This window comes from Methanosphaera cuniculi (assembly GCF_003149675.1).
Classification (GTDB): domain Archaea; phylum Methanobacteriota; class Methanobacteria; order Methanobacteriales; family Methanobacteriaceae; genus Methanosphaera; species Methanosphaera cuniculi.
Genome location: NZ_LWMS01000044.1, coordinates 1 through 115,343 on the forward strand (window position 1 = coordinate 1; position 115,343 = coordinate 115,343).

Genomic DNA, 115,343 nt, shown 5'->3' on the forward strand with positions numbered 1-115,343 from the left:
ATATATAATATATAATATATAAAATGTTACCTATGTTACCTATGATTTAAATGTATACGTATAATAACAATTTTTTTATTATTGATATATATTATATATAAGGGGTGTTTTGAAATTAAAGGTAACAAGTAACATTTACTGTATCTCTTACAACACACAGTTATTTTTCGGAATGGAAGGGGTGTCCGGCGTTTTCGTATAAAACGTAACATTTGGTAAAAATAGTAACATTTTTTTTGTATTATTCCATTATTTTTTTGGATATATGAATTATTTATTTAGAATATGGAGATGTGAATAGTTTATGATTAATGATTGTTTATTACCTAAGATTGTTTATGATTCTAAATTATTTTCTAATAATCAGCGTTATGTTGTAGTAGTACCTGGTGGATTGAAGGATATTAGTACTTCACCTTTCTTTTATAAGGGGGGTAGGATTGGGCGTTTCGGGAAAAATAAAACGTCTCATCTTTTAATTGATAGGTATATGGATTATGTTAATATTCTTGGTCGTGTTGATAATTATAATAGGAATAATCCTAATCATTTATGTAATGTTTTTATGAATTGTTATCCTGATCCTTTGCATGTTTATATGATTATTCTTGATTTTGATGGTGATGGTGATTTATCTTCTGTTTATCGTGAGGTTAGTCATTGTTATGATATTGTTATGGATAAGGGTTTTAATGCTGTTATTGTTATGAGTGGGAGTAAGGGTTTTCATTTGTATATTCAGATTCCTTGTACTAATTTTTCTGGTCATTTGGATGATAAGGCTTTTTTTATTGAGTATTGGAAACAGTTAATTAATTATAATAGTAATGGTTATAAGTTTCTTGATGAAAATCATTTCCGTAATGGTCTTGGTGGTAATATTCGGTTGATTGGTAGTGAACATCCTAAGGCAAATGGTGGACGTACCCGGATTTTTAAGGGTTGTTTTTGTGATGTTGATTGTTTTGATAGTGATGCACTAGAATATCATGATTACTTATTGGAACAGTGTGAAATTGCTAGTAATAGGGCTTATGATATGAAACAACGAAAAATAAAACAAGCAGCAGCTAAGAACCTTAAACTTAGTAGTAAACATGGATTTAATCCGGAAGAAATAAATTTACGTGTACTGTTTAAATCACTTTATCCTGGTAATTGGTATCGTGATTTTGAGCGTTATAGTATGTTTCGGTGTCCTTTTCATGGTGAAGAACACGCGTCTCTTATGGTTTTTCATGATTTTTTCATTTGTAAGTCTTGTGGTGAACAGGGATATCTTAATAAGTTGGTTTCTATGAATGTTTTATCTTGGAAAGAGTTAGAGGATATGTATTCTTAATTTTTTTTATTTTTTTTTCAATTTTACTTTAATTTATTATTTTTATCTACATTTGTAGGTAAAAAAGTATATATACTATTAAATACATAATATTTATTACAGAGAAAAAGGGGGTGAAAATCATAAGTATAATAATATTTATTATACTACCAATAATTTATATTGCAAAAAATACGCATATCAATATAAATTACTGGGTATTAAAATTTAAAAAAGAATAAGGGGTTTCCCTTATTCTTACTATTATTATACTTATAACATATGTTTCTAATAATATATATAAATTCTTTGAATATTCTCAAACAAAAATTGATTAATCAATTATAGGAGGAAACATATAATGAAAAAAGATATAACATTGCATGGTAGGAATGGTGAAGTAGGTTTAAGTATTGAAATAATCAATCCTATTATTGCACTAAAAAAAGATCTAAAGACATTAAGACAACTTATTAGAATATTTATTTAAAATAATTAAATATTCCTTTTTTATCTTTTTTTTAAAAATAAACTTAACAGGAGGAGTACATTAATTATGGACATGGTGTTAGGTTCTGGTGAAAATGGTTTATTTGTCCAGTACATTGGAAAGATTAATAAAAAAAATGTAAAACAAAAAATAAAAGGTAAATTGTATTCATCTAATCATTATCGTATTTCTATACCCGTTCCATTAATCAAATTTTTAGGTACTGATAAAATATTTATGAAACAGTATTCTAAAAACAAATATAAATTATTAATTCATGATGAAACAGACACAATTCCTTTATATTTTAGGACATTGAATCCTAAATCAAAATCACCACGATATGTGTTGACCTTACCTAAGAAATTCTTTGGATTTCTTGATTATGAATATCAAGATGATATGGTTATGAATATTTTTTGTTATGTTAAAGATAGTCAAACTCATGTAGATTTATACATATTATAAAATAAATATACGCGACCATAAAAAAAGTAGATTAATAGGCATGTAGATAAATAATACTAAAAAAAATGAAAGATTACATTTTTTTGGAGCTATGATAGGATGATTAATAAAAAAAAGATATCAATATTTTTAATAATTTTAATAATACTTCTCATGTTTACAAGCTGTATAAATGCAATGATAGATTATGGAGAAGCTGAGGTAAAACCTGTAAATGTAACAGTTACATATAAAGATCATAATACAACAAAATATGAAGGAGATAGAGGCTTAGAAATAATTAGTTTTACAGATGAATTAACAGGAATGGAATATACAGCCAACTTTGCTAATATGGGTGTAATACGAACATTAGCATACATGACAAAAAGACAATTTAAATTCAATGATACAATATGTATAAGATATCAATTTGATAAGGATTTCCCAGAAAGTCGGTCGGTTGTAGAAATTAAAGGTAAAGATGGAAAATACATGGCTTTACTAGATGAATCCCGTTCTGATTTATCTGATGAAGAAAAATCATACTTCGACAACTATGATGATCTCAGAGAAGAATATCTTGCAAAACAAAGTAAGAGTAGTAGTGAATCCCATGTTTATCATGAATCTAGTAAAAAGAAATCTGGATTTTATTATGGTAGTCATGGATTGGGATATTATAGATCATTTTAAGAGGATTATTTTTATTCCCTCTTTTTATTCTTCTTTTTTTTTATTTTAATATTTATTTTTATTTTTATTATTTTAGTTTATTGTTTCTTTATTTATTTTTATAGTACTTTATTAATTGATTATTTTTAGTATTTGATATTGATATGATATTCTATTTTATGTTATTTATTCCTTGTTAACTTGCTTACAACTTCTTACATATACAATATTATTATAATAAACTACACTGGAGTAACCATAAAACATGAATGACGATCTAAACATATCAAGAAGTAAAATAATAGGGCATATATACGAAGAAAACAGAGAAAATGCTAATATCATACGAAGCCCTGAACAAATACTATGGCATATAGGTAATGACATAATGGAAGAAGTAGCACTAAGCAAACTACCAAGCAACTTAAGACGATTACATACAAGTGGTAAAGTTCACTTCCACGACCTATCAAGCTTGCCGTATAGATCGATGAATTGTTGTCAGTCAGATGCTCGTTTTATAGCAATGATGGGATTACGTGCGGCTGGAACAACAGGGCGTGGTGTATATGCTAAGCCTGCAACAAGACTTAAAAGTTTTGTCCACCAGTTGAGCGAAGCTATGCACGCTGCACAAAGTAACCTAAGTGGTGGACAAGGAATGCCACACTTAAATGTATTTATTGCTCCTTTCGTTGCAGATATGGGTTATGAAGAAATAAGAAAAGGTATTCAAAGTTTTATATATAATTTGTCTGTACTTTATAGTAGTAGGGGGAGTCAAACAACATTTAGTAGTGTACAACTGGATGTTGGTATGCCTGATTTTTTAATGGATGAACCAGCATATGCTAATGGTGGAAATGTTGTAGGAACTTATGGTGATTTCGTAGAGGAGTCACAGAAAGTATTACGTGCATTTACTGAAGAAATGCTTAAAGGTGATGGTAATGGTCATCCTTTCCTTTTCCCTAATAGTATTTATACTCTTCGTAAGGAAAGTTTTAATGATGAATTTGAAGAAGAATTAGAATTAGCACATAGAGTTAGTGCTAAACATGGTAATAATTATTTTCTTAATTTAACTAATAAAAGTACTCCTGAAGATGTTAGTGTTATGGGTTGTCGTACACAGTTGGGCAGTGACTGGACGGGTAATCCACTAACGGATTGTCTTCGTTGTGGTAATCTTTCTTATGTATCATTGAACTTACCTCGTATTGGTCTTGATTGTCGTGGTAGTGAAGAAAGTTTCTTTGAAATACTTGGTGAACGTATGGACATGATACGTGAATTCCTTGCTCTTCGTCGGGGACAAGCTAAGAAATTATGGGGTTTAGATACTTTTCCATTTCTTAATCAACGTGATAAAAATGGGGATCTTTATTATAATATGGATAATTGTACAGATTCATTTGGTATTGTAGGAATGAATGATTTATGTCACAATATGCTTAATAAAGGTATTGAAACATTAGAAGGTCAAGATTTCGCACTACGTGTACTTGATTTTATGAATGAACGAAAAAATGAGTATAGTGATATGAATCCAGATATTCGTTATAGTATTATTGGTAGTCCTGCAGAAAGTGCTTGTGGACGTTTTGCTATAATGGATAAAAAATTATATGGTGATAAAGCATATTGTAATGGATCTGAGGGAGAATATTATTATAGTAATAGTTGTCATTTTCCTGTAGATACTGAATATGGTCTTATTGAAAAGATTAAATGGGAATCTAAAACTCATCCTCTTATGACTGGTGGTGCTATTCTTAATGCCTGGATAGGTGAAAGTTATACTACTTGGGATAGTCTTCGATCTTTTACTGATAAAATTTGTAATACTGATGCTCGTTACTATACTTTTAGTAGTGCTATGACTATTTGTGATCGTTGTGATATGGTTATGAAAGGTATTCAAGATACTTGTGTCAGATGTGGATGTACTGATTCTCTTCGTACTCTTGATAAGATTACTGGTTATCTTCAAAATACTAGTGGATGGAATAATAGTAAACAACGTGAATTTATTGATCGTAAACGTAAATGGTAAAGGGTGAATTGTAATGTCTGAATTTAAAATATTAGATACTGAATTAACTTATACTTATAGTACTAGTGATGATAATACTATGAGTTATGTTATTAGTCCTATTGATAAAAAGGTTTATCATCGTACTGAGTTTTTTGATGGTGATGTTGAATGTGAAGTTGTATTTTTTGGTTGTCCTGTACAATTTAAATATTATTATCTTGATGGTAATCTTATGATTAAATCTACATGGGTAAGTAATTTATATGAAAATGGTATATTTTATGATGATACTATTCCGAATATGGAAGATTGGCTTATCCGTGATGGTCTTGTAGGTTCTTTTAATAAAACTAATGTAACTGGTATTATTAATATATTATTTAATTGTTTTGTTGAAATGGGATTATGTCCTCCCATTAATATAACTAAAGCTATTGAAAAAAGTATTGAAAATGATGGTGATTTATTATGACTATAAAAAATGATGGATATCTAAAAGAAACAATTACATATACATATGAAACGAGTCGTGATGGTTATAGAACACAATTAGAATGTAATCCAGAAACTAAGGAAGTATGTAACCTGGGGGGATATGTAATGAATGCACATAAAAGAGGACTTCGTAAACGTTTAATTAATGCTTGTCCTGTTTTTTTTGAAATTCATAGTATGAAAGATAATATTTTATATTTTAATTGTATTTGGATTAGTAAATTGTATACTAAACCTATTCGTATGAGACGTGTTTCTGTAGATGATATAGGAGATAATCTTATGAATATGGGTTTATTTTTGGATACGTCTACTATTATTTATGATTTTGATGCTGTTATTAATATGATTATATCTTCTTTTGTTGAAAATAATCTTTGTAAACCTTTTGATAATATTGATAGTGATGAAATAGTATTCTACTAAAAATATAGGAGTATTTTATGACAGTTTGTAGTGATAAAACATTAAAAAGACTTATTCAAACAGAACAATTAGTAATTCGTCCATGTCCAGAAGATGAACAATATCAACCTGCTAGTATTGATCTTAGACTTGCTAATGATTGGGTTAAACTAAAAAAAGGTTCTAAGATTAGTCATGTAAGATATGGTAGTAGTGAATATATTATCCAACCTGATGAATTCTTACTTGCACGTACATTAGAACATGTAGAAATACCGCCCCATATGGTAGGTCGTGTAGAGGGTAGAAGTAGTTATGGACGACTTGGTTTAATGATTCATATTACAGCAGGTTTTATTGATCCAGGTTTTAAAGGAACAATTACTCTTGAACTGAAAAATATTAGTAGTAAACCTATTATTCTTCATGAAGGTGATTGTATTTGTCAACTTGTTATGGAGTATCTTGATTGTCCTTGTGAAGTTCCTTATAATGGGCATTATCAGAATCAAGAACTTTGTGGACGTAGTGTTTTATCTGATAAATTTGTAAATGAATAAAATATGGGAGATTTTGTTATAAATGTTTAATGAAAATGAATTACATCAATGTAATAATTGTGGTAACTGCAGCCATGAACATGTAAATATTAATACTGGTTCTGATGTATTTGTTAAGTATGAAGAATTACTTGAAAATGCTAAACATGTAATGAGTGATACTGAAATAACTTTTAAAGAATATATTAACAATTTAAATGATTTTGAATATAAAATATCTGTTCTAAAAAATGATATGGATTATATGGCAGATATGATTGATGTACTTAATAAGAAACTTAAAAATATACATGAAAGTTCATTAGCTCTTAATCATAATGTGGATTTTTTGGTGTCTAAATATATTTCAGATTGTAATGATGAAAAAGTACATTCTGATATTGATTGGATTATGGAATATGCTATTGATGATTCATTAACTGAATCTGATTTAATTGATTTATTATGTGATCATGAAGGTTTTTCCAGTGAAGATATTCTTTATATTATTAGACGTTTTAATAATCTTAAACGTAGTAGAGAGGAGTAATTTAAATTATGGCTGAATATATAGTATTTGAAGGAATTGATGGAGCGGGTAAATCTTCTCTTATAGAACTTCTTCATGATAAATTAATTAATGATGGATATAATGTATTATGTATCCGTGAACCATCACATGAAATTTTAACTAATCCTAATGATGATGTTATTTCAACACTTGAATTTGCATTAGATCGTATGAAACAATTTAAACGTATTGATTTTGAAGCATATGATTATGTTATTAGTGATCGTTCTTTTTATAGTAATATTGCATACCAGGGTACATCTGAATCTAAAATAGAATGGATTGTTGGTGTTAATAGTTTTGCACGTCGTCCTGATCGTTTTATTTTTGTTGATATTGCTGGGGATACTAGTTGTAAACGTGAATTAGGATTTGTTGATCCTGATATGGCTTTATTCCTTGATTGTTGTCGTGAACGTTATCTTTATTTACTTCCAGATAATCATTTACTTCTTGATGGTAATGTTTCTTTTGAAGATAATTTAGAACGTATTATGTTATATCTTTTGAGGGGATGATTAATATTGGAGTTTATAAAATGTGAAGAGTGTGGTGGTAAGTTATTATTTGATGTTTTACATCATGAATATTATTGTAAAGATTGTGGACTTGTTGTTGATGAGCCTTATTATTTGGTTGATGAACATGATTTTAATCCTATTCGTACTCGTCATGATTATTGGAATTGGAATGATACTCCTTTTCTTCATAAAGTTGGTTGTAAATCATGGAATAATTCTAGTGTATATAGGCAGCAACGTAAGAATTTGTGTCTTAGATATATTATGAGTTATCTTGAACTTAATAGTGATGAAAAGAAATTTGTATATTATATTTTGGATCATTTAACTTTAAAAGAATTACATGGTAATGCTTCTTGTAATACTATTTATGCTGGTGTTTGTAGGTATGTTTTAAAGTGTAGTCGTCCTTTGATTCTTAGACAGTTTTGGTATTCTACTGGTATTTTTAGAGATGTTGGTCTTACTGCTAGGGTTTTTCATGTTATTGAAAATAATATTATGAGTAAAATTAGTGGTTAAATTATTTATTTTTTGATTTATCTTTCTTATATATCTAGGATTTTGTTTTTATCTTTGTAATTGTTTCTTTTTTGGTTTTTATTTGATTTCCTTGTTTATTTGTTTTAGTTGCTATGTAGTAATATAATTAATGAGAAAGGTTTTATTTTATTTTATAAATGATTTATTATTTTTTTTTTAATCCTTTTAATGAGAATTAATGATTATCTTACAAAAAAAACTAATTAAAGATAAAATTAAAAGTAGGGAAAAAAAGTACTTTCTCATATTATTTTCTAAAGAAGATAAATGAAATGTTAAAGAATATTTTTTAAGGGAAATTATAAAAAAAACTATTTAAAAGGGAGGTATGTTACATTAAATGATTTACAATAATCAAACAATAATAGCAATACTTCTAGGTGTAGGTTTACTTGGTGGAATATATTTAAGAGATCAAAATATTATTCTTACAATCAGTGGTGCATTGGCTGGTATGCTTACTGTTTCTAAAAGTGATAAAGTTACAGAAGTACAAAAAACAACAATTATACCACCTGATGAACAAATACAAGAAAAAGAATCTATACCTGTTGATGAAGGAGCATAGTACTATATAATTTTATTTAAGGGCGGGAAATTATCTTTTTTTCATTTTTGTAATGTAATATGTATATTTAAAAGAATAAATGATTAACAGATTCCGACTAGGCTTGCTTAAAAACAACAATATAAATAGTAATAAAATAGAAGATGAAGGCATGGATAATAAAATATCAAATGAAGATAAACTTCATAAAATTGAATATAGAGTATCTGTGCTTGAAAAAGATAGTGAAAGACAATACAAAGCTACAACAGAAACACTAGAACATATAAGCACACAATTAAATGAAATAACTGTTTATATGCGTGATACTTATGCAGAAAGTAAAGTAACTGAACGTGCATTAAAAGAACATGTTCATGATATAGCAAGACTTGAAAATGAACTTAAAGAAAGTAAAATTGAACTTCATGAAGAAATAATTAGTGTTGATCAAGCACAACGTAAATGGTTGTATGGTGTAGTTATGGCTGTTTTTAGTGTACTTGCTGCTCAACTTCTTATATTACACTAAAAAAAAGAGCGTAAGGATTTAGAATAGGTAGGAGATTATCAAAGGTTATTATTATGTTAGTAAATTATGATGAATTACAACAAAAAATCACCGATGAACAAAAAGGACTATATGGACTAACAATATTAGATAATCCTTATATACCTGTAGATCCTTACCGCGAACAAGCACTTACAATCATGGATGACAGTGCATTTAAACTAATTAGTGGAAGTGCATTCAGTGGAAAAAGTATGCTTCTTGCAATTCTTGCCGTACAATATCTTACACTCCCAGATTATAGATGTGTAATAATGCGTAACACTTATGACCAACTAATGGCTCCAGGTGGTGTTATGGATACTCTTAAAGATTGGCTTTTGCAAGAAGAAGATATTACTGATTCTAGAGGAAATGTTGTACAAAAAGGACTTGGAGATCTTACATGTACTTTTAATCAACGTAATAAATGTTTTATAAGTCCTATGGGTGGACGTATTTATTATGACTTTGCAAATAGACCTGGTGTACTTAACAAATTTAGGGGAAATACATATCAACGAATTATTGTAGATGAAGGTACAGAACTTGATCCAGAAATTCTTGACTTTCTTCCTCGTAGTTTAAGACGTGATTATGGTGTTAGTATTCCTCTTAATTATATTATTGCTACTAACCCTAGTCTTAGCCGTGGACGTGAATATATAAAACCTAACTTTGTTGATGATAATAGTCCTAATCCATATTTTAGATTAGACTTTAAAATGAATCCACACATAAGAGCAGATGAATATGATGCAATGCTTTCACGTATGAGTCCACTCCAACAAGCATTTATGCGTTATGGAGATTGGGATTTTGTATTAGATGAAGGACTTTTACTTACACGTAAACAATTTGAAGATGCAACAATAAATGAAACAGATTATAATTGTAGTAATTGTTCTTATGGTGTGATTGGTGTTGATCTTGCTGCTACTGGTTCTGACAAAACAAGTATAACTTATATGATGTATATGAATGATGGAAAAATAGTTATTCATGATAATATTCTTATTAGTGATAGTTTTGTAGAAGAACCTCTTATTCAATTTATAGAAAAACAACCATTAGTTCATACTGTAGTATTTGAAAAAGAAGGTGGAAGTGCAGCAGAGTATAGTAAAAAACACTTTGAAAATGTTTTATTTGATGTACAACAAAGATGTCACTTTTTTATTGAATTTAGTAATGTAACTGAAAATAAATTTGAACGTGCTAGACCTTTAGCAAGAGGAATAAGACAAGAACATGTACTTATTAAACGTAGTCTTGATAATTATAATACATTACTTAAACAATTTATGTATGTTACACCAGATAAAACAAAGATGCGTGAATTTGCAAGTCCTGATATGCTTGATTCATGCACAATAGGATTTAATTATCTTAATCAGTTATTGGGGATTATATGAAATCTAATTATACATTAAGTAAAGATTATAAAGAAACAAAGATGGGTGTTGATGGATACCTTTCTGAACAATTAAAGCATATATCACAACAGCAAAGTATTAAACCTAATGATGATACACTTCAAACACGTATTTATCCTCTTGTTCCATTATCTGAAACACGTTATATTTATGATCATTGTAGTATGCTTCGTAAAATTATAGAAGTAGAAGCACAGGATGTAATACTTAATGATTATACACTTTCAGATAGTGAAGAAGATACATACAACTTTGATATGTTTTGGAATGAAAAAAATAAATACCAATTATATCTTGCAACAATTGAATTTTATCTTTATGGATATGGATGTTGTGAACTTAAAACAACTGAAGATGAAAATGGTAATATAAAATTTTATTCATTAACACAAATTTCTGCACCTACAGTTCAAGTTATACGAGAGAAATATGAAATCCCAGGCGTTGCAGGAGGGGTAGATTTCTTTTATTTAACACAAGAAGTAGGAAGTCGGCGTGTAAAACTTAGATTTTCACATAAGGATTATGCTTTGTTAGATGAGAATGAAATAGAAGATTATAGTACTGGTTATGCTCTTTGGATAGGTTCTGGTATTGAAAGTGAATGGTTTGCAAGTCCTTTATGGCTTCAATGTAAAAATAGTTTACTTACAAGTATCATGGTTGATGATTTAAATAATGAGAAAATTTACAATGGAAATATTCCAGCTGGTGTAATGGTTTTCACAGGGCCTCCACAAATTAATCGTGAAGGTGAACCACGTATTGAAGATAAACTTAAAGAAGATCTTCGAAGTTGTGGTAGTGGAACTGTATTTAGTTATATTACAAGTAGTAGTAATACTACTAAAGTAGAATGTGATTATACTGCTCTTGAAGATAAGAATTATGAATATTTACAAGGTCTTAAAGATGATGCTATTCAAACAATTCTTTCAGTTTATGCTATTCCTAAGATTCGTTTAATGATTGATGATGTTAAAGAATCTATGAATAGTAATAAGAGTGAAACTATTTATGAAGTATATAATAAATCTCTTATGCTTCAACAGTCTTTCTTTAAACAAATCATTAACAGATTTAATCATGTATACCTCGGAGTGCATAGTGATATAGTTATGGGTTTACCTGAATTTGTAGAAAAAACAAGTTCACAAACTGATATGATCATGCAGTTATGGGATAAAGGATTACTTACATTAAGACAAGCAGTTCAAGAAATAGGAGATATACTTCCAAATATTGATCTTGATGAATTAATTGGCGATGAATATTATATGGATCAAAGATTTTACCAAGGTAAATTACTTGGAAGTGTAGAAGGTATTGATGAAAGTTATGATACTGTTACAGATGAAGTAAATGAAGCATTTCAAAAGTTAAAACGTTCAGATGATGAATTCAAACTATAAAAAGAAGAGGTTTAAAATAAAATGAATTCTGATGTACTGAAACTTTTTCGTTATCGTGATGCTTGTTATATCATGAAAAGTCGTAGAGATCCTGTTACATGGATATTGCATCAGTATATGCTTTATAAATTAATAAGTGCATGGCGTGATGATGAAAATTTATTTGAATCTGTTAAAGATTATGCTAGTTTTACTGATAATGATATGATTAAAACATTATTTGCAGGATTAGTTATAGGTTCATTATTTAGAAGTGGACGACCTCTTGTAAATGATAATAATATTACATCATATCTAAGATCAGCTAATGAAACACATATTAATAATCGTATTAGTCGTAATATTGTTAATGATAAACGTATTAGTAATGATATAGGTGTAACATGGAAACTTAGAAATCTTACACAACAATTAAATAAATTCTTAATACCTCATCAAATACAACATGCAGAAAATATGGCTGATCAAGTATTACGTACAACAAAAGTTACTAGTAAAATGGCAATTAATGTAGTACGAGAATATGTAAAAAGAGGAACTGGACGATTTAAAGATTTTGATGCAATAAGAAGAAGTAAGATACGAACAGAACAATTACAACGTAATTTTCATATGACTATAGATCAAACTGTAGATTATCATAAAATGCAATTATTACCAAATCGTTGGAAACCTGCACGTAAAATATGGGTATGGCATCCAAACGAAGCAACAAGACATAGTAGTATGAGTGGTGCTACAGTTGATTTAGATGAAGATTTTAAAGTTGTTAGTGATGCTGGACGTTGTCCTATTGCTTATATGCGTTTTCCTCATGATAGTCATGCACCTGTGTGTCAAACTGCTAATTGTTATTGTACTGTAAGGTATGAAAAGGCAGACGGTACACCTGTTCGTGTAAATGTATTTAAATAGAACATAAAAAAAACTTTTTCAAGCATTTTTAAAGATTTTGAAGAAAAAAAAATAAAATAAAAAAATTTATAGGAATAATAAGAATATGAGTCTTAATCAAAATGATTATATTTATATAAGGGCTTGTGTTGTTGCAAATGGAATACCAGATCAAGATGGGGATAAATTAAACAAAGAAGATATTAAAAGAATCTTTTCAAATTCCATTCATCTTAGTTGTGATGTAAACCATGATTTTATACCACGTGATGGAATAGATATCCTAGAAAATAGTATAACAGATAGTGATGAAAAATTAGGAGATATCACTGTACCATCTGGTAGTTGGATGGTAACTATTCGTACAAATAATAAAGATATAATTAAATTAATACAAAACGGGGAATTAAGAGGAACAAGTCTTACTGGAATTCCTGACCGTGATTTAGATGTACACAGTATGGATAGAGTTACATATGCTGATATTAAAAAGTATGATAAACTTAATCCTACTTTTATATCAATTGTAGAAGAGGGAAATAATCGTATTCCTTTTGTTGTTATGGATTATAATACATATGTTACTAAAGGTTCTCAGCAACTTTCTTATAATGATCTTGTTGCTGTAATTAAACAATTTATTCCAAATGAACAAAGACCAGAACAAGCAGATTTAACTAGAACACAAGTTCTATCAGATAGAAAAAATGGTGATAATGTGGATAATGAAACACAAAAAGTAGAAGAAAAAGTAGTTGATAATGAACAAATTACTAAAAAAGATCTTCGTTCATTCCTTGATGGTATCCGTGAAATGATTGGTAAACCAGCACAAGGAACAGAAGAAGAAAAAGTAGAAGAAGTAAAAAAAGAAGCAACACCAACCACAGATGAAGATGAGAAAGTTGATGATGTTGCTGTTGAAAAAGAAGCTGTAGTTGAAGAAGAAAAAGTAGAAGATGTAGCACCAACAACAAAAAAAGGTGGTATTGATGAAGCTGTTATTATGTCTAAAATGGATGCTCTTCTTGAAGCTATGAGTAAAATTGTTGATGAGATAGGTAATAATGTTGAAGATGTTGCTGTTGAAAAAAAAGCAGTAAAAGGAAAAGATTCTAAAGGCTGTGCTGTTGAAAAAGAATCAGTAGATGAAACAGTTGAAAAAGAAGAAGATGATGATGTTCAACCTGTAACTAAATCCATTAAAAAAGGAACATCTGAAACTATTAAACCTGAAATTATAGGCTCTGAAAATAAACCTGAAAGACGTGATTTTGCATATCTTACAGGACGTGATCCATTCACATTTAGAAAATTATAAACTCCAATTTTTTTGATATTTGAAATAAGAAAAAGAATTAAAAAAAAATAAAATATTGAATTTTAATAAAAATAATAATTTAAACGGATTTAGATATTTATGTATAAAAAATTTAATGATTCAGAATATGTAAAAGGAACAATACCAACTGATGCAATAAGAAATCAACAACATTTTGTAATGAAATGGGATAAAGGATATCCAACAACATCAAATGATGCAACAACAATGTTTAAACCTGGATATAAACAACAAGCTGAAGCAGATTCATTTATTGCAGAAGTAACAGAAGATTCTGTTATATTTGATAATAGTCGATTTATGCCACTTGATACAGTAGAATTTGATTTCAGTTTCCTTGATGCTGAAGCTAACTTTTATTCAATGAGAGATTTAACTGGAGCAAGTGCAGGTAATCAAGTAGCACCTTTTGACTCTCCAAATGTATCTGAAAATGTACCAACATTTAAAAGATCAAGTTTATACTGTAAACCATTAGTATCATATTCAACAACACCATGGTTAATGGTACAAGAAAATCTTGAAGGAGATAGATTTTTACAATCTTTCCAATCACAAGTAACAGAAAGACTAAAATTTAACTTAGAACTTATTTCACTTTATGGTGTAAATGATCCTACAAAAGGAAAACAAGGAATAAACATTATTGATGGTATGTTTAAACAATTAAAAGATCAATATGACAATGCTTATAAAACAAACTATCAAACAAATGTAAGAACACCTCAAGGTGTATATTGTGGAATAAATGGTGGAGATTTCACAGCAAAAGATCCTGTAAAAATAGATTTTACAAAAACATTAGCAACAGATGGAACTGATGCAGTTGTACAACTTGAAGATATGTTAACACAATTTGGTGTACAAAAAGGAAATAGAAGTAAAGCAAAATTCTATATGTCAAATGAAGCTTATGCTAAACTTATTCAAATAGCACAAAAACGTGAAACACAAATGGCTGATGCTCTTTACTTTGAAGGTGGAGAACTTAAAATTTGGAATACACCTGTTGTTGTTTGTGATGCTTTTGATTATAAAGTAAATGAATTTGGTAATAATATTCTTCTTGCTGATCTTGATTCATTTGTAATTGGTATGAAACGTGATGTTGAAACACAATCAGAATTTAACCTTAGAAATCAAGCTTATGATACAGTAACAAGAGTTTACTTTGATAATCTTGTATTAAGACCTAAAGATTTACTTTATGCTGAATGTTCTGGACTTCCAAGTCAAGCTACTGTTCCAGCTGGTGGTTCATCTTCATCTAGTGGTTCATCATCTACCGGCGGTTCAGATAAAACCTAATGAGTATAATTAATAAACTTTTGATTAAAATATAATATTAAATAATTACTACTTATTTAATAAAAGCAAAGTCTAAGAATAAACTACATACTCTAATAAAATACAAAATAAATATAATATGATATAGCTAAGGAGGTTATATTTATTAAACCAAAAACAAAAAAAGAAGAAGTAGAAAGACTACCACAATGTCAAGTTATCCTAACTGATGGAAAAAAAGAATATACAGGTACAACAGACAAAAATGGATATTTCAATTTTAAAGGAATACCAGATGGTAAATATACACTTAACATAAACAAAGAAGGATACGAACCATACACATACCCTGAACCATTAATTCTATCAAATCATACACTAGATGTAAATTTAAGATGTGGATTAACACCTATTAGTGAACCTGAAACAATTGATATAAGATTCGAATTATCAACAAAACCAGGAACAAATGCACAAATAACACTTGTTGATGTTGAAGATGAAACAAATATTTATTCAAATATATTAGCAGAAGATAGTGAAGTAATATTAATACCTAATGTAGCTTATGGAACATATGAAATGCTTTGTTTATGTGATGGATATAAAGAAGTAATTCAAACTATACAAGTAGATCAAAGAAATAATAATCCACGTACAATTACAATTAAACTAGAAAAAGAAGAATAAAAATGGGTATCATTTATTATGGAAAATATAGTTGAAGATGTATTATTTTACTTACCTGATTGGTCTATTCATTCAAAAACAGGAAATAAAAATATTGATTATATAGAACCTTTTTTAAGTGATGAAGATTTAGGTGAAGTAAAAGTAGCAAAAAGGGTAACACCACGTGAAGTAGAAGTTGTATTTAAACGTGCTTATAATCTACTTTTAAGTTATTGTTGTGTTGGAAAATTATCTTTAACTTATCCACTTGTTTATCAAGCATGTTGTACATATGCAGCAGGATTACTTTATAATAAGTATACACTTACAGATCGTACTAATGGTGATGAACTTATACATGAAGCAAAGGAATTAATACAACCATTTGTAAAAGTACGTTATACAAGTTTACTACATAGACCACATCACCACCATTTAACACCACGTAAACACATGTTACATGGAGTAGTATATTGTAAACGTCATGATGTGGAAATAGAAACATTTACAAAGAAAATACAAGAATAAGGGAGATTTTTTTGTGTTATGAATCTTGAACATGTAATAACAATAAAAACAGGCGGAATAGATCAATTTAATATAAAAGGCTTTGGATTTCCAGCACAACTAAAAGGATTAGAAAAAGAAATCTGTAACCATATAAACCAATTAGGACAAGGAATTCAAAAAGTACAAAAACAAGGTTTAGATGAATTAGGAAAACAAAGTCAAAAACTACAACAAGCACAATTAAGAGCAAATAATAGTATTATGACTGGAAATTTATTAAACAGTATACACCAACAAAAAGGTGGAGATAGTGTACATATAGGTACTAATGTATTCTATGCAAAATATGTAGAAGAAGGAAGAGGTCCAATTGTTGCACGGGGAAAAGCATTACATTTTTTTACTAAAAGTGGAAATGAAGTATTTGCAAAACGTGTAGGACCAGCAAGAGCAAAACCATATCTTGCACCTAGTGGTGAAATACTTCCTAGTTATTTTAGTATTATTGATAAACTCTTAGGGGGTATTTCATGGTAATGTTTGAAGAAGTTGGTAATGAAATAACGGGTCTTGAGTTTTTATTTGCAGATACTGAGATGTATAATTTACTTGTACATGCTAAAAAAGAATGTGATGATCCAGTATTGAAATTATTTAATATTAAATATGTTGATAAAAGTTTTGGAGAAAATCCACGAACTCAAGAATTAAATAATATTTATGTTGCACGTTTAGAGTCAATTAATGATTTACATGGAAATGGATTTAATGTGTTTGATACTACTATTCAAATTGTTATTGCAATAAGAGAATATGATACAATAACAGCACAGAAATTACTTAAATCTGTGTATAAAAGAATTCAGTATTATTTTGTAAATGATGAGATTAGTAGTTTTATTCATGTGAACCGGTTTTATTTTGAGTATGAACAACCAGGAATTCTTAGTCGTGCAGTAATAGAATATAAAGTTAAAGAAGTAGAAGATGATCAATACATAGTAGATTATGAAGATCTTTATTTACGTTTAGGTATTGAAACAAGTATTGATAATGAAAAAGTATTTAAAGGAGAATTAAATTAAAATGGCAGATAAATATGAAAGAGGAGATTATACAATTCCTCGTATTATTGTAGAAAATAAAACACAACCTTTAGAAAGACAAATTAATAAAGGTGGTCGTGTTGCAATTATTGGTGCTTTTCCTAGTTTAAAAACATCAATTGGAGCTTACCAAACATTAAGAGATTTAAGAGATGATTTTGGTATAATTGCAGGAACAAAAAGTGAAACAGATTTTGACGGTGCATTAGCAGCTGCAAGATTATTTATGGAAGGAATTCCAGGACATGGGGGGGCTGAACAAGTTATTGTATGTAACATTTCAGAACCATCAAGTGAAACAAATGTAAGTGGAACTGTATCAGATGGTGGAGATGATAATGTTGTAGTAGATCCTAAACGTGGAAGTTACAGTGAAGATGATGGTTCATTACCAGATGATGTTCTTAAAACACTTAATACAAAACTTACTAAAGTAAAACTTGAAAATGCACTTGCAAAAATTAAAGGTGAAGATATAGATTTATTATTTATTGCAACAAGTATTGAAGATGATGGTGATGAAGATAAATCACCTGGAGAATCTAAACCTGCTACACTTGCTGATAAATATGGTCTTATTTGTCAATGGTTAGGAGATGAATTTGAATTACAAAGACCTGTTCAACTTGTAGCACCATTAATAACAAGTACTCCTAGTGCAAGTACTATCAATGAAGTTGGTAATGCTTCAAAAACAATTAAAGTAACAGATGCTACTGAAGTTGCTAAAATATTTAAAGATAATCCTTTCTTATTAGCAGGTTTATATTGTCAAAAACTTACAATTGCTGCTAATCAGTATCAAACAGGAACTCAACTTAGTGTAATTGAAAGTGCTGCTCATATGTGTGCTTTTATTGCTGAATCACGTGTTGATACAAGTCTTACACGTAAAGATATTCCTGGTGTTGTTGGAGTAGATGAAGAACTTTACTTTGGACAAAATGATGATGGTTATAAACTTGTAAGAAGTGGTATATCTGTTATTAGATCTAAAAATAGAGCGGATAGATCTTTCTGTGTTGTTAATTCTGAACTTCCATCAGGTTATGATATTTCTCATATTCGTAGTGTTTCATATCTTATTAAACAATATGAACTTGAAGAATTACTTGGTACATTTGGATCAAATCAAAATATTGAAGCATTTAAAGCTCAACTTAATGCTGTAAATCGTAATATAATGGGTACATTAGGTATATTTAATGATATTGATACTAATGATGTTCAAAAAGTAAGTACAAATGAAGTAGTAATTAATCTTAAAGTGGATATGGCTGGAGTAATTCTAGTTGTAGACCTTGGTGTAGATATGGAGGTAAACTAAGATGGCAACCACAACAACAATGTATAATACTCAAATAACAATTAATAATACTGTAGTAGGATATGCTAGTGAAGTAGATTTAACTATTGATTTTAATCTTTCAGATCAAGATACTTTTGATGGTAAAATTTTATCTAGTTTAAGTCAACCTGGTTGTGAAGTTGAAATTACTAAGTATACAAAACATGATGCTGTAAGTGAAAAAGCATTTATGGCTGCAGTTATGAGTCTTAAAGATGTGCCTGGTACTATTACTATTACTAATATTAAACCTAAAGGAACTATGACATGGGTAATTTATGAGTGTCGTATTGATGAGCTTGAAATTACTGATGAAGCTGGTGAACTTTTAGAATTTAGTTTAACAGTTCAAGGTGAAGATTTTGACTGTGATTGGGAATAGAATTTAATAATTTTCTATTATTATTATTATTATTTTTTTTGTGATTTGAAATATTAAAAATACGTTTTTTTAGGGTTTCATATATAGGTATGTATAGATACTAAATTATTTTATTTTTAACAAAAAAAGAAAGGCAAAACTAAGAATTTACTTTATAATAAGGAGGGAAGGAGTCATTAAATTATTCAAAAAATTGATAATAAAATGAATTTAATTTATTTTATAAATGGCTTACTTCCCATTTTTTTTATTAGATTGCTTACATCTTTTTACATAAATATTTAGTATAAAAAAATATAAATTTTGAGGAGTTATCATTTAAAATGAATAAACAAGAATACGAAAATAAAATGGCAGAAGAAGAACTTAAAAAAACAATAAAAGAATTTGAAGAAGCAGAAGAAGAAAAAGAAAACGAAAATAAAGAAATATTAAATGAAATTGAAGACTTACCTGATCTTGAAGAATATATTAAAAGTGAAGGATATCTAAGAAGTGGAAAAGATAATCGTATACCATTAAAAATAGATATTAATGGAACACCAGTACGTGTATATATAAGACCACTTACATCACAAGAATACTATACATTACAACGTAAAGGAACAGCAAGTAAAGAATCATTAGATTTATTAGCATGTCAAGAAGTATGTACAGATAGTAAAGGAAAAAAAATATCACCTATTATATTAGATCAATTACCAGCTGGAGTAATACTTTCTATAAGTACTGCTATAACTGCTGCTAGTGGTATTCAAACAGATGAAATAGATATGACTGAAGTGGTTAAAGATTTTCTAAGAGATTAAGTCTTAAAAAGAATGGGAACATGGCTTTTTTAACTTCTTTATTTTGGGCGTCTGGTTGTGATCCTCGTTCTGTTTTCTATACTTACCCAGATTTAACACCTTTACAAGAACAGGTATTAGTGGTTTTAAATAATTGTATAATTGAATTTAAATCACAAGGAGATGTATTTGCTACTATTTAGGTAAGATTATGTTTCGATGGTTCTTTCTTTATTATAAAATAGGTGTTAGTTTTCTAAAGCTACTTTTTTTGTATATTTTTTTTGAATCCTTACATCATACAATTAATAGAAAGAGGAATTTTATTTTTTTTTTATTTGATAAAATTATTATTTTTAATAAAAATTCCATTTATTATTCAATCCCTAAAAAAATTGATGAAATTAGAATCATAAAAAAAGGATTAAAAATAATTAAAAAAAAATAGAGGTGTGAAAAACAAATTGACAAATGAAATATCAGAAAGATTTGTAAAAGCAATAACTAATTATGTTGACTCAGCACCTACACAAACAACAACACCTAAAATAGGAACAATCACAGAAGTAAGTGACTACATGAATTATTGTACAATAACATGGGATGAAGGAACATTAACAAGAGTTCCATGTCATGGATTACCAAAAGTAGGAACGACTGCAATAATAACATTTATAAATGGAAATTATCAACAACCATGTGCAATATGTGACCCTAAAAACATACTAGATGAAGAACTTGTAGATGAATATCGTATGGTTAAATGTTTTAATTATCATAACAATGGAGATTTCACATTTAACAAAACAGGATATACGGGAAATTTTACAATAACTGATAAAGAATCATATACAGATGTAAAAGGTAGATGTGCTAAACTTGAACCTAACCAAACACTTACATTTCAATGTGATCTAAGAAATATTATAGATGAAATGGATGTATGGGATTTAAGAGCATTTTATAAGGGATTTTCTAAACTACAAATAAGAGTTAAAGATTTAGAATATAATGAATATTTACATAATAGACCAACACCAGGATATGATACGATGTATTGGCAGTGTATGTCTAGTAAATGGTATCAAAATAAGGAAATATTTGTAGGTAATGCTAATGCAGAGATAACATTTAAAAATGTGGGTGATAAAACCATGTGGATAGATGGAATAGTTGTATATGAAAATAGTAGTGACACTGAATATTATCATAGTAGGGGTGATATAAGTGGCATCTAGTTATTCTTATAATATTGAACTTGATTGTGAAGCTAATACTAGTCAACTTAAAGATGTAGCAACAGCATTACAAAAAATACAGAAACTAGCTAGTAAAGAGATTACAGTAGAAACAAATACGGGTAAAATAGTATCAGATGCAAAAAATGCAGAAAATGCACTTAAAAATGTAGGAAGTGTAGGTAAAAAACTAAAAACTGATCTTACATTTAATGCACCGGGATTAAATACTATAACTACACAATGTAACAAAGCTGTAAATAGTCTTAATAAAGTTTCATCTAGTGCTAATAAAGTTAAAAATTCACTGAATGGAATCAAAGGCGGAGATTTTAGTAAACTTGGAACTAGTGTAAGTAAATCTGTATCTTCCATGAAATCACTTAATAAATATATAGGAAAAATGGGGGATAATGCGGGGAATATTGATGGAAAACTTTTCAAACAAATTCAACAATATGCTCGGACAGCTGCCAGTTCATGTAAAACTTTAGCAACTGCAATTAAAAGTGTTGCAAGTGCAATTAAAAGTATAAGTCCTACTAAAATTACAAACATAGGTAAATCTGCTGAGTCCTCAGCTAATAAAATTGATAGTTTACGAAAAGCATTAGTGCATATTAATAGTTCAGCTTCAAATATTGATGGTAGTGGATTTAGTAAACTTGCAAGTTCTATTAAAGATGCAAAAAGTGCTGCTGATTCATTAAATAAATCATTAGCTAATACTAATAAAGCTGGTGGAAAAGTAGGGAGTGTAGGTGGAAAATCTGGGGGCTCTACTGGAAAACAAGCAACAAAATCCGGATCTTCTGCAGGTGGAGGATTTGATTATAGTGGAGATGATTTGTTAGGACTAGTTGGTCTTGATTCACTCTATGATATGACTATTGGTAATGCTGCAACAAAAGAAGTAAACTCAATAATTTCAAGACAAAGGGGATATGATGTACCAGCAATTGATAAAAAAACTAATGAATCATGGGTTAAGATGAATGATCTTATACCTGCAATGAATGGTATACAGGCATCTACTGGAGCTACTGGTGCTCAAATGAATAAATATATGCCTGCTATTGCTGATTTTGGTACATATGTTCAGGCATTAGGATATTCTGCAGATGTTGCAAACAGTGCAATGTTCGATTTATCTAAAGGTGCTAAAGGTGCATTTGCATCAATAGATAACTTTGGTATAACTGAAGATTCACTTAAAGCTACAGGTGAATGGAATGGAGACTATAATGATCTAGATGGTTTCTTTAAAGCAGTTGGAAAAATTTCTGAAGGAGCTTCAGAATTTCAGGATACTTTCACAGGGAAATTTATTAGATTTAAAAAGGGTTTATCAACTGCTGGTGGTGAACTTGGTAAAGCTGTTCTCCCAACTTTGACGAGTTTAGTTGAGGGTTTTTTATCATTAAACCAAGCAACTGGAGGAAATTTAGCTAAAGGTGTAATGCTTTTTGCATCTGCACTTACCGGACTCACTGTTGGTAGTATGGTAATAAACCGTATTAGTGAAGCATTTTCTAAAGTTAAGGGTAGTATTTCTAATGCAAAAGAAGGACTTAAATCCTTTAAAAGTCTTCTTAGTCATATTAAAGATAAAGGTCTACGCGGTGGACTTGATTCTTGGAAAAAAGAAAAAGAGCAGAAGAAAAAAGATAAAGAATGCGAAGATCCATGTAGTAAAGTAATTGAAAAACAAGAAAAGAAAAAAAAGAAAGCCAAAGACAAAAACAAAGACAAACCACTAAGTGAATGTGACTGTGATAAAGGCGTCAGTGGAAAAGCAAAAGACAAAGATAAAAACAAGGGTAGTAAAGGAAAAGACAGTGGCAAACCTGTAAGTGAATGTCCATTAGAAAATAGGGGATTACCTGTAAATACAACATCAGGTAATACTAAAACTAAAAAAGGAAAAGGAAGCTCATTATATAATAAATATGGAAATATCCAACCTAATAATACTACTTGTTCAGGAAAGAATATGCCAACAGTTAGTAATAGTTGTGGTTGTGGTTTAGACGCTTCTAAAAGTGGTAATACTGCAGGTCAAAGTACTGGTAAAGCTGGTAAAAAAGGTGGAAAAAACACGGGAAAAACACGTAAAGGTGTAGAAAGTGTAGGACGAAGCCTTGATAAAACCAATAAAAAAGCAGGTACATTTGGTAAATCAGTTAATAAAATGGGAAATACTAAAGCATTTTCTAATTTAAATAATACTGTAAATACTCTTGGTGGAAACTTTGGAAAAACAAGCACACAAATAACAAACAGTGTAAATAGTATGGGTAACTCATTTTCTACAATGGGTAGTAAAATGGGTAATAGTATAACAAGTGGACTTAATACAAGTCTTAACACTGCTAATACCACAGTTGGTAAACGTGGTGGAAAACTTGGAAGTATCTTTAGTAAAGGATTTGGAAAATCTAGTAAACTAGGTGGAATCATTGGAAAACTAGGAGGTACTCTTCAAGGTGGATTAGGTCAAAGTATAGGTAAAGGTCTAAGTGGAATCGGTGGAATTGTAGGTAAAGTCGGTGGAAAACTTGGAGGAGTTCTAAGTAAAGGAATGGGAAGTACACTCGGTAAAGGACTTGGTGGAACTATTGGTAAAATAGGTGCTAAAGTCGGTGGAAAAGCACTTGCTGCTGTTGGTGTAAATGCTATTCCTGTTATAGGACAAATTATAAGTGCTGTATTAACATTAACTACTGTTCTTGATTTACTTGGTATTGATTGGTTTGGTCCTCTTTGTGATGGTATTAAAAACTGTGCTAGTTGGCTTACTACTACTCTTGCTCCTGCTTGGGATTGGATTAAGGGTGCTGCTGGTAATACTTGGGAATGGCTTAATAGTACTTTCCAAAGTCTTATGCCTACACTTCAAAGTATTGGACAAGGCATAATGTCTGGTCTTGGTGGGGTTTTCAGTTGGCTTTCTGAGGTTGGTGGTCAAGTATGGAATGGATTATGTCAAGGTGCTTCCATGGTGTGGCCCGTAATTCAACAAATAGGTAGTGCTATTTGGGATGGTCTTGGTGGTGCTTTCCAATGGCTTCAAACTAATGGTCCTATTATATGGGATGGTATTTGTCAAGCTGCACAACAAGTATGGCCCATTATTTGTCAAGGTGCTAGTATGCTTTGGAGTGCTATTCAACAAATAGGTCCTAGTATTCAATCTTTCCTTATTGATCCTTTACAAACTCTTCAAGATATTGGTGGTCAAGTTTGGGATACTCTTTGTAGTGGTGCTGAACAATTACAAGGTGTTCTTGAAGGTGTTTGGAGTGTTATTCAACCTATTATTGATGGTGCTAAGTCAATTCTTGGTCTTGGTGGTGATACTGCTGGTAATGGTAGTACTTTTGGTGGAGGTTCTCAACAAGCTAATTCAAATGCTGCTACTGATCCTTCTGCGGGTTTGTCTGGTTTGATGACTAGTATTGAAGGTATTAAACAAAGTGTTGGTTCTTTAGCTCAGACTGTTACTACTACTATTCAGAGTATAGTTCAAGGTGCTTTAAATAGTATTTTAACTATTATTAATACGATTACATCAAGTATTACTACTGTAATTACTACTATTGCTACTAGTATTCAAGGTGTTATTACTACTATTGCAACTAGTATTGGTACTATTGTCACTACTATTGCTACTAGTATTCAAGGTATTATTATGACCATTACTACATGTATTGGTACTATGGTTTCAACAATTGGAGCTACAATTAGTGGAATATTAGGAAGTATTACAGCAAGTATAACAGGTATTTTAAGTGCTATTGCAGGTAGTATAACAAGTATCATAACAGGTATAGCAACAAGTATTACAACCATCATAACAGGTATTACAGGTGCAATACAAGGAGTAATAAGTGGAATTACTTCAAGTATTACAATGATGATTACAACCATAGGAGCAACAATAACTGCTATAATGGGAACAATTACAGCAAGTATAACCGGTATACTAGGGGCTATAGGATCAACAATAACAGCTGTAAGTTCAAGTATAACTAGTTTACTTACAACATTAGCAAGTACTGTAACTACAATGGCAACAAGTATTCCAACAATGGTTACAACTGTTGTAGCTGGTTTCACAACACTTGGTGCAACAATTACAGGTGTTCTAATGCCAGCTATCACCATGTTTTCAACAACATTTATAGCTGCTATAACTAATATTAATGCACAAGCTATTATGCTTAATGCTAGTTTTGCGGTTCTTGCGGCTAGTCTTACTGTAATGGGTGCATCTGCTCAACTTATGGCTACTAGTTTTGTAGCTGCTAGTGCTGCAGTTACTCTTATTAATTCTGGTATTACTCAAATTCTTGCAAATCTTAATGCAATGAGTGGAGCGGTTGCTAGTGCTTGTGCTGCATTTATGCAATTACCCGCCGCTGTAAGTGGTGCTTGTAGTGCCGCACAGGGAATTCTTAGTAATTTTAGTTCTACAGCTATTAATATAATTGTTCATTGTGCATCAGCTATGAGTAGTGGTTTTGCTGCTAATTTCCATATTGCTCAAGCTATTAGTGCTGAAATGTCTCGTGCATGTAGTAATCTTAGGTCTTGGGGTAATAAAATGGTATCTATTGCAAGAGAAATAGGTACTCAAGTTAAAGAAGCTATTCTTCAAGTTGGAATGGGTATTAACAGTCCTGGTTATGTAGCTCATGGTATTAAAGATGAAATGATTTATTCTAAAGGATTTATGGAAGATCATCAATCTGAACTTTATAAAACTGCTGCTGCAACTGGTAGAAGTATTAATGATGGTTTTGAACGTGTAGGTTATGGACAAGCTCCACGTGTAACTGCTGCTGATGTTTTCCCTAGTGTTGGTCAACAATCAAATAATGATAATAGTAAAACTGCTAATACTAATAATAATAGTCCTACAGAGATTACTTTTAATATTAATAATCCTCGTTTGGATAGTAAAGAAAATATTGAACAATTTGCTGATGCTGTTATACAAAAACTTACATTTGATACTGTAAGAGCTGGAAGAACAGTTAATAATACAATGTATATGGGAGATTAGATAAGATATGGTTAAGTATTATGGATTAGAACAAGATAAAAAAAATTATTTTATTATGAATGGTCATCCATTTAATGTTGATCTTGAAATGGAATCAACAAGTACGCTTAATATTAAGAAAACACCTATGTATGTAAGTAGTAAAGATTGGGGTTATAATTATATTCAATGGTTAAGTTTCAGTGGTGAAGAATTAAAATTAACTGTTTATTCAAAAAATAGTGAATCTTATACTGGAAACCCGGTTTATAAAGGAGATAATCGTAAAACAAAATTTTATGATAAACCTAAAACTCCACATGCTGTACTTAAATTTTGGGCTCAAAACTTTATTACAGTAACTGTTGAAAGTAAACTTCAAAGTGTAGAAAATGGTGATTATAAAATAACAGATTTTTCACAAAGAAATATGACTCAGGATTTAGTACGAAGTGATTTTACATTAACTGAGTATAACCAAGAAGATACTGATATAACACGTTCTTATTATGCTCCAGAACAAGCAGGTCGTAATGATGCTAGTGATACAACAGGTACAGCTCTTGAACTTGAAAAAATAGGAGAACATAAACAAACTTGTACATGTACCCCGGGGGCTGAGACTGGTGTATGTACTGCTCCTTATGAAGAAGAAGTAGTTTCTATTCAGAAATTACTTAGACGTGTAGGTTATTATCCTCATTATACTAGTGTTAATAATATGTTTCAAAGAATGGATGGGAAATATTGTTATTATACAAAAAAAGCTGTTGAGGATTATCAGAAAGCTAATGGACTTAGTGTTACTGGTGTATTTAATAAAGCTGTGAAAGATAAGTTAAAAAAAGAATTATGTAGTGATGATGCTGATGATGATAAGAAAACTACTAATTCTTCTACATCATCCACAACAACTAATACAAAATAAAAAGGGAAAATGATTAATATTTTTTTCCATTTTCATTTTTTTTTATTAGGTAATTGAATTTTTATTTTTTCAGGGAGGAATATATATTGGTTGATAATAGTAATGATAGTACAAGTACAGATAAAAGTACAACAGCTGAAAAAAAGCAAACAAAATCTAAAGGATTAAAAAGAAACTATGCAAATGATTATGATCCCTATTGGAGTGACACAGTAGTATATGATACAGTAACAGGGCGTGTAAATGATCTTCCTAATATTAACATATATATAAGTCATCAAATAATGAACACTGAAACAGAAGGTGTTAAATTAGATGAAGGAAACGTACTAGGAAAAGAAACTATAGGTGGATCAAGTAACAATAATTCAGATAACAATAATACAAACACAGATAACACTGATAATAATAATTCATAAAAAAAAAGAGATGAAATACTATGGCTGATGGAAAGTTATGTGTAATAGCAACAGATAACATTGACAGTAGAAGTAAAGATCAACAAAGAATGGAAAAAGTAGCAGCAGCACTAGAACAAGCAGGATTTAGAACAAAAATAGGAGGAATAGGTCCTAACACACACTATTCTGCTGCATCACTTCTTGAAAGTGGAGGATTCTTTGTAAATATATATGGTGGTGCATGTGCAGGTACTCTATGGGATATAACTCAGAAATACTACTTAGATAAAATTGGAAATAATACTCAAGTATGTGCATTTACTCATCATGCAAAAGATATAACAAATCTTAACTTTTTAGAAAGAGCTCATGATGACAATTTTAGTCGTAGTAGTTTTAAAGGACTTGATAAACCTGGAGAGTTTCTAAATCAACATGGAATAAAATGGTTTCATAGTAAAGGTGAAGACCAATTTCCACAAGAAGTAGTAGCCTGTGTAACTGGTGCAAGTACGGGTGGTGGAGGTACTACAGAAGTTATTGATGGATTTATGGAATCAGGGCGGGGTGGTGCTAAAACTTCAAGTCCTCAATTTTGGAATGCAAAGAATTTTAGTCCTTATTATAAAGTTCCATTCAGTGAATTTGAAATAACCGAAGAAGATCTTGAAACAAAGACTGCTACATTTACAACGCCTGAACGTATAGATCTTACAAGTGGACGTGTAAGTGTGCTTATTAATGGTGATGTACCTAGTTTTGGGGGAATTATTATTAAACGTGAATATGATCCATCTACACGTCTTTATAAATATACATGCCAAGATTGGATGTCTAGAATAATGGCTAATAGTATTTATGCTGTTCATAGTGGTAAACATACAGTTTATGAATGGATTAAGAAAGTACTTATTGATATTGGTGTACCTAGTACTGGTCTTGAACCTGTAGATCATTATGACACGGCTATTGATAAAAAGATAGAAGATGAGATTAAAAAAGATAAAGATGATAATAAGGAAACCGGTTTAGACAGTGGAAGTAGTGGTAGTTCAAGTAGTAATGGTGAAGATAAAAAAGTAACTATTACAAAGAAAAATGAGACGGGTAAAACAAAGGATAAAAATAAACGAAATCCATTTAAAAAAACACCTGCAGGGATTTATGATTGTCTTACAATTTCTGATTATATACGTACATTACTTTTTGATTATGGTGTGCATGTTCGTTTTTATGGTGATATTAATGGTATTCCACACTTTGAATCATATGATGTAGATAAATATATGAGAACAGGGTTAATTATTGATCAAAATGTAGGTGTTGAAGAGGATTATAGTAATACATTTGATATTACTGATATTGTAACACAGACTATGATTAAAAATATTAGTGCAACTAATCCTATAGGAGAACTTTATACAAGTAAAGATATTTTTGGAGTAAATTTAGCACAATATGTAGGTCGTATGGGTACAATTGTAGATAATCCATCTACTGGAAGTGGTGGTACTACAAAAAGTAGTGGTGATTTTAAGGATGCTTCAGGTAATGTGTACACTAAAGATCAAATTATGGAAACTGAAATGAAAGGAAGTTGTGGAAGAAGTAGTAAACATCCTGCATCTGGTGGAAAAGTTAAAAAATATTGGCTTAATAGGTGTGGTGGATGTAATAAAAGTGGTGTATTAAAAAATAATCCTAAAGGTGTACCTGAAGGTGAAATTACTTGTGGTTCTTGTGATATGGATTATTGTGGTGCATGTGGATATGAGAAGATTAATGGTTCTGAGAAACATTTAACTGAAGTATTCCCTAGCTCACTTGAAAGTACTAGTAATGATGAAGAATCTACTGAAAGTACTAGTGAAACTGATTAAATATTATAATTTTATTTTTTTTGGAGGTGAAATTAAAAAATGCCAACTTATCCATGGGATAGAAGAAAAAAGGAAAGTTCTAAACATTATGATATATTTATAAAATATGTAGAATTAGGAATGGGAAATAGAAGTGTTGATAACTTACTAGAAAAACATCCAGATATCAAACTTAAAAAAAAGACAATTCAAAATATAAGCAGTAAATGGGAATGGGTTAAAAGAGCTGAAGCATATGATGAACATGAAACATTAGAAAGACATAAAAGATATGAAGGAAAACTAAACGTGATACTAGATACTGAAGTAGAAAGATTAGTAGATCGTTTAAAATATATAAATGAGAATATAATTGAATTAAATAATAATTATGATGGAAGTAAACAAACATCAATATCACATAGCTTAGCACAAAACGTTAATGCACATAAAAGTACTCTTGAAGAATTATTCATGATAACAGGTAAACCAACCGAAATACGGGACGTGAAAAATAATACAACTTTAAAAGGAAAATTAGAACACAATACAAGTATAGAATACGATGCACAAGCACACCGTGAAGCAATAGAAGATCTACTACAAAAAAAAGAAAACAAGGAGGATTAATCTAATGGCAGACAACACAAGCGATACAACCACTGGAACTGAAGCTGGTACAACAACCACGGATACAACAAATACTAGTAGTAATTCTGGAGAAACAAGTCAAAACGTGGCAAAGAATGATCCAGCTAAAAACAAGAAAAAAGCAGGTCTTACAATGGCTGAACCTATACGTAAAATGTTAGAATTTAAAATTAAGTTTCCAGGAAGTATTAAAGGTGTTCATACAAATCAATTTTGTTGGATAGCTGTTGATGATAATTTCTACGATGATTTTTATGGAGATATTGCAGAGATTATAGGTGTAAGTAAATTTGCACGTTATATGGGATTTGAAAAAAATAGATTTTATATTGAAGGTGTAAAGACAAGTTTTTCACTTACTAATGGTATTGAAACAGAATTAACTCTTAATCCTTTTGCTTCTACTTATTCTGAGTATATGAAAAATCAACAATCAGCTGAAAAAGCATTACAAGATGCTATGAATAAGAATAATGGTAGTGGTGGTGGGGGTAGTGATACTACTGGTACAGGTCTTGTTAATATGAGTGGTAATGATTGTACTCCTACATTTGATTTAGCACCATACACTGATACAATAAAAAGTACTAAGATTGGAAATAGTAGTGCAAATTATGCTACAGATACTGCTAATATGAGTGGTAAAGAAGCAATACTTGATATATTTAATCGCTTTAGGTATTCTGGATATCCAAATAATCGTACGTGTCCTCAGAAAATGTGGACTAAAAGTGGTGCTATACGGGGAAATTGTGCAGATATCTCAAGGCTTGTAAAATGTGTTGGAGACGTACATGGAATGAATGTAGGTATTAAACACGTGCCTAATCACTATCATAATCTTATTGAAGTTAATGGTAAAGTGTATCGTTTTGATTGTTGTTTTAAAGGTGGACGTGCATCTTCTGGTTATGGTGGTGGAATAGTAAATAATCTTAATCGTAATGGTGGTCCATGGTGTTGATATTATGATTAGTCAAGAGTTAAAAGAAAAAATTATACCCAATCTTAAAATTATATTATTGGAAGAATATCATGAATATATGAATTATATGTTTGATGAGGTGTATGTAACAAGTGATAAATACGGTGAAAAAGTAACACTTAATCCTCCATATAATGGTCCAGCGTTACAGTTTGATATGCTTACAGGTTCATTTATTGAAATAACTGACTGGGAATATATTAAAAAAGTTGGTGATCGTTTATGAATGAATTTAATATTGGTACTGATATTGATAGACATTGGTATCTTGGACGTAGTGGGGATCTTGCACTTGTAAGATATGGTGATAATTTAGCACAAGCGGTTTATAATCGTCTTACATGTACTGAAGATGAACTTGGCTGGTGTTATTATAAGTATGGTGGAGATATTTATAAGTTTATTGGACTTCCTAATACTGATTTGAATCGTACACAACTTGCTAAAACAATACGTAAAATAATAATGAAAGATCCACGTTTTGCAGATGCTAATGTAAAAGTTGTAGATTGGACTCCATGGATTATAGGAGTACATATAACAGCTGATGTAACTGGTGAATATGAAAATTTTGATGAATATTTTATTTTTGGTAATGATCATGCACTTACAATGGGTCATAATGGTTTAAGTAATCCTGGTTGGCGTGATACTTATATTACTAGTCGTTGTAGGTATTATGGTATACCGGGGCGTAAGGTTTTACTTCATGCTCATGTTTTACAGATGGAGACTGATGAGCCTGTTCCTATTGGTAATGTAAGTGTTTATATTGGTGATCGTATTATTAGTAATGAAAATGTTGTTGATAGTCCTTATGGTTATGAACATAATGTTATTAGTAGTGTTGAAATACAACAAAGTATGGATTTTGAGCCGGGAACGGTAACTATTCCTATTACTGTGCCTAAATACCTTGAGTATGGTAAACATCCTTTAACATTACGTTATGATGGTATTAAGGGTTATAATAGTTGTACTTATCAGACTAATATTCATATTGTAGATAGGTTTGATACACATCTTAAACTTGATAAGGATAAATATATGGTTGGCGTGTATGGAAGTAAAAGTACTGAAGTTAATGCAACTGTATTAGATGCTAATGGTTTATATGTACATCATCAAAGTGCAGCTGCTAATTATGATGATGAGTTAACAAGACGTGCAGATCGTGGAGAAATACGGTATACTATAGATGATACTAATGGTCGTGTAAATACTCGTATGAAGATGATAAGTTCTGAACAATCAGCTCTTGGTCAACTTAAAAGTATTGATTTTAGGGTTGTTGATGAGTATGGACGTCTTGTAGATCTTGGTGGTGAAAATAGTGTAGTAACATTATCTACTGTTAATATAGATGCTTTTCTTCAAGTTACTGGTAATCTTCCTAGTGTTGTATTTACAAGTAGTGTTATGCTTGTAAATGGGTATAGATACAGGTTAGAAGATGAATATGGTAATTTAATTGATATTGTACGATATAATGAAGCTGAGCATACTTTGATGAGTGATACAAAAAATGGAAGTAATGAAACTGTAATTGTTCGTGAGGATAGTAATGCTAAGAAGATTAATGGTGTTATTAAAGTTACAAGTGGAGTAAACTAATAATTATTTTTTTATAAGGGAGATAAGAAGGTAAATGGTAGAAAAAGAAATAGGAAAAGGAACTGTAATAGATGGAAAAGCCACTACAAACTGTGTAATCGATAATAGTATAAATGTAGGTGATTATGAATTAACTGCAGAGTACTTAGAAAACACAGTATATAATGGAAGTACATGTAAAGCAATTCTAAGTGTAGGATATAATATAACAGTCTTTGCACCTGATGTTTATTATTGGGAAAATAGATTAGATGATGTAAGAGCAAAAGGATACTTCTATGCAGGTGTTAAACCAATAGAAGAAGGTAGATGTCGTATAAGTATGGATGGATATACACCTCCAACTTCTCCTAAATATCAGATAACAGCAGGTCAGATAAGTACTGTAAGACTTGGTGGAAATACAACAGAACAAACTATATTAAATCTTATTTATACTGGTAGTGAAGAAAAACATTTTAATCCGGGAGAAAGTAATAATTTTTATGTTCATGAATTACCTATAGAAGGAATAATTGATCCTGGCAATCCTAGTATTACTGATTTTAATAAACGTGTAGATACAAATAATTTTTATCCTACTGTGATATGTGGTTGTACTGCTGTTAATCCATATGATAATACAAATTGTGTAATTAATGTACGTGTTGTTAATAGTAAAAATTCATCACAACATCCTACTGATGGATGGATAAGAATAGAGGTAGATGGAACTCTTACTGATTGGGTTCGTGTTGATAATGATGGTATGGTATCATTTGAACAAGCACCACCAATTACACAAGGATCATATGAAATTAAATGTTATTATAAGGCTGAAAATACTAGTAAATGGAATAATGGAATTGGTACAGGTGCATTAATTGTAAGTTCATATGAACCTAATATAGATTATCCAACAGCAACTAGTGTGGAAAATGAATATAGTGGAAATCGTGGAGATACTGTTGAAGTTATATGTCGATTTTATCAACCAGATGGAAATCTTACACCTGTAAATGGTGGACGTGCTTCTATTTATATTGATGATAATCTTTACACATGGGATAATGGAGAAACTAAGCTTGTAAGTGTATCTAATTCAAATGCTTATAATTATAAAGATACTTATTTTGGAAAAGGTTGGGCTGTATTTAGATTAACACTTCCTGATACTGAAGATTTCTTAGAAGGTGGACATGTAATTAAAGTTCTTTATTATGATCCAAGTGGAGAAGTATATACTTATAATGATATTGCAAGATTGTATCTACGTCGTCCTACAATGATTACTTTTAATAATGCAAATAGTCGTGTAACAACTGATAATAATGGTGTTGTTGAAGAATCTCAAATTTATTATGTTGATGTTAATCAAGTAACATTTGAAGTAGGAACAGATATAGAACATACAGGAATACCTAAAGTAACTGTGGGTGAAGGGGAAGTACTTATAGCATATGATAATATTAATGCAACTTTACCTGGTGGTGATTCTTCAGATGAAGATTTAGAGGAAACGGAAAACTTAGTAATCACACATGATATGGATATGAGTAATATATGGTATCCTGTGTTAAATGTAACAATAACTGATGAACAAGGTGAAGCACTACCTGATATGAATGTATCTCTAAGTATAGATGGAAATAAAGAAATTTTAGTTACTGATACTGATGGTATTGTAACAAAAACTATTCAATCACCTGATAATGCTTCTATTGAAATTAAATGTGGTGGGGAACATACAAATTATAATGAAAATGTAAAAACAATTGATTTCGTACCTCAAAAAACTACACTTACATTTAATGAAGAAATTGGTGGTGGAGATGGTCGTTCAAATATTTACTTTAAAAATATTAATAATGGAAATGATTATGTAGGATATCATAATGATGAAGATCCTGGTAGTTTTGAAAATAGTGTAACTAATGAACAATTTAAAGGAACTAGTAGTGATGATATGACTTATAATCTTGTATATGATAATTCAAATCCTATGACTATTACATACAGTGCTAAAGAAATTGTCTTTGAATTTACTTCTAGGAAAGATAATAGTGTAAAAACTGTTACACTTGATATAAGTGATCAAGATATGAGTAATTATAGATTTACATGTAATGCAAGAGGATCAATTACTTTAACTGATTTCAAAGTAAATGGTGCTGAAAATGATCATGTATTTGATGAAGGATATTGGGCTGGAAGTGTTACAATTTCTACAGAAAATAAATCTATTAAGTTTGGAAATGCTTATTGTAATTTATTCCACTAGAAAAGGGAGAACAAAAAAAATAGAAAATTATGGAATTATAAAAATTTGATTTATTTTTTTCATAATTTATACTTTTTTTTATTTTGAGGTGAAAAGAAAATTGTATATAAAAATAAATAAAGCATATATAGGAGTAAGTCCACGTGAAAACTACTTAACAGTATATGCAGATATAGAATCAGATGATCCACAATCAAAAGATATAATATTTCAAATAGATCCAAGTGAATATGCACCTATAAACTTTCCTAAAATAACATTACCACGTGCAGGAACATCTATAGAAGGGGTTTATAGATGGGAAAATGTACAAGTAGGGCATGTAAATAAAAATAGTCAAGGAATTAATTTTCCATTAATATGGGAGTATCAATTAAATTTATTATATGAAGGAGAAACTTATGATTCATATAATACAGGAATCAGTAAAATATTAGGACGTGGGATTGTCCATAATGGAAAAGCAACAGCTAATATAACACAATCATTCAGAGAAGAGCCAGATGATGAAGACCTGGATGGTGAATACACATGTATGAATGCTGGAACACAATTCATAGAAGCAAGATATATACAAAATGGAAAATATATGGGAACTAAAGCAATTGGAGTAATTGATATAAATAATGTATATAATTTTAAAGTATATCAACTTGCAAATCGTATAATTAATGAACAAGAAAAATTAGTCATAAGATTAGTAGTACATGATGTAACAAGAGGAACACTTACAGATCGTGAACCAGGGTATTATTATATTGATTATTATAATACAAGTGGAACATTTATAGAAACATTACAATTAACAAAAGAAATAGACCCCGAAGATCCAACAAAGAAATGTTACATGTATGATTTACTATTAGATAAAGCTGAAGTAGAACAAGAAGGAATATATCATACTTATACTTTTAAATGCTCAGATAACAAAGGACAAGAACATGTAGTAAATGATAAAAGAATAGACATAACAACACCACATATAAGTAATATAACTTATTTAAATGATAATTTTAACAATATATATAAGCCTGGTGAAACAATTAACATAGATGCAGTACTTGAAGATCAAAGTCAGACCATTACAGATAATTATGGAAATACTAGACAATTACCATTAAGTGGAAGAACTGTATACATAGGACTTATGTCAAATCATAAAGACCCAAATTATCCAAATAATGATTCACAAAAAAGTAATGAAATAACAATAACAACTGATGCAAATGGAGAAATACATACAACATATACAATAAAAGAAAATGCTTATAAAACTATTGATAATGTTGAATTAAACCCAAATACATACTATGTATATATAAGATATCCTGGAGAAAAAAATACTGATACAAATAGAATTATAATGAATCCTAGTTTAGCTATAACAAATACAAATGGATTTAATATGCAATTTTGGGATATGGAAATCAAACCATCAACAATACTAAGAATAGATGCAGATAATAATATACAATTCACACAACAATATCTCAAAAAGGGTACAGCAACAGTAATGAACAATATGAATGCAAATAGTAAAATTATAAATCAGAAAGGGGTGCTAATAGACAATCAAACACTCAAAACTGATGCAAATGGAGAATGTACTTATAATTTTACAAATACATCAAAATATAGTGAAAATAAGTATACTTTACAAATTAAAGGAACTCATACAAATAAGAAAAATGTGCAAGATAATGTTATAACAAGGGAATTATTTTATAGACATAAAGTCAAAGGTAATGTAACAATTACACCAAAGGAAACTTCTAATTTACAAGTAGGAAAACCTATAATTGCTAAATGTACATTAGGAGATTTAAAACCATTAAATAATACATTAGAATATCAAATACTAGTCTCACAAAACATTAATGGAACAAATAAAACAGTATATTCTACTTCAAAACAAACATACACAGTAAAAAATGTGGATAACCCACAGAATGAAGAAATAAGTTACACATTCTCACCAAATAATTTAATAGCAGGCAATGCAACTGTAACATTTAAATTTTTTGAAAATGAATATACCTTAACCACTGAATTAAGCACTGATGGAACTTTTACTATACCTAGTGGTATTAATTGTAGTGATGTACGAATAACATATGGAGAAACAGCTCATATTCAAGCAACATGTAGTGATGTACTCACTAAACCTGTAACTGTAACACTACTAAAAACATCGGGAGAAACAATTAATGTTGGTACAACTTCTCAAAAAACTGATAAAACTATAACTTTTGATATACCTAAGTCATATGTGGATCAAGCAGCAATAAATTCTCAAGGAAATAGGGCCGATGAAGTAGGATATTATATAACAACAAATAGTGTTGATGGTGGAGTAAAATCAAACACGGCAAAAATACGAATATATAATGATGTAACATTAGGAATAAGTAATTATAAAAAATACATTTATAACAATAAAAATAATCCTCAAACATATACATATGAATATAATATAAATTGTAGTGCTAAACGTGGACGAATACACGCTTATATTGCAACCATTGATGGAAACAGTAAATATTATCTTCCATCATTTAACATTGAAGATGGTACACAACAAAAAGTACAACTAACAGCAAAATATATTAAAAGTGGAGTGGATTATAATCTTTATCTACAATATGAACCACCAAATGATTCATATTATAATAGTGCACAGGCAATTATTTATAAAGTATTATGGATCAAAGAAGATCCTCATTTAACATTTATTGCTCCTACTATTATGAATGCTGGTGATTGTTATGTAAGACATGAATATCCAAGTACTCTTAGTCCTACACCAACAGGAACGATAACATATACTGTAGATAATGCTAGTTGGAATGGAAATATTGGTGAAAGTAAAATAATTGATTTTAGTAGTGTACGGGGAAAAACAAAAACAATTAATATAAGATATAATGGGGATGCTTATTATTATCCTATTGAAACTAGTTTAAATGTAACTGTACGAAAACAACCTACAATATCAATAACAGTTGATCCAGCAAGTGAAATAACTAAAGGAGATACACGTAATGTTACAGTACAAGTTTTATATGAAGGTTCATTAATAAATAATCTTCTTAGTGCAGCTTTAACAACTCCATCGGGTAAAAGTATAACATTATGTGATAATCAAAGTGGATCTGGTAAATATACTTGGAAATATAAATTTGATGAAAGTGGAACTTATAATATAACAGCACGTGTTCCTAATTATGATATATATGAATCTCGTATAGGTGGAATAAGTATAACTGTTAAAGAACCTCCAAAACAAGAAGAAACTCCAACTACTACGCCGGTAGTTGAAAAGTATATAACTGGAAGTAATATTCTAAAAGCAGTGACAGAGGGAAATGCAAGCACTCAATTTAATGACTTATACAAAGCAAATAATAGTAAAGAAATAGTTGTATTAATTGGAGAAAATAATGGATTTGATTCACGGATACCAGGACTTAAAAAGTTATGTGAACTTAAAAAATCAAGCTCAGATTACAAACCAAATATATATGCTTTTGTAGTTTGTTATAATTTCAATGCAGCAGGGGATCAATTTGATAATTTCATAGATCCTGGATTTACTCAATTATCACGAAGTACAAATCGTGATGAAACATTAGTAGCACAACTAAAACGTATTGCTCAAATTGATGGATTAACAGGAGTAATAATAGCTGGTGTAAGACCTGCAAATAATGTATCAACAAATAGTAATTATGTAACTGAAGCTAATGCTATACATACTACATTTGTAAATGCTATTAAAGAAATTAATCCTAATTTGAAACTTGGAGTATATGCTTTAACACCTTATAAAGATATTGCAACTAATAAAGGAAGACAAGGGGTTGATGTGGAGACACTTCAAAGTCTTTATAATTTTATATTACTTAATCCTACAATTGATTCAAGCATGACTACTGGACAATATAAAAGTAGTGAAGTTACAAGTGACAATATTAAAACATGGTATAATGGACGTGTAAAAAATTTTGTTAATGCTGTAACAAATAAGAATTGTCAAGTAGTAGCTATGATTAATCGTTCAAAAACAAGTGTGATAAGTCTTAATGATCAAAAAGCACCTTATCCTAGTGGACATGCAAATATATACTTTAATAACTAAATAATTTGGAGGATTGTTAAAAAGTGTCATTTATAAGATTAGATAACACAGAAGTAACACGAAGTAGTATAATTGAACGTATGATAATGTTCTATAAAGAACGATATGGTGAAGATTTAACTGAAGTTTGTGATCTTGCCGATGGAAGTGAAATGAGAACATTACTTGAAAGTATTGCAGTAGAAATTTATGATTTATATTACCAGGATGATGTGAGTTGTAGACAAGCATTTGTAAAAACAGCTGTAGGATATTATCTTGATATGAAAGGATGTGAATTTCATCTTACACGTTCACCATCTGCACAATCTACAGGATATTTAAATTTTAGTTTTAAAAGTGGACCTATTACAGTTGATTATACTATTCCTCAAGGATTAATGGTACTTGACCGTAAAACGGGTAATGAATATTATACAACTAGTAGTATGGATATTAAAGCGGGTGAACTTGAAGTAGATGTGCCTGCTATTAGTGTTCTTGAAGGTCTTGATTATAATTGTGAAACTGGAAGACTTACAGCATTTAAGAATATGAGTCAAGTTCGTGGTGATTTACAAGTTACTAATAAAACTGCTTTTACTGGAGGGCGTAATGCTGAGACAGATGAGCATTTTAGACAACGTATTCTTGAAGCTATGAAAAGTGAAGCATTTGGTACAGTTCAAAGTTATACTAATGCACTTGAAAATATAGAGGGTATTCATGATGTAGCTTTTATTAATCCTAAGGATGTAACAGATCATCTTGTAGGTGGTAAACGTTGCACAGCATGTACACGTGTATGTTATATTAATTCAAGTAATAAAACTAAGATTAATAATAATGATAGTACTAATAATACGAATAAACCTGTAGATTATGAATCAGCAGATGAAGATATGCTTTTTAAGGTTACAAATTATTTTACAAATCAAGATAATCTTGTTATTGGACATAGTTTTCATGTATCTGCTTGTAATTGTAGACGTCTTTATTTTAAAATTGAAGCATATACAAGTTTAAGTAATATAGATACTGATGAAATTATGAAAGCTCTTCGTACATATTTTGATGGTGGAACATATGGTGGAATGATTTATCCCGGTTTAGGTATTGGTGAGGCTGTACGTATGTATGGACTTATTGATGTGCTTGAACGCGTGCCAGGTATTGAACAAGTAGTAAATATTCTTAATATTAATTATCGTACTACTTATCCTGAAAATGCTAAGTGGGAACAACTTGGAAATGAAACGGATTGGGTATGGACTGATAGTATGGGTTTTACTTATCGTAAAGCTACTAAAGATGGAAAACCATCTGCACAGTGGGGAGAAAGACGTTTTAGAACCCTTACTGTTCCAGTAAATTATGTAGCTTATCTTGATTCTATGAAGAATAGTAGTCAAGATAGTAATAGTCCTGATATTTTATTCGAATCTATAGGTACTGTTCCACCTACTGAAAGAGGAAACTAAAAAATTAAAGGAGGATATTATGTTAGGGGATTTGTAAGGTTTTATTAACATGATTACAACCTCTAACAAAAATATTCAATAAAGAAAGTTGAAATGATGGATAATTTAAGGTGGTGTATAAAAGAAATGTCTGTAAGATGGAAAACAATAGTAAATAGATTACATCCCGAAACAGGATTAAAAGATAAGGATAATCAAGTATCTAAAATATTTGATCCAGTAATAGGTAAAAGTCTTGATAACTTTAACGAATACATAGATATTAGTGTACAAAATAGATTTTTACTAACAGCTACAGGAAAATATCTAGATAAAATAGGGGAAGATCATAGTATGCCCCGGGTATCTGGTGAAACAGATAATGAATATAGACAAAGAATTCTAAATAGTATGGATCAAAAATTAACAGTAAGATACTGTAAAAATAGAGGATTAATGCTATGGAGTATTAAAGGAATAAATAGCAATATACGTGGTCAACTTTCAAGCATAAACACATATACTTCAGCACAATATGCAGCTATTCCACGTAACACATCAGGTGAAAAATTTCTTAAAAATAGTCTGATATGGAATCATATAATACAGATATATCAACAAGGATGGAAGTAGATAAAAAATGGTAATGCTAGAAAATAACCCTGCACACGTAGAACATATTAATCAAATCATTTATAATAATAAAGAATTTGATATGTGGTATTGTTTTGATACTGCAGAATTATTAAGACAACATCCTAAATTTGGGCGTTATGATTCAAATAATCCAGGTTATTCTAAAATAACAACTAATGTAATTGATATAAGATATGATTTTTTACTTGTAAACATTATAAATAAGGGTAGTCATTATGTATATCGTTTTGATGTGCGTAACACATTATGGGATGGAAAATATCGTATAAGTCATAGTATGAGACCAGATGAACCACATCAAGGAGTGGTAGTAACTAAAGATTCTGAAGATCCTAACATACTTGAAATAAATATTGATAGTCATAATCTTGACCAAGCAGACTTACGTGTATGTTTTCATATGACACAAAAAGCAGATAGTAGAAGTATTGATGATAATTGTATTATTATTAATAATGAATCATATTACAGTGATCCATGTAGTCAAAATGTTAAACATAAAGGACATGTCTATATAAGTGGTACAACTAGTGTAGATACATATGATAGTCTTACACCATGCTCCAATTGTAATATAAAATTAGAACCATGTGATGTTAATGGAAATATAATCAATGGTGGATTATTAAAACAAGAAGATCTTTCAAACAATAAGGGTGAGTATAATATTACATATAGTAAAGTTAAAAAGCCTGGCGATTACTATGTGAAATTAACAGCATTTAAAGAAGTAGGAGTAAATAATACACTATTAACTGCTACACAAATAGTAAAAGTAAATAAATATCAAGATTGTAAAATTGGTGTGGATCTAGATAATATTGGACGTGTTTATAAAGGTGAAAAACATTTATTTACTATTAACTGTGGTCTTGAAAATAAACTAGGAGTAATTGATCCTGACAGAGTAAATGAAATAAAAGGATTAACAGCAAGTATAACGGTTAAATTTGCTGGAACAAGTCAAACATGTAGTTGTACAATTGATGAAAAAGGTCAAATAAGTGGAAGAATTAACTTTAGACACTACTATGGAGATACAGCTGAACTAAGTGTAACAATACCGGATCAAGGAGAATTTCCACAATCAAGTGCAAAGAAAACTATAAAATTAGATTGGTATTATGCAGATACACCAAAAGATATTATAGACACATGTAAAGATGAAAATGCAACTGATTTTATAATGATAAAAGCAAAAGATTATGATATGAGTACAGATCGTGTTGTAATTAATCGTGATATGACTCTTTGTGGGGTACAGGGGAAAAATTGGGCTACACTTATTGGACGTGGAACTAATCAAAACAATACTAATAGTATACTTAGTATACGTGGTGGAAATAGTCCAGATGGAAAAGTTCAAGTACACTTAGTAGGACTTAAATTTAAGAATGGAAACAATGCTATTTATATGTATGAAAATACAGATTTACGTTGCTATTATTGTTACTTCCTTAATAACATGCACCCATCACTTAATAATAAAGGATCAAGTATATTTAATGTAGTAAATGAAAGAACTAAGAAAGAAAGTAAGCATTTTAAAAATATTATTGATTCATGTTACTTCTATAACAATTTTGGTAATGAAATATGTGTATGTGGTAATACAAATATTACAAATTGTTTATTTGTTACAAATGAAGCAAATAAATTAGTTAACCCTGAACCTAAGGTACTTGAAATATATAATGGTGCAACTACTTATAAGAACAATAAAAGTCACATCAAAGTGTACAGCACTGTATACACAAAAAACCATGCTTGGGCTAAATTATTATGTTATGTGGGAGAACGTGGAAGTTTTAATGGTGCAACATGTAATATGCTACAAAAACCGAATACACTACCTGTTTTTGGTGAAAAATGGGGAAATCAAGCATATACATATGCTTTGTATTATTATCCACACTTTGGAATAAATCATAATATTAGTGCAACACCACATAGAGGACGTGAAAGAACATCAACAGGGCATGTAGGATATCGTTCAAAACCTTATATGTTTGCACAACCAGATGGATATAATTTAATACGTTATTATGGTAAGCGTAGTGGTACTAATACTTATGATCCATGGACTAAAAAAGAATTAGCAATGCCGGGAAATCTTGCAATATTTGATAGTAAGACCGGGGCATTTACAGGTACAAATTGGCCCTGGTTTAAGTATACAAATACACAGTGGAGTTAAAAAAAAGTAAATTTTTGGAAATGAAAAATATGACTTATTTTAGAAATAAATTTGATGATGAATTTAAAGTCTTATGTGAATTTATTGAACCTAAAGGTGGTGTAATACAATTACAAGGACATAATGATTACTATGCACATTTTACAAAAGTAAATGTACGTGATGAAATCAACAGAGCAAAAACACCAGTAAAAGTAATACCTTTACTTTTATTTAACCATCTTGAAAGTAGTAATAAAAGAAAATACGTAAGTGACATAGATGAAAATGGAAATTTAATATATTCACCTGAAGATCAAACAATACCAACAGAGGGCAAATTTCATAATGCTATTGTATGCCATGATCAAGCAGAAACTGAAATATATGCAACATTTGATCCTACAATACGTGAAACAATGGAAAGACCTTTCACATGTGATTTTGCTCCACCTGTAGGAGAATATATTACTAGTGAATATGAACAAGAATATAACGTTGAAGAAGATGAGGAATAGATTTTTATGTTATTATTACCAAGAAAATTAGGATCAGAATTAACATTAGATGATTATAATGCTTGTCAATACATGTTATATGAAATGAATTGTTGGAAAGATACATGTAATCTTGGAATGATATATGATGGATATTATGCACGTTACAATATGGACATTGAAAACTTTGATAAAAAAATTTATACAGATAAATTAGAATTAATCATTGATAAAATAGGATACATGTTAAATAGTAATGCAACAGCAACAAATAGACGGATTTATGTAAAATTATCAGAACAATTAACAACACATCGTACTATTCATTATACATTAACATATGCTGTACCATATACTCAAGATGGAGTAGAAATAAGTGCAATTCCATTAGGTGAAGATGTAGATGAAAAGGGATATAATAATTTAAATGCACCTAATATACATACATTAAAAGGAACATTAAAAAAAGCAGATAAGACTAAAGACTTAAAAACAGATGAAGAACTATTCTATATTGAACTTCCAACAAACAAATTTAAAGAAGGATGTGTAATATATCCTGAAATACAACTAGATTATAAATTCAACGACACGCCAACAATAGATATTTATAATGGAGAAGCAAACACTAATGATGAAATATTATTAGATAATGTAGATAAATTAGATCGTATGATAACACACACTGATCCATCAGAGGAAAAAACAATTTATAGATTAGATGCTAATAAAATATATACCTTAAATAAAACAATCACACTACCAGAGGGCACAGATATAGAAATAAGAGGTGGAAGTAATCGTAAAACAGTACTTAATGGAAGTAAATGTGGACGTTTATTTATAGTTCCTCCTAATACTAGATTAACTTTGCATAATTTAGAATTACATGAATGTGATTGTAGACAAGTAACACACTATCAAGGAATGGGTGGGGCTATTCTTGTTAAAAGTCGTAAAAAATTTGATGGTACATATGAATTTGGAGTACTAGAAACTAGTGATTGTGATTTTAAAGTATGTACGGCAAAGCATGGTGGAGCTATATATGCTTATCATGGTGGTCTCTATGTACATGATTGTAAGTTTTATAAATGCAGTGCAAATATGAGTGAAGGATATGGTGGAGCAATCAGTTATAGGAGACTTGATTAAATGGCTATTGATTGTAAAACAGTAAATATAAGAAAAGGAAGTATTGGAGAAGATGTAAAAACATTACAAACCTATCTATCAGAAAAAAAATTATATACAGGAAGTATAGATGGAAAATGTGAAAAATACACAGTAAATGCAATAAAAAACCTACAAAAAAAATATAAAAACCTTGCAGTAGATGGAGTATTTGGTCCTATAACATGTATAACTTGTGGAATTAATACAGCAACACCAACAAATACACCTATAGACACGGGTTGGAAATCACCCGCCACTGTATCACAAGATAGTCGATGGGATGTAATTAATCCTAATTTTGGGTGTTATGAATTTAATAATCTTAAAGCAATCAAGGTAGCAAATACAAGTTCTAGTGCATATATTCCAACAGATGGTGGAGTAAAAAAAGATTATCATGGTCCTGTAGTGTATGTAAATAATTTTGGATTTAATATACCTAAAGATGCAACAATTAAAGAAGTATATGTACGTACATGTACTAAATGTGGAAATGGATGGAATGAAGGAGTACAAACCAAATTATTAAAATTAAAAACTACAGCAAGTACTACAGATTTTGGTGTAGGAAAAGATATAAGTATTCATCCTAAATGGCCATTAAGATCATGGAGAGATACAACTGGAGGAGGAACGCCTGAAAAATGGGGTGTACAACTCACACCTGAACTTGTGAATAGTACTAATTTTGGATTTGTATATCAATGTACTGGAACTCGTGGTGGTGATCATGGGTGGATTATGCCTAGAATTGCTTTTCTTCAGATGAGAATAGTTTATGTTAAAAATAATACAAGTACAACTTCATCACCAGTTGTAACACCTGATTTTGATTTAGAATTTAGTTTTGAGGATAGTAAAGGAAATCCGCTAGTAGATACGGGGGATGAAAAGAATATTTATATAAGTACAGATCCTAAGGATAATAGAGAATTTATTACATTTGTAATTAAGTATATTGAAAAGGATAGTAATAAGAAATATCCAGCAGGGCAAACGCCTATTGTTAATTTAAAATCGAATTCATTAAAACTTTCACGTAAAAAAAGTTCTACATATCAAACTAAAACATTAAGTGTAAAAGAAATAAATGCAACTTATGATTCAGATGGAAAAGCAAATAATAGACCTGTATATTATTCTCGTGTTATGATTTCTCCTTATATTACACAGGGTGAATGTAGTTTCACTGTGGAATGTGGAAGTGTTAAAAAAACGTTTAAAGTTCCAGTTGATGTGAATATAGATTCAGATACATTAGATATTTCTGATATAAATTTATTAAATTTCATGATGGATGGAACTCAAAGATGTATTATTCATTCATGTAAATTTGAGGAATGTAAAGCATATGCTGGTGCAAGTTATGCTACTGTTAATATGCGTGATGATGTTTATCGGACAAATAATACACATGATTATGCAAGTAATGAAGCAAGTAAGCCATGTAAATTTAAGGATGATTTTAGTAAGTGTCCTCATCGTAGTAAGGATCTTAAAGCATGTCCATTTACTAAAACAAAATATTGTTATGGTGCAGGATATGTGGACTTGTATGCTGAAGTTAATAGATGTAAATTAAATTAAAAAAAAATAAAAGGGGATTTTAGGGTTGTTAGATTGTAATAAAATAAATATAAGAAAGGAAAGTAAAGGAAACGATGTTAAGGAATTACAAACGTATCTTACATTCCGAGGGTATTATGATGGAAAAATAGATGGTAGTTGTGGAGATTATACAGTAAGTGCAATAAAGAAACTACAAAAAGCAGTAGGTGGACTAGTAGTTGATGGAATATTTGGACCTCTTACATGTAAAGTAAGTGGAATTAATGGACGTGATATAAGTGGTACAAGTCAAACAATAGATCTTGATATTTGGAAGAATATGATGACACGATATGATAATTTCTTTAAACAACATGGACAAGAACCAGTTATATGTTACATTAATTATACTACAAAATATGAATATATAACAAATACGAAATATCAAGATATCAAAAAAAGATATGATACATATATTAAAGAAAATGGAAGAGAACCAAAATTTGTATACATTAATAAAACACAAATAACTCAACCAAATACAACTACAAATAAACCATCAACTAATACAATAATTACTTATTTTTCAAGTACTCCACATTATACAAGTCAAGGATGTAACAGGTTAGGACAGTGTACACCATATTATTGTGGTGTTCATTCATTACATCAAGTACTACGTAAGTTTGGTATAACAGATTATAGTGAAAGTACACTTGCTGCATGGGCTGGTACAACAACAGCAGGGACAAGTCATGGTGGAATTAATACGGCAATAAAAAAAGTGAATAGTAAAAAAGGAACTAATATAGAAATAAAATGGTTAAATTTTTCAGATCTTGGTAATACTACTAGTGCAAGATTTAAGGAATTAGGAAGACGTATTAATAATAGTAATTGTGATTGTATTGTACATAATCTTTATCGTAACCGGTATGGTCATTATGAAACAATACATAGTATTAACACTAAAACACAGAATGTTCAAGTACTTAATAGTCTTGGTACACGTACAGGTAGTTCTTATAAGGGATATATTGAAAATAGAAGTTTTAGTACTTTTCAATCATATATCAGTAATACCCCTGGTGGTCAGCCTAGTATTGGATTAATTACTAAAAAATAGATAGGATTTGGTTAGTTATGGATTTAAAATTAGATTTTGAAGTATTTATAAATAAAATTAGAAATAAATTTAATCGTCCACGTAAGGATGATATTATCGAAGAAGATAGTAATGGGGAATACGTCCAATAAATTATATGTTTTATCTTCTCCTCCCCACTTTTTTTTTAATTTTCTTTTTTTAATTCATGGAGTGCTTCAGCTATTTCTTTTAGATATTTATTTGTATTTCGTAGTTCTTCTATCAAGTTACCTTTTATTTTAAAGTCAACATATTGACAATCTTTACTATCTAACATATTTATTGTTTTTATAATTTTTAGTATTTATGAGTATTACTTAGAATGTATAAAGTTATGTCAAAACAAGAGTAAAACCTAACAGTACTGTAAGTAATTTACTTTCAACTCTTCCAATTTTATGTATAATTGTAGTATATGAAATAATTAAAAACAAGCCACATTTAATAGGTAAATTAAAAGAATCATTTAATATTTATGAAACACTTTTTAATTTAAACATATTATTTATAATAAATATAATTTTAAGCATGCTTCATATAGATACAATTATAAAATATGCCCTAATTTGCATAATATTATATATTGTAAATAAGAAAATACCAAAAAAACACACCAAAATTATGACAATAACAACACTAATTGTAATAATAACAATAACACCACAACTATTAAAATCATACATAATAACATTTTTAATACTGGAGTTTATCACAACTTTCATATACATAATGAAACACAAACTACTAGATGTAATTTTAACTAAAAATTACACAATAAATAACTTATCTGAAGGAATGCTTCTTGCACAACCTCTTATAAATACACAACATAAATACACATTTAACAATAATTATGAATCTGGAAATATAGTTCTTAAAAATAATATCTATGGCTTAGAAGAAAAAGATATAACATTACTTAAAAAACTAGAAGATGAAAATTATATAACACATGTTCCAATTAAAAAAACCATTTGTTTTGCACCATTTATACAAGTAGGTGTAATATTAACAATTCTATTTGGAAATATTATAACAACAATAATAGGTGCTATACTATGAATAATAAAGGACAAATAACACTTGAATATATGCTGATATTTTTCATGTCAATAATTATAATTACAACAGTTGTACTTCCATTTTTATGTGATGAAATTGATACAGTAGATGATATTAAAACTACTATGCAAACTAAAGCTATGCTTAATGAACTTTCAAGTAATATAAATATGGTATATTCATCAGAATATGGAACATCTAAAAATATTGCAATAAAAACACCTTCAAGGCTAAATTTATCATACACACAAAATGGATCAAGAAATTATATTTCAACATACATTACACTAAATAATAATTCAAGACGTTGGGTTGGTGTTGAAGTTCCATGCAGTATATCATTTGCAAATAAGCCTAACTATAGATATACAGTTGTTAAAAATAATTGGTGGTATTATAATACAGAGGTTAAATGGATAAAATCAGATGATGGTAGTATGAGTATTAATATAAATTTTAAATAAAAAAAAAGAGAAAGTTAATAAAAAAAAATAATGAAAAAAAAATAGAAGTATAAAATGAAAAAGGAGAAGGAGTTTATTTTTTTATATCTTCTCGTTTTATTTTTTTAATTGTTGCTTGTTTTAAATCACGTAATTCCTTGTATGCTACTGATGTTTTTTTAACCTCATCTTCTTCATCATCAAATACTACTTTTTCTAGTTTTTCTTGACGTAGGATGAGTGTTGTTAGTATATCTGTAATTGGATCTGGTATTTTTCCATGTTCAAGGTCATGATTATTATTTTTATCTTTACGTAGTGATTCTAGTGTTTTTCCTGGTATTCCTACTATTGTAGAATTTGGTGGTGCTGGTTTTGTTACTACAGATCCTGCCCCGATTTTACAGTTTTCACCTATTTCTATATCTCCTAGTACTATTGCATTTGTTCCTACTACTACGTTATTTCCTATTGTTGGATGTCTTTTTTTATTTTCAAGACTTGTTCCACCAAGTACTACTCCTTTATATAGTAGTACATCATCTCCTACAATTGTTGTTTCTCCAATTACTACTCCCATTCCATGATCTATGAAAAATCGTCTTCCTATTGTTGCACCAGGATGTATTTCTATTCCTGTGAAGAATCGATTTATATGGGAGATAAATCTTCCTGCAAGTTTATGTCCACGTACCCAGAACCAGTGTGCTATTTTATGAAACCATATAGCATGAAGTCCAGGATAACATAGAATTACTTCTACTGTACTTTTTGCAGCTGGATCATTTGAAAAAACAGTTTGTATATCTTCTCGTATTCCCTCAAACATTTTACTTCTTAATCCCCATTAATTATGATATGTCCTTATTTTTTTGTTAGTAGTTTAACTAATTATACTTATTTTTTATAGTTTTTAATTAATATTTATTTAGTTAATATAATTTAATAAATAAAACTTTTTAATATTACCTTATACAAATACTAGGATAATACTTAAAAAAAAATAAATCTTAGTTTAATATACTAATAAACTAGCATATGTTATTTTTTTTTATTATAAAAGAGAAATTAAATAAGAATAAAAAAAAAGTATAGGTGATTAAAAATGAGATATCAATGTCCAAACTGTGGATACATATATGATGAAGAAAAAGAAGGAGCACCACTACGAAGTATGAAAAATTGTCCTGTGTGTGGTCTTTCAACAGCATCATTTATACCAATAGATGAAAATGGAAATGAAATAACAGACTTTGAAGAAAAAGAAGAAGTAGATGTAAAAGAAACTAAAAAAACACAAGATGATAAAAAAGAAGAAAACTCAAATTCAATGCTTTCATTTCCTGAAAAATATGAAAAAAATGAACCTGGTATAAGATATATGGACTTAATACATGATCTTAGTGAATATCCAGTAAGTGTAATATCTGCAATGGCTACAGATTTTCCAATGCCTTCATGGGATGATATACTAATACTTGGAAATCAACTAAATCCATTACCACTAGATGAAGATGCACCAGTTAAAACAACAACAATCATAGGTCCTAATGCTAAAAAACCATTAGTAATTGAAAATCCTGCATTTGTATCACATATGTCATTTGGAGCAATATCCGAAGAAGCAAAAGAAGCACTAGCAAAAGGAAGTGCTGATGCAAAAACAGCAATGTGCAGTGGAGAAGGAGGAGTACTTCCCCAGATAAAAGATGAATCATACAAATATATCTTTGAATATGTACCAAATCAATATAGTGTAACTGAAGAAAATCTTAAAACATCAGATGCAATAGAAATTAAGATAGGACAAGCAACAAAACCAGGAATGGGTGGATTACTTCCTGCATCTAAGGTAACAGAACAAATAGCAAAAATACGTGGTAAACCTGTAGGTGAAGATATACTTTCTCCTTCAACATTTCCAAATATACAATCAAGAGAAGATCTTAGAAATGTTGTAGATGAACTTAGAGATAGATCAAATGGAAGACCAATAGGAGTTAAAATAGCAGCAAATCGTATTGAAGAGGATCTTGAATTTATTAGTTATTCAGGTTGTGATTATATAACAATAGATGGACGTGGTGGTGCTACAGGTGCAAGTCCAAAATTAATGCGAGATTCAACTAGTGTACCTACTATATATGCTCTTTATCGTAGTCGTAAATATATGGATGAACATGGTATGGATCAATCACTAGTAATTACAGGAGGTTTACGTGTTTCAACTGATATTGCAAAAGCACTTGCAATGGGAGCTGATGCTGTAGCTCTTGCAACTGCATCTTTAATGTCTATTGGATGTCAACAATATCGTGCATGTAGCTCAGGTACATGTCCAATAGGAATTGCAACACAGGATCCAGAACTACGTAAAAGATTTAAAGTAGATATTGGAGCTAAACGTTTAACTAACTTCTTTAATGTAACACTTGAAGAACTTAAATCAATATCACGTATAACAGGACATGATGATATACATGATCTTAATATATCTGATATTGCAACATTTAATGAAAATATCTCAAATTATACAAATATTAAACATATGTAGATGAAGATTTTTACATCACCCCCTTTATTTTTTTTCATTATTTTTTTAAATAAATTTCATGATTTATTATACTCTTTATATACTTTATTTTATTTTTTCAAAAATTTTTAAATATAATTATTAATAATGATAAAAAACAAATATATTAACATACCTCAAAAAAATATAAAAATTATAAAAAAAATAAGGAGTTTACTAAAATATGAATATAAAAATAGATGAAATATCAGAAAATCTTAAACAAATAAAAGAAAAAAGCCCGCTTATACATTGTATAACAAATGTGGTGACAGTGCGTGACTGTGCAAATACACTACTTGCCATAGGAGCATCACCAATAATGGCAAATGAACCAGATGAAGCATCAGATATAACATCAATAGCAAACTCCCTTGTGATAAACATAGGAACATTAACTAAAGAACAAATAAAAACAATGCAAAAATCAGCAAAAACAGCAAAAGACAACAATATTCCTATAATACTAGATCCTGTAGGAATTGGAGTAAGTGAAATACGAAATCAAACATCAATAGATATAATAAAAGAAGTAAAACCAACCATAATACGAGGAAACTTATCTGAAATTAAAGCTGTAGCAATGTTATATGGAATACTTGATGAATGTAACAAAGCAAAAGGAGTAGATGTAGCAGAAACAGATATAATAAGTCCTGAAACACTAAAATCAAACAGTATATTAATTAAGAAAATAGCAGAAAAACTAGATACAACAATCGCAGTATCAGGACCTATTGACATAATATCAGATGGAAATGATGTATATACAATTGATAATGGTGATCAAATGCTATCTAAAATCACAGGAGCAGGTTGTATGTTAACATCCATCATGGGAGGATATGCTGCAATAACAAACTCACTAGATGCTGCAATATGTGCAACATTAACTATGGATATAGCAGGTGAAATAGCAGCAAAACAAACCATAGCAAACAATCAAGGAACAGGATCATTTGGAATATATCTAATGGATGAATTCTACAATATGGATATGGAAAAAATATTAACATATGCAAAAATCAAAAAACAAGAACTATAAAATAGGAGATGAAAAATAAAATGTCAAAACAAGTAGATTACACATTATATCTAGTAACAGATCAGTTTGATTTTACAGAAGATGAATTTCTTAAAATAATTGAAGAAGCATTAAAAGGTGGAGTTACTATACTTCAACTACGTGAAAAAGACTCAACAACAAAGGACTTCTATAAACTTGCAGTAAAGGTTAAAGAAATTACAGATAAATATGAAGTACCATTAATAATTAATGATAGAATTGATATAGCACTAGCTGTAGATGCAGCAGGAGTTCACCTAGGACAAGATGACATGCCATGTAAAATAGCACGCCAAATACTAGGACCTGATAAAATAATCGGAATAAGTGCAGAAAAATACATCTATGCAATAACAGCACAAAATGATGGAGCAGACTATCTAGGAGTAGGAGCAATCAGACCAACACCAACAAAAACAGACTGTATGAAAATACCAGAAGAAGACCTACAAAAAGTACAACAAAACATAACAATACCACACGTTGCAATAGGTGGAGTAAAACTAGATAACACAAAACAAGTAATGGAGGATTATAACTTTAGTGGAGTATCAGTAGTATCAGCAATAATGCTAGCTGAAGATCCACAACAAGCAGCACGTAACTTCATTGAAATAATTAAGGATAATTGAATTTTCACTTATATATAATTTGAAAAAAGTAATACTTTTACCACTAAAAATAGTAAAAAAGTAATAACTTTATTAATAATAAAAGATAGATTTAATAGCAACAAAACAAAAAAAAATTAATACAAATCAAATAAGAAAAAAAATCATAACCACCACACCTTAACAAAAAAAAATATAGAAGTGATAAACAATGAGTTGCTATAAATACTGGCCAGAAATCGAAGAAATCGCAGAAGAACTAGAAAACTATGGAGTAGAAGACATAAACGACATAGACAAACTAAACGAATATGACTTAGAAGAAATCAAAAAACAACTAGATCGCATAGAAGTAATAGCACACGATAAAACAATCGACTTTGACTCAGCAAAACACATACTTGATAATGAACGAATGAACAAAGCATTAAAACTAATACGAAAATTCTACCTATACATAGGAGCAAGACTAGAAACAGACAATGCAATAGAAATACTAGAAGCAGACGATCCTGAAGCAATACTAAATAAATTCCACTTTTATGAAAGATACGAAGGACTACTTGAAAACGAATCAAAACTCGCAAAATTCAACAAAGACAAAACATTCGTATTTATTGGAAGCGGACCACTACCTCTAACACTAATAATGTTTAGAAAAAAATTTGGATGTAAATGTATAGGAATAGAAATACAACCAGATGTAGCAGAACTATCAAGAAAAGTAATCGACAAACTAGGATTATCAGATGGAATTGAAATAATAGTAGGAGATGAAAGAAAAATAAGTGACATAGACTTTGACATACTAATGGTTGCAGCATTTGCAGAACCAAAAGAAAAAGTATTTGCAAATGTATGGGAACGCGTAACAACAAAAACACCAGTACTAGTAAGAACATATAGTGGAATGCGAGCAATACTATATGCACCACTAACAGATAAACAACTAAGAGGATTCCACAAAGAAGTCATGCTACTTCCTATAGGAAACACAAACAATACAAGCGTACTACTAAGAAAAATAGAATAATAATCTTCTTTTATTAGTAAAACTCACCTCCTCACTTTTCATTTTTTTTTTATAAAAAGCTGATAATAATAATTTAAAATAAACTACTTTTTAGAAAAAATAATTTCACTTCAATTTTATATAAGATAAAAAATTTTTATAGTATTATAATTAAATAAGAAAAGTTAGTAATTTAAATTCTAGCTTCCAGATTAATGCTCATTTTTTTATAATTTATACTTTAAATTATAATTTTATCTTAAAATTAATAAAAAAAAATATTAGACTTATCATGAAACTTTTAATGATAAAAAAAAATGTTATAATTTTATATTAAAAATTTAGATTTATATGAGTTAAAAAAAATAATAATAAAAAAAAAAGAATGGGGGAGGTTATATGTTCTTTTTTTTTTGGTATAATGATAATTTTTATAAAAGAAAGGTTTTATAATTCTTTTATTTTTTCACCAATTTCTGCTCCAAAGTCAAAGCATGCAGCTAAGTCATCATCATCTGGTACATAGTTTACTTCCATGTTTCCTACCATGTCAAATCCTGCTTCTTCCATTTTACCATTTAACCATGCAGGTCCATTTCCACTCCATCCATATGAACCAAATGTTGCACCTAGTCTTTTAAGACCTGTTCTGTCAAATTGTAGTTCATCAATGTATAAGTATACATCTGCAATACTTGGGAATACTTTGTTAAAGAGTGTTGGTACACCCATGAGTACTGCTTTACTTTCAAGTACATCTTTTACAATTTCACTTCTTTCATCTTCTTTTAAAAAGTGCATTTTTACATCTACACCTTTTGACATGATTCCTTCTGCTATTGCATGTGCCATGTATTCGGTTGAAAAGTGCATTGTATCATAGATGAGTGTTGCTTGATCAACTTTACATACTCCATTTGCCCAGTCAAGGTATGCTCCGATGATTTTCATTGGATCTGTCCATACTTGTCCGTGTGATGGTGCGATTGTTTTGATTTTATCAAGAAGTCCAATTTCTACTACTTCATTGAGTTTGTTTTTAAGTAGTGGTGTTAGTGGTGTTAGGAGGTTTGCATAGAATTTCTGTGCTGCATCCATTAGTTCTGATTCTGGTACTTCATAATCGTATCTTTCACGTTTACATAGGTGTTGTCCGAATGCATCGTTTGAGAAAAGTATTCCTTCTTCATTTAGGAATGTGAACATACTATCTGGCCAGTGGAGCATTTTTGCATCCATGAATGTGAATGTTTTTCCTTCAAGTTCTAGTGAATCACCAGTTGCTACAGTGATGAATGTTGCATCTGCTAGTTCTGGGTAGTGTTTGATTAGTCCTGGTTTTGCTACATCTGTTGAGTAGATTGGTGCATCTGGGAATTTTTGATGTATTTCAGTTAAAGCTCCACTATGATCTTTTTCTACGTGGTTTTGTATGATGTAGTCTATTTTTACTTCATCAAGTCCTCTATCTTCAAATGCATCTTGGATTCTTCCCCACATTTGTGCTATGTACATTTTTTCAGGATATACATTATCTATTAGTACTGCTTTATTATCATCTGAAAATACTAAAAATGCATTGTATGATGTTCCATTTAGTGTGTATCCGTGGTATTCACGTCTATCCCAGTCTAGTGTTCCTACAAAGTATATGTCATCTGTTAGTTTTGGTGCTTTTGCTTTTATTATCATTTTATTCCCACTCCTTTTTCGGGTTTTTTTTTTATTTGATTTCGTTTTTTATTCTTTTTTCCATAGTCCGTGTATTGTACAGTATTCACGTGCTACTACGTCATCTGCTTCTGGTATGATGAAGATTGCTTCTGGTTTATCTCCAGGTTTTAGTGTTTGTCTGTGGGTTTGTCCATCTGCGATGAGTTCTATCATTGCTATGTAGTGTTCTTCTTCCATTGGATGTTCTACTTCTCCTACATTTACAATGTATCTGTCATCTTCATATTTTACTACAGGTACGTGTTTTACTTCTCCTTCTCCATCTACTTTTGCTTCTAGGATGTTAAGTTTATCTACATCTGCATCGTCGCCTACTACTAGTACTTCGTTGATATTTCCTGTTCCTTTACATTTTACTATTACATTTGCGTCTAAATCTGCCATTTTTCATTCAATCCTTTTATATTTTTTATTAAAAGTTTGGAGGTTAGGTTACTTTTTTCTTTTTTTTATACTATACTATTATTTGTTGAATTTTTTTTATTTAAAATTATTGTGCTAAAAAAGAATAAAGATTTTTTTTAAATGTGGAAGTTAAGAGGAGAGGAGGGGTGTTTTTTTCATTTTTTGTATTATGTTGGTCTTTTTTTTGTGATTACCAGAGGTCTGGTTCTCTTTCGAAGTATGATTGTGGGTGTTCACAGATTGGACATTTTGTTGGAGGTACTTCTCCTTCATATACAAATCCACAGTTTCTACATACCCATGTTACAGGTTCGTCTCTGTTGAAGAATTTTCCATCTTCTAGTAAGTCGAGTACTGCTTGGTATCTTTTTTCGTGGTGGTCTTCTACAAGTCCGATGTTTCTGAGTCTTGCTGCAATTTCTGGGTATCCTTCTTCATCTGCTGTGTTTGCTTGTTCAGGATAGAGTGTTTGTCCTTCTTCGTGTTCTCCTGCAATTGCTGTTTTGAGGTTTTCAACTGTTGATCCGTATGTTAATGGTATTGTTGCTGGTGTTTCTATTTGATCCATTTCTGGTGCAAGTTCTTTCATCATTTTAAATAATGCTTTTGCGTGGTAGAATTCGTTTCTTGATGTTTCTGTGAATATATCAGAAATTTCAAGGTATCCTTCTTTTTTTGCTACTTTTGCATATATTTCATATCTGTTTTTTGCTAATGTTTCTGTTACAAATGATGCTGCTAAGTTTTCTAAAGTTTTAGACATTTTATTTCACCTATTAATTTTTCAATTTTAAAAGAATTCTTTTGTATTTTTCGATCCTAGAATTTTATTTGTTGCAATATTTATTTTTTCTATACTTTTTTTGCACATATTTTTTTTAATAGTATCGACTTTTTTTGATTTATTTAAAGATTTCTATAATAAAAAAAATTTAAAGAAATCTTTATAATAGTATATTTTAATAAAAGTTATATTTAAAGGTTAAGTTTTTAATTTGCTTAATTGTTAGTTATTAATCATTTATCATTAAAAGAATTAGTTTTAGTTAGTAAGTACTAAATAATACTTATTATTTTTAGATAATACTAAAAATAAAAGCTTTATAAACTTTAAAAAAAATAAAAAAAGAATAAAATTGGATTTAAAAAATCCAGATGGTTACAAGAATTATTGCTGTTATAAATATAACAGGAGCAAGAAGTTTACTTACAGATACAACTGATGCTATTGTAGTAACAAGTTCTGTTGTATGATTAGGACCAAAAGTCTTAAGATTAACATGAACTGTATCTGTTGCAACAAATACATCTGATAGATCATCTAATGCTTCACCAATAAGATGTAATGTTTTATCAATTAGAATGTCACTACTACGTGTTCCTACTGTTACTCCTCCTCCTGATATTGTATTTACAAGGTGTGTGTCTGTTGTCATAACTTCCATCATGTCAATTTGTGGATATTTTTCATGTATTTCATCCATTAATTCTTCACGGAAGTGTTGTTTCATATTATTTCCATCATAAACTAAGTAAAGCATAAGCTGATTATCAACCTCTGTAATCATTACTTTAAGACCACTTTCACCAATTCCATCACGTACTGCAATTTCATCAATTGGATCATATGAACAACCTACACGTATAGGATGCATTGATGGTTTTTGTATCTTTGCTACTGCTTGTTCTAGTTCATATACACGTTTATGTCCAGCAAGAAGTCGTTCCCAGTTTCCATTAAGACAGTTATGACAATCTACAAAGATCACATCACGAACACCTGTTAATGCCTTGGTTTCATACATTAATGAAAGACCTACACCATAATCAATATCATCACCAGGATTTGGTGCAAACGTTGTAAGTTCTAAACATCCATCATTAAAAAATTGTACACCAATCTTAGCATCTTCATATTCTACTCTTTGAAACTTACTAGCAGAATCCTTATATTGCATATTAGGGAGTGCTTCATCTATTTTTTCTACGATCTTATCAAGTTCTTTTTGTGCTACAGGATTAAAATCATGTGTTGCTGCACCATGAGCTACAATTGTAAAATCATCTAACTTATTTGCAATTATAGTTGGAAGATTTCCACCACCAATAGATCCAACAGGACCTGGATGTATACATGGTGAAATATAGTTTGCTTTTATGTTTCCATCCATAGTTTTAAAACTTATTATTCCAACAGATGTTGTAATTTCTTCTCCCATTTCATCAAATACTGTTTCAAGAGCATTAGATCCTTCACTAACTTGAGCTATGAATAAACTTAAAAGTTCAAGTCCTCCAACACCAAGATTATTTTTTATAGGTGATTGAATTATTGCTATAAATGCATATATTGCTATTGCAAGAAGAATAGCACCTACAATTGCCTTAGTATATAATGCAAGAACCATACTTCCACTTGTTGCTACTTCAAAATAATTTACAAGTACATTCATACTTAGTATAAGAAGTGGTTGTATTACAGCAATTAAAACACCCTGATAATACTTAATGTTTGATGTAGACCATAAAATAAGAGCTTCAATTGCAAAGATGAAAAGTGTAGCAAGAAGAAGTACACTATCAATTTGTATAGGTATAAATATTGAAATTATAACTCCTATAATATAGATTAAACATACAAAAAACATTCCAACAAGAGCAAGAAACATTGCCTGTTTAAGCTTCATATGTCGTTTTTTAAGAGAATTAACACTACTATGTATAATAGTACCAGAAATTATAGTAGGAAGACCAAATAAGAAAAACCCACCAGCCCCTCCTGCAATAAATAAATATACAATTTCATTTAAAGGAATTCCTGGAATTATACAATCAGCAATAGCACCTGTAAGAAAACTTAATATTATTATTATAAATACTGATATTTTCGTCTTAGGAAGTGTTACCATATACTTTGATAGGCTCACTACTCTATCACTTATTGCCATTTATAACTCTCCTTTTTAATCTTAATTCTAAAAACACAAAAAAAACCTACAGATTTCCCTATATTAAAAAATATAATATTTTAAATAATAGATTTCTTATGTGCGAAAAAAGAATTTAAAAATATTTTGTTATATTATATATATTTATGTTAATATAATAAATAAAAAATTATTGCTTAATAATAAAAATTACTTAATCAAAACTTTTATATAAAAAATATGATCATTTAAAAAAAAGAGAATGAAAAAAAGATTAAATAAACATTTTCTGAAGTAAACCACTTTTATAATTCTTCATAAGGTCTATTTGCTTATTTAATAATTTTATCTTTCTATCAATACATCTTAGAAAACTTCCAATTTTTTCTTGTTTTTCTAAAGTGGGAATCTTTACTTTCTCTTTTGAATAATCTTTAAAGTAAATGTGAGGAATAGTACTACCTACAACATATTTCTGAAAATGAACAGTACTTAGTAAATAATAACAAAAATATAAATTAAATCCATTTTTTGGATGTAAATATGATAATGTTCCTAGAATAGAACTCTTCTTATCACATAAAAATATTCTTCCAACAGAAGCACCATCTTTTACAATTCCTATATAATTTTTATATTATTCACTAGTTCATAAAGATATACGAAAATATATCAATGGAACAAGTAGAAGTAAACTAAATAAAAAAGACATGTTATCAATAAAAATAAAAATACCAACAATTCAAGAACAAGAAAAAATAAGTAACATATTAAGTAGTATTGATAAAAAAATTGAATTATCAAATAAGCAAATAGATCTTATGAAGACCTATAAGAAAAGTTTACTTCAAAAGATGTTTATTTAATCTTCCAACTATTTTTTTTATAACTAACTAATATTTTCTCCCCTTTTTTATAGTTACTATTCTTTTTTTTTATTTTGAATTACTATTATTTTTGATAATATATTAATACTAATATATGATAAAAAACATAAGTTAATAATAGTAATTTGAAAAGTTTTTTTAAGAAATAAATTATTTTATAATTTTTTTCAGATTTTTCGATAATAAAATTAAGAAAAAAACACTAATTTTTTTTTTGAAACACTTAAAAAACTGGGGATATTAAATGGAATATGAACTCAAAACACCATTAAAAGATGAAGATATAAGCAAACTTGAAGCTGGAGATGTTGTTTATATAACAGGAAAAATACATACAGCTCGAGATAGTGCACATAAAAGAATAATTGAAGAAGGTGCACCAATTGACCTAAATGGTGTTGCAATATTTCATGCAGGACCTGTTATACGAGAAGATGATAATGGTAAATATGAAGTCATAGCAGTAGGTCCAACAACAAGTATGAGAATGAATCCATATGAACCACAAGTACTAGATATGGGTGTAAAAGCAATTATAGGAAAAGGTGGAATGGATGATGCAACACAAAAAGCATTAGTTGAGGATAATGCAGTATTTCTAACAGCAGTAGGAGGATGTGCAGCATTATATGTAAGTAGTATTAATGAAGTATCATCTGTAAACTGGTTAGATCTTGGAATGCCTGAAGCAATATGGGAGTTAGATGTTGAAAGATTCGGACCTCTTATTGTAACTATGGATTCAAAAAATAATAACTTATATAAAAGAGATAAAAAAATGGGTATGAAAAATGAAAAATAAGCTATTTTTACCACTACTATTTATAGCATCAATTATTCTAATTGCAGGATTTTTTATGATGACACCATCATATCTTCAACTTAATGGAGATGTAAAACACTTTGAAGATTCAGATATGTCATTTGATATGAACAGTACATGGACTGTAGGACAATATGATGATGCACTACTTGTACCATTTCTATCAGGACATCCATCATCAATAACACTAGCACCAACAAGTAAAACAGCATACAGCTACTATAATGGAAGTATTGATGATCTAACAGCTAATGGAACAGTACTAAATACAAGTACAACAAATGCAACAGATGTTGTAATTGTACAAACAGAAATTACTCGTATGGATAAAATACCAGATAATCTTACAATAGATCAAGCATACAAGTCAGACTCATTATATAAGGTAATGGAAAATACGGGAAGTTTCATTCTTGATAATAGTACAACACTAACTATAGATGGAAAAACAGCACATCAATTCAGATATACAGTAACTTACACACAATATGTAGATACATGGATAGAATCAAATGGACATTACTACCGAATACTAAGTCAAGCACCAACAAGTGTATTTCCAACTGCTCAAGAACAATTTGATTATACTTTAAATAGTTTAAAAATTAAAAACTAACCACCCATCTTTTTTTTTAATATAACACTCTTCTTTTTTTTTAATCCCTTAATTTTTATTTTACTTAAATAAATCTAATTTTAACTATCCTAAAAAAAAATAACAATTATTATATAAAATATCATAAAAACATATATTTACTTAGATAAAAAAAACATGAATAAATCAAATAAGTAATAGGAAGATAAATAAAATGTCAGATCAAAACCTTGAAAAAAGATTCAGACAATATGCAGAAAAAGAAAAAGAAACCCTTAAAAAACATGGAAAAACAACAGATAGCTTTGTAAAAGAAGCAATGGAATGGTCAAGAAGTGTAGAAGGAAAATTAGAACTAGATAAATTTATACTATCAACAGAAATACTACATATAGAAGAAGAAATAGAAGCACTAAGAAAAAGACGTGAAAAAAAACAAAAAGCAATTAGTGAAATAGAAGATGAACTTAAAAAACACAACAACAAAGAGTAGATGATAAAAATGGTAGAATTAACATTTAAAGAAAAAGTAAAACGTGAAGATGACAACCCAGATAAACCAATGTATGTAAAAATACCACAACAAATAGTAGATGCATACACACTCCATGATGGAGATACAATAGAATGGAGCTTCACAATAAACTGTAAAAATCAGAAAACAACAACATTCACAAGAAAATACAATGGAATGGACTAATAATTTAAGATAGCATAACCTCCCTTTAATCTAATCTCCTCCTTTTTTAACTAAAAAATACTTATTTTTAACTTAATAAATTAAATTCAAAAAACACTAAATAATATAAAAATTAAATAATTAATTAAAATAATGCTTTTATTATATAAAAAAAGAAGGAAATCCTTTTAATAACAAGTCGAGCATCAGGAAGAGTACTTGGAAGAATATTAATGGAAATAAATCCAGAAAATATAGAAATATTTGTTAAATTACTTCAAGAAAATTACATAGAACTTATATTGTTAATATTTTATTTATTTATATTTCTACTTCCACCAATAATACTACTACTATCACGAAAAGAGAAATTCATAAAATTCATAGAACGATTATTAAATGTGAAATTACTTAATGAAAATCAAGATAAAGATCAAGATAGACATCCTATATCATTTAATTATAACTACAAGTAACTACTATATTGTAGTGGGTATTATGTATTTCATAGCTTTTATAATTACAATACTTAGTGCATTATTCTCAGAAATTTGTTTTATATGTATTGATTTATTTATATTTTTATTACTCATAGACTTTATGTGTGCTGCAATAGCATTTGCAATGATTATAATAGGAATTCGACGAAATACATTTAACTCACAGGGAAAACCAGTATTTGAAGATAATATTTTATCAAGAATACCTAAAATAGTTCTAGGTCTAAAAAAGCATACATTCCGGTATAAAAATGATTCAAACATCGAATTTAGTGATAAATATTATTCATCAAAGTCATACCTAATTTTAGCATCTATAACAGGATTTATACCACTTGGAATAGGACTTTACACATTTGTAATGATGGGAAATTTTATACTTCTATTATGGGGAATTATAGTAGAAACATTTGTACTATTTCCTGATATATTAGATAATGTATTACCATTTAATCTTAAAACTCTTAAAGGATACGCACTTTTATATATTATGCCAATAGTTTCAATAATAGTAACATTCACAATATAAATAGTTTCAATTATAAAAATAAATAAATAAATCGAAAAGATAATAGGAGAAAAAAAAGATAATGACACTTTTAAATTTAATTATTCAAGTTAGTTCAATATTTATTTCACTTCTACCATTAATTGTATTTCTTATTTTTTGCAGTAAAAATATTATAGAATTAGTAGAGAATTTTACAGGTATTAAATTAATTGAAAATCATATGGATTATGGAAATACTATATTGAATAATTTTTTAGGTTTTATTCCATCATCTAACTATTATGTGTTTGTTGGTGGTATTTACCTGATTTGTTTTTTAATTTCTTGCATATTTTATAATTCTATTCTTAATAAAGAACTTTTTGGATTTTCAGTATTTTTACTTCCATTTTTTTATGCAGGATTTATACTTAGTTTAAGAAAAAATACATTTCATCCAAATGGTCTTCCCATATTAACAGAATTTTATCTTTTTAAAATATATAGAATGGTTTATGGAATACCTAGAATGGATACTGATATTAATTATACAGATAAGTACTATTCATATAATTCATATTTAATGATTTCATGTGTTGTCGGATTTATTCCAACAATAGGTGGAGTAGTATCATTATTTATTGGAGTTATTCCAATTTTACTACTATGGGGCTTATTTATGCAAACATTAGTATTATTTCCTGATAAGTATGATAAAATATTACCTCTTAACTTTAAAAAATGGAGTGGAGCTATATTTTTACTACTACTTGTTATACCATCATATATTATAACATTTTACATATCAATTAAATGGGGTTTATATTATTAGAATAAAGAACTATTCTAATTATAAACCCATTTTTATGATAATATAATCACTATGAGTCATTATATGAACCTTTAGAAAAATTCATATTTTCTAAATGTTTTTTAAGATAATTACTCTTACATTGATCCTTGAATTTAGATAATATATGTTCATCAAAATTTTCAGGAAAAGAATTACAAAAACCTATTTTTAATGAATTTTTTATTCCAATAGGTGTACCAGCTATTTTACTTAATATTAAAGCATTTTTAGCAAATGTTGTCACGCTTCCAGAAATTAGAAGAGAACTAATTATGCTAGGTGCTGCATCTGCCCAATAATACGGATTAAGAGCATCATCTGAGAATAGATTACCTCCAGTACTTGTAAAACATGTAGCTATTCCTAAAGCAATCATCGCTGCTCCCACAGGTATTGCACCACTTGCACATGTTAATACACCAGCATTTATTAATGTTGACCCAGCCAGATCTTCAAGATCATGTAAAAACTCTTCTTTAAAGTCATCTGAAACAAAATTATTAAATGCATTTAATAAATCTACTAATAAGTCACTTCTTTCTCCATGATAACAATATCCTTCAGTGGTGAGTGATATTGCTCCTTTTATTAGTTCATCTTCTTCATCTGTTTTCATCATTACTTTTACTATTCCTGTTTTTAGATCTACTTCAATATAATATGATTGATTTGTTGTAGATTCAATAGTAAGAATTCCAGTTACATTATCAATTGTAAATATAACATCACTGTTGTTTAGTCCCATATCTTCATATAATAAATATAGAGGACTTGTCACATTTTGTAATGATAAACGTACTGCTTGTCTTTCCCATTCTGGTAACATTACAGTTGTCATGAATCTGAATTGTATTATTTCATTTTTTGTTGCATTGTTTGTTATTATAATTCCAAGTGTTGGATCGTATGTTGTTGTATATGTTGCACCTTTATAATTTACTCCAACAAGTAGTTGTGTATCATCTCCTCTTTTAAAAGTTATATTATTGTATGCTCCATAATATTTGCATATTTCATCATTAAAGTATAGTATACTTTGTGCTGTGAGAAATGTTCCATAAGCTGATCTTAGATCATAACGTGTAAAAGTTTTATTTTTATTAATTAGAGTTTGCATATCTTGTTTAGTTACAATTTTATTTGAGATAATATATGTTTGAAGTATTTGAAATGGTATAATGTTATTATCTTCTATTCCTGATTCATCAGGGTCAATTGTTATTGCCCAATTACAGAGGTGATCTTTTTTATCAATTGTATAGTTTATAAAATTACTACTAAAAGATGTGTTTATTGGTATTGTATTTCCAAATAGGTTTGTATTCATATCTTTAAGAAACATTTGAATTGTAGTATTTAATTTTCCATTTATTATTGTTGAAAAATTTGTTAATATTCCTACTGATGTGTCTAAGAATAGTTTATTTGATGAAATTAATGATACTTGGCTTATATTTCCATATGCATATCCATATATTTTGATGTGTAATATTTGTGCATTATTTTCTGTGTAAAATAGTATTCCTGGTTCTGTTATTGATTTATTTTTTATGTATTCAAAATCTTCTTTTCTATTGTTATATAGTATATTTGTATTGTTTTTAAAAGTATTATATGAAGAATTAAGATTTAGATAAGTAGTATTTAAGACAATGTATCCATCTTGATATGGCATTGAAAGATCATATGTGAAGTTCATTATTGTTCTTGTTCCTTTTGTTGGCATGTATTCAAGTAATGGACCCATTTTTCCTGTTTCTCTGTGTTTTGATTTTATTATTAGTTGTGTGTTTTTTGTTGTTTCTATTTCATTTGTAAATTTTTTATGTACTACTTTGTTTTTTCCCCAGTATGAATAGTATTCTATTACTGTTGGCTGATTACTTTGTATCATTATTTTTTGATGGTTATCTGAATACATTCGTGTTGTATTTATAACTTTTAGAGTTGCTCTTTCATTATAGTATTTTGGCGTGTTATATGAATATACTATTGATTCATATCCTTCTAAGTTTATCTTTTGTATAGAATTTTAGTGTTTGGTTTTTATTTACTGTAACTGATTTATTGTTATAAGTAACTTTTGTATTACTCTTTTTAGGATTTGATCCATCTAGTGTATAATATGTTGTTGTATTGTTCCAGTTAGTTGTAAAATTAATTATTTGTTTATCATTAACAAGATCTGTTAGACATTTAACTATTGAAATTGGTGGTGTGATGATTTGTTCTGATTGATAGTGAGTTATGTTTGAGATAATATTGTTATTTGTTATTACAATGGCGTTTATCTGTGTTTTTACACATATTGTTAGAACTTCTCCATTTTTGTATAATAAGCTTTTTGATGTTGGCATTGATCCATTTCGTGTGTAATATATTTTTCCATCTACATTACTTGTCATTATAATATTTAATTTATTTTCTCGTATTTCTGTTATGTTATGTACTGTAACTTTAGGTTCTACGTTTGATGCACTTTTTTGTGGTGTTAAAGATCCATTATTATCTTCATCATCTATTATTGGTTCATTAGATTCTTTGTTTGATTCTGTATTATTTTTTAAATTGATTTTTTCATTTTGAATGTTATTATTTTCATTAATTTCATTATTTTCAACTAATATATCTTCATGATTTGATTCTAAATTAGTTGATAATTCAGATAAGTTATTATTTTCTATATTATCATTATCTTCAGCATAAACAGCTGATATTATAAAAAATAATAATAAAAATAGAATAATAACTTTTTTATTCATAGAAATCCTCCATTGATTTTTTATTTTATAAATATAGATATAGTTAAAAAACTATTTAAATAAATAAAGTATATTTTAAAAAAAATAAAAAAATATTAAAAAAGTAATCCAGGAATTTAAAAATGAGTATTATATTAAGTTTTTTAAAAAAAAGAACAAAAAAATAAGGGAGGAGGTTAGTATTTAAAATATAAGTTTTATACTGTGTATTTTACTATGTTATCTTCACCATTGTTTGGATATTCAAAGTTACATGGTGTGGTGTATTTTCCTCCCATATTATTGTAGTAGTTTTGTGTGTATTGTATTTGTTGTGTTGTCATAGTCCATGTTGGTGTTACTTTCATGAATCCATTTTCTTTTAATGCTCTGTCTGTATTTTTGATTTGTGTCCATGTTGCCCATTGTACGGCGTTGATGTTATGTGATGGTCCACTTGGGTTAAGACATAGGAATTTATCAGCTTGTAAGTTATATCCTATGATGCACATGTAGTGTCCTTTTATGTGCCAGAGTATCATGGATCCACTTTGTAGTGCGTTTATTAGTGATGTTTTTGTGTTTTCTATGTTTGTTAGTTTCATATGTACGCTTGGTGAGTATTTTATTATGTCAGATTCTGATGTTCCATCATATGATGTTGTTTTATATATTCCTGAGAGTTTTCTTTCACTTGCATAGCAATTTAGTGCTTGACTTATCATACTCATTGATGTTGGTCCACATGTATATTGATGTCCATTAATCCATTCTTGGGAGTCATAGTATACAGGATAGTATCGTATTTTTCCTGTTAGATTTACAACTAGTTTATATGGTGGATTTACTGCATAAAATCCTTTTTTTACATGGTATTCATTTAATGCTCGTGCTATTACATTCCATTTTTCACGGCTTATTATGTATTTGATGTTGCTTGATTCTTCTCGGAAGAATGTGTATTTTGGTACAAATCCATATATTTTTTGTGAGTAACTATCAAGTTTCATTACACGAAGAATTTCAGAACTTGTTATTGTATATGCTCTGTTTTCATCTGCATATTTGTATGTATCATCAAGTTTGCTTAGGTCTGGTTTTCCATTTTTACATGGTATTTTTGTTATTATTGCAAGTTCGCATCCTGTGTCATTTTCTATGTATTTTACTTGTTGTTTTATTGTTATGTTTATCTGGTTTGGATGTGTTATTTTAATTGTGGTTGTTCCTATTTGTGTGAGTTTTGGTGTGGTTATTGTTGTTGTGGTTGTGTTTGTTTTGTATTGTTTTTGGTTTATTGTGTAGTTTATTTGTTTTTTGTTGGTTGTTTGTAGATGGTATGGTAGTTTGATTGTGAGTGTTTGGTTTATTGTTATTTTTTGTTTGTTTGTTAGTTGTATTTGGTTATTTTTTAGTTTTAGTGGTGTGTTTGTTAGTATTATATGGTGGTTTTCATGTTGTGTTGTTATGAATGTGTTTTGGTTTAGTTCTGATTTTGTGTTTGCATAGTTTATGATTACATCTGCATCTTGTTGTGCTTTTTCATCTACAAATTTTGATTCGTTTATTTGGATGTATCCATTGTTGTTGTATGTGTTTGCTGCTCGTTGTGCTTTGTTTTGTATGGATTTTACATTTTTAATTATGATTTTTCCATGATCGTTATAGTTTACTCCACCATTTGCTTTTGCTGTGTTTGTTGTGTGGTTTGATCCTTTGATTGTCATGTTTCCAAGGTTGTAGTTTACTGCTCCTCTTTGTGCTGTGTTTTGTTGGTGTTTTGCTTTTTGAATGTTGATTATTGCGTTTTTGTTGTTGTAGTTACATCCCCCGTTTTGTGCTGTGTTCATATTTAGTGTGGAATCATAGATGTTTATTGTTCCTTTGTTGTTGTAGTTACATCCTCCGAGTTTTGTTGCTGTGTTTTGTTTGTGTGTTGTTTTATTTATGATGAGTGTTTTATAATTTGCATTTACAGCTCCTCGTGTTGCTTGGTTGTTGTAGATGTCTGATGATTGTATTCGTAGTGTTTGAAGATTCATATTTACTCCACCATTTTCATATGCTTTATTGTATTTTAGAATGGTGCTTGTGATGTTTAATGTTCCATTGTTATAGTTTACAGCTCCGTTTTTTGCACTATTGTATGAGAAGTATGATTTTGTTATGTTTATTGTTCCTGTGTTGTATATTACTCCTCCATTTGTTGCATTGTTGTTTGAAAATGATGAGTTTAGTATTTTTATGGTTCCGGTATTATATATTACTCCACCGTTTATTGCACTACTATTTAGAAATATTGAATCGTATATGTTTATTGTTCCTTGGTTGTTAATTACGGCTCCATTTGTGCTTTTTGCATATCTGATTTTAAAGTTGTATAATTCTAGTGTGTATCCTTTTTTTACTGTTATGAAGTTTGTCTGGTTTTGTGCATCAAATAGGTTGTTATTTGCATATATTTTAAGGGTTTTTGTTTTTGTATTTCCCCAGTTAATTGGTTTTGTGATGTTGTAGTTTCCGTGTGTTAAGTTTACTGATTCATAGTTTTTGGTTTGGTTTTCTTTTTTAATTGTGTTTATTTGTTGTGTTAGTTGTGTGTATCCTTTTATATTGGTTGTGGAGTTTTGTGTTTCTTTTTCTTTTTTTATGTTTTTTGTATTTGTTTTTATTATTTTTTGTTCTGTGGTTGTTTTCAGTGTTTTTGTTGTGTCTTTTAGTATTTGTGTTGTATTTTGTTGTATGTTATGTTGTGTGTCTGTTGTGTTTGTTGCATTTATACTTGTTAGTGTTAGTAGTGTTATTATTGTAATTAAAATAAGTATTATGAAATGTTTGGTTTTCATAAGTTAGTTTTGCACCTCAATTTAAGTTTTATTTTTTTTAAAATGAAAAAGTTAGAATATAAATATATATAGTTCTTATTTTATAAAACTTTCAATGTATTTTTTGAGGTTTTTTTTAAAGTTTTAATGATTATGTGTGGTGCTATTATAGGTATTTTTGTTCCTATTTTATGAACTATGCCTTGTTTTTGTTCACATAATATGAATTAATTTTCATATTTTATGACACATAATAGGAACTATCAAATATTTCATATACACATAATATGAACCATATAAAACACTTATATTGGAATATAATAGAAAATCATAGTATTTTAGCCAAAAACATCTTAAAAAACAAATAAAACCTAAAATAAAGCCATAAAATCCATTTTAACCCTAAAAACTAAAAACAATAAATAACAAAATAAAAACAAAACTAACAATAAATAAATAATAAAAACAAAAATAAACTAATATTAACTCTAAAAATAACAAAAAACAATAAAATAACTAAAATAAACTAAAAATAAATAATATTTTAATGATTTTAATATCAAAATCTTAAATCTATGTAAAATTTTATTTTTTTGTTTAAAAATAAATTATAAATAATTAAAAACAATATAATATAACATGTTAAAATATAAAAAAAATAATATAAATTATACAGATAAACTAAATTATTTATAAAAAGAATTTATGTGAATATTATTTAATATTTTTATATTAAGATACTAAATATATTATTAAATTAAAACTATGACATAATTCATACAAAAAAAAAGAATCATAGAAAAAAATAAAAAGGAAAATTGTGTAAATTACAAAAATTGAAAACTAGTACTTTTATCTTTTTTTTAAAACATTTTGTATGAAATATGCAAAATGAACTATATGAAAAATAAAAAGTTAATGTGGGAGATGTTTAATGGAAAATAAGTATGAGGACTCACAAGAGCCTGAAGAATTAGAAAAGGCACGTAAAGATTATAAATTACATCTCACAGTATTAGTTGCAATAGTAATTGCAGAATATATTGGAATATATACACTACAACTAAGTGGAATAACAATAGTTCTAATGCCACTGTTATATTCACTTGTTTTAGCCATAGCATTTTATGTAGCAAAGCCAATAAAATGGATTCAAAAAGAACAGTCAAAGGAATCTGAAACCATAATGATGCTCTTAATAGGTCCTCTTCTTGCAAAACTAGCAATTGCAAGTGGTCAGAATATAGCAATTATATTTAATGCAGGACCTGCAATACTACTTCAAGAAGTAGGAAATCTTGGAACAATATTCCTTGCATTACCTATAGCATTACTGTTAGGATTTAAACGTGAAAGTATAGGTATGACAAGTTCAATATGTCGTGAACCACAAATGGCTGTGGTAATAGATAAATTTGGAGTATCATCACCTGAGACAAAAGGATTTTTCACTGTATTTCTAATAGGAACAGTTCTTGGAACACCATTTATAAGCATACTTGTAAGTGTATTAGCATTTACAGTACCAATACATCAATTTGCATATGGTATGGCATGTGGAATAGGAAGTGCAAGTATGAATGCAGCAGCAGTAGCATCACTTATAACAATATTCCCTGGCTATGCAGCACAACTTGAAGCATTTAGTGGAATGGCAAATATGATATCAATGGTTACTGGAATGTATGTATATATCCTAGTTGCAATACCACTTACACAATGGTTATATAAGGTCTTAGAACCACCACTAAGCCGTGTAAGATCAGTATTTATAAATAAAAATAAGAATAAAAACATAGAAGGATAGATTAATTGTGTCAAAAATATTATCAATTAAAACAGTAGTAGAATGGATATTATTATTAATTATATTTTCATTTATGGGAGCTATAGCTAATGTTGTAGGATATAGTTATCCTTTCACAACATCATTTATAGGGATGTTAATTCTATGTTTAATTACACTTATTGGTCTTATAATTGAAAAGCTTATTCCATATAATATTCCAGCTATAATTTACATAAGTATTATTGGACTTTTAATATCAATACCATGGTCTCCAATAGCACAACCTGTAATATACTATACATCAAAAGTAGATCTTGTATCATTAACCACAATATTACTTGCATATGCAGGTATTTCAATGGGAAAAGATCTTAAAGACTTCAAAGACATTGGAATAAAAGGAATAATTGTAACATTTTGTGTAATAATAGGAACATTCCTAGGATCAGCACTAATAGCACAAGTTGTATTAATGTACACAGGAATAATCTAAAAAAATGAAAAAAAAAACTACTAACCTCCTCTTTTTATATACTTTACTTAAACTTCACTATCTAAAAATAAAATCTCAAAGAATATCTATTTTTTTTTAATAATTTAAAAATTAAGAAAAATATCCTATTTTTTTTATTAAAGTAAAAAACTTAATTTTTTCAAAAGACGATAATATAATTATGGAGACTAAAAGAAGTATGAGTCCAATTAAAATAAACCTATTTGACTATAAATTACACATAACAGTAATGATATGTGTTATTATTGCAGAACTTATAGGAACTTCTACAATTACCATAGGATCTATACATGTTGTTCTTTTACCACTACTTTATTCTATAAGTTTAGCTGTTTTATGTTATCTTATTAAGCCAATAAAATGGATTAGTAAAAATCAATCACACACAGCATCAGTTCTTATGATTATTTTAATAGGACCTTTAATTGCAAAACTTGCAATTTCAAGTGGACAAAATATAGAACTCATACTAAAAGCAGGACCACTACTAATACTTGAAGAACTAGGAGATCTGGGTGCTATTATATTTGGATTACCTGTAGCATTACTGCTAGGTTTTAAACGTGAGACTATTGGTATGACAAGCTCAATATGTCGTGAACCACAAATGGCAGTACTAATAAATAAATATGGCTTTGAATCAGTAGAACTAAAAGGTTTCATGGTAGTTTATCTTATTGGAACAGTCTTTGGAACAATAATTCTAAGTATTCTTACAACAGTAATAGCATCAGTTATTCCACTTCATCCACTCTCATATGCAATGGCATGTGGAATAGGAAGTGCAAGTATGAATGTTGCAGGAGTATCATCACTTGTCGCATTATATCCAGGTATGGCTGATAATTTATATGCATTTAGTGCAATAGCCAACCTTATTTCAATAGTACTAAGTATTTATGTATACATGCTAATATCACTCCCTTTAACTGAACGAATATATAACTTCCTAGAAAAAAGGAGAAAAAAAATAGAATTTCATAAAAAAAAGAGTATAAGTAAAAAAAAATAGATTAGGTGGGTAAGATAGAAGATTTCTCTTTTTTTTATATTATTTAAAAGAAAAAATTATCTAGTTTTGTGTATTTTTTTCTTTTTTCATATCTTCTATAAATCCATATAGTATTTTACGATCTTCTTGGTTTATTGATCTGGTTATAAATAGTGCTATTATATATACTACTGCTGCTATTGGTACTGTTATTATAAATGGCATATGTATCACATATATTGCTATTACCATTATTAGATTTGCTATTATTACTTGTGTTACTGGTTTTATCATACTTTTCATATGTAGTGAGTAGTCTGTTTTTGAGAGTGCATATAGTGTTAGTGATAATATTAATGCTTCTATACATACTGTTGCTATACTTGCTCCTATGTATGAGTAGAATTTAATTAGTATAACATTTAGTATTATACTTACAAATGCTCCTATTGCCACTATTTTTGTTACTGTAAATTGTCTATTTATTGCACCAAGTAGTGTTGTTGAAATATTACTTAAAAATAGGAATATTCCAGCCCATATAAGTATACTAAGTGCATTTGATCCTTGAGTATAACTTGCACCATATATAATGTAGATAATATCATGTGAAAATATTACACATCCAAGTACTATTGGCATTGCTATTATTAGCATGTATTTCATTAGTTTATGATATAAATCTGCAAGTTTTAGTTTATCTTTTGTAAATAATTCACTCATTACAGGGAAGATTGAATTTGATATGAGTGTTATCATAGCTGCAATTACAAGCAGTAATTTTTGTGATGCACTAAAGAGTCCTACTGCTACACTTCCTGACATAAATGTTAGTATGGTAAGTGCAATCCAGAAATATATTGATGTAAATACATATGATATTCCAAATGGAACACCTTTTGTTATTAATTCTTTTAAAAATGCACGTTCTAAGCATAAGCCAAGTTTTGGATAATGTTTTATTGCTATGTATACTGTGTATGTAAATGATAATATAATTGCAATAGGATATGCTAGTGATACTATAATCACATTTCCTCCATTAAATATTATTAGAAGAATTATTGCAAGAACAGATGCACTATATATTACATTACCAATGGTTTGATACTGCATTTTTTCATTACTTTGGAAAAGTGAATAGTTACATAGTGTAAGTGAGTTAAATATCATATAAACTCCGAAGATAATCATTACATCAATTCCCTCAGGTGTAAATGTATGACTAAGAAGTACAACTAGTGTATATGCTATAAATGTTACTAATGAAAATATTACACGCAAGAAAAATACTGTTCCAAAATATTTACTTGTAAGTGTTTTATCGCGTGATACTTCACGTATTGCAAATGTTGCAAGACCCATGTCTGTAAATATTTCAAATATTCCTACAAGTGATGTTGCTGATGATATTAATCCAAAGTTATATGTACCAAGATATCTTGCTGTAAAAAGTGTGAGTATGAAAGTCATTAGGTTATTAATTAGACTTGCAATTATTAGTAAGCTTGAATTTTTTATGATTCGACTTGCTACATTCATGTTAATCAGATTTTATTAGTAGTTTTTTTTTATTAACATTAATTTTAGTAAAATTTCAAAAAATGTTTAATAATATATATGTAATGTTAACTTTAATAATTGTTTTATTAATTTTTTTAAAACATATTCTAAAAAAAAAGAGTATTTGAAATAATAGCTTATGTAGCAATTAGTGACTAAGTAATAGTAATTAAAAAAAAATGTAATAATTATAACATCATCAATTGCTAGAAATTATATAGTTACAGTTATTTAGATGAAAAAAAAATGGTTTATATGTTAATTATGAATGTAACTTTTTTTTTCACTTGTTTAAAAAAAAATGAGTAATAAGAGAATTTATAATTTAAATTAATAATAAATTCTTTTTTCTAATTTTTATTCTATTTCAACAAATATATCATATGATAGATCTTTTTCAAGTTCTATTTGCTTATTTTCAATTAACACTTTAAGTGGCTGATTTAGAGGTGCAGTTTGAAGTAGTGTTATTTCAGTTTCAAGTGTTATTCCCATATCAAGTAGTTTTTTAATACGATCATTATTTCCACGGATAAATTTTATACGTCCTTTTTGGTTTGGTTGCATGTTTCCTAGTGATGTTAGTTTTTCTATTCTTTTTGGTATTTCATCAATACTATGTACTTTTGAGCATTCATAACATGATGGTATGTTTAAATCACATATTGGTATTATATTATGATCATCAGGGCATTGATTTGGATATTCAAGTAGTTGACATAGTTTTCGTTCTGCTTCATCAGATAGGGAATGTTCCATTGCACATGCTTGATCGTGTATGTCTTCCATGTCAAGTTTTAGTGTTTCATATAAAAACATTTCAATTAGTCTGTGTTTTCGTACTATTTCTTTTGCTATTTTATATCCCTTATCTGTTAATTCTACTCCTTTATACTGATAATATGTTACATAACCATCTTCTTCTAGTTTTTTTAGCATTTGTGTTACACTACTTGGTGCTATTTTAAGATCTTTTGATATTTCCGTAGTTTTTGCCATGTTATTTTTTAAGCTCTTTTTATATATGGTTTCTAAGTATTCTTCCACATTTTCACTTATTTGTTTTCCATGCATATTAGACATTTGTTTTCTCCCATTTTTTTGTATTATTTATAGTTTCATTTTTTTAGAGTTTTATATTATTTTTGTATTTATTCTTTATTTATATATTCTTCTTTAAGTTTATTTCGTAGTAGTTTCCACCCATTTACACGTGGTAGTTCTTCTGTTGTGAAGATTTTTCGTGGTATTTTATATCGTGCTAGTTTTTCTCGTGCATAATCTAGTAGTGCATCTTCATCTTTTTCATCTTCCCATACTACTGCTGCTACTGGTATTTCTCCTCTGTGTTCGTGAGGTAGGCTAAATACTGCTATTTCACTTACAAGGTCACTTTTTATTAATTCTTCTTCAACTTCTGTTGGATAAATTTTCCATCCTGACATGATTATCATATCTTTTTTACGATCTGTTATAAAAAGACGATTATCCTCATCTAAGTATCCTATATCTCCTGTTAGAAACCATCCATTTTCTGTGAATGTTTCTTGTGTTTGTTCTGGTCTCATCCAGTATCCTTGTGCTATTGATGGACCTCTAAGTGCTACTTCCCCATTTTCATTGTGTGGTAAGCTTACATTTGGATTTTGTGGATCTACTATTTTAACTTCACTAAAACATACAGGATGTCCTACACTTTCAAATCGATCTGCAAATGCATAATCTTCTGGTCTTATCATTGTTCCAGTTCCTACTACTATTGTTTCTGATGATCCATATGCATTTAGTACTGCTATTCCATATTTTTTATAGAATTTACGCCATAAGTCCTTATGTAGTGGTCCTCCTCCTGATATCATTGATTTTACTGAGTATAGTTTGTTTGCAACTTTTTTAGGATATGATAGTATTGAATGTATTACAGGTGGCATTCCTGTTGCATTTGTCACTTGATTATCATATATTATGTCTAGATATTCATCAAATGTGTAGTTGTTTTTTGTAATTGTAAGTGCACCTGCACGAAGTGATGATATTGCCCATGATATACCTACATGTGCCATTGGATATATGCAAAATAATACATTGCTATGATCCATTTTTAGTACGTCACATTCATTTTGTATTGCACTAAACCAGTTTCCCTGAGTTAACATTGCACCTTTTGGTTTTCCTGTTGTACCACTTGTATATTGAAGTTGACATAAATCATCCCATGTTGTATTTACAGCTTCAAATACTTCTGAGTTTTTATATTCATCCATTATAGGTATTATGAATTGTCTTATATCTATATCATGTAATGGTTTATCTGTAATTATAAGTTTAGCTTTTGAATCTTCAATATAGTATTTAATTTCATTTGTTGTATATATTCTATTTGTTGGTACTACTACTGCTCCTATACGCCATAATGCTAGTATGGAAAATAAGTATTCAGGTATATTTTCAAGATATATTAATACACGATCTCCTTTTTTTATATCATATTCTACTAATCGTCTTGAAATTTCTGATACTATCCCTAGTACTTCACTTGATGTATATTTTATACCTCTATCTACTGAATAATATACTGGTTTATTTAATCTACATGCATTTGCATCTAGAAATGTTGTTACATTAATCACAAATATACTACTTCCTTTTTTTTATTTATTTTTTTTTAATGGGTACTTAAAGAAATTTTTATTTTATTTTACTTTTTTCTAAAATAATCATTATAATTTAGTTATGCTTAAATTTCTAAGTAATTATAATTATAGTTTTATACAATTATTTATTATCTTTTTTTTTAGAATAATTGAAAATTTAAAAATACTTTATGAAAATAACTATCTCAAAAAAAAAAATAATTATAAAAAGAAGATTTAACTATGGAAATTAACTAAATTTAAAAAAATTAATTAAATTAAAAACGCAGAATAATGGGTAAAAACTAGAAAAAATTATAATATGATAATACAAATGAAAAAAATAGATAAATAATGTATTATTCTAAAATATCTAGCTAATTAGTCCATTAATTTAGTTAATTATATATTAAAATATAAAATAGATATAAAATGTATGGTGGAAAAAATGAAACAGAAAATATTTCTATTATTCGTATTATCCACTATATTCATATTATCAAGTACTGTAAGTGCAGCTGATAATACAAATATTACTGCATCAGCAGTATCAGATAATAGCATAAGTACAAATGATAATACAAATGTAGAAAACTTACAATATGAAACTCAAAATCTTGAAACAAAGAAAAAACAAAATAGTCAATATCAAGATAACATTATAACACAAACTAATTCTAATTCTCAAAATACAACACAAAATACTCAAGATCCTACTATTCTAGGTCACCTTGAAGATGATGAAGAAACAAATAGAACAATAAAATGGAGTGAAAATGGAAACAATTCATTCACAATTGACCATCTTGAAGATGATGAAGAAACAAACAGGACAATAAAATGGGGTAAAGAGACACAAATAACAGTAATAATACCTAATGAAACTTTTATAAACTCAACAGTCCCAATAAGTGGAGTTTTAAAAGACATTGAAGATAAAGCAATTGCATATAAAACAGTGAAAATAACAATTTCTGGAGAAGAATTTAAAGCAATTACAAATGAGAATGGAATATATAACATCATGTACACAACAACCATGGCTGGAGAACTACCAGTACATGTGGAATTTGAAGGTGATGAAGTATATAACTTATCAGAAACTGAAAGTAAATTAAATGTTATTAGAAAAATTAGCAACAATGAAAAACAAGATGTAATAATTATAATTAAACCTGTAAACATTGTTGTTGGTGAAAAAGTAACACTCCAAGCAATAGTTAAAAATGAAGAAAGAAACCTAGTAACAGGTGGAAATCTTGTATTTAAATTAAATGGAGTAACAATGAAAGATAACTTTGGTTTCACAGGTAATGGTGCAGCTTATAAAATAAATGTGGTAAATGGAATTGCACAAGTAACATTTATACCAACATCAGATATACGTGGAGCAAAAACCATTGAAGTAACCTACAGTGGTAATAAACTCTACAATAAATTAAAATCTGAAAAACAAAATGTAACTGTAGCAAAAAGAAATGCAACTTTAACATTATCATCAGAAGATATTGTTAATAATCATGAGATCATAACATTTACAGTAAAAGTAAATGATAAAACACTACAATCTCAAAATACAACAGCAATAAATGATGGATATGTACTCTTCTTTGTAAATGGAAGAACATTAAAAGATGCAGATCAAAAACCAATAAAAGTAGCTGTGGAAGATAATAAAGCATCATATTCATATCATGTTGATATAAAAGATGCAACAAACACACTACAAACTTATACAGTTACAGCAAGATATTATAATCAAAATTATAATGCTTATGCACTAGAAAATTCAAACTACTCAGGTAGTGGAATAGAATGCAAACCAAATCAATTTATTGTACTTATAGGTAATGATGAGTTTTAGAAGTATTATAAGAAAAGCTTTCTAAATTTTTATATAAACTCTTATAAGAGTGAAAAATATAATTCATATAGAAAGTTTAAATCTTGTATTTAGACTAAAAATTTAAAATTAGAAGAAAGGTAATTAAATATGAGAAAATTATTAAAAGAAAATAAATATCTATTTTTTTTAGATTTTGTTCTTTTTTAATTACTTTTTTTTAACTATGTATCATAATCTTCTTTAAAGAAGAACTTTTTTTTTAAAACAATAGTATTTTATTAAATTATAACTCTTTTTCATAGCTATACTCTTTTTTTTGTAATAGGATAATTTTAATGAAATAAAAAAAAATAGGCTTAATTTTATTGTTTTATATTAAAAATAAAATAGTTAAAAATTAGTTAAAAATTAGAAGAATTAGTATTTAATTTTATTTTTTTTTATGGAAAAATAAAATTCTTTTTTTTTAATATTTAAAATAAAAATAGGTATGAAAGAGGTTTAATTTTATCCTTTTTTACACCTATATTTTTTAGTTTTTAGTCTTTTCCTACAGGAACAAATAATTCTTTACCTGCTCCACATAGTGGACATGTCCATTCTTTTGGTAAGTCTTCAAAGAGAATTCCATCGTGCTCTTCTGGGTCATATATCCATCCACAAAGAGTACATTTATATTTTTGCACTTCCATGAAAGATACCTCCTACTTATTTGTTTTCTATTAATTAGTTGTAAAGTCTTTACTTATATACTTTTCAGTAAATTATAGGTCATTATACTATAAAATAATTCTAGAAAAATTATATGTTCATTATATAAAAAAAGTATTAAAAAAAAGGGGGGGGGTGAATAGTTATTTTTTCCCATGTTTTTTTTATAATGATCTGTAGTATCCTATTCCACGTGTTCCTACTACTATTCCTGATTTTTTATGGTCTGAATGTGTTGTGTATGTTGGGCTTGAATCTTCACCACTTAGTTTTGCTAGGTATTCTTCTCTTTCATCTTCATAGTTATCAAAGTATGATTTTTCTTCTGCTGATAGGTCACTTCTAGATGCTGATAATTCACTCATATATGTTCCATCTTTATAATATAATTTTGTTACATAATATGTTTCATTATCATATGATCCATAGTTTACTCGTATTGAATCATTAAATTTAAATGTTCTTTTGGTTAAATATGCAAGTGTTCTAATCATATCTTTTGTATATATACTGTAGTGTTTTCCTGTTAGTTCATCTGTAAATGTTAAATTTTTAAGTCCTCTGTCTCCTTCATATTGTGTTGCTGTTCCATCTTCATATGATAATGTTACATTTACTGGTTTTACTTCTGCTTGATCAATAAACTCAGCACTTATACATGAGCTAAACATTAGTAGTGTCATTATTGATAAAAACAATAAGGAGATCTTTTTTTTATTAATCATTTTTAAAACTCCTAAGTCATTAATAATTTTTTTTAAATGGATATTATTTTTAAGGTGTGTTAAATGTAGTATTTAAAACTTTAGATAAGATGTATCTTTAATTTAATGTCTATTTACATTTATTTTATATGTTAAACTTATTTTTTTCATGTTTTATTTTATAAATACTTATATTTGATATAAAAAATATAATATACAATATATAGAAGTGAAATTAAAATAATTGGAAAAAAATAAAAACTTTAAGGTGGTGAATTAAAAAAATGGTATTAGTTGAAGGTAAAATTGGAGATAAAACTTATCGTGAACCTTTTTCTAAGGGTATTTTATCAAAGTCTCTCATACGTTCTGAGATTGATCCTGCAAAATCTTATGAAATAGCAGTTGAAATTGAAAAATATTATGTTGATAATAATATTGAAGTTGTTAAAATAGAGGATCTTATTGAACATGTTACAGATAGACTTAATGAAGAGGATCCAAAACTAGCTAAAAAATATTATAAGTGGAAAGAAATTAGACGATCAGAGGATCCTCTTATTATTCTAATAGGAGGTGCTTCTGGTATTGGTACATCAAGTATTTCATTTGAACTTGCAAATAAGCTTGGTATTAAAAATATGTTAAGTACAGATATGATTCGTGAGGTTATGCGTAAGATTGTTTCTAAAGAATTATGTCCAACATTATTTGAATCAAGCTATACTGCAGCTGAGTCACTTAGTACTCCTGCACCACCAGAGTTTGATAAGACGCTCTTAGGATTTAAGGATCATGTAAATACTGTGAGTGTAGGATTAACTGGAGTTATTGAACGTGCAATTAAAGAGGGAATAAGTATTGTTATTGAAGGAGTACATATAGTTCCAGGTTTTATTGATGAGGAATTACTTAAACGTAATAATGTTCATATGTTTGTATTATCATTATCTGATGAAGAAATACATAAAAGTAGATTTTATTCACGTTGTCGACAACTTTGGGCTAGACGTCCTCTTAAACGTTACTTAAAGCACTTTAATGATATTCGTAAAACTCATGATTATATTATTGGTGAAGCTAAAAATCATGATGTATGTGTAATTGAAAATATTGATGTTAATGCAACAATAGATACAATGATTGAAACAATTATTGAAAAACAAACAAACACACAAAAACAAGAAGCATTACAAACACTATAAAAAGAATATAGATATTAACATAAGAAGTTTTATCTTATATTTTTTTTTCTTCTTTTTTTTAGGAATATCCTTTTTTTTAAAACTCTTTTTTCCTTTTTTTGATTAAAAGTATTATTTTTTTAAAATAAGAAATTATTCTTTTTTTATATAGAAAAAAATTATGGGAGGAGAGGTTGAATTATTATTTTTTATATTTTTTTTCTTTTTTTTAGTAGTATAAGTCTGATAACCAGTCTACACTTAGGTATCTTTCACCTGTATCTGGTAGTATTACAACTATTGTTTTATCTTTATTTTCAGGTCTTTTAGCTACTTCTAATGCTGCATATACTGCTGCTCCTGATGATATTCCTGCAAGTATTCCTTCTTTTTGTGCTAGTTGTATTGTTGTTTTTCCTGCATCTTCATCTTCTACATCTATTGTTTCATCTATTAAATCAAGATCTAGAGTGTCTGGTATGAATCCTGGACTTATTCCTTGTATTTTATGTGGTCCTGATTCTCCTTTTGTGATAAATGGTGATCCTGCTGCTTCTACTGCTATTACTTTGAAGTCTGGTTTTACTTCTTTGATTCTTTCTGCTATTCCTGTTGCTGTTCCTCCTGTTCCTACTGATGATATTAGTATGTCTACATTTCCATCTGTGTCTTTTAGTATTTCTTCTGCTGTTAGTATTTTATGTATTTCTGGGTTTGCTGGGTTTGAGAATTGTTGTAGTATGAGTGAGTTTTCTATTTCTTCATTTAGTTGTTCTGCTTTTTTTATTGCTCCTGGTATTCCTTCTGATGCTGGTGTTAATACTAGATCTGCTCCAAATATTTTTATTAGTTTTCGTCTTTCTTCTGAGAATGATTCTGGTAGTACTATTTTTAGTTTGTATCCTTTTGCTGCTGCTGCATATGCTAGTGCTATTCCTGTGTTTCCACTTGTTGGTTCGATTAATGTTGTGTCTTTATCTATTTTTCCTTCTTTTTCTGCTTTTTCAATCATTTCAACTGCTACTCGATCTTTTATGCTACTTGCTGGGTTGAATGATTCTACTTTTACTAGTATTTCTGCATCTACATCTTCAGCTATTTTATTTAGTCTGACAAGTGGTGTATTTCCTATTGCTTCTGTTATATCATTTGCTATTGGTTTTTTTAGTATTTCTATATTTTCTATTGCCATTTCTATCTTTTCCTATATTTTTTTTTATTTTTCTAAGTAAAGTTTTGTTTATTTTTATTATTGTATTATTTGTATCATTTAATAAATATATAATTTAACAATGTTATATTTTTTTGTTTTTTTAAAAAAAATAATAAAAACATATACTCAGAAATATAAAACTAGAACTCATCCTAAAAAAATCACCCAAAAAATAAAGGAAAAATAAGAATATCAGAAAAAATGAATGTGGTATAAAAAAAATAAAGGTGTGAATTAAAATGTGGAATAGAATCGACAACTTACTAGAATTTCTATCAAAAAAAGGTGACCAACAAGCAATAAACATACTTACATCACAACTAAAACAAAAATATAAAAGTAAAATAGAAGAAGGACTTAAATTTACAACAATATGTGAAGATGAAGTACTTGATGTAATAGCAATATACTCAGATGATGGTTTAATATTTGAACATCTCTTCATAGATACAAAAAACAAAAATCTAAGTGACAAATACAACCTATCATCACTAACAGATGAAATGAACTTCAGAGGAGTAGATATAATAAAAACAAGACGAAAAATAACAATACCTGATGTAGAAGCCAAGGAATATGGAATGCCTAATGTAGAGGTACATTTATATATGCAAGCAAAAATACATGAAGATGAAAAAAAGACAATACCACAAAAACCAGTATATCTAATAGCAACCCAAGATGATAAACAAAACAACACAATATATCTGATAGGATATCAAAAAGATAAAATAAAAAACATAACACACATGCTAAATTTAAAAAATAATCATACAAATAAACAAATATCAAATACATTCATAAAAAATATACAAAACCTTGATAAAACACCTGAAAATATGGATTATTCACTACACTATAAAGATATGAAAATGAAATACAGAATACTAAAACGATGGGATGACCTATATGACATGCTACAAGATGGTTATGAAAATATCTATAAAATCATTAAAAACTACGAAAATACCTATAAAACACGTGATACACCATTAAATATAGATATAATAGATGATAACATCATAAAAATGTACTTGTGGGGTAATGTAGAATTTAGGAAAAATAAAAATATGAAATATGAAATTAAAAAAATAAAAATACAAAAAAAGTGAGATTAACTTAACATATCCTATAAAAAAAAGGATTAAAAAAAAGGAGGGGAGATTAAAAGTATATTTTTTTTTATTCTATATTCTATTGATATTTAAAACTACAATTTCTGAGTGTGTACCTAGTCTTATTGGTGCTGCAAAGGTTCCCACTCCTTCACTTACAGATAGGTATGAATTATAATCTCCTTTATCATCATCTTTTATATGATTTCGGAATAATCCTCTGTTGTATTTAAATATTTTCTCTGAAATGAAATTCATTGGATAAAACTGTCCACCATGTGTATGTCCTGATAGTTCAACATCTATTTTTTGTTTTGAAAGTTCATCCCATAACTCAGGAACATGATATATTAAAATATTATTTAGATAATCTGATATTGGTATTTTATATTCATTATTATTTACATCAAATGAAAATGATAATCCTATTATGTTTAATCCCATATCATCATATATCATGTTTTCATCATCTAGTATTATTACATTTGCATTTTCTAGTGCTTTTTTTACATTTTCTATTCCCTGGTAGTAATCATGATTTCCTGGTGTAAATATTACAGGCATTTCGGCTTTTTTTAGTTCATCATAGCTATCTGGTAGTACTGGTGCTGATCCATCTGATATATCTCCTGATATTATGGTTAATGTTTTTATGTTTTCTTTTTGTTTTTGTTGTGCTATTTTATTTATATTTTCTACTACTTGTTTTATTGTTGTATCTGTTCTTGAAGATCCTATATGTAGGTCAGATATATGTATTATACATACATCTTCTGGTTGTTTATCTGATCTATTTTTTAAGTATAAATCATATGATCGTATGTAGTTTCTATGTGCATTAGCATATCCTATGATTGCACATATTGGTACAATTAATAGTAGTACTGGTAGTTTAATTGAATTTGGTATTGGTGTTATATGATCTGTTATAAATAGTGCTATGTTTAAAAACAGGTACATAAATGACATCCATAGCCATATTCCACTTATTTCTACAAGTAATCGTGTTATTTTATGTGATTTTTTTCTTTCAATTTGCATTGGTATAAGATGTAATAATGCAAGTAGTATAGATACAGCTATGAGAATATAGTCTGATATCTGATAGTTTAGAAGGGTGTATATTCCTCCTATAATAAAATAGTTGTATGGTATTAGTATTAATGTTAAAACAGGTCCATGTAGAATTTCTCGTCTTTTTGTGAATTCTATTTTATCATTCCACCACTTGTTTTTATTTTATTTGATTCAATTTTTTCATCATTATAATATTTAGTTTAAAAATAATTATATACTTTTATTTTTTTTTTATGAATGAAAAAAAGGGGGTGGATGTTATAATAAAAAGTAAACTGGGCTATGATTAATTTTTAAAAAAATGAGTTTTAAAAAAAGAATGGGTGGTTAAAAGTTAAAATTTAGATTATATATGCAAGTACTACTTCTACTATTGTTATGAAGATTAGTATTAGTATTACAATTGGGATGAAGTGTTTAAATAAATCATGATTTGTTACATTTTTTCGTATGATTGAATGATATTTAGGGTTAACATCACGTGCATATACTCCTGCTATTATGAAGGATATTATTAGTATCCATATTAGGAGGTTTATTATTACTCCAATTACATTCATGTTTGTTTTAAATATTGATGAGAGTATTATTGTTGTAGTTGGTTCTAGATACAGGCTATTTTGTGCTATTGTATTAATTACTGATGATATGCTTGATAGGAAGTATGTATTTAGTATTGTTACATATATTAATACTATTATTGCTATTGCTATTGATGCCCATAGGTATGCACTTGTTTTGTAGAACATGTATTGTTTTTTAAATTTTAGTTTTGTTGTTGATTCTGTGTATTTATGGTTTTCTTCGTATGTTATAATTAGGTTGTAGTCTTTTTTTGTTATTGATGATGTTACTTCTGCAATTCCATCTTCTACTTTAGATTTTCCAATTAATCGTCCTTTTTTTGTTGTGATTACTACTTTTCCTTTTTTTACTGGTTTGTTTGTGCCTTTTTCGGTTACTTTTACTTGGACTGTGTATCTTTTTGTGTTAGATTCAACAATATTTGCCTCTAGTTGTGTTTTTATTCTATCTGTCATAAAAAGAAACCTCAAAATATTTATTTTTTTTATTATTATTTTTTATCTTCTTTTTTATAATTTCTTAGTAAAAAAAGAAAAAATTTTATTTATAATCTTAAATTATATTTATCTTTCTTTTTTTTTAGTATATATAATTTCATAATTTTCGGGATTTCTGATTATGAAAATTGTTATTTTTAAAATTTTATTTTAGAAATTATGTAAAAATTATCTTTTTTAATGTAAAATATGGAAAAATTTATTAAATAAATGTTAATTTTTTAACAAAAGGATTTATATTAAATAAAATATATAATTATTAATAATGATAATTACTTTTTTCTATAAAAACTAGAAAAAATCAAACATAAAAAAAATAAAGGAAAAAAATATGAAACAAAACGATACTGAAAAAATAAAACAAACAAGTCAAATAATAGAAAAATTAAGAAAAACTAACCCACTAATAGACTGTATAACAAATTATGTAACAGTAAATGACTGTGCAAATGCAGTACTAGCACTAGGTGCATCACCTGCAATGTCAACAGAAGAACTAGAAGCAATAGAATTTACACAAATATCTAATGCAGTAGTTATAAATATGGGATCACCCTTACAAATAAATCTAACAACAATGCAAATGGTAGCAGTAGAAGCTAAAAAAACAAACACACCACTAATACTAGATCCTGTAGCAGTAGGTGTAACATCACTAAGAAATCAAACAACACAGAATCTTATAAAACTAGCAACACCTAATATAATACGAGGAAACATGTCTGAAATAAAAGCAATAGGACAACTATTTAACATAACACAAACAGACTCTAAAGCTAAAGGTGTAGATGTAGCAGAAGATGATATAATAAGTGATGAAAATGTTGAAGAAAACGCATATCTAGTTGCAAAAATAGCAAAAGAATTAGAAACAACAATAGCAGTATCAGGAGTAATGGACATCATCACAAATGGGGATGAAATATACTTAGTAGATAATGGAAATGAAGTAATGTCACAAATAACAGGAACAGGATGTATGCTAACATGTATTATGGGAGCATATTCAGCTGTAGTAAATCCACTAGATGCAGCAATAATAGCAACACTATCAATGACAATAGCAGGAGATCAAGCTCGCGATAAAATGATACAAAAAGATGAAGGATCAGCCTCATTTAGAACATACCTGATAGATGAACTATATAAAATGAATGCAGAAACAATAATAGAAAATGCAAAACTATACAAAATAAAATAAAAACACTACTTATGGGGGAGGAAATATTAATATGATAACAGCAGACTTTGCAATACTACCAGTTGGAATAGATGATACAGAACTTAAAGAATATGTAAGACGTGCTGTACAAGTTGTTAAAGATTCAGGATTAACATATCAACTAACAGCAATGGGAACACTAATTGAAGCTCAAAACTATGAAGAACTATATAAAACAATCGCAAAAGCACAACAAGCAGTATTTAAAGATGATATAAAACGAGTATATACAGTAATAAAAATAGATGATAGACGAGATCATGATGATCACACACTTAATGGAAAAGTTCAAAGAGTAGATGAAATACTAAAATAAACAATTTCTAATACACTTAAACTACTTTTTTTATTTTTTTTTAACTACTATAACATCAACACTAATTTTTTTTTATGAGAAACTTTAAAATTAATCATTTACTATAAATAATCATTTAACCTAATAAAAAATAAAAGTAAAACCCCTTTTTTTTATAAAGATAGGTGGTATGTAAAAATATGAAACTTAAAAAGAAACTTGAAATTATAGAAATTGATGATATACTCACAGTTAATAATTCATATCTATCTGATAATCTTAATCATTACATGAAAAGTATGTTATTTAATCTAAGAATAATCTTCAGACACAATATAGATGATAATCTTGAAGATCTAATAAAATTCTACTATAAAATTGAAGATATACTAACTAAAAATATAAAACTTGAAAATGAAGATATTAAAAAACTAATAACACAAACTACAAAAATAACACTAAATACAACAAATGTACATGGTATAAGTATTATCTATGAAAATACAGCAAAACTAATAGATGCATTATATAATGAACTTAAAACTCATACACATCCAGTTGCATTTAATGAATTAATTAACATTTTAAATAATACAACTGATGAAAATACAAAGATAAGTATAATAAAGCTACTTGAATCTAATTTTACATTAGAATACCAGCAGTATCTTGCTCGAATAAATCTTTAATCCTCATCTTCTTATTTTTTTTAAAATTTTTTAATGTGGCAAAAATATTTTATATCTATTTTTTAAAAGTAATGTATAATAATAAAATTTTTATGTGAAAGATTATAATGAAAAATAGTAAAAAAATATGCATACTATTTTTAATGACATTACTTTCAATATTTATCACAATGTCTGCTGTTTGTGCAACAGATATTAATGATACATCAAATATAAACTATGATACAACAAAAATATCAGAAATAACAACACATGATACATCTGATACTACTTTAAAACCAGAAAGTAATGAAAAAAAGATAGTGTCAAAAAAACCAACAAAAAATGAAAACAAAATCAACAAGAAAGAAGAATCAACCACACAAATAGAAACACCATCAGAGACTAACACAACAAAACCAGAAGAAGATATCAATACAAATAAAACATATAATCCAGTTAACTATGATGAACTATATTATGCAATAGAAGATATCAAGAAAAATCCACAAAAAACAAATACAATCAACCTAAAACCAGGAAACTACAACATAACAAAAACAATCAACCTAACTAACATAAACAGCACACTAACAATTAATGCAAATAACATTCTATTTGATGCAAATAAGACACAATTCATAACAATTGATAAAAATAACACACTACAACTAAATGACTTTAAAATTCGTTATGCAAATTCAACCAGAGGATCTGTAATATACAACAGAGGAAATCTTGAAATTAAAAACTCAATATTTCTAAATAACACAGCACAAAATGGAGCTGTAATATATAATGATCATGGAAATATAGTTATAGAAAACTCCTCATTTTCAAACAATATTGCAACAAATGGTGGATGTATATACAACAACAATGGAAAAATAACTATAAACAATTCATATTTTTCATTTAACAAAGCCCAACGTGGAGCAATAACATATAACATGGGTCAAAGCATCATAGAAAACACCACATTTAAAAACAACCATGCAACAATAAATGGTGGATGTAACTATAATGATAAAAACACAACAACAATAACAAAATCTAGATTCTACTTTAATAAAGCAGGAAACTATGGAGGATGTAACTACAACAACAACTATGCAACAATAACAATAACTGAAACAAACCACACACAAAACCAAGCTAAAAATGGTGGAGTAAATGCAAACTATGGAAATATCACAATAGAATTATGTGATCTTAATGATAACAATGCAACCAGAGGTGGTGTAAATTACAACTTCCGTGAACTTAAAATTATTAAATCCACATTTAAAAACAACAAAGTAACAACAAATGGTGGAGTAAACTACAATGATAAAGCAACACTCATCATAGTTGATTCAACACTACAATTAAATGAAGCACAAAATAATGGTGGATGTAACTACAACAACAAAGGACAAATACAGATAAACCAGACAAAAATGGACTTTAATAATGCAACACGTGGAGGATGTAACTACAACGATGGAAACATGACACTCTATGAAAACACAATAACACAAAACACAGCAACAAAAAATGGTGGATGTAACTATAATGAAAATGGACAAACACTAACAATAATAGCAACAACATTTGAATATAACCAAGCAAACTATGGAGCAATAAACTATAACAATCCTAACTCTATAGTTATGATAACAGATTCTTTTACAGAACACAACCAAGCACGAAATGATGGAGCTATAAATTATAATACAAAAAATACAAAAGTTACAATCATAAACATAGATGCACAATATAACCAAGCAAACAATGGAGCAATAAACTACAACCAACCTGGTAGTAACATAACAATAATAAATTCAAATTTAAAATATAACACAGCAAAAAATGGAACAATCAACTACAATAATGGAGACTTATACATAAACAACTCCATAATAACAGAAAATAGGGCAATAGAAAATGGAGCAGTAAATTACAATAACAAAAATATAAAAATAGAAAATTCAATAATCATAGAAAATACAGCAATAAACAATGCAGGATTTAACTATAATAATAAAAGAGCAAATCTTACAATAAATACAACCTCAATGATGAAAAACTTTGCAAAACGTGGAGGATGTAACTACAACCATGGAAATATGATAATAACACAATCAGAATTTACAGAAAACATAGCACAATATAATGGTGGATGTAACTACAATGACCAGGCAAATCTAACAATAACCTATGTAAATTCAACCAAAAACATAGCAGATAGAGCTGCAGACACATACAATAATAAAGGAAATCTAACAATAAACTACTCAAACTTAGTTAATAACAATGCATTATATGATGCTGATACCATAATCAACTATGGAACACTAAAATTTAATAACAATAACATAACCCAGGAAAACTACAATAACAACATTCAACTATACACAACCCAGAAAATACAACAAAACAACAACAATACATATTACCTAGATAACAAACATGAAATACAAAATCAAACTACAACAATAATATTCTCACCAATAAAAGATTTAACACTATCATCTAAAGCAAAGATAACATTTAAAATAGGCTCACAAACAATAACAACAACCAAGAAAACAAACAACTTTGTAAGTATAAATCATAAATTCACAAAACTTGGAAATACAAACATAAAAATAACATACCCAAATGACAAAAACGACATACTAATACTTTATAGTGTAGTAAAACCTGAAAATAGAAACTATAGTGTATCAACATACACACAATTATATGATACAATAGAAACAATAAAACAAAGCACAAAAAACATTAACGCAACAATAACAATAACCAATGATATGCAAATAACCAAGCCAATCATATGGGGAGATACAGATTCATACACATTAACACTTAAAGGAAATGGACACACATTAACAGGTAATAATACAAAATTCATAATAATACAAGATAAAAACACACTTAATCTTGAAAATCTAACAATCCAAAACTTCACAACAGGATATAACTATGACTTCAAATCCCTAGGTGGAGGAGCAATAAACAATGAAGGAACACTTAATATAAAACATGTAAACTTCATACAAAACAAAGACATCTATGCAGGAGCAATATACAACATAGGAACAACTACAATAACACACTCAAACTTCAAATCCAACAATGCACTCTATGGAGGATCAATAGCAAATGAAGGAGTACTCATATTAAATGATACAAACTTCACAGGTAACTATGCAGAAGCTGATGGAGGATGCCTTTATAATGAAGGATACCTAAAAATAACAAATTCAACATGCAAAAACAACACAGCAATAGAAAAAGGAGGAGTAACAATCAACCTCCCATATGCAACAGTAGAAATCATAAACACAACCTTCACACAAAACACTGCAATAAATGGTGGATGTAACTACTATGCAGCAACAAAAACCACAATCATAAATACAACATACACAAATAACACAGCACGAAACGGAGCAGTAGAATACATAGAAAATCTAAGTGTAATAAAAGTACAAAACTCTTTATATCAATATAATCAAGTAGTAGAAAATCTAACACCAACAATAAAACAAGACCTTAAAACAGATGAAGATAACCCATTTGAAGAAGATGACCCACAAAACCCATATGAATATGACATATATGGAGATGGTGGATATGCAGGAGCAATCTATATAGGAGATCTTGGAAACATAACAATAACAAATTCAACATTTAATAATAACAATGCACTCTATGGAGGAGCAATCTATAACACACAATATCTAAGTGTTAAAAATTCAGAATTTAACTATAACTTTGCCCAAATAGAAGGTGGAGCAATCTATCTTGAAGGACAATCTAAAGACAATATGACAATAAAACTACCAGACTACAATATAATAGAAAATAACACATTTACAAACAATGAAGTATATTCAAATGGTGGAGCAATATATGATGAATATGCTAGAGGAAAAATAACTAACAATACATTCACATACAACAAACCTGATACAATATACACACAATTTGATAATACATATCTCATAGTTGAAAATAACACAATAGAAGAATATGAAATTATTTGGGGAGGTAGTTCAAGTAGACCTATGGATTGATAAAAAAAATACTAACCACCCTCATTTTAACCTCTTTTTTTAATTTTTTTTTTACTTTTAGAATTAGTGAATATTTTTTTTTAGTAAAAAAATGAAGGTGGTGAGGAGAAGAATATTTTTTTTTAGTATACTCCTTTTTGTTTTTTAATGCGTGCATAGCTTATTTTTGCTGCTTTTGGTGCTACTTGTTGTAGGTATGTTAGGAGTTTATCTTTATCTTCAAAGTCTTTGAATATTTCATCTTCCCATTTTTGTTTTAATACATCTATTTCATTTAGTATTTCTTTTCCTTTTTCTGTGAATTCTACTTCATATGGTAGTAAGTCTACTTCAAAGTCAGCTTTGATAAGTCCTTTATTTTCTAGTTTTTTGATTTTATTTATGAATATTTTCTGGTGTAATTCAAAGTGTTCTGGTGTTGCTTCATCGTTGTTCATAAGTTCTTTGTATTTTTTCATTCTAATTGCTTTATGGTGTGGTTTTTGTTCTTTTTTTATTTTTTCAAGTAATTTAAGTTGTCCTTTGTGTAGGTGTATGTTGAGATGATCTAATATGTAATCTTCTCGTGAATTTGATAATATACTACTAAGATCTCCTATACTTTTGTAATTTGCTATTATTTTATCATGTTTATGTGCCATTTTTTTCATTGCTCCTAATTTATTTGATTTCTTTAAAGATTTCTAATAATTTCCTAATATTTTTTTTATAATGTGTTATTATGTGGGAAATAATAAAAGAAAATCTTTATTAAACATATCTTTTTTTATTCATACTATTTAAAAGCTATTATAAAAAAAATTGTTATTTTAAAATAATTTGGATATTATGAAATAGGTTAAAAGTCAGTAAAATAGTCATAAAAGTAGTCTAAAAAAAGACTTATTTAAAAAACAATACAGATAAGTTTAAATTTTAAAATAAATAAATTATACAAATAACAATAAAAAAATAAACATTACATAAAGGAGTTTAGATGAAAAATGAAATTTAAAAAAATTTTACTTGTTTCATTATTTGCAGCAATACTTCTTACATCAACTGTAAGTGCAGGATTATTTGATATGGGAAGCGATTCAAATAATGAAAGAATAAATGTAACAGACTTAAATATAAAATCTCAAGGATATTCTATGTACGAGGTAACTTGTAATCTTGTACCTAAAGAAAACTTCACATATCTAGAAATGCAAGTAAACTTCTATGATAGTGATAATGCAGTAATAGGAAAAGACTCAATGGTATGGAACATAAACAACCCAGTAGAAGGTGAAACAATCAAAGTATCAGGAACAGCAATGACAGATAGTTCTAGTACAACACCAGCAAGAGCAGAAGTATACTTCTATGATGAACCACTAGCTGACACACCAGAAGATGCACTATACCATGAAACAGTAAACATGACAAACTAAAAGTGTTTACAAATACCCCCCCTTCTTTTAATCACCTCCCCCTCTTTTTGATAATATAATCTAATTTTAAAGTATTTATGAAATAATAATTAAAAAAAAGGAGTTAGTTTTATTTTTTAGATAAATACTAGGATCACTTTATAAAAAAATAGTTAGGAGTGGAGGTTAGTATTATAAGAAAAACTAATTTTATCATCATAATATTTTTTTTATCTATCATTTCTATCCATGTATCCATCATTTACTATGGTTTTCAGATTTCCTGTGTATGTGTTTGATAATAGATATGCAGTTCTATCATTATAGATTAAATCATAATAATAGTAATTACTTCTGCTTACTTGGAATAAATTATTGTTAAGTTCTATGTATCCTAGATTAAGGATATCATAATAGAAGTTATAATTTTTATTAGATAATGTTTTAAATGTAGATGATGTTATATATGCTATACATTCATCTTGATTATATATATCTGCTGTTAGTCCATCATTACCTGTGAAGGTTGAACTTGTTATATTTAATTTTTTACCATTATTATATATTGCTCCTGCATGCATTGTTGCTTCATTTGTTGTAAATGTTGTTCCTGTAATAGTTATTAGTCCTTGATCATAGTTAAGTATAGCTCCACCATAGTTTGCTTTATTGTTTTTAAATGCTGAGTTTTTAATATTTAATATTCCTTTATTACTTATTGCTCCACCATTATTTTCAGAGCCTGCATAGTTGACACAGTTACAGTTTTGTATATTTACATTTTCAAGATTAAGTGTATGACCTGATTTTACACTTATGAATTTATACTTGTTTTGACCATTGATAACATGATTATTACCTTTTATTGTAACTTTTTTGACATTATATGAATCACCCCAAATTACCATTGTGGTTATTTTAAGATCTTTATAAATGTTAATTACACATTCTTTATTTGAGGATGATGATTTAATACTTCTAAAAGCATTTAACAGGTCACTATAAGAATATACATTATAACTTTGTGATGATGATATTGGTGTTGAGCTAGGTCCTGATAATACTACTTCTTGATTTATGTATATGTCATATAAATCTCCTCGATAGTAGATATTAAATGATTTTAATCCTGTTGTTGTAAATTTATATGTTGTTTGTGCTGTACCTTTTGAGTTTTTTGTTAGTTCTCCAATATGATCAGATCCAATGTAAATATTAATATCTGATGTATAAGTATCTATTACTGGTGATTTGAATGTTGTTGTAACTCCTTTTGTTATTTTTGTATTATTTGTTAGATTTATTATGTTATGTTCTTTTTCTATTGAATTTTTTGAAAGTATTAGTATACTATTTTTGTAATTTGTTTGTATAAATTTATTATATGATAAACTACCTGTTCCATAGTTTACAATAATATCAGCATCTATGTCTGCTTTTTCATTTTTTGACGTTAAATAGTATGCATAGAATATTCCATTTTTGTTATTATATGTATTTGCTGCACGATATGCTGAATTATCTGTTGAGTTAACATTATTTAGTGATAATGTTCCTTTATCATTATAATTTACCCCACCATTTGCTGATGCATAGTTATTTGTTAAACTTGAATAATCTAGTGTTGTAATTCCAGTATTATAATTTACACCACCACGTGTTGCTTTGTTATTAATGTGTTTTGTGTAATAGGTATTGATTCTTCCAACATTGTTATAATTTACTCCACCATTTGCTGATGCTATGTTTTCACGGTTTGTACAATCTGATATGGTTATCTTTCCTTTATCATTATAGTTTACTGCACCATTTGTTGATACTTGATTATTTTTAAATGTTGTTTTTTTAATTTCTAGTATTTTAAAATTATAATTTACTCCTCCACGTGTAGCATAGTTATTATTCATATCACATGATTGTATCATCATACTTCCATAGTTTGCATTTACTCCACCATTACCTGCCTGATTATTTGTAGCTTGAGATGAGGTAATGTTTAAGTTTGCCATGTATTTATTGTTGTAATTTACACCACCATAGTTGTAAGCTTCATTATTTAGGAATTTTGAATTAGAAATGAGAAGATTTCCACCATCATTATAGTTTACTCCACCATTAACTGATGCATAATTATTTTTTGAAGTGGTGTTTCTAAGTGTGTAACTTCCTGTACTATAACTTACTCCTCCACGCATAGCACGATTAAATGAATAATAAGTATCCTCAGCATACACATTTCCTCTATTGTTATAAATACATGCTCCATTGGTTGCATAATTATTAGAAAATGATGATTCATAAATATTTAGGGTTCCACCATCATTGTAGATTACTCCACCATTTGTTGCTGTTGAATTTAGAAATATTGAATTATATATACTAACTGTACCTTTATTGTATATTACAGATCCTCTTTGTGCATTTGTACATCTTATTTTAAAGCCAATTAATTCTAGAGAATATCCTTTTTCAACTGTGATGAAATTTTGGTAGTTATTTCCATCTAGGAGATGATTATTACCATAAATTTTAAGAATTCTTGTAGTAGAATTTCCCCAGTATATTGGCTGTGTTATGTTATAATTTCCACTTTCTAGGTACATATATACATCATTACGATAGAATGTACCAGTTTTTGCTTTTTGTACTTTATTGTATAAGTCCTGATATCCATATGTGTATTGTGAGTAAGTTTTAGCTGTTTTATTTGTTGTATTTTTATTATTTTGTATTGTTTTTGTAGTTTTGTTTTGAGTTTTTTCTATTATTTTTTCATTATTATTTTGTATTTTTTCTATTTTCTTCTCATTACTTTGTGTGTTTGTTTTAACATCTGCTATATCTGCTGTATTAGTTGTTGTATCTTTGGTAAGTGTAGTTGTTGTATCTGTGTCATTTACAGCATTTATACTTGTTAGTGTTAAAATTAGTATTATTATTGTAATGAGGAAGAATATCTGTTTATTGTGTTTCATTGTCTTTTATTCTCTCATATAAATAAATTAAATATAATTATATTATTTAATTCTTGTTTAATATAAATATTTTTAAAAAATAAGATGTTTAACTTTTAAAATAAGAAAAATAAGGGGAGATTAGTCTTTATTTTGACGTACTCTTATTTATGATAGTAATTTACCATAGTTTAGAATGTTTGTTGTGTTAAGTGTAGATTTTTCATTTTGTGATTTTAGATTTTCTATTTTTAGAATACAATTTATGTTGTTATATGTATTTGCTGCACGTTGTGCTGTATTTCCTGTTGCATTAGTATTTTTCATTGTAAGTGTTCCTTTATCATTAAAGTTACATCCACCATTCATTGTTGCTGTGTTTTGGGTAAATGTTGATTTGTCTATTGTCATTGTTCCATAGTTGTAATTTACTCCACCACGTGTTGCTGTGTTTTTGTTGTTTTTACATAGTGTTATTGTCATTTTTCCATTATTGTTGTAATTTACTCCACCATTACCACTTGCTGTGTTTGATTCGAATGTTGAGTCATTTATTGTTACTGTTCCTTTATCGTTGTATGTTACTGCTGCGTTTGTTGTTACTTTGTTGTTTTTAAATGTTGATTTTATGATTTGTAGGTCACGGAAGTTGTAGTTTACTCCACCTCTGGATGCATTGTTGTTATTTAGGTTGGATGATCTTATGATCATTGTTCCATAGTTTGCATTTACTCCACCGTTTGTTGCTTTATTTTGTGTAAATTGTGATGAGGTTATGTTCATGTTTAGTTGGTTGTTGTTATAGTTACATCCTCCATAGTCTGATGCACTATTTTGTGTGAATGTTGAGTTTGTGATTGTCATTGTGTTTTTATCATTGAAGTTACATCCTCCATTGATTGTTGCTTTGTTTTGTGTGAATGTTGAATTTGTGATTGTCATTGTACCATAATCGTAGTTTACACCACCTCTGATAGCTATGTTTTTGTTGTTTTTACATAATGTTATGGTCATGTTTCCGTTGTTGTTGTAGTTTACTCCTCCATTACCATTTGCTATGTTTGATTCGAATGTTGAGTCATTTATTGTTATTGTTCCTTTGTCGTTGTAGTTTACTCCACCATTTGTTGTTACTTTGTTGTTTTTGAATGTTGATTTGATGATTTGTAAGTTACGGAAGTTGTAGTTTACTCCACCTCGTGTTGCCTTGTTATTATTTAGGTTTGATGATTTTATGGTTAAACTTCCATAGTTTGCATTTACTCCACCATTTTGTGCCTGGTTTTGTGTAAATTGTGATGAGGTTATGTTCATTTTTGCATTGTTATTGTTGTAGTTACATCCTCCATAGTTTGATGCACTATTTTCTGTGAAGTTTGAGTTTGTAATTGTTAGGTTTTGATTATCATTGTAGTTTACTCCACCATTACTATTTGCATGGTTGTTTTTAAATGTGGAATTTATTATTATTGTATTTCCTATTATATAGGTTACACCTCCACGTGTTGCATTGTTATATGAAAAATATGCATTTGTTATATGTGTTTCTCCATTGTTGTTGTATATACATCCACCATTTGTTGCTTTGTTGTTTGAAAATGATGAGTTTTGTATAAATACATCTCCATGGTCATTATATATTACAGCTCCGTTTTGGGCTGTGTTATTTAGGAATATTGAGCTGTATATTTTTAGTGTTCCATGATTGTTATATACTACAGATCCCCTATCTGAAGTTGCATATCGTATTTTAAAGCCGTGAAGTTCTACTACATATCCTGGAGCTACTGTTATAAAGTTAAATTTTTTATTTGCATCTATTAGTATTCCATTTCCAAAGATTCTGAGTGTTTTAAGACTTGCATTTCCCCAAGTTATTGGTTCTGATACGTTGTAGTTTCCTCGTGTTAGGTTCATTGTTATTATATCAAATTCTGTGTAGTTGTTTGTGTTCTTATAGTTTTTTATCTGATTTACTAAGTCTATGTATCCATGTACGTTTTCATGGTATGTGTATGAGTAGTTTTTAATTGTTTTATTATCTTCAACTAGATATATTATCACAGGATTAGATACTGCTTGGTTATAGTTGTTTGATCCTGAGTATGTTACTGTTAGTTTTGCATCATTTATGGTTGATGTTGCTTTTAGGTTGTGAATTATACTTCCATTTTCTACTCTAAATACTTGTGATGGTTTTGATGAGTTAAATGTATTATCTTCACGTAGTGTTACTCCATTGAATTTAAATACTAATCGTCCTTCTTTTACTTGATTGTTATTTTCATCAGTTATGTATGCTTCAAGTGTTATTTCATCACCTATAGTTGCATGTATTTCTTTAACTTTTATATTTACATCTAGTTTTTCTACATTAAATGTGGTGTTTATTTGTGTTGATTTGTACTCTTGTGTTTCTCTGAATATTACTGTTATATTGTTTTTTCCTGCTTTATTTGGTGTGTAGTTTATTTTATATTCTCCACGGTTGTTTATTGTTGTGGTTTGTCTGATATTATCATTTATTATGATTGTTACTTCATGATTAATTAGTGGTATGCCATATTCATCTTTTAGTTGTCCTGAGATTTCTATTGTCTGGTTTATTTTTGTTGTATTTATTGGGTTTTGTTTTAGTGTTGTTTTTAGTTTATCTGTACTTGTTTTTGTGTATAGTTTTAGTGATACTACAGCATTGCTAAATGTATCATTATTTACAGTTGAGTTGCTTGTTGTTATTACACGTGTATAGTCATCTACTGACATTGGTGCTGCTGTTTCTTGGTTTGATTTTATTGTTAGTGTTAGTGTTACATTATCATTTTCAAATACTTCTATTGGATTTTTAAATTCTATTGTTTGATAGATGTAGTTTTTGTTAAATGTTCCATTTTCTGTTGTGATTGTTTTGTTATTTACAGTTACTTTTATTGTGTAGTTGTTGTTTGCTTGAGTATTATAGATGTAGGTTCCAAATGCTTTTAGTGTTTCATCATTTGTCATGGTGTATGTGTTTTGGTATGTTATTTGTTTTTTATCTTCACAATTCCAGTAGGTTACTCCTCCATAGTCGTATTGGTATTGTTTGTCTATGTCATTGTTTGTTAGAATAAATGTAAATCCTCCAACATTCATCATGTCATCTACTTGTTGGAGTATTGATGTGTCATAGTATGATACATAGAAGTATCCATTGTTTCCTGAGTTGTTTCCCCAACTGTTTTTGATGATAAATGCCCCATCACCTTGTGGTGTTTTTGCAAAGTTTTCATGACTGTAGTTATCATCCCATCCTACAATTGTTACTGCATGATTTACACGATTTGAATCATTATAATATAGGTTATATCCATTATATGAATATCCTGTGAAGATATTTGTATATATTGCTCCATATTTCATGATTGCATCTTTTATCTGATTGTTGTCTAATGGATTATCACGTGTTGCTATAGCATAGATGTTGTTTACTTCAATTAGGTTCATTAGTTGTGCTGATATTTGATTTTGTGGATCATATATATCTTCATCTTCAAGTATTGGTCCTATCCAGTTTATAAGATATGCCATTGCCATTGTGTCAAATCCACCATCGTTTGGTATGAATGTCCAACCGGTTTTTGAATACATTGCCATGAGGTTTTTCATGTTATTTTCAGATAAGTTAAGTTGTGGTCCTCCTGCTTTTAGTATGCATGATTCTAGTGTTGCTGTTGCTGCAAATGCCCAGCAGTTTCCACCTGTTGATTGTGTTTTAATTGATGTTACATATCCTTCATCTGCAAGATTATAATATGATGGGTATTTATCAGGTGATATTGTATTTGTATGTGTATATATTATTGCTTCTTCTGTTATTTTTGGTTCATATTGTGTTATTATTGATTTTTGGGTTGTGTATGTGTTGTTTTTATCTGTTAGTTTTGAATATGGAATGTATAAATCAACATAGTTTTTCATCTTATTATTTATTATGATGTTGTTTTCTAAAGTTATATTTGAGTTGTATAGGTATATTACTCCGGTGTTATTTGCTATGTTATCTAGGATTTGACTTTTTTTTATTTTAATATTTGCTTGATCTGAATATATTGTTGCTGTATAGTTTGCCTGGTTGTTTGTTATGTTAGTATTTTCTATTGTTAGTGTGTTGTATTCATTGTATATTACAGCTGCATAGTTTGCTTTATTTTCATTAAATATTGTGTTGTTTATTATTGTTGTTGCAGGATTTTTTATGAATGTAAATTCTTTTGCTGTTCCATTATATATGGTTAGTGCTGCTCCTATTTTTGCCTGATTTTGTGTGAAGTTTGAATTATCTATTGTAAGATTTGTGTTATATGAATATATTCCTCCAGCTGCGTTTGTTTGTGCTTGGTTGTTTATAAATTGTGTGTTATTTATTGTTATGTTAGAATTATCTGCATGTATTGATGCTGCATATAATTTTGCTATGTTATTTTTAAATGTTATGTTGTTCATCTGGGTTGTTGTGTTTTGTAGGTATATTAGTGAGTGGTTTATTATATTATCTATGATTTGTAGATTTTCTAGAATGTTGTTGTTATTTTGTATGTGTATTAGTTCAATTACACTGCTATTTGTATTTGTTGTAATGTTTGAGTTATATATATTAAAATTAGTATTGGTTATATAAAATAGGGCTGCTTTGTATGTTGCATTGTTATTTGAAAATAATGTATTGTTTATTATGATTTGATCATTATATGTGGTTTGTGCATCATGTATTATTGATCCTTCGTAGTATGATATGTCTTTGAATGTTGCATTGTTTATTGTTATGTTTGCATAATTGTATATGCATCCATGTGTGTTGTATGTTGATGTATGATTTGTAAATATTACATTATTTAGTGTTAGGTTTCCTCTGTTTTCTATTACTGTATCTTTTGATCCTGTTATTGTTAGATTTTCTAGTGTTAAATTCATTGTAGTTATGAATTGTGGTGTTAGTTGTGTATTGGGATTTGTTATAATTGTATTTTCTGGATTTTCTCCTACTATTTTTATATTTTTATTTATGTTAAGTTGTGTTATGTTGTAGATTCCCTCTGTTAGGTGTATTATGCTGTTATCTTGTGCTTTTTCTATTTCATCTTGTGTTATTTTTTCCCATGGATTTTCTTGTGTTCCTTCATTTGTTGTGGTTTTGTTTTGATTTATATAGTAGTTATTTTGTTGTGTTGTTGATTCTTTCTTTGTATTTTTAAAATTGTTTTGTGTCTTTGTGGTGTTTATTGTTTGTTGTATGTTGTTTTCATCATGGATTTCATGTTCTATAGTAGTATGGCTATTATCTGATGCTATGGGATTTTCATCTGATGTTGCCATTACAGTATTTAATCCAAGAGTTATAAAACACAATAATAGAAATAATATGATTTTTCTTTTCATATTTCAGATCTCCTTTAATTAAAGTAAATTTGAATGTTTTCTTTATTATTGTTGTATCTTATATATTTATGTTTGTTTGTATATTTAAATATTGTATAAACACAACAAAAAAAGTATATTTCTATTTAACAATTTTAAATGAGTTATATTATAATTAAAAGAATTTTAGGCGTTTTAATTTATTTTTATTTGATAATTTTTTTTGTTTTTTATTTTAAAAAAGATTATATAACTTAATATAAATAAGTAAAGGTATAAAATCAATGATAAGTAATTTTTTTAATTTAAAAAGGAAGGTGAATTATGACAGAATTACCAAAATCAACAATGGGAAAAATATTAAAAGATGCTGGAGCAACTAGAGTGGGAGAAGATGCTAAAATTGAATTAGCAATTATACTTGAAGAGATTGGAGAAGAAGTAGGAAGAAGAGCTGTTCCTTTTGCAAGACATGCAGGTCGTAAAACAGTGAAAGCTGAAGATATTAAACTTGCTATAAGATAATAATTTCTTATATTAAAAATAAAAATAATCAACACCCTTTTTTTTATTTATTTTTTTTAAGATTTTATATTAATTTTATTTGTTTATTTTATTAATTTTTATTATAATTATCAAATTATAATCAAGTATTCATTTTTTTTAAAGTTATTATTAAAATTTTTATTATTTTTTTCTATTTTATTAAAAGAATGATTATATACTACTAATGATAAAACATGGAGTAGGAGGTAATTAAAAATGAAATGTTATGTATGTGAACAAGAAGGAAAAGATACAGAAGCTGTAGCAATATGTATAGTTTGTGGTATGGGCTTATGTAAAGACCATCTTATACACGAAGAACTAGATATGTGGGTTGGAGGATATCCATTCCCTTCAGAAAAATTAGATATCACCCTACCTAGATTCTTATGCAAACGATGTTATGATGTATTAAATGCAGTAAAAGGAAAAAAAGTAGACTAAAAAAAATCTAAAAAAATGAATAAATTAGAGGTTATTTAAAAGAGGTATTAATTTTTTTCATAAAAAAAAGATAGATTAATAATTTAAAATATAACCTTATGAAATAAAAAAATAATTAAATAAAAAATAATATTATTTTTTTTAGATTAAATAAGTAAAATAAAAATTTTAAAAAATATAGGAGGAAAACTAACAATGTGCAGTGGATTAACACTAAAAACACAAGATGATAAACATCTCTTTGGACGAAATATGGATTTATCATATGAATTTGGACAACAAGTAGTAGTTGTACCACGAAAATATACATTCAATCTTAAAGCAAATAATGATAAAATTGAAAATAAGTATGCTATAATAACAATGGCAACAGTTATTGATAATTATCCATTAATAGCTGATGGATGTAATGAAGCAGGATTAGGTGTTGCAGGATTAAACTTCCCACACTATGCATCATTTGAAAAAGAGCCTGTAGATGATAAATTTAACCTTACACCATATGAACTTCCATTATGGTTACTTGGAAACTTTGAAACTGTAGATGAAGTAAAAAGTGAACTTGAAAACATAGAACTTGTTGATATACCTTTTAATGATAAAGTAGGAGTATCAACACTTCACTGGTTTATATCAGATAAAACTGGAAAAAGTCTAGTTGTTGAAAAAACATGTGAAAAATTAAATGTTTATGATAATCCAGTAGGTATACTTACAAATTCTCCTGGATTTGACTGGCATATGATAAATCTTAATGAATATATTGGACTTAAACCAGAACAACCAGAAGATGTAAAATGGAGTAATGCAGATCTTCATACAATAGGTATTGGTGCAGGAACTAAAGGAATGCCAGGTGGTGCAGGTGGAGTTGATCGTTTCATAAGACTAGCATATATTCGGGCAAACACAAAAGAACCTGAGAATACAGAACTTGGAATATCACAATTTTTCCACATGCTTGATTATGTAGCAGCACCAAAAGGATCTGTAATAGAACAAGAAAATGAAGATTATACACTATATTCATCATGTATGGATTTAGAAGAAGGAATATACTACTATAAATCATATAAAAGCTATGGAATAAATGCTGTAAATATGCATAATGTAGATCTAAATTCAAATGAACTATATGAATTTGGATATAATAAAAATTTAAATGTTAATAAAGTAAACTAAAAAAAAATAAGTATAATTATTTTAGGGTGGAAAAGTTTGTATTAATTTTATCTTCCATCCTATTTTATATTTAAGATCATATCTATTTTTTCTTTAATTTTTTCAACTACAATATCTTTTGTTTTATCTGTAAATCTGTGTTCTTCATCATCAAATATTATAAGTTCGCAATTATCATCATTATATGTATTAAATGCTTCATAAGCATACTTAATTGGTACACGTTCATCTAGTTTTCCATGAAATATTAAAACATCACCAGTATATCCTCTTATATCATCAGGAAGTTTTATTTTCTTAGCATCATTTATATATTTATCACCCAGCTCATCCATGAGTGTTAAAACATTTTTAGGACGCATATTTTTAGTATTTCTTACATCATCTAAGATTACATATGCTGGTGCAAAGAGAAATATTGCATTTATATCACATCTTCTATCTGCAACTATTGAGCTTATAAATCCTCCTTGACTATGTCCTGCCAGGTATAGTTTATCTGGATTTATGAAATCCCATGTTTTAACATAATCTATTACATTATTTAAATCATCAATCTCTGTTAGTAGTGACATATCTTCTATTCGTCCACTGCTAAGTGTATCATATCCTCCTCCATGAAAGTCAAATACTATTGCATTAATTTTCATCTTTTGAAGTTTCTTAGCATAGCTTATCATAAATGTATGATTTAATGATAGGCCATGTGAAAGTATTACAGTTGGTGCATCTATAATATCTGCTTTGTAGCATTTTATGTATATTGATCCTTTATTATCTTCTAGATAATGTTGTGTTATATTTCTATTTTGTGTAATTATTTAATCTCCCATTTTTTTTATTATGCTATTTTATATTTTTATTTTTCATTATTTTTTATACTTTAATTTATCATATCATTTTTATACCATTATATCATTTAAAATAAAAATAATTAGGTAAAAATAATTAAATATTTACATTAAAGTTATTAAATTATTATAACTATTATGTAATTTAAAATAAGTAAGATACATATTATATTTTTTAGTTGTGTATCATGTATATAAATTATTTAAAAAAGTGTAATTTACTAATTTTTTTTAGGAAGTTCAAAAAAAAGATAAATATCTATTTTTTTTATAAAATGAGTTTAAAAGGAAAAGAAATTTTCTTTTTAATCAAAAAAGTAAGAAAAAAATCCATCCTTTCTTTTTTTAATAAAGACTTATAAAAAAAAGATAATGTTTAATAAATTTTATTCATCATTATTTGTTAGTGATCCATATTGTTGATCTAATTCAAATAATAAGTGTTTTGAATCTACTGCCATTTTTACTTTTCTTAGATCTTCATGTGCAAGTTCTTCTTCTTCAACTTGTTCTTCTACAAACCATTGTAGGAATTGATTAGTTGCATGATCACTAAGTTTTATACTTAAATCTACAAGATCATTTATTAGACTTGTTACGAATTCTTCATGTTCTAGGATTGATTCATATACATCTACAATTCCATCCCATTGGCGTCTTGGTTCTTCTATTGCTTGAAGTTTTACACTACCATTTTTACGGATAATGTAATCATAGATTTTCATTCCATGTTCAAGTTCTTCTTCAGCATGAACTCTTAATGAATTTGCAAAACCTGGTAGGTCTTCATCTTCAAAGTATGTTGCCATTGATAAGTATAAGTATCCTGATGCTAATTCTGCATTTATTTGGTCATTTAATGCTTGTTGCATTTCTTCATCTAACATATTATGTCTCCTATATTTTTTTTTGTAAATTTTTTTTATAGTGTATTGATTTTATTTGAATTTCTACACTATTATAAATTTTACTTAAAAAATTGTATTTAAAGTTTTTTATTTTATAAAACTTCATAGTTAAGAAAAATGGTGAATACTATAAACTTATTTTAAAAAGTTAAGAAGATATACTAAGATAATAATAAGTAAAAAAAAAGATAAAAAGAAGAATTAAAACAATTAAGTTTTTTTTTCTATTCCTTTTCTAGGGTGTTTAAACTAAGTGTAAAAAAACAATGTTATAAGATTTTTAAAGTTTTATACTTTACGATTATATACATAGTTTGCAAGTTTTTTAAGTATATCTTTTGCTTCTGATTCTGGTAGTACACCTAGTGCTTCTTTTGCTTTAATTATATGATCATATGCTGCTATTTTTGCATAGTTTATTGCACCATATTTATTAAGTAATTCCATTGCTTCATCAATAATACTTTCATCATTTGCTTCAAGAAGTTCAATTAGTCTATCATGATCCTCTGGTGTTGCTTTTTCTAGTGCATATAATACCATAATGGTTTTTTTACCTTCAACAAGATCACTTCCAACTGGTTTTCCTATAGAATCATCACCTGTTAGGTCAATATAGTCATCTTGTATTTGGAATGCTATTCCTATATTTTCACCATATTTTCTTAGTCCTTCAATTTGTAGTTCTGTAGCTCCACCTATGATTGCACCTATTGTTGTTGCAGCTGTTATAAGTGCTCCTGTTTTTTGGTAGATCATATGTGTATATTGACTACGTTCTACATCAAAGGTATCTTCAAATGACATATCAAGTACTTGTCCTTCACATATGTTTATACATGCATCTACTAGTATTTTTAGTGAATCTAATACTTTTGCATATGGTATGTTATCTTCAGCTGTAAGAAGTAGTGATTCATATGCTTTTGCAAAGAGTGTGTCACCTGCTAGTATTGCTGTTGGTTCTCCCCATACTTTATGTACAGCAGCAAGTCCTCGTCTTGTATCATCATTATCCATAATATCATCATGTATTAGGCTAAATGTGTGTATAAGTTCTATTGCTACTGCTGCATTTATTGATTTTTCTGTTGATCCTGATACTGCTTGACAACTTAACATGGTTAATGCTGGTCTTATTTTCTTTCCACCTGCACGTGTTAAGTATATTGAAGATTCGCGTAGTTCTTCAGGTTCTAGTGTTGAAAGTATATTTTCAATTTGTGCATCTACATCATGTGAATATGCTTTTAATATGTCCATTATATCCATTATCTAATCACCCTAAAAATTTATTATTAAATATTATAAAAAAATTATTTTTTTTATCTTATAAAGTATTATTTATTTTATATTTATATCTTTCATTTTTAATAAAATATTTTTTTTATTTATTTTAATCTATAAAAAAAAAGTAAAAAAATCATAATATGAGAATTATGTGTATTTTTTCTAATTAATATAAAAAAAATACTCTTACTCAATTATTTCATTTTTTTTTTAAATTATTTTTTTTTCTTTAGTTAAATACTTGTGCTTGTCCGTTACGTAGTACGTGTACATCATTTCCTAGTTTATATCCTTCTTCTTCTGCAAGTTCTACAAATGCTGATAGATGACTTATATCTCCGTGTGCTGGTATAAGTTGTTCAGGTTGTAACATACGAATAAAGTCACGCATATCCTCAGGTCCTGCGTGTCCTGATACGTGTATGTTATTATAGATTCTTGCTCCTCTTTCTTTAAGACGTCTATCAAGAAGGTTACGATTTGCAAGGTTTATTGGATTTGGTATTGTAGATGCTGAAAATATCACGTTATCTCCTGGTTTTATTTCAAAGTTTGTTTTATTATTTGCTATACGTGGAAGTAGTGCATCTGGTTCTCCTTGGTGTCCTGTTACAATAAGCATGTATTTTGATCTGTTATCATTTGCTCGTGCTAATGCTTTGTTTATTGCTTTTGAGTTTCCATATAAACTTACATTTCGTGGTAGATTTAATATTCCCATATCTTGTGCTAGTGAACAGTATCTTTCCATTGAACGTCCTAGTATCATAATTTTTCTACGACTACGTTCTGCTATTTTAGTTATTGCTTGAATACGTTCAATGTGACTTGCAAATGTTGTTACAATAAGTCCTTTTTTCTCATCGAGTGGTCCTTTTAGAACATCTTTTATAAGATCTCGTGCTATTTTTTCTGAGTGAGTTTTGCTTTGTTGTACTTCTTTAATATTTGTTGTATCAAGAATTGCTGCTTTTACACCTTTTTTACCGAGTTCTCTGAATCTTCTATAATCAGGTGGTGGTGATACCATTTGGTGGTTGTCAAATTTGAAGTCGTTTGCATACACTACAACTCCTTCTGGTGTATGTAGTGCTGCTGTGATTGTCTGTGGTATACTATGAGTTGTTCTTACAAATTCAAGTGTTAAATTTGGTGATATTTGTTGTTTTTCACCAGGATTTAGTGCTTGAAGTGGATTATTTACTTTGAATTTACGTTCACTTTTTATTGTTTTTTCAATTAATGCTAGTGTGTATGGTGTTGCAATAATTGGTGCTTCATATCTGTGTGCTAGTTTTGCTATAGCTCCTATGTGATCTAGGTGTCCGTGGGTACATACTATTGCACGTACTTTTCCATCTACTTCACGCATTAGTGTATCATCAGGTATTACTCCTCGTTCAATTAGATCTAGACTATGCATCCGCGAAATATCTGTATCTTCATGTATGTGAAGACGATCTAAGTGTATTCCCATATCAAATATTACTACATCATCATTTACTTTTACTGCAGTCATGTTTTTTCCAATTTCTTCATATCCTCCGACTGCGATTACTTCTATAGTCATTTTATATTCTCCTTGTGTATTTTTTTGTGTCTATATTCATTTGTTCTAGTATTTCTCGTGTTTTTCCTGTTATTATTAATCTTTTTTGTTTAAGTTCTTCTATGTTTGAAGCTCCAACTAGAAACATTGCTGTTTTTAGCTCTTGTGTGAATTGTTCTATTTTATTTTCAATGTAGGTATGTCCTAGGTATGAGTGTTTTAAAAATGGTAGTGCCATTCCAACACAGCTTGCACCAAGTGCTATTGCTTTTGCAGCTTCTAGTCCATTTCGTATTCCACCTGATGATATTACTGGGATATTTGTATTTTCACATACATCTACTGTACTTACAGCTGTTGTTATTCCCCAGTTCCAGAATAGATTTCCAAGTGATGCATCATCTGCACGATATGTTTCAACTGCAGCCCAGCTTGTTCCTCCTACTCCTTGTACATCTATTGCATTTACTCCTATTTTTTCAAGGATCTTTGCATCTTCTCCACATATTCCTGCCCCTGTTTCTTTAGCTATAATTGGTGTATTTGTATTTTCACAGATTTCTTTTATGTCATCTATGTAGCCTTGGGCATTTGTGTCACCTTCAGGTTGTATTATTTCTTGTAGTGGATTTAGGTGTATTGCTAGAGCATCAGTTTTTAGCATTTCTATTGCATCATAAGCATATTCTACTTGTGGTGCTCCAATGTTTCCTATTATGTATGCTTCTGGTGCTTTATCACGTACTGTTGTGAAGGTTTCTTTTAGTTCTTCATTTTCTATTCCTGCTCTTTGACTTCCTACTCCCATTGCAATATGTGTATTTTCTACAGCTTCTGCTAGGTTTGAATTTATCTTTGTGCTTTCAGGGTGTCCTCCTGTTATTGCTGATATTATGAGTGGTGAATCTATTTTTTTACCAAGTAATTCTATTGAAGTGTCTATTTCATCATAGTTTACTTCAGGTAGTGCTCGGTGTATGAGTGTTATATCTTCAAGTCCGGTTGTTTTTGTATGTTCTACATCGTAGTCTTTACATATTTTTAGATGTTCAAGTTTTCTATCAGATATCATGATAAATCATGAACCTCCTCTTTTTTTTTATTTTATTATTGTTCCTTTTACATTTTGACCTGAAACTGCTTTTTGGATATTTCCAGGTGTTTGTGCGTTTATTATTTGTGATTGTATATTATTTTCTGCTAGTTTTAGTAGTTCTTGTATTTTTCCATTCATTCCACCTGTTACATCTGCCATGTTTTCATTTGATGTTGTATTTAGTTGTGTATCTTGTGTTACTTCATCAATTAGTTTGGCTTCAGGGTTAGTTTTTGGATTATCTGTGTAGATCCCATCTACATCTGATGCGAGTATTACACGATCTGCTTTAAGATCATATGCTAGGTATGTTATTATTTGATCTCCTGATATAATTGCAAATTTTATGTCTTCATCCATATCTAGTACTGCATCTCCATAGAGTACTGGTACAAATCCATTTTCTAGGTATTGTTTTATGATTGTTGTATCACATACTGCTATTCGTTTTTGGTTTGTTACTATGAATGATGATGGTTTTATTGTTATTGCTGGTATGCCTTTTTGTTGAAGTTTTTGACATATATCATGGTTTAGTTGTTGTACTGATGTTTGTGTTTTACATACGCCTTCTATTCGTCTTAGATGTTCATTGGCATTTGTTATAACATCACCTATCTTGTATTCATCTGCATAGATATGACCATATGATCCTGCTCCATGTACTATTATCATATCATCGTTGTAGTAGGATACTTCACTAGCTATTCTGTCTAAATTTTCTTCATCAAGTGTAGGTGTGCTAGCATCTTTAACTGTTAATGCACTTCCACCTAGTTTTATTATAATCATACAAAAAACCTTTCTATTTTTAATTTTTTTCTTTACTTATTTAATTTTCATTATTTTTCAACAATTTTAGCATAAACACCACTATTTGATTGTTCACACTTAAATGTCTTATATAGTTGACTTAGTTTTAAATAAACTTCATCAATATCATGAGGTGCATATGCAATAATACATCCTCCTCCACCACTTCCTGTAAGTTTTGATCCTTCAGAGCCAAACTTACGTGATTGATATACCATTTCAGATAACTCAAGTGTATTAACACCTATTGCATCAAGAAGTCCTTGATTCATATTCATAAGCTCAGCAAGCTTCATTGAATTTCCACATTCAAGTGCCATTTTTGCATCTGTTGCAATTTTAGCCATTGCATCAAAAATTGACTCCATGATAGGTGTATGTTTATTATACTTATCTCTTACTGATGCTACTATTTCACCAGTATTACCTGCTATTTCACAGTTTGAAACAATTAATGGTAATTGCATATCAAAATTTATTGGGTTTAGATTAGAATTCTCATCAATATAAATAATTCCCCCATATGTACTCATAGCTGTATCTATAGGACTGGCAGCACCTTGAATTTTAATTTCAATATCACGAGCAATACTAGCAATTTCATCAAGTGTCGCATCATTATCTGTATAAAGCATAATTGCCTTAAGAACAGCAACTGTAACTGCTGCAGAGGAACCCAAGCCTGCACCAAGATACATATTTATATTAACATTTAAATTAAAACCATGATTAAATTTAAAACGATTAATTACCTCATAAATATAATCAGAAATACGTTTATTTGATGAATCATATTCATATTCAAGCATGCCGCCTGTAAGTACTAGTTTTTGTGAATAGTTAATTGGTGATATGTGAATATTAACTTCATCATCATCCCGGGATGTTAATTCTACATCAACACCGCGATTTATTGCAACAGCAATTGCCGGTTTATTATAAACTACAGTATGCTCACCAAAAAGAATAATCTTTCCAGGTGCAAAAGCTTTAATTTTCATCGACTTAAACACTACTCCATTATATTTTATTCATTTTTTTAATTAAATCATTAAATTAATCTAAGTTTGAAGTTCTCTTTTTTTTAAATATTTTGATAATTTTTCAATAAAAATACAACCTTTTTATTAAAGAAAATAAAATCATTAAATAATTAATTCATATTTTCATCATTGAAAATAAAATCTTTACAAAAAAATAGAAAAGCTAGATATAATTAGTAAAATTAGAAAGACTCTTTAAATGAGATTATAAAAAAATCATCTTAGAGAATAATAAAATGATAATACAACATTAAAATTTTATTCTAATAAAAAAAAAATTTAGGTTAAAAAAAAATAAAACAATTTAATGTAATATGTATTTTAAAATAATGAATAGTATATAATCATACTCATTATTTCTTTTAGTATTACTTTATAAAAAAAATAATACTTACCTTTTTTTCACAATAAAATATTAGTTAAATTACCTATTACACTATTTTTTTTATAAATAGTTTTCTTATTGTTCTTATTTGATTAAATAAAATTTTTTTCCTATTTTCTTTATATTAAAAATATAAATTTAATAGATTGTATTTCTTTTATTAGATTTTCTAATCATTATCTATCTTAATAAATTATAAATATGATTATCTAATTACCTGCTTTTTTCTATTAAAATCTAAAAAGAAATTAAAATACAAATTAAATTATTTACCTTAATGATAAAGTAAATACCCCTTTAAATGATTCTACTTAGTATAAAAAAGCCATTATACTTGAAAAAAATTATTTAAAATAATACTTTAAATATTATATGAGAATCTGTTATTTAATATTTATATTAAAACTATATATTTAAATATTATGTTTATATACAAAATGTATTAAAAAAAATGAGTTTAAAATATTTTTTATAAATTTTATTTCCCAAAAAAAGTGGAATTTAACAAAATTAGTAATAAGATAATGGTGATTTATTTATAAAGTAAAAAAAAAATTATTAAAAAAAAGAGAAGAAGAAATTAAAAAAAATTCTCCTTTTCTTTTAAATTTGATTCCTATAATTTTTTTTTAAAATGCTTGAGTACAATTATTCGTTCAACTATCAATAAATATAAATTTTAGAATATACTTATATTTTTAATTCAAAGTCAGATGGTTCAAGATCAAATTCTTCATCAGAAGATAAGATTCCACGTTCACGTAGTATTTGACGTGCTAATAACCAGTATACAAGTGCAATTGCTTTTCTACCTTTGTTATTTACAGGTATTGCAAGATCTACATTACTTAGTAAGTTTTCTGTATCACATAATGCTACTACTGGTATATCATTTTGTTTTGCTTCAATTACTGCTTGTGAATCTGATCTTGGATCTGTTACAACTAGTATTTTAGGTTCGATGAATTTTGAGTATTTAGGATTTGTTAATGTACCTGGGATGAATCTTCCAGGTATTGTTTTTGTTCCTGTTACTTCACCGAATTTTTTAACTGGTGCTTGACCGTATTGTCTTGTTGATACTACTAGTATTTCATCAGGATCATATTTTGATAGGAGTTTTGCTGCAACTACTATTTTGTCGTTACTGCTTTTTACATCAAGTACGTGAAGTCCGTCTGCACGTACACGGTATATGTATTTTTCCATATCTTTTGTTTTTTGTTGTGTTCCAATGTGTAATCCTGCTGCGAGGTATTTATCTAGTGGTATTAATAATTCTGACATTATTTTTCCTTCCTTAATATTTTATTTTTTTTTATTATTTTTTTTATTTAATTTGGTTGCAATCTAACACGTTAATTTTTTTGTGTTAAATTTATTATTTGTTTAATTTGGGTTTCTCAAAATAAGAAGTAAAAAATTTTCTTATTTCAATATTCAATAATTTTTCAAAAAAATTTTAAGTTAAATGAAAAATTTCTTATAAATCAGCCATCTTAGGATTTACTAGTTCTTCTTCGATTCTGATTAATTCATTGAGTTTAGCAATTCTTTCTCCACCAGCTGCTCCAGTTTTTATAATTGGTGCATTGAATGCTACTGCAAGGTGTGCTATTGTTTCATCAGTTGTTTCACCTGAACGGTGTGATACAATAGGTACATACTGGTTTGCTTTTGCTAATTCAATTGTATTATATGTATCTGTAAGTGTTCCAATTTGGTTTGGTTTTATGATTAATGAGTTACCTGCATTTGCTTCTATTCCTTCTGCAAGAATTTCAGCATTTGTTACAAATAAGTCATCTCCACATATGAGACAACGGTCTCCACATTTTGCTGTAAGTTCTGCAAATGCTACGAAGTCGTTTTCTTGGATTGGGTCTTCTACATAGAATAGTTTATATGTGTCTATTAAATCTGCGATATAATCTATTTGTTCACCAACACTACGGCTTACACCTTCACGTTCATATACATATTGTTGTTCTTCTTCATTCCAGAATTCACTTGATGCTACATCAAGTCCTGGTCTTACAAGAACTCCTGTTTCATCACTAATTTCTTCACATGCTGAGAATTGTATTTCTAGTGCTTGTTGATTTGTAAGGTTTGGTGCCCATCCACCTTCATCACCTTTTCCACCTGTGAATGTGTCGTCAACTTTTTGTATTTTTTCTTTAATTCTTCTGTGAACATTAATGTTTGTTGTTATAGCTTCTGTTATATTTGATGCACCTACTGGTATTACTAAAAATTCCTGTATATCTGGTGCATTAACTCCTGCGTGTGCTCCACCATTTATCATGTTTCCAAGTGGGAAAGGTATTGATGTTGGCATTGCTCCACCTAGGAATCTGTATAATGGAAGATTATAACTTGATGCTGCTGCTTTTACTGTTGCCATTGACACAGCTACAGCTGTGTTTCCACCGATGTTTGAAAAATTATCTGTTCCATCAATTTCTTTTAGAACATTATCAATTTCTCTTATATCTTCAGCTTCCATTCCAAT

99 protein-coding genes and 2 pseudogenes (1 of these 101 running past the window's edge) are annotated in these 115,343 nt (G+C 28.5%); 71 read left to right on the plus strand and 30 right to left on the minus strand.

What is annotated here, in order from left to right; translation table 11 throughout:
• Nucleotides 1-304: 304 nt before the first annotated feature.
• The 43 genes and pseudogenes from MSCUN_RS06270 (at nt 305) to MSCUN_RS06480 (ending at nt 48,059) form a co-directional block, all read left to right on the plus strand.
• On the plus strand, nt 305-1,342 hold the full coding sequence (locus MSCUN_RS06270) for a hypothetical protein (protein WP_095607985.1): 1,038 nt from the start codon (nt 305-307) through the stop codon (nt 1,340-1,342).
• A 340-nt stretch (nt 1,343-1,682) separates the two neighbouring features.
• Nucleotides 1,683-1,811: a hypothetical protein gene (locus MSCUN_RS08455; protein ID WP_275542256.1), complete on the plus strand. Its 129-nt coding sequence runs from the start codon at nt 1,683-1,685 to the stop codon at nt 1,809-1,811.
• Between the two features lie 66 nt (nt 1,812-1,877).
• The gene (locus MSCUN_RS06275; protein ID WP_095607986.1) at nt 1,878-2,279 is read left to right on the plus strand and encodes a hypothetical protein; all 402 of its coding nucleotides are present in this window, start codon (nt 1,878-1,880) and stop codon (nt 2,277-2,279) included.
• A gap of 99 nt (nt 2,280-2,378) precedes the next feature.
• Complete coding sequence (locus MSCUN_RS06280; RefSeq protein ID WP_095607987.1) at nt 2,379-2,954, plus strand: hypothetical protein; 576 nt, start codon at nt 2,379-2,381, stop codon at nt 2,952-2,954.
• A gap of 244 nt (nt 2,955-3,198) precedes the next feature.
• Nucleotides 3,199-4,989 (plus strand): anaerobic ribonucleoside-triphosphate reductase, encoded by a 1,791-nt coding sequence (nrdD, locus tag MSCUN_RS06285; RefSeq protein ID WP_095607988.1) that lies wholly within the window; start codon nt 3,199-3,201, stop codon nt 4,987-4,989.
• A 13-nt stretch (nt 4,990-5,002) separates the two neighbouring features.
• Nucleotides 5,003-5,443, plus strand: coding sequence for a hypothetical protein (locus MSCUN_RS06290; RefSeq protein WP_095607989.1), 441 nt, complete (start codon nt 5,003-5,005; stop codon nt 5,441-5,443).
• A complete protein-coding gene (locus MSCUN_RS06295; protein ID WP_095607990.1) occupies nt 5,440-5,892 on the plus strand; it encodes a hypothetical protein in 453 nt (150 codons plus the stop codon). The genes MSCUN_RS06290 and MSCUN_RS06295 overlap by 4 nt, the downstream gene beginning before the upstream one ends.
• Nucleotides 5,893-5,909: 17 nt before the next feature.
• Nucleotides 5,910-6,431 carry a dCTP deaminase gene (gene dcd / locus MSCUN_RS06300; protein ID WP_095607991.1) on the plus strand — a complete coding sequence of 174 codons (522 nt, stop codon included), beginning with the start codon at nt 5,910-5,912 and terminating at the stop codon, nt 6,429-6,431.
• A 22-nt stretch (nt 6,432-6,453) separates the two neighbouring features.
• The gene (locus MSCUN_RS06305; protein WP_095607992.1) at nt 6,454-6,960 is read left to right on the plus strand and encodes a hypothetical protein; all 507 of its coding nucleotides are present in this window, start codon (nt 6,454-6,456) and stop codon (nt 6,958-6,960) included.
• A gap of 8 nt (nt 6,961-6,968) precedes the next feature.
• Nucleotides 6,969-7,499 carry a dTMP kinase gene (locus MSCUN_RS06310; protein WP_095607993.1) on the plus strand — a complete coding sequence of 177 codons (531 nt, stop codon included), beginning with the start codon at nt 6,969-6,971 and terminating at the stop codon, nt 7,497-7,499.
• 6 nt (nt 7,500-7,505) lie between these two features.
• Nucleotides 7,506-8,024 carry a TFIIB-type zinc ribbon-containing protein gene (locus MSCUN_RS06315; protein WP_095607994.1) on the plus strand — a complete coding sequence of 173 codons (519 nt, stop codon included), beginning with the start codon at nt 7,506-7,508 and terminating at the stop codon, nt 8,022-8,024.
• Nucleotides 8,025-8,385: 361 nt separating this feature from the next.
• A complete protein-coding gene (locus tag MSCUN_RS06320; protein ID WP_095607995.1) occupies nt 8,386-8,613 on the plus strand; it encodes a hypothetical protein in 228 nt (75 codons plus the stop codon).
• A 79-nt stretch (nt 8,614-8,692) separates the two neighbouring features.
• Nucleotides 8,693-9,124 (plus strand): hypothetical protein, encoded by a 432-nt coding sequence (locus MSCUN_RS06325; protein ID WP_143744843.1) that lies wholly within the window; start codon nt 8,693-8,695, stop codon nt 9,122-9,124.
• Between the two features lie 53 nt (nt 9,125-9,177).
• A complete protein-coding gene (locus tag MSCUN_RS06330) occupies nt 9,178-10,557 on the plus strand; it encodes a terminase large subunit domain-containing protein (RefSeq protein ID WP_095607997.1) in 1,380 nt (459 codons plus the stop codon).
• Nucleotides 10,554-11,990: a hypothetical protein gene (locus MSCUN_RS06335; RefSeq protein WP_095607998.1), complete on the plus strand. Its 1,437-nt coding sequence runs from the start codon at nt 10,554-10,556 to the stop codon at nt 11,988-11,990. The genes MSCUN_RS06330 and MSCUN_RS06335 overlap by 4 nt, the downstream gene beginning before the upstream one ends.
• Nucleotides 11,991-12,011: 21 nt before the next feature.
• On the plus strand, nt 12,012-12,905 hold the full coding sequence (locus MSCUN_RS06340) for a hypothetical protein (RefSeq protein WP_095607999.1): 894 nt from the start codon (nt 12,012-12,014) through the stop codon (nt 12,903-12,905).
• Between the two features lie 85 nt (nt 12,906-12,990).
• Entirely contained in the window at nt 12,991-14,205 is a 1,215-nt protein-coding gene (locus tag MSCUN_RS06345) for an XkdF-like putative serine protease domain-containing protein (RefSeq protein WP_095608000.1), read from the plus strand.
• A gap of 99 nt (nt 14,206-14,304) precedes the next feature.
• Nucleotides 14,305-15,534 (plus strand): phage major capsid protein, encoded by a 1,230-nt coding sequence (locus MSCUN_RS06350; RefSeq protein ID WP_095608001.1) that lies wholly within the window; start codon nt 14,305-14,307, stop codon nt 15,532-15,534.
• 144 nt (nt 15,535-15,678) lie between these two features.
• A pseudogene (locus tag MSCUN_RS08495) lies at nt 15,679-15,891 on the plus strand (carboxypeptidase-like regulatory domain-containing protein); the annotation flags it as partial.
• A 330-nt stretch (nt 15,892-16,221) separates the two neighbouring features.
• Nucleotides 16,222-16,713, plus strand: coding sequence for a hypothetical protein (locus MSCUN_RS06360; RefSeq protein WP_095608002.1), 492 nt, complete (start codon nt 16,222-16,224; stop codon nt 16,711-16,713).
• Nucleotides 16,714-16,731: 18 nt separating this feature from the next.
• Entirely contained in the window at nt 16,732-17,232 is a 501-nt protein-coding gene (locus MSCUN_RS06365) for an HK97 gp10 family phage protein (RefSeq protein ID WP_095608003.1), read from the plus strand.
• Nucleotides 17,226-17,780: a hypothetical protein gene (locus MSCUN_RS06370; RefSeq protein WP_095608004.1), complete on the plus strand. Its 555-nt coding sequence runs from the start codon at nt 17,226-17,228 to the stop codon at nt 17,778-17,780. Before MSCUN_RS06365 ends, MSCUN_RS06370 begins: the two co-directional genes overlap by 7 nt.
• Nucleotide 17,781: 1 nt before the next feature.
• On the plus strand, nt 17,782-19,128 hold the full coding sequence (locus MSCUN_RS06375) for a hypothetical protein (protein WP_095608005.1): 1,347 nt from the start codon (nt 17,782-17,784) through the stop codon (nt 19,126-19,128).
• 1 nt (nt 19,129) lies between these two features.
• Nucleotides 19,130-19,531, plus strand: coding sequence for a hypothetical protein (locus MSCUN_RS06380; protein ID WP_095608006.1), 402 nt, complete (start codon nt 19,130-19,132; stop codon nt 19,529-19,531).
• 323 nt (nt 19,532-19,854) lie between these two features.
• The gene (locus MSCUN_RS06385; protein ID WP_095608007.1) at nt 19,855-20,340 is read left to right on the plus strand and encodes a hypothetical protein; all 486 of its coding nucleotides are present in this window, start codon (nt 19,855-19,857) and stop codon (nt 20,338-20,340) included.
• A gap of 443 nt (nt 20,341-20,783) precedes the next feature.
• Nucleotides 20,784-21,557 carry a hypothetical protein gene (locus MSCUN_RS06395; RefSeq protein WP_095608009.1) on the plus strand — a complete coding sequence of 258 codons (774 nt, stop codon included), beginning with the start codon at nt 20,784-20,786 and terminating at the stop codon, nt 21,555-21,557.
• Nucleotides 21,547-26,625, plus strand: coding sequence for a phage tail protein (locus MSCUN_RS06400; protein ID WP_095608010.1), 5,079 nt, complete (start codon nt 21,547-21,549; stop codon nt 26,623-26,625). The genes MSCUN_RS06395 and MSCUN_RS06400 overlap by 11 nt, the downstream gene beginning before the upstream one ends.
• Before the next feature lie 7 nt (nt 26,626-26,632).
• The gene (locus MSCUN_RS06405; protein ID WP_095608011.1) at nt 26,633-27,532 is read left to right on the plus strand and encodes a peptidoglycan-binding domain-containing protein; all 900 of its coding nucleotides are present in this window, start codon (nt 26,633-26,635) and stop codon (nt 27,530-27,532) included.
• 86 nt (nt 27,533-27,618) lie between these two features.
• Nucleotides 27,619-27,951, plus strand: a complete 333-nt coding sequence (locus MSCUN_RS06410; RefSeq protein WP_095608012.1) for a hypothetical protein — start codon at nt 27,619-27,621, stop codon at nt 27,949-27,951.
• A 20-nt stretch (nt 27,952-27,971) separates the two neighbouring features.
• On the plus strand, nt 27,972-29,813 hold the full coding sequence (locus tag MSCUN_RS06415) for a hypothetical protein (protein WP_095608013.1): 1,842 nt from the start codon (nt 27,972-27,974) through the stop codon (nt 29,811-29,813).
• 39 nt (nt 29,814-29,852) lie between these two features.
• Nucleotides 29,853-30,422 (plus strand): hypothetical protein, encoded by a 570-nt coding sequence (locus tag MSCUN_RS06420; protein ID WP_095608014.1) that lies wholly within the window; start codon nt 29,853-29,855, stop codon nt 30,420-30,422.
• Between the two features lie 4 nt (nt 30,423-30,426).
• Nucleotides 30,427-31,407 carry a hypothetical protein gene (locus tag MSCUN_RS06425; RefSeq protein ID WP_095608015.1) on the plus strand — a complete coding sequence of 327 codons (981 nt, stop codon included), beginning with the start codon at nt 30,427-30,429 and terminating at the stop codon, nt 31,405-31,407.
• A 4-nt stretch (nt 31,408-31,411) separates the two neighbouring features.
• Nucleotides 31,412-31,654 (plus strand): hypothetical protein, encoded by a 243-nt coding sequence (locus tag MSCUN_RS06430; RefSeq protein WP_095608016.1) that lies wholly within the window; start codon nt 31,412-31,414, stop codon nt 31,652-31,654.
• Nucleotides 31,651-33,042: a hypothetical protein gene (locus MSCUN_RS06435; RefSeq protein ID WP_095608017.1), complete on the plus strand. Its 1,392-nt coding sequence runs from the start codon at nt 31,651-31,653 to the stop codon at nt 33,040-33,042. Before MSCUN_RS06430 ends, MSCUN_RS06435 begins: the two co-directional genes overlap by 4 nt.
• Before the next feature lie 34 nt (nt 33,043-33,076).
• Complete coding sequence (locus MSCUN_RS06440) at nt 33,077-35,302, plus strand: Ig-like domain-containing protein (RefSeq protein WP_095608018.1); 2,226 nt, start codon at nt 33,077-33,079, stop codon at nt 35,300-35,302.
• Between the two features lie 100 nt (nt 35,303-35,402).
• On the plus strand, nt 35,403-39,440 hold the full coding sequence (locus MSCUN_RS06445) for a COG1470 family protein (protein ID WP_095608019.1): 4,038 nt from the start codon (nt 35,403-35,405) through the stop codon (nt 39,438-39,440).
• A gap of 23 nt (nt 39,441-39,463) precedes the next feature.
• Nucleotides 39,464-40,900: a baseplate J/gp47 family protein gene (locus MSCUN_RS06450; RefSeq protein WP_095608020.1), complete on the plus strand. Its 1,437-nt coding sequence runs from the start codon at nt 39,464-39,466 to the stop codon at nt 40,898-40,900.
• 126 nt (nt 40,901-41,026) lie between these two features.
• Nucleotides 41,027-41,512 (plus strand): hypothetical protein, encoded by a 486-nt coding sequence (locus MSCUN_RS06455; RefSeq protein WP_095608021.1) that lies wholly within the window; start codon nt 41,027-41,029, stop codon nt 41,510-41,512.
• Nucleotides 41,513-41,519: 7 nt separating this feature from the next.
• Entirely contained in the window at nt 41,520-43,733 is a 2,214-nt protein-coding gene (locus MSCUN_RS06460; protein WP_095608022.1) for a hypothetical protein, read from the plus strand.
• 29 nt (nt 43,734-43,762) lie between these two features.
• Complete coding sequence (locus MSCUN_RS06465; protein WP_095608023.1) at nt 43,763-44,230, plus strand: hypothetical protein; 468 nt, start codon at nt 43,763-43,765, stop codon at nt 44,228-44,230.
• A gap of 6 nt (nt 44,231-44,236) precedes the next feature.
• Nucleotides 44,237-45,364 (plus strand): hypothetical protein, encoded by a 1,128-nt coding sequence (locus MSCUN_RS06470; RefSeq protein ID WP_095608024.1) that lies wholly within the window; start codon nt 44,237-44,239, stop codon nt 45,362-45,364.
• On the plus strand, nt 45,365-46,972 hold the full coding sequence (locus tag MSCUN_RS06475) for a peptidoglycan-binding domain-containing protein (RefSeq protein ID WP_095608025.1): 1,608 nt from the start codon (nt 45,365-45,367) through the stop codon (nt 46,970-46,972).
• 25 nt (nt 46,973-46,997) lie between these two features.
• Nucleotides 46,998-48,059 carry a peptidoglycan-binding protein gene (locus MSCUN_RS06480; RefSeq protein ID WP_170104103.1) on the plus strand — a complete coding sequence of 354 codons (1,062 nt, stop codon included), beginning with the start codon at nt 46,998-47,000 and terminating at the stop codon, nt 48,057-48,059.
• 166 nt (nt 48,060-48,225) lie between these two features.
• Here MSCUN_RS06480 and MSCUN_RS08460 read toward each other — a convergent pair whose 3' ends face one another.
• The gene (locus MSCUN_RS08460; protein WP_275542257.1) at nt 48,226-48,357 is read right to left on the minus strand and encodes a hypothetical protein; all 132 of its coding nucleotides are present in this window, start codon (nt 48,355-48,357) and stop codon (nt 48,226-48,228) included.
• Between the two features lie 344 nt (nt 48,358-48,701).
• Here MSCUN_RS08460 and MSCUN_RS06485 point away from each other — a divergent pair, with 344 nt between their 5' ends.
• Both MSCUN_RS06485 and MSCUN_RS06490 read left to right on the plus strand, forming a co-directional pair.
• Nucleotides 48,702-49,142, plus strand: coding sequence for a hypothetical protein (locus tag MSCUN_RS06485; RefSeq protein WP_095608027.1), 441 nt, complete (start codon nt 48,702-48,704; stop codon nt 49,140-49,142).
• Complete coding sequence (locus MSCUN_RS06490) at nt 49,139-49,606, plus strand: hypothetical protein (protein ID WP_095608028.1); 468 nt, start codon at nt 49,139-49,141, stop codon at nt 49,604-49,606. Before MSCUN_RS06485 ends, MSCUN_RS06490 begins: the two co-directional genes overlap by 4 nt.
• 73 nt (nt 49,607-49,679) lie before the next feature.
• Here MSCUN_RS06490 and cysE read toward each other — a convergent pair whose 3' ends face one another.
• Complete coding sequence (gene cysE, locus MSCUN_RS06495) at nt 49,680-50,414, minus strand: serine O-acetyltransferase (protein ID WP_180738327.1); 735 nt, start codon at nt 50,412-50,414, stop codon at nt 49,680-49,682.
• A gap of 276 nt (nt 50,415-50,690) precedes the next feature.
• Here cysE and MSCUN_RS06500 point away from each other — a divergent pair, with 276 nt between their 5' ends.
• The 4 genes from MSCUN_RS06500 (at nt 50,691) to MSCUN_RS06515 (ending at nt 54,867) form a co-directional block, all read left to right on the plus strand.
• Complete coding sequence (locus tag MSCUN_RS06500; protein ID WP_095608029.1) at nt 50,691-52,139, plus strand: glutamate synthase-related protein; 1,449 nt, start codon at nt 50,691-50,693, stop codon at nt 52,137-52,139.
• Between the two features lie 202 nt (nt 52,140-52,341).
• On the plus strand, nt 52,342-53,202 hold the full coding sequence (gene thiM, locus MSCUN_RS06505; protein WP_095608030.1) for a hydroxyethylthiazole kinase: 861 nt from the start codon (nt 52,342-52,344) through the stop codon (nt 53,200-53,202).
• Between the two features lie 20 nt (nt 53,203-53,222).
• Nucleotides 53,223-53,855 (plus strand): thiamine phosphate synthase, encoded by a 633-nt coding sequence (gene thiE / locus MSCUN_RS06510; RefSeq protein WP_095608031.1) that lies wholly within the window; start codon nt 53,223-53,225, stop codon nt 53,853-53,855.
• A gap of 190 nt (nt 53,856-54,045) precedes the next feature.
• A complete protein-coding gene (locus MSCUN_RS06515) occupies nt 54,046-54,867 on the plus strand; it encodes a nicotianamine synthase family protein (protein WP_095608032.1) in 822 nt (273 codons plus the stop codon).
• 426 nt (nt 54,868-55,293) lie between these two features.
• Here MSCUN_RS06515 and MSCUN_RS06520 read toward each other — a convergent pair whose 3' ends face one another.
• The 5 genes from MSCUN_RS06520 to MSCUN_RS08500 all read right to left on the minus strand — a co-directional run bounded on the left by MSCUN_RS06520 (nt 55,294) and on the right by MSCUN_RS08500 (nt 60,537).
• A complete protein-coding gene (locus MSCUN_RS06520) occupies nt 55,294-56,532 on the minus strand; it encodes an FprA family A-type flavoprotein (RefSeq protein WP_095608058.1) in 1,239 nt (412 codons plus the stop codon).
• 54 nt (nt 56,533-56,586) lie between these two features.
• Nucleotides 56,587-56,964: a desulfoferrodoxin family protein gene (locus MSCUN_RS06525; RefSeq protein WP_095608033.1), complete on the minus strand. Its 378-nt coding sequence runs from the start codon at nt 56,962-56,964 to the stop codon at nt 56,587-56,589.
• Between the two features lie 211 nt (nt 56,965-57,175).
• Nucleotides 57,176-57,748, minus strand: coding sequence for a rubrerythrin (gene rbr, locus MSCUN_RS06530; RefSeq protein WP_095608034.1), 573 nt, complete (start codon nt 57,746-57,748; stop codon nt 57,176-57,178).
• A gap of 379 nt (nt 57,749-58,127) precedes the next feature.
• Nucleotides 58,128-59,933: a DUF2070 family protein gene (locus tag MSCUN_RS06535; RefSeq protein ID WP_095608035.1), complete on the minus strand. Its 1,806-nt coding sequence runs from the start codon at nt 59,931-59,933 to the stop codon at nt 58,128-58,130.
• A gap of 253 nt (nt 59,934-60,186) precedes the next feature.
• The gene (locus tag MSCUN_RS08500) at nt 60,187-60,537 is read right to left on the minus strand and encodes a restriction endonuclease subunit S (protein WP_095608059.1); all 351 of its coding nucleotides are present in this window, start codon (nt 60,535-60,537) and stop codon (nt 60,187-60,189) included.
• A gap of 16 nt (nt 60,538-60,553) precedes the next feature.
• On the opposite strand from MSCUN_RS08500, the pseudogene MSCUN_RS06545 reads away from it, so the two are divergent.
• The 8 genes and pseudogenes from MSCUN_RS06545 to MSCUN_RS08220 all read left to right on the plus strand — a co-directional run.
• Nucleotides 60,554-60,778 (plus strand): annotated as a pseudogene (locus tag MSCUN_RS06545) (restriction endonuclease subunit S); the annotation flags it as partial.
• Between the two features lie 265 nt (nt 60,779-61,043).
• Nucleotides 61,044-61,601 carry a FumA C-terminus/TtdB family hydratase beta subunit gene (locus MSCUN_RS06550; protein WP_095608037.1) on the plus strand — a complete coding sequence of 186 codons (558 nt, stop codon included), beginning with the start codon at nt 61,044-61,046 and terminating at the stop codon, nt 61,599-61,601.
• Nucleotides 61,591-62,238, plus strand: a complete 648-nt coding sequence (locus MSCUN_RS06555) for a hypothetical protein (RefSeq protein WP_095608038.1) — start codon at nt 61,591-61,593, stop codon at nt 62,236-62,238. Before MSCUN_RS06550 ends, MSCUN_RS06555 begins: the two co-directional genes overlap by 11 nt.
• Before the next feature lie 193 nt (nt 62,239-62,431).
• Nucleotides 62,432-62,710 carry a hypothetical protein gene (locus tag MSCUN_RS06560; RefSeq protein ID WP_095608039.1) on the plus strand — a complete coding sequence of 93 codons (279 nt, stop codon included), beginning with the start codon at nt 62,432-62,434 and terminating at the stop codon, nt 62,708-62,710.
• Between the two features lie 9 nt (nt 62,711-62,719).
• Nucleotides 62,720-62,917, plus strand: a complete 198-nt coding sequence (locus MSCUN_RS06565) for a hypothetical protein (protein ID WP_095608040.1) — start codon at nt 62,720-62,722, stop codon at nt 62,915-62,917.
• A gap of 212 nt (nt 62,918-63,129) precedes the next feature.
• On the plus strand, nt 63,130-63,372 hold the full coding sequence (locus MSCUN_RS06570) for a hypothetical protein (protein WP_095608041.1): 243 nt from the start codon (nt 63,130-63,132) through the stop codon (nt 63,370-63,372).
• Between the two features lie 124 nt (nt 63,373-63,496).
• Nucleotides 63,497-63,925, plus strand: a complete 429-nt coding sequence (locus MSCUN_RS06575; protein ID WP_146192118.1) for a hypothetical protein — start codon at nt 63,497-63,499, stop codon at nt 63,923-63,925.
• Between the two features lie 469 nt (nt 63,926-64,394).
• Entirely contained in the window at nt 64,395-64,718 is a 324-nt protein-coding gene (locus MSCUN_RS08220; RefSeq protein ID WP_146192119.1) for a hypothetical protein, read from the plus strand.
• A gap of 49 nt (nt 64,719-64,767) precedes the next feature.
• On the opposite strand, the gene MSCUN_RS06585 is transcribed toward MSCUN_RS08220, so the two are convergent.
• The 3 genes from MSCUN_RS06585 to MSCUN_RS06595 all read right to left on the minus strand — a co-directional run bounded on the left by MSCUN_RS06585 (nt 64,768) and on the right by MSCUN_RS06595 (nt 70,326).
• Nucleotides 64,768-66,660, minus strand: coding sequence for a hypothetical protein (locus MSCUN_RS06585; RefSeq protein ID WP_095608044.1), 1,893 nt, complete (start codon nt 66,658-66,660; stop codon nt 64,768-64,770).
• Nucleotides 66,661-66,736: 76 nt separating this feature from the next.
• Nucleotides 66,737-67,501, minus strand: a complete 765-nt coding sequence (locus tag MSCUN_RS06590) for a chitobiase/beta-hexosaminidase C-terminal domain-containing protein (RefSeq protein WP_095608045.1) — start codon at nt 67,499-67,501, stop codon at nt 66,737-66,739.
• 197 nt (nt 67,502-67,698) lie between these two features.
• Entirely contained in the window at nt 67,699-70,326 is a 2,628-nt protein-coding gene (locus MSCUN_RS06595; protein WP_095608046.1) for a C39 family peptidase, read from the minus strand.
• A 913-nt stretch (nt 70,327-71,239) separates the two neighbouring features.
• On the opposite strand from MSCUN_RS06595, the gene MSCUN_RS06600 reads away from it, so the two are divergent.
• The 3 genes from MSCUN_RS06600 (at nt 71,240) to MSCUN_RS06610 (ending at nt 73,620) form a co-directional block, all read left to right on the plus strand.
• On the plus strand, nt 71,240-72,112 hold the full coding sequence (locus MSCUN_RS06600; RefSeq protein WP_095608047.1) for a DUF3100 domain-containing protein: 873 nt from the start codon (nt 71,240-71,242) through the stop codon (nt 72,110-72,112).
• Nucleotides 72,113-72,119: 7 nt separating this feature from the next.
• Complete coding sequence (locus MSCUN_RS06605; protein WP_095608048.1) at nt 72,120-72,587, plus strand: hypothetical protein; 468 nt, start codon at nt 72,120-72,122, stop codon at nt 72,585-72,587.
• A gap of 199 nt (nt 72,588-72,786) precedes the next feature.
• The gene (locus tag MSCUN_RS06610; protein WP_249033506.1) at nt 72,787-73,620 is read left to right on the plus strand and encodes a DUF3100 domain-containing protein; all 834 of its coding nucleotides are present in this window, start codon (nt 72,787-72,789) and stop codon (nt 73,618-73,620) included.
• Between the two features lie 60 nt (nt 73,621-73,680).
• Here the strand turns inward: MSCUN_RS06610 and MSCUN_RS06615 are convergent, their stop codons facing one another.
• The 3 genes from MSCUN_RS06615 to MSCUN_RS06625 all read right to left on the minus strand — a co-directional run bounded on the left by MSCUN_RS06615 (nt 73,681) and on the right by MSCUN_RS06625 (nt 77,792).
• Nucleotides 73,681-75,141 (minus strand): flippase, encoded by a 1,461-nt coding sequence (locus tag MSCUN_RS06615; RefSeq protein ID WP_095608050.1) that lies wholly within the window; start codon nt 75,139-75,141, stop codon nt 73,681-73,683.
• 378 nt (nt 75,142-75,519) lie between these two features.
• Nucleotides 75,520-76,245 carry a metal-dependent transcriptional regulator gene (locus MSCUN_RS06620; protein ID WP_095608051.1) on the minus strand — a complete coding sequence of 242 codons (726 nt, stop codon included), beginning with the start codon at nt 76,243-76,245 and terminating at the stop codon, nt 75,520-75,522.
• A 68-nt stretch (nt 76,246-76,313) separates the two neighbouring features.
• Nucleotides 76,314-77,792, minus strand: coding sequence for a class I adenylate-forming enzyme family protein (locus MSCUN_RS06625; protein ID WP_095608052.1), 1,479 nt, complete (start codon nt 77,790-77,792; stop codon nt 76,314-76,316).
• 451 nt (nt 77,793-78,243) lie between these two features.
• Between MSCUN_RS06625 and MSCUN_RS06630 the strand changes: the two genes are divergently transcribed.
• Entirely contained in the window at nt 78,244-79,659 is a 1,416-nt protein-coding gene (locus MSCUN_RS06630) for an Ig-like domain-containing protein (RefSeq protein WP_095608053.1), read from the plus strand.
• Nucleotides 79,660-80,180: 521 nt separating this feature from the next.
• On the opposite strand, the gene MSCUN_RS06635 is transcribed toward MSCUN_RS06630, so the two are convergent.
• Together MSCUN_RS06635 and MSCUN_RS06640 are read right to left on the minus strand one after the other, a co-directional pair.
• Nucleotides 80,181-80,333: a rubredoxin gene (locus tag MSCUN_RS06635; protein ID WP_304125847.1), complete on the minus strand. Its 153-nt coding sequence runs from the start codon at nt 80,331-80,333 to the stop codon at nt 80,181-80,183.
• 183 nt (nt 80,334-80,516) lie between these two features.
• Nucleotides 80,517-81,077 carry a hypothetical protein gene (locus MSCUN_RS06640; RefSeq protein ID WP_143744844.1) on the minus strand — a complete coding sequence of 187 codons (561 nt, stop codon included), beginning with the start codon at nt 81,075-81,077 and terminating at the stop codon, nt 80,517-80,519.
• A gap of 263 nt (nt 81,078-81,340) precedes the next feature.
• On the opposite strand from MSCUN_RS06640, the gene MSCUN_RS06645 reads away from it, so the two are divergent.
• The gene (locus MSCUN_RS06645) at nt 81,341-82,261 is read left to right on the plus strand and encodes a 2-phosphoglycerate kinase (RefSeq protein WP_095608055.1); all 921 of its coding nucleotides are present in this window, start codon (nt 81,341-81,343) and stop codon (nt 82,259-82,261) included.
• Between the two features lie 208 nt (nt 82,262-82,469).
• Here MSCUN_RS06645 and cysK read toward each other — a convergent pair whose 3' ends face one another.
• On the minus strand, nt 82,470-83,432 hold the full coding sequence (gene cysK, locus MSCUN_RS06650) for a cysteine synthase A (RefSeq protein ID WP_095609247.1): 963 nt from the start codon (nt 83,430-83,432) through the stop codon (nt 82,470-82,472).
• Nucleotides 83,433-83,692: 260 nt separating this feature from the next.
• Between cysK and MSCUN_RS06655 the strand changes: the two genes are divergently transcribed.
• Nucleotides 83,693-84,565, plus strand: a complete 873-nt coding sequence (locus MSCUN_RS06655; RefSeq protein ID WP_095609248.1) for a hypothetical protein — start codon at nt 83,693-83,695, stop codon at nt 84,563-84,565.
• 75 nt (nt 84,566-84,640) lie between these two features.
• Here the strand turns inward: MSCUN_RS06655 and MSCUN_RS06660 are convergent, their stop codons facing one another.
• Together MSCUN_RS06660 and MSCUN_RS06665 are read right to left on the minus strand one after the other, a co-directional pair.
• Nucleotides 84,641-85,609: a metallophosphoesterase gene (locus tag MSCUN_RS06660; RefSeq protein WP_095609249.1), complete on the minus strand. Its 969-nt coding sequence runs from the start codon at nt 85,607-85,609 to the stop codon at nt 84,641-84,643.
• A 377-nt stretch (nt 85,610-85,986) separates the two neighbouring features.
• Entirely contained in the window at nt 85,987-86,685 is a 699-nt protein-coding gene (locus MSCUN_RS06665; RefSeq protein ID WP_095609250.1) for a hypothetical protein, read from the minus strand.
• Nucleotides 86,686-87,058: 373 nt separating this feature from the next.
• Between MSCUN_RS06665 and thiM (MSCUN_RS06670) the strand changes: the two genes are divergently transcribed.
• The 4 genes from thiM (MSCUN_RS06670) to MSCUN_RS06685 all read left to right on the plus strand — a co-directional run bounded on the left by thiM (MSCUN_RS06670) (nt 87,059) and on the right by MSCUN_RS06685 (nt 92,976).
• Nucleotides 87,059-87,928 carry a hydroxyethylthiazole kinase gene (thiM, locus tag MSCUN_RS06670; protein ID WP_095609251.1) on the plus strand — a complete coding sequence of 290 codons (870 nt, stop codon included), beginning with the start codon at nt 87,059-87,061 and terminating at the stop codon, nt 87,926-87,928.
• A 31-nt stretch (nt 87,929-87,959) separates the two neighbouring features.
• Entirely contained in the window at nt 87,960-88,265 is a 306-nt protein-coding gene (locus MSCUN_RS06675; RefSeq protein WP_095609252.1) for an MTH1187 family thiamine-binding protein, read from the plus strand.
• A 179-nt stretch (nt 88,266-88,444) separates the two neighbouring features.
• On the plus strand, nt 88,445-88,933 hold the full coding sequence (locus tag MSCUN_RS06680; RefSeq protein WP_095609253.1) for a hypothetical protein: 489 nt from the start codon (nt 88,445-88,447) through the stop codon (nt 88,931-88,933).
• 107 nt (nt 88,934-89,040) lie between these two features.
• Nucleotides 89,041-92,976, plus strand: a complete 3,936-nt coding sequence (locus tag MSCUN_RS06685; RefSeq protein WP_095609254.1) for a right-handed parallel beta-helix repeat-containing protein — start codon at nt 89,041-89,043, stop codon at nt 92,974-92,976.
• A 122-nt stretch (nt 92,977-93,098) separates the two neighbouring features.
• On the opposite strand, the gene MSCUN_RS06690 is transcribed toward MSCUN_RS06685, so the two are convergent.
• Nucleotides 93,099-93,617 carry a helix-turn-helix domain-containing protein gene (locus MSCUN_RS06690; RefSeq protein WP_095609255.1) on the minus strand — a complete coding sequence of 173 codons (519 nt, stop codon included), beginning with the start codon at nt 93,615-93,617 and terminating at the stop codon, nt 93,099-93,101.
• A 342-nt stretch (nt 93,618-93,959) separates the two neighbouring features.
• Here MSCUN_RS06690 and MSCUN_RS06695 point away from each other — a divergent pair, with 342 nt between their 5' ends.
• The gene (locus tag MSCUN_RS06695; RefSeq protein WP_095609256.1) at nt 93,960-94,391 is read left to right on the plus strand and encodes a hypothetical protein; all 432 of its coding nucleotides are present in this window, start codon (nt 93,960-93,962) and stop codon (nt 94,389-94,391) included.
• Between the two features lie 209 nt (nt 94,392-94,600).
• Here the strand turns inward: MSCUN_RS06695 and MSCUN_RS06700 are convergent, their stop codons facing one another.
• Nucleotides 94,601-97,345: a hypothetical protein gene (locus MSCUN_RS06700; protein WP_109583028.1), complete on the minus strand. Its 2,745-nt coding sequence runs from the start codon at nt 97,343-97,345 to the stop codon at nt 94,601-94,603.
• Between the two features lie 147 nt (nt 97,346-97,492).
• Nucleotides 97,493-102,742 (minus strand): C1 family peptidase, encoded by a 5,250-nt coding sequence (locus MSCUN_RS06705; RefSeq protein ID WP_095609258.1) that lies wholly within the window; start codon nt 102,740-102,742, stop codon nt 97,493-97,495.
• 303 nt (nt 102,743-103,045) lie between these two features.
• Between MSCUN_RS06705 and MSCUN_RS06710 the strand changes: the two genes are divergently transcribed.
• From MSCUN_RS06710 to bsh, 3 genes are all read left to right on the plus strand, one after another.
• On the plus strand, nt 103,046-103,246 hold the full coding sequence (locus MSCUN_RS06710) for a histone family protein (RefSeq protein WP_095609259.1): 201 nt from the start codon (nt 103,046-103,048) through the stop codon (nt 103,244-103,246).
• A gap of 237 nt (nt 103,247-103,483) precedes the next feature.
• The gene (locus MSCUN_RS06715; protein WP_095609260.1) at nt 103,484-103,711 is read left to right on the plus strand and encodes a DUF2180 family protein; all 228 of its coding nucleotides are present in this window, start codon (nt 103,484-103,486) and stop codon (nt 103,709-103,711) included.
• Between the two features lie 195 nt (nt 103,712-103,906).
• Nucleotides 103,907-104,893, plus strand: a complete 987-nt coding sequence (gene bsh, locus MSCUN_RS06720) for a choloylglycine hydrolase (RefSeq protein ID WP_095609261.1) — start codon at nt 103,907-103,909, stop codon at nt 104,891-104,893.
• Nucleotides 104,894-104,952: 59 nt separating this feature from the next.
• Here bsh and MSCUN_RS06725 read toward each other — a convergent pair whose 3' ends face one another.
• The 9 genes from MSCUN_RS06725 to eno form a co-directional block, all read right to left on the minus strand.
• On the minus strand, nt 104,953-105,714 hold the full coding sequence (locus tag MSCUN_RS06725; protein WP_338041736.1) for an alpha/beta hydrolase family protein: 762 nt from the start codon (nt 105,712-105,714) through the stop codon (nt 104,953-104,955).
• Between the two features lie 416 nt (nt 105,715-106,130).
• Complete coding sequence (locus MSCUN_RS06730) at nt 106,131-106,631, minus strand: ferritin (protein ID WP_095609263.1); 501 nt, start codon at nt 106,629-106,631, stop codon at nt 106,131-106,133.
• 309 nt (nt 106,632-106,940) lie between these two features.
• The gene (gene idsA, locus MSCUN_RS06735; RefSeq protein ID WP_095609264.1) at nt 106,941-107,924 is read right to left on the minus strand and encodes a short chain isoprenyl diphosphate synthase IdsA; all 984 of its coding nucleotides are present in this window, start codon (nt 107,922-107,924) and stop codon (nt 106,941-106,943) included.
• 247 nt (nt 107,925-108,171) lie between these two features.
• Entirely contained in the window at nt 108,172-109,512 is a 1,341-nt protein-coding gene (locus MSCUN_RS06740) for an RNase J family beta-CASP ribonuclease (RefSeq protein WP_095609265.1), read from the minus strand.
• A gap of 1 nt (nt 109,513) precedes the next feature.
• Nucleotides 109,514-110,563, minus strand: a complete 1,050-nt coding sequence (gene fni / locus MSCUN_RS06745) for a type 2 isopentenyl-diphosphate Delta-isomerase (RefSeq protein ID WP_095609266.1) — start codon at nt 110,561-110,563, stop codon at nt 109,514-109,516.
• Between the two features lie 27 nt (nt 110,564-110,590).
• The gene (locus MSCUN_RS06750) at nt 110,591-111,379 is read right to left on the minus strand and encodes an isopentenyl phosphate kinase (protein ID WP_095609267.1); all 789 of its coding nucleotides are present in this window, start codon (nt 111,377-111,379) and stop codon (nt 110,591-110,593) included.
• A 50-nt stretch (nt 111,380-111,429) separates the two neighbouring features.
• Nucleotides 111,430-112,401 carry a mevalonate kinase gene (gene mvk / locus MSCUN_RS06755; protein WP_095609268.1) on the minus strand — a complete coding sequence of 324 codons (972 nt, stop codon included), beginning with the start codon at nt 112,399-112,401 and terminating at the stop codon, nt 111,430-111,432.
• Between the two features lie 1,117 nt (nt 112,402-113,518).
• Nucleotides 113,519-114,115, minus strand: coding sequence for a 30S ribosomal protein S2 (gene rpsB, locus MSCUN_RS06760; protein WP_095609269.1), 597 nt, complete (start codon nt 114,113-114,115; stop codon nt 113,519-113,521).
• A 196-nt stretch (nt 114,116-114,311) separates the two neighbouring features.
• A protein-coding gene (gene eno / locus MSCUN_RS06765; RefSeq protein ID WP_095609270.1) for a phosphopyruvate hydratase crosses the window boundary here: on the minus strand, nt 114,312-115,343 show its 3' portion. The gene runs 213 nt beyond the window's last position; the window shows 1,032 of its 1,245 coding nt (coding positions 214-1,245); its start codon lies beyond the right edge, outside the window; it ends in the stop codon at nt 114,312-114,314.

Bases quoted from the DNA above. Each gene is read 5' to 3' on its own strand.
- MSCUN_RS06365 (WP_095608003.1), top strand. From the start codon at position 16,732: ATGAATCTTGAACATGTAATAACAATAAAAACAGGCGGAATAGATCAA.
- MSCUN_RS06640 (WP_143744844.1), bottom strand. From the start codon at position 81,077: ATGATTAATAAAAAAAAGATCTCCTTATTGTTTTTATCAATAATGACA.
- MSCUN_RS06675 (WP_095609252.1), top strand. From the start codon at position 87,960: ATGATAACAGCAGACTTTGCAATACTACCAGTTGGAATAGATGATACA.
- thiM (WP_095609251.1), top strand. From the start codon at position 87,059: ATGAAACAAAACGATACTGAAAAAATAAAACAAACAAGTCAAATAATA.
- thiM (WP_095608030.1), top strand. From the start codon at position 52,342: ATGAATATAAAAATAGATGAAATATCAGAAAATCTTAAACAAATAAAA.
- MSCUN_RS06665 (WP_095609250.1), bottom strand. From the start codon at position 86,685: ATGACAGATAGAATAAAAACACAACTAGAGGCAAATATTGTTGAATCT.
- MSCUN_RS06320 (WP_095607995.1), top strand. From the start codon at position 8,386: ATGATTTACAATAATCAAACAATAATAGCAATACTTCTAGGTGTAGGT.
- MSCUN_RS06295 (WP_095607990.1), top strand. From the start codon at position 5,440: ATGACTATAAAAAATGATGGATATCTAAAAGAAACAATTACATATACA.
- MSCUN_RS06280 (WP_095607987.1), top strand. From the start codon at position 2,379: ATGATTAATAAAAAAAAGATATCAATATTTTTAATAATTTTAATAATA.
- MSCUN_RS06610 (WP_249033506.1), top strand. From the start codon at position 72,787: ATGAGTCCAATTAAAATAAACCTATTTGACTATAAATTACACATAACA.
- MSCUN_RS06655 (WP_095609248.1), top strand. From the start codon at position 83,693: ATGTGGAATAGAATCGACAACTTACTAGAATTTCTATCAAAAAAAGGT.
- idsA (WP_095609264.1), bottom strand. From the start codon at position 107,924: ATGGATATAATGGACATATTAAAAGCATATTCACATGATGTAGATGCA.
- MSCUN_RS06380 (WP_095608006.1), top strand. From the start codon at position 19,130: ATGGCAACCACAACAACAATGTATAATACTCAAATAACAATTAATAAT.
- mvk (WP_095609268.1), bottom strand. From the start codon at position 112,401: ATGAAAATTAAAGCTTTTGCACCTGGAAAGATTATTCTTTTTGGTGAG.
- MSCUN_RS06435 (WP_095608017.1), top strand. From the start codon at position 31,651: ATGAATGAATTTAATATTGGTACTGATATTGATAGACATTGGTATCTT.
- MSCUN_RS06645 (WP_095608055.1), top strand. From the start codon at position 81,341: ATGGTATTAGTTGAAGGTAAAATTGGAGATAAAACTTATCGTGAACCT.
- MSCUN_RS06405 (WP_095608011.1), top strand. From the start codon at position 26,633: ATGGTTAAGTATTATGGATTAGAACAAGATAAAAAAAATTATTTTATT.
- MSCUN_RS06290 (WP_095607989.1), top strand. From the start codon at position 5,003: ATGTCTGAATTTAAAATATTAGATACTGAATTAACTTATACTTATAGT.
- MSCUN_RS06440 (WP_095608018.1), top strand. From the start codon at position 33,077: ATGGTAGAAAAAGAAATAGGAAAAGGAACTGTAATAGATGGAAAAGCC.
- MSCUN_RS06600 (WP_095608047.1), top strand. From the start codon at position 71,240: ATGGAAAATAAGTATGAGGACTCACAAGAGCCTGAAGAATTAGAAAAG.
- MSCUN_RS06685 (WP_095609254.1), top strand. From the start codon at position 89,041: ATGAAAAATAGTAAAAAAATATGCATACTATTTTTAATGACATTACTT.
- MSCUN_RS06375 (WP_095608005.1), top strand. From the start codon at position 17,782: ATGGCAGATAAATATGAAAGAGGAGATTATACAATTCCTCGTATTATT.
- MSCUN_RS06335 (WP_095607998.1), top strand. From the start codon at position 10,554: ATGAAATCTAATTATACATTAAGTAAAGATTATAAAGAAACAAAGATG.
- MSCUN_RS06615 (WP_095608050.1), bottom strand. From the start codon at position 75,141: ATGAATGTAGCAAGTCGAATCATAAAAAATTCAAGCTTACTAATAATT.
- MSCUN_RS06550 (WP_095608037.1), top strand. From the start codon at position 61,044: ATGGAATATGAACTCAAAACACCATTAAAAGATGAAGATATAAGCAAA.
- MSCUN_RS06330 (WP_095607997.1), top strand. From the start codon at position 9,178: ATGTTAGTAAATTATGATGAATTACAACAAAAAATCACCGATGAACAA.
- dcd (WP_095607991.1), top strand. From the start codon at position 5,910: ATGACAGTTTGTAGTGATAAAACATTAAAAAGACTTATTCAAACAGAA.
- cysK (WP_095609247.1), bottom strand. From the start codon at position 83,432: ATGGCAATAGAAAATATAGAAATACTAAAAAAACCAATAGCAAATGAT.
- MSCUN_RS06620 (WP_095608051.1), bottom strand. From the start codon at position 76,245: ATGTCTAATATGCATGGAAAACAAATAAGTGAAAATGTGGAAGAATAC.
- fni (WP_095609266.1), bottom strand. From the start codon at position 110,563: ATGATATCTGATAGAAAACTTGAACATCTAAAAATATGTAAAGACTAC.
- MSCUN_RS06420 (WP_095608014.1), top strand. From the start codon at position 29,853: ATGCCAACTTATCCATGGGATAGAAGAAAAAAGGAAAGTTCTAAACAT.
- MSCUN_RS06535 (WP_095608035.1), bottom strand. From the start codon at position 59,933: ATGGCAATAAGTGATAGAGTAGTGAGCCTATCAAAGTATATGGTAACA.
- MSCUN_RS06350 (WP_095608001.1), top strand. From the start codon at position 14,305: ATGTATAAAAAATTTAATGATTCAGAATATGTAAAAGGAACAATACCA.
- MSCUN_RS06430 (WP_095608016.1), top strand. From the start codon at position 31,412: ATGATTAGTCAAGAGTTAAAAGAAAAAATTATACCCAATCTTAAAATT.
- MSCUN_RS06570 (WP_095608041.1), top strand. From the start codon at position 63,130: ATGGAAATAAATCCAGAAAATATAGAAATATTTGTTAAATTACTTCAA.
- MSCUN_RS06385 (WP_095608007.1), top strand. From the start codon at position 19,855: ATGAATAAACAAGAATACGAAAATAAAATGGCAGAAGAAGAACTTAAA.
- MSCUN_RS06740 (WP_095609265.1), bottom strand. From the start codon at position 109,512: ATGACTATAGAAGTAATCGCAGTCGGAGGATATGAAGAAATTGGAAAA.
- thiE (WP_095608031.1), top strand. From the start codon at position 53,223: ATGTCAAAACAAGTAGATTACACATTATATCTAGTAACAGATCAGTTT.
- MSCUN_RS06565 (WP_095608040.1), top strand. From the start codon at position 62,720: ATGGTAGAATTAACATTTAAAGAAAAAGTAAAACGTGAAGATGACAAC.
- MSCUN_RS06305 (WP_095607992.1), top strand. From the start codon at position 6,454: ATGTTTAATGAAAATGAATTACATCAATGTAATAATTGTGGTAACTGC.
- rbr (WP_095608034.1), bottom strand. From the start codon at position 57,748: ATGTCTAAAACTTTAGAAAACTTAGCAGCATCATTTGTAACAGAAACA.
- MSCUN_RS08220 (WP_146192119.1), top strand. From the start codon at position 64,395: ATGGTTTATGGAATACCTAGAATGGATACTGATATTAATTATACAGAT.
- MSCUN_RS06705 (WP_095609258.1), bottom strand. From the start codon at position 102,742: ATGAAAAGAAAAATCATATTATTTCTATTATTGTGTTTTATAACTCTT.
- MSCUN_RS06585 (WP_095608044.1), bottom strand. From the start codon at position 66,660: ATGTATTCAGATAACCATCAAAAAATAATGATACAAAGTAATCAGCCA.
- bsh (WP_095609261.1), top strand. From the start codon at position 103,907: ATGTGCAGTGGATTAACACTAAAAACACAAGATGATAAACATCTCTTT.
- MSCUN_RS06630 (WP_095608053.1), top strand. From the start codon at position 78,244: ATGAAACAGAAAATATTTCTATTATTCGTATTATCCACTATATTCATA.
- MSCUN_RS06590 (WP_095608045.1), bottom strand. From the start codon at position 67,501: ATGAATAAAAAAGTTATTATTCTATTTTTATTATTATTTTTTATAATA.
- MSCUN_RS06475 (WP_095608025.1), top strand. From the start codon at position 45,365: ATGGCTATTGATTGTAAAACAGTAAATATAAGAAAAGGAAGTATTGGA.
- MSCUN_RS06525 (WP_095608033.1), bottom strand. From the start codon at position 56,964: ATGGCAGATTTAGACGCAAATGTAATAGTAAAATGTAAAGGAACAGGA.
- MSCUN_RS06470 (WP_095608024.1), top strand. From the start codon at position 44,237: ATGTTATTATTACCAAGAAAATTAGGATCAGAATTAACATTAGATGAT.
- MSCUN_RS06500 (WP_095608029.1), top strand. From the start codon at position 50,691: ATGAGATATCAATGTCCAAACTGTGGATACATATATGATGAAGAAAAA.
- MSCUN_RS06425 (WP_095608015.1), top strand. From the start codon at position 30,427: ATGGCAGACAACACAAGCGATACAACCACTGGAACTGAAGCTGGTACA.
- MSCUN_RS08460 (WP_275542257.1), bottom strand. From the start codon at position 48,357: ATGTTAGATAGTAAAGATTGTCAATATGTTGACTTTAAAATAAAAGGT.
- MSCUN_RS08455 (WP_275542256.1), top strand. From the start codon at position 1,683: ATGAAAAAAGATATAACATTGCATGGTAGGAATGGTGAAGTAGGTTTA.
- MSCUN_RS06485 (WP_095608027.1), top strand. From the start codon at position 48,702: ATGACAATAACAACACTAATTGTAATAATAACAATAACACCACAACTA.
- nrdD (WP_095607988.1), top strand. From the start codon at position 3,199: ATGAATGACGATCTAAACATATCAAGAAGTAAAATAATAGGGCATATA.
- MSCUN_RS06695 (WP_095609256.1), top strand. From the start codon at position 93,960: ATGAAATTTAAAAAAATTTTACTTGTTTCATTATTTGCAGCAATACTT.
- MSCUN_RS06750 (WP_095609267.1), bottom strand. From the start codon at position 111,379: ATGATTATAATAAAACTAGGTGGAAGTGCATTAACAGTTAAAGATGCT.
- MSCUN_RS06360 (WP_095608002.1), top strand. From the start codon at position 16,222: ATGGAAAATATAGTTGAAGATGTATTATTTTACTTACCTGATTGGTCT.
- MSCUN_RS06690 (WP_095609255.1), bottom strand. From the start codon at position 93,617: ATGGCACATAAACATGATAAAATAATAGCAAATTACAAAAGTATAGGA.
- MSCUN_RS06345 (WP_095608000.1), top strand. From the start codon at position 12,991: ATGAGTCTTAATCAAAATGATTATATTTATATAAGGGCTTGTGTTGTT.
- MSCUN_RS06575 (WP_146192118.1), top strand. From the start codon at position 63,497: ATGTGTGCTGCAATAGCATTTGCAATGATTATAATAGGAATTCGACGA.
- rpsB (WP_095609269.1), bottom strand. From the start codon at position 114,115: ATGTCAGAATTATTAATACCACTAGATAAATACCTCGCAGCAGGATTA.
- MSCUN_RS06465 (WP_095608023.1), top strand. From the start codon at position 43,763: ATGACTTATTTTAGAAATAAATTTGATGATGAATTTAAAGTCTTATGT.
- MSCUN_RS06555 (WP_095608038.1), top strand. From the start codon at position 61,591: ATGAAAAATAAGCTATTTTTACCACTACTATTTATAGCATCAATTATT.
- MSCUN_RS06595 (WP_095608046.1), bottom strand. From the start codon at position 70,326: ATGAAAACCAAACATTTCATAATACTTATTTTAATTACAATAATAACA.
- MSCUN_RS06310 (WP_095607993.1), top strand. From the start codon at position 6,969: ATGGCTGAATATATAGTATTTGAAGGAATTGATGGAGCGGGTAAATCT.
- MSCUN_RS06680 (WP_095609253.1), top strand. From the start codon at position 88,445: ATGAAACTTAAAAAGAAACTTGAAATTATAGAAATTGATGATATACTC.
- MSCUN_RS06560 (WP_095608039.1), top strand. From the start codon at position 62,432: ATGTCAGATCAAAACCTTGAAAAAAGATTCAGACAATATGCAGAAAAA.
- MSCUN_RS06275 (WP_095607986.1), top strand. From the start codon at position 1,878: ATGGACATGGTGTTAGGTTCTGGTGAAAATGGTTTATTTGTCCAGTAC.
- MSCUN_RS06370 (WP_095608004.1), top strand. From the start codon at position 17,226: ATGGTAATGTTTGAAGAAGTTGGTAATGAAATAACGGGTCTTGAGTTT.
- cysE (WP_180738327.1), bottom strand. From the start codon at position 50,414: ATGTTTGAGGGAATACGAGAAGATATACAAACTGTTTTTTCAAATGAT.
- MSCUN_RS06270 (WP_095607985.1), top strand. From the start codon at position 305: ATGATTAATGATTGTTTATTACCTAAGATTGTTTATGATTCTAAATTA.
- MSCUN_RS06515 (WP_095608032.1), top strand. From the start codon at position 54,046: ATGAGTTGCTATAAATACTGGCCAGAAATCGAAGAAATCGCAGAAGAA.
- MSCUN_RS06490 (WP_095608028.1), top strand. From the start codon at position 49,139: ATGAATAATAAAGGACAAATAACACTTGAATATATGCTGATATTTTTC.
- MSCUN_RS06715 (WP_095609260.1), top strand. From the start codon at position 103,484: ATGAAATGTTATGTATGTGAACAAGAAGGAAAAGATACAGAAGCTGTA.
- MSCUN_RS06460 (WP_095608022.1), top strand. From the start codon at position 41,520: ATGGTAATGCTAGAAAATAACCCTGCACACGTAGAACATATTAATCAA.
- MSCUN_RS06700 (WP_109583028.1), bottom strand. From the start codon at position 97,345: ATGAAACACAATAAACAGATATTCTTCCTCATTACAATAATAATACTA.
- MSCUN_RS06710 (WP_095609259.1), top strand. From the start codon at position 103,046: ATGACAGAATTACCAAAATCAACAATGGGAAAAATATTAAAAGATGCT.
- MSCUN_RS06340 (WP_095607999.1), top strand. From the start codon at position 12,012: ATGAATTCTGATGTACTGAAACTTTTTCGTTATCGTGATGCTTGTTAT.
- MSCUN_RS06660 (WP_095609249.1), bottom strand. From the start codon at position 85,609: ATGCAAATTGAAAGAAAAAAATCACATAAAATAACACGATTACTTGTA.
- MSCUN_RS06415 (WP_095608013.1), top strand. From the start codon at position 27,972: ATGGCTGATGGAAAGTTATGTGTAATAGCAACAGATAACATTGACAGT.
- MSCUN_RS06730 (WP_095609263.1), bottom strand. From the start codon at position 106,631: ATGTTAGATGAAGAAATGCAACAAGCATTAAATGACCAAATAAATGCA.
- MSCUN_RS06455 (WP_095608021.1), top strand. From the start codon at position 41,027: ATGTCTGTAAGATGGAAAACAATAGTAAATAGATTACATCCCGAAACA.
- MSCUN_RS06325 (WP_143744843.1), top strand. From the start codon at position 8,693: ATGATTAACAGATTCCGACTAGGCTTGCTTAAAAACAACAATATAAAT.
- MSCUN_RS06635 (WP_304125847.1), bottom strand. From the start codon at position 80,333: ATGGAAGTGCAAAAATATAAATGTACTCTTTGTGGATGGATATATGAC.